Consider the following 92,820-nt stretch of genomic DNA (forward strand, 5'->3'; position numbering starts at 1 on the left):
GAAACGCTGCGGGGGCTGGCCGGAGGACATTCTTCACATATGTCCCGCCGGCCAGCCCCCGCAGCGCTTCCACAGGGAGACTACAACCCAAGTTCTCAGTTCCGTGCCCCTTATTCGGCTGTTGGCAACGCCCCCGGCATCTTCCCTTCCACCAGATAGGGGTTGAAGTACCCGTACTTGAGCCAGGGGCAGCGCTTGCGCAGCCGCTTCATGAAGTTCGCCAGGCCCATGCTCGCGCCGTAGCCCGCGCCGCTGGCCGTCACCACGCCCTTGTACACGTCCGGGTCCAGGTTCAGGTTGCGCAGCTGCACGTAGTCCACGCGGCTGCCCTCGATGAGCGAACCCAGGGCCTCCAGCTCTTCCTCGGTGTCGCTGACACCGGGATGGTACAGAAAGTTCAGGCTCACCCACAGCCCGGACTGCTTGGCGCGGGCCACGGTCTCGGCCACCTGCTCGAAGCCGTAGCCCTGGGGGCGGGTGTAGGCCTCGTACAGGGGTTTGCGCGCGCTGACCATGCTCACGCGCATGGAGTCGAACCCGGCGGCCTTGAGCTCCTCCACCACTTCGGGGCGGCTGCCGTTGGTGTTCACGTTCACCGTGCCCTTGCCGCCCCCGGCCCGGTACAGGCGCGCGGCCTCGGCCAGCAGGGGGGCCTCGGTCAGGGGTTCGCCCTCGCAGCCCTGGCCGAAGCTCAGGATGGGGCGCGGCTCCCGCTCGGAGTGCACGGCCATCACTTCGGCCACCTCCTGCGGGGTGGGGCGGAAGGTGATGCGGTTCTGGGTGGAGGGGAAGCCGCTGCTCTCGTCCTGCAGGCTCAGACAACCCACGCAGCGGGCGTTGCATGCCTGGGAGGTGGGCAGCGGGGCCTCGAAGCGGCCCAGGGCGAGATTGCGCGCCGCCGGGCAGCAGTAGTTCAGGGCGCAGTTGGAGAGGTGGCCCAGCAGCCGGTTCTTGGGGAAGCGGGACATGAGCATCCGCGCGCCCTTGGTGATCCTGTCCTTCTTTACGCTGGTGAACACCTGGCGCTGATCCTGGTCCACGCGCTTGGCGCAGACGTAGAAGCGTCCGGCCGCAAAACCCACGGCGGCGTAAGCGAAGAGCGGCAGCACCGGCGCGCCGGGGCGGGCCTTGTAGGCCGTGACGCCCGAGACCGTGTGCCCGGGGGAGACGAAGGCGGCCACGGCCAGCTCCTCCAGTTCCTCCACTTCGCCGGATTCCGGGTCGAAACCCAGGGCCGAGCGCCCGGGCAGCAGGAACAGCTCGCTCTCCGAAGGCAGGGGGGTCAGTTCGTCGGGGCGGGGCAGACCGAACTGGTCGCCGCGCCTGACGAGCATGTCCAGCTCGGGGTGGTCGTAGATGTTGCCCGCCTTGTCCGCGAAAACGAGCTTGGGGGTGGGTTTGTCGGATGCCATGGGCCCTCCTGGCCGGAAGGTTGTAGCGTGATGCGGGGAGGAAGAGAAGCGCGGGCGCTGTGGAAACAGCAGCACAAAAAGGGCTGCTCCGGGAGGAGCAGCCCTTGATGATCCGATGGACCCCGGCGATTAACGCTTGGAGTACTGGAACCTGGCGCGGGCGCCGCGCTGGCCGTACTTCTTACGTTCCTTGGCGCGGGCGTCGCGGGTGAGCAGGCCGGCCTTTTTCAGCACGGGGCGCAGCTCGGCGTCGACCTGCAGCAGGGCGCGGGAGATGCCGTGACGCAGGGCCTCGGCCTGGCCCGACATGCCGCCGCCGTCCAGGGTGGCGTTCACGTCGAACTTGCCCAGGGTCTTGGTCAGGGCGAAGGGCTGACGGATGATGCCCTGCAGCACGCTGCGGGGGAAGTACTCATCGATGGCGCGGCCGTTGACGGTGATCTGGCCGTTGCCGGGGACGAGGCGGGTGCGGGCGACGGCGGTTTTCCGGCGGCCGGTTCCGTAGAAGAAGTCGGTGCTCATGTTCTGCTCCGTGAATTAGGCCAGGGGCTTGGGCTGCTGGGCGGTGTGGGGATGCTCGCTGCCGGAGTAGACCTTCAGCTTCTTGAGCATGGCGCGGCCCAGGCGGTTCTTGGGAAGCATGCCCTTGACGGCCTTGATCAGCACCTGGTCGGGCTTGGTGGCCAGCATGTCCTTCAGGACGGTCTCTTTCAGGCCCCCGATCCAGCCGCTGTGGCGGTAGTACATCTTCTGGTCGAGCTTGCGGCCGGTCACCTGCACCTTCTCGCAGTTGACCACGACAACGAAGTCGCCCGCGTCCATGTGGGGGGCGAATTCGGGCTTGTGCTTGCCGCGCAGACGACCCGCGATCATGCTGGCCAGACGGCCAAGCACCTGTTCGGATGCGTCCACGATCACCCAATCACGGGTGATTTCTTTGCTGCTCGGGCTATATGTCTTCATGACCAAATGTCCTCCATGCGACTGGGAAGACGAGTCCTTTACGGAGTTGCGCCTTCCGTGTCAACACCCAATTCGGCTTTTCTGCGATTTTCCCGCCTTGAGCTTTCCGCGGGGGAAGGATACCTACATCCTATGTCAAACGTGCGCAAGTCCCTCCTGCAGCTTATCTTCACCGGCTCCTCCATGCAGCGCTGGAACGACAAGCTCCGGCCGACCGAGCTCATGGAGGTGGACAAACAGGCCCACAAGATGATGGTGGCCTGGGTGCTCTTCCTGCTCAACACGCGCGACATGCCCGCCGAGGAGCGGGTGGAGCTGGGCGCGCGCATTGTGGAGGGCGGCATCTTCGACTACCTCTACCGCCTCATCATCACCGACATCAAGCCGCCCATCTTCTACCGCATCAAGGCCAACCCCGCCCATTACCGCCAGCTCACGGACTGGGTCTTCGCCGAGCTGGAGCCGCGCGTGCGCAGCCTTGGCGAACCCTTCTGGGACAGGCTCCAGACCTACCTGCGCTCCACCGAGGAGGACACGCTGGACAGGCGCATCCTGAGCGCCGCCCACCTCTACGCCAGCGGCTGGGAGTACAACCTCATCAAGTCCATGAACCGGCAGGACGTCGAACTCATGGACATCGAGGAATCCTTCCGCAACGGCCTGAAGAAGAACGTGGACCTCATCGGCGTCCCCGACCTGCTGGAGGGCCTCTTCGGCCAGGGCCGCACCCCGGTGGGGCACTTCGCCCAGGTCTGCGGGCAGCTGCGCTTCCAGAAGCGCTGGTCGCAGACGCCGCGCATCCCCGAGACCTCGGTGCTGGGGCACATGTTCATCGTGGCCTGCTACGCCTATTTCTTCTCGCTCTCCATCGGGGCCTGTTCGGCCAGGGCTCAGAACAACTTCTTCGGCGGCCTCTTCCACGACCTGCCCGAGCTGCTCACGCGCGACATCATCTCCCCTGTGAAGCAGTCCGTGGAGACCATCGGCGACCTCATCAAGGAATACGAGGAGCTGGAGCTGGAGCGCGTGATCCTTGAGCCGCTGCGTCGGGGCGGCTTCCCCGACCTGGTGGACAGGCTCTCCTTCTTTCTGGGGCTCTCGGTCGGCTCGGAGTTCCAGGCCTGCGCCACCCTGGACGGCGAGGTGCGGCGGGTGAGCCCGACCGAGCTGCAGGCCTTCTACAACGCCGACGAGTACGACCCCAAGGACGGCGAGCTGCTCAAGGTCTGCGACTCCCTGGCCGCCTTCCTGGAGGCCTATACCGCCCTGCGCAACGGCATCGCCTCGGACCAGCTGCAGCAGGGCCTGTGGCGCATCCGCAGCAAGTACTCCTCCTGGGTGCTGTTCGGGCAGGTGCACGTGGGCGCGCTGCTGGCCGACTTCGACTAGCTTCCGGTCTCTCCGGGGGGATCATTCAGAGAATAGCCTCCGGCGGCCAAAGGGCTGCGCCCTTTGGAATCCCTTCCCGGCCGCCGCGGGCGTCAAACGTGCGGGTCAAGGGGGCCACGCCCCCTTGCGGGGTGCGGGGCGGCGCCCCGCCGTCATGATGTTCTTGAGCCATGCCCAACGAAAAACGGCCAGCCCGAAGGCTGGCCGCTCCCTGCCGCGAGCCTCGCGGCGAACGTCATTCCTTGACTTCGATCACCCCGGACATCTCGTCGTGCCCATCCCCGCAGAACACGTCGCAGACGAAGGGGAAGCTCCCCGCCTTGTCCGGCGTCAGGGGCACGCGCGTCACCTTGTTCGGGGCCACGTCCACCCGGATGCCCAGGCCCGGGCACCTGAACCCGTGCACCCGGTCCAGGCTGATGAGCTCCAGCACCACGGGTTTGCCCTTGGTCAGCACGATCTTTTCCGGTTTGAATTCGAACTTCTCGGCCGTCACCCGGATCACCTGAACCCCGGCCTCCTCCCCGCCCGCCTGGGCCTGGGCCGGCACGGGCAGGGCGGAAACCGAGAGCAGCCAGACAGCCAGCGCGGCAAGAAGCGTCAGCCGAGGCAGCGCAGCCGCGCATCCCGATACGGTTGGCCGCCGCACGGCTACATCCCCGCCAGGGGTTTCTCGGTGAACTCCGGGGTGGGCTTGGCCACGTCGTCCTGCACGATCCTCAGTCCCATGCCCTTGTAGGGCGCGGCGGCGTCCCAGGGCACGGGGGCCTTCTTGGGCACGGAGCCGGGGGCGGGCAGCAGGTAGGCCGTGCTCATGCCCGCGTGCTGGCCGATGTGCCCGCTCTGGTGGTGGTGCTCCTGGTGGATGTGCCCGTAGAGCACGGTCACGTTGGTGTGGGGCTCCAGCAGGGCCAGCACCTTGTCGGCGTCCTTGGTGGCCCAGTCCCATTCGGGGTAGAGGTCGAAGAGCGGCCTGTGGGTCAGCACCACCAGCGGGTCGGCCTTGGGGATGCGGGCGAGCTCCGCCGCGATCCAGGCCAATTGCGCTTCGCCCACGCTGGCCGCCGGGTCGGAGACGTTGTCGATGACCAGGAAGTGCACGCCCTTGTGCTGGAACATGTAGTGGGTCTTGCCCAGGATCTCCTTGTAGGCCTCGCCCCAGTCCAGCCCGGCGTCGTGCTCGCCCGGCAGGAAGTACACCGCTTTGGGCTTGAGCCCGCCGGCGATGCGTTTGAACTCGGTCAGGCGGCGCCTGCGCTCCTGCGGGTCGTCCGTGGTGTGGGTCAGGTCTCCGGTGAAGACCACGAAATCCGGCTGGGGGGTCATGGCGTTCACCCAGTCCACGCCTTTCTGCAGGCTCGCCGAGGCGTCGGGGTTGACCGGCGGGTTGGCGTAGCCCACGTGGGTGTCGGCGAACTGCACGAAGCTGAAGCCCTTGCCCGCGCCCGCCGCGGCAGCCAGGGCCCCGCTCCCCGGGTAGGTGAGCAGCAGCGCGCCGCCCACGCCCGCGACCTTGAGGAATCCGCGCCTGTCCATGGTGTTCATCCGCTCCTCCGTGTTTCCCTGGAATCCGGTCCGGTGAGTAACCGCTTTGCCGGGGCGGTCCTGCCCGTAAGGCCAGGTCTGATTTGATCCATCATCTAGAGAAACCGGGCAGAATTGGCAACATCCTCCTGCGGGGTTCCGGTCAGGGGCCGCACCAGTCCGGGGGGGCCTGCCGCAAACCCGGGATAAGTTGACAAGCCGGTTCAGCTCAGGAATATGTTTGAATAGGATCATAGTTCAAGAAGCCGCAATGATGCCCTTCAACGTACAACGTCATGGAGGTGCCCCGTGAAGACAGTGATGTCGATCCTTGCCGTCATCTTTCTGCTGGCGCTGGCGACTGCCGCGTTCGCGTCCCCGGACAACCCAAAGATCCCCTTGAAGGTGGGCGACATGGTGTATGTCTGCGGTTGCGGCGAGTCGTGCCCGTGCAAGTCGATGTCGATGAAACCGGCGAAATGCACGTGCAACAAAAAGATGGTGAAGACGAAGGTGCTGAGGATCGAAGGAGACAACGCCGTGGTCAAGGTCAAGGGGGCCGAGGAGACATTCCCCATGACCGGCAAGTACGTCTGCGGCTGCGGTGCTGGCTGCGATTGCAACTTCGTCAGCCAGAGCCCGGGCAAGTGCGCCTGCGGCAAGGATCTGGTCCCCGCGAAATAGACGCGATTCCCGCGCGGCGGGGGGCCGGCCCTCCGCCGCATTGACGGCGCGGCATCCACCGCGCCGTGTTTTGCTTACGGCCAGGAGGCGGATCATGGCTTTTTCCGACACCAACCCAGGCGAGCTGCTCCAGGTTTCGGGCGGCTATTGGCAAGCCTGCGCCCTGCACGCCGGGGCCATGCTCGACGTGTTCAGCCCCCTGGCGGACGGCCCCATGGAGGCCGGGCCGCTTGCCGCGCGCCTGGGCTGCGAGGCGAGGGCCCTGGGCATGCTCCTGGACGCGCTGTGCGCCATGGGCCTGCTGGGCAAAAGCGGCGGGGCCTACGCCCTGCAAGGCGCGGCGGCGCGGTATCTGGTGAAGTCGTCGCCGGGCTACATCGGTTTCATCATCCGCCACCACCACAGGCTGATGGCCTCCTGGGCCAGGCTGCCCGAGGCGGTGCGCACGGGCGAACCGGTGCGCCGTTCCGACGCCGCCAAGGATGAGGGGCGGGAAGATTTCCTGATGGGCATGTACAACCTGGCCTCGGCCATCGCCCCGGGCCTGGTCAAAAGCCTGGACCTGGGCGGCGCGGCCGCGCTGCTGGACCTGGGCGGCGGCCCCGGCACCTACGCGGTGCACTTCTGCCTGGCCAACCCCGGGCTCAGGGCCACGGTGTTCGACCTGCCCACCTCCGAGGCCTTCGCGCGGGATGTGGCCGCGCGCCACGGCGTGGGCGACAGGGTGGATTTCGTCGCGGGGAATTACTTGGAGGATGAGCTCCCAGGCGGCTTCGACGTGGCCTGGCTCTCGCAGATTCTGCACGCCCAGAGCCCCGAGGAGTGCGGGACGATCATCGCCAAGGCGGCGAGGGCGCTCAAGCCTGGCGGGCTGCTGTTCATCCACGAGTTCCTGCTGGACGACGCCATGGACGGCCCGCTCTTCCCGGCGCTGTTCTCGCTGAACATGCTGCTGGGCACGCAGAGCGGGCAGTCCTACAGCGGGGGCCAGTTGCGCGCCATGCTGGCGGCGGCCGGATTCAAGGACGTGACCCGGCTCGACTTCAAGGGGCCCAACGACTCGGGCATCCTGCGGGCCGTGGCCGGTTAGGGACGATCAGGCTCAGGCGCCCGTTCTGGAGAGGATGACCTCGATCTCGGCAAGGGTGGTGACCATCTGCGCCATGGAGTCGATCAAGGCGTCCTGGGTGAGTTTCAGGCGGTCGAAGCAGTCCTGGCAGACGGTGGAGCGCATGCCCTCCAGCCCCTGGCCGATCCCGGACATGGTGGCCATGACGTGCCCCACGTGGATCAGGTCCAGGGCTTCGTCGCGCTCCTCGTCCTGGGCCGCGTCCGGGTCCATGTACCAGCGCACGCAGTTGACTATGGGGGAGGGCAGTTCCCAGCGTTTGAGCAGCAAGGCCCCCAGCTCGGCGTGGTCTATGCCCAGGATCCTGCGCTCGGCCACCTCGAAGGGGATATCCTCTTTGGAGGACAGGGTCAGCAGCTGGTCGGCGTCCACTTCGAGGAACTGGCCCAGCACGATCTTGCCGATGGTGCAGAGCAGCCCGGCGGTGAAGGTGTGGTCGGGCGCGCGCAGGCCCAGCTCCCGCGCGAGCACCTCGGCGCCGGTGCCCAGGGCGACGCTGTGGCGCAGCAGCTCGCCTTCGGCCAGCCTGTAGCCCGCCACCGGGGGCTGGGTGCGGGGGGCCACGCCCGAGGCGATCACCAGCTGGACCACCCTGCGGGTGCCCAGGCGGAAGAGGGCGTCGCGCACGGTGGTGATGCCGCCCGCGCCGCCGAAGAAACTGGAGTTGGCCATGCGCAGCACGTTCACGGTGAGCCCGGGGTCGTATTCGATGGCCGAGGCCAGCTCGGCCAGGTCCGCGTCGGGCTTGGAGAGGTAGGCCATGATCCGCATCACCGGTGCCGGCATTTGGGGCAACTGCTCTGCGCGGGCGATGATCTGGTCACGTAACGTCATATTTCCCACTCCTGTCCCTGCGAGGTGATGGTCACTTTGCCTGTTTCCACATCGAGCGTGAGCGTGCGGGGGATCGTGCCTCCCACATCCTGTGCGGCCAGGACGACGCCGTTCTTGGTGAAGAGCGATTCGAGCATGGCCATGTTCTGGGCGCCTGTGTCGAACTGGTTCTGGATGAGGTTCATCCGGCCGCAGCCCGCGGCCTTGAAGATCAGGCTCTCCTTGGCGCAGCCCATGGCGGCCAGCTTGCGGATCATCAGCGGCACCCCGACGTTGACGTACATGTAGGGGTTCTGCACGTTGGGGCCGACAGCCCGGGGGAGCAGGCAATGGATGAGCCCCCCCACCTTCGAGGCCGGGTCGTACGCGGCAAGCCCCAGGCAGGAGCCCAGGGAATGCGTGACGAGCAGATCCCGCGGCCTACGCGAGATCTTCATGTCGGAGATGGTGACGACCAAACGGTTTTTCACGAGGGGATGGTCCTGGGGCTTTTCAATGCCTCGCCAACCAATTAAGATTACAAAAAGCAACGCCGTTGGTAAAGCGCGGCAAACCCACGAGGACCATCCATGCTGTTACGCGAACGCGCCTGGGACGTGATGCGCACCGACTTCATCACCATCCGCGAGAGCGACAGCCTGCGCGAAGGCGCGCTCAGGCTGCGCAAGGCCATGAAGGATCACCCCGAAAGGGCCTGCGCCGTGGTGCTCTCGGCCGACGGGGAGTTCAAGGGGGCGGTGACGGCCTGGTGGCTGCTGCTCTACACCGAGCAGTGCGCCCTGGACGACTCCCTGAAGCTGACCCAGGGGCAGGATTTCGAGACCAAGTTCCGCACGGTGTGCCGCAAGTGCTTCTCCCGCAGGGCCGGGGAGGTGGTGGAGCGCGACCTGCCCGTGGTCAAGCCGCAGGACCCGCTGGCCGTGGTGCTGGAGTCCATGCTGTCCACCCGCAGGCGCTGGGCCGTGGTGCTGGAAGGCGGCAAGGTCTTGGGCGTGATCGCCGCCGAGGACGTGTTCATGCAGCTCGACTGGGAAGAACCCCAGGAGGGCTGAGCCGCAAAGTGGTTTCAAGGCCGCCCCCAAGGCCGTGGGGGCGGCGGAAAAAGCCCGGGCCGGGGATGTTTCCACATCCCCGGCCCGGGCTTTTGATTCACAGGCAGGCTCGACAGCTGGCTACATCTGCTTCGTGTTGATCAGGTAGGTGGCCAGCTGCTTGGTGAAGCGAGGGTCGTATTTCGGGTCACCGCCCAGGGCGGCGGCGGCAGCCTTGGGGGTCATGGCCTTGGCGTAGGGCCTCTCGGTTATCATGGCGCAATAGGAATCCGCCACGGCGGTCAGCAGGCCCGGCACGGAGAGGTCCGCGCCGGAGAGCTTCTGCGGGTAGCCCGAGCCGCCCAGGCGTTCGTGGTGCTGCAGCACGCACTGCTCCACCTCGGGGAAGCGCAGGTCCAGCTTGGCCAGCATCTCCATGCCCAGCAACGGGTGCTTGAGGATCTTCTGACGCTCCTCCGAGGTGATGGTCTGGGTCTTTTCGCGCAGGAAGGCGGGGATCTTGCTCATGCCCGCGTCGTGCAGGAACAGGCCCAGGGCCAGCCGGTCCAGGGCCTGGCGGCCCTTGGGGTCATGCTTGATGTCGGGCGCGGACTGCAGGAAGAGCTGCAGGCCCACGAACCCGCAGTTCACCGAGTGGTTAGCCAGGGTGTGCTTGGGGTGCACCCGGCGCGAGATGGCCTTGCCCCGGTTGACGTCCTGCCAGAGATATTCGGTGAGCACCATGACGTCGGCCACGAGCTTGTCGGCCACGGCTTTCACGGGCTGCTCGATGAACTCCTCCATGCGCCGGGTGAGGGCGGCCTGGAAGATGTCGGCGGTTTCGCTCTCGGTGAGGTGCCGGTCCATGAGCACCAGGTCCAGCTGGTAGGAGATGTGCTTGACGTAGACGGCGTGGTCCGCCCGGGAGACGAAGATGAGCCCGAGCTGGACCAGGTTCTCCAGCTCCTCCCCCATCTCCTTGCTCAGGCGCTCCCCTACCTTATAGAAAGGTACGAGCCGGATGACGTCCTCCTTGAGCCTGAAGATGTTCAGGGGAGGGCGGAACTTGTTGAAGCTGAGCAGAATGTCCGGGCTGATCTGGTAGTATTCCTCTTCCAGATCCTCCATTTCTTTGTTCAGGGGCTTCTCGCTCATGTGGATAGGGTGGGTTGAGGGTCGCCGCGCAAAATCCATCGGCTTGGCGGTACACGTACCCTGCCCGGAGCGCTATTACAAGCATTACAACCGGTTTTGCGAAGGCAGGCGCCCCTCGAGCCTGGGCGGCTGCGGCCTGCGCCGCCCAGGCTCGAGTGGCGCCGCGGAGCCGCCATGGAATCCTGGCCGAGTCGTCAGGGCTGGGCACCGCGTTTCCCGCCGGGAGGCCCGGAAGGGTTCCGGAAGCGCCGGCCGCCCGGCGCAGGCCTGTCCGAAGGGGTCAGGTGGTAAAATCAGGCCAAAGTGGGAGACGGCCCCTCCGGGTGGGAACCGCCGAAGGCCCCGTGTGACGCCCTCCGGGGCGTTTTTTTTGGCCCGCTTACGGCCTCCTTTGGCGGCGAATCATTAAATATCGCGCGATGTTGAGGTGTTGCGATTGCTAGCAACACGAAGCAATGGTTTGAGAATTTTCCTTTTAACTTGACATAAAGGTGGGATTGTTTGAGAGGCAAGTGGAAGAGAGTGGTAAAAAGTGGTGAGTTGTGTGAGGGCCTGAATGTTCAGAGGACACTCCGAACGAAATCTCGACCCCAAGGGGCGACTGATGCTGCCTCCCGATTACCGGGAGGAGGTCTTCAGGCATTCCCCCGAGGGCAGGCTCATGCTCACCAACTTCGACGGCTGCGTGGTCGGCTACACCCTCCCGCAGTGGGCCTCCATCGAGGAGGGCTTCAAGCGCGTCAACGTGCTCAACACCACTCTGCGCAAAATCCAGCGTTTCATCATCGCCGGCGCGGTGGAGGTCGAGCTGGACAAGCAGGGCCGCATCCTCGTGCCGCCCTACTTACGCAGCTATGCCAAGCTCGACAAGGACTGCATCCTGGCGGGCATGGTCGATAAATTCGAAATCTGGGACAAAGCCACCTTCGAGTCCATGCGCAAGGAGACCGAAGACAACCTCGACGCCGACCTGACGACCCTCGCGGAAGCCGGGTTCGAGCTGCATCTCTGATACCGGGGGGCCATCGTGGAACACGACCCCCGGCACGCCCCCGTCCTCGTGCGGGAGGTGTGCGATCTCCTGAACCTCCGTCCCGGGATGCGCGTCCTGGACGCCACCCTGGGGCTGGGCGGCCATTCCCTGGCCATGCTGGCCAGGACCGGAGGCGACGTGGAGATTCTGGGGCTGGACCGCGACGAATCCGCCATCAGGCGCGCCAGCGAGAACCTGTCGGGCTACCCCGGCAAGGTCACGGCGCGGCAGATGCGCTTTTCGCAGTTCCCCCAGGCCCTGGATGAGCTCGGCTGGGACGGCGTGGACGCCGCCCTGGCCGACGTCGGCGTTTCGTCCCCCCAGTTGGACGAGGCCGAGCGCGGCTTCAGCTTCGTGGCGGACGGCCCGCTGGACATGCGCATGAGCGTGGCCGACGGCTCCGAGCCCGCCGCGAACATCGTGAACAAGTGGAATTTCGAGCGCCTGCGCGACCTCATCCGCGAATACGGCGAGGAGCCCCAGGCCGGGCGCATCGCCAGGGCCATCGAGGCCGAGCGCGCCAAGAAGCCCATCGAGACCACCCTGGAGCTGGCCAAGCTGGTGGAGCGGGCCTACCCCCCCAAGTGGCGGGCCAACGCGCGCAACCACCCGGCAACGCGCACCTTCCAGGCCCTGCGCATGGCCGTGAACCATGAACTCGACGAATTGAAGGATTTTCTGGACAGGATCGTGGACTCCCTGCATCCCGGCGGCCGTGTGGCCGTCATCTCCTTCCACTCCCTGGAAGACCGCCTGGTGAAACAGGCCTTCCGGCGCGAAGCCTCGAGCTGTTTGTGCCCGCCCCGCCAGCCGCTGTGCACCTGCGGCCACGCCCCACGTCTGCGCATCCTGACCAAGAAGCCCCTCATGGCCTCCCCCGAGGAGGCCGCCGCCAACCCCAGGGCCCGTAGCGCCAAGCTGCGAGTGGCGGAAAAGCTGCCCGCCCCGGAGGCCAGGTGAAGACCGGCGTCACCAAGGAATGGGCCATCACCATGGCCTTTTCGGTGCTCGTCTTCCTGGGGCTGGGGCTTGGCTTGACCTGGGTGAACATCGAGCGCGTGGACATGGCCTACGAGCTCAAGCGCCTCCAGACCGAGATCGTGGCCCAGGAGTCGCTCATCTCCAAGCTGGAGGTGGAGCGCAACACCATGCTCACCCCGGAGCGGCTGCGCGTGCTGGCCACACAGTACGGCCTGACCCAGGCCCGCCCCGGACAGATCAGGCGCCTGGGCGCCGCCGGCGAGGAGATCGCCTCCCCGGTCATCAAGGCCGCGCCCCCGGCCCCGGAGAAGCCCGCCAAGAAGAAGCCCGAGGACTGCCCGCCCAACAAGGTGATGAAGAAGTCCCCCCGCAGCAAGGTGGCCGGACCCGCCGACGCCGGGCAGGACGCCAAGAGGAAGAAGAGCACGTGAGCCGCGCACAGAAACAGATACGCGACTTCAGCCGCATGCGACTCATGGTCGTGGGCGGTGTGTTCTTTTTGTTCTGGGCCAGCCTCTGGGTCCGGGCGGGCTTCCTGCAGATCGTGCAGGGGCCCCAACTGGCCGAGCAGGCCCTGCGCCAGCACATGGCCTCCGAGTACGACCGGGGCAAGCGCGGCGTCATCCTGGACCGCAACGGCCAGCTGCTGGCCAAGTCCGTGGAGTTCATGGCCGTCTCCGCCGTGCCCAAGGAGGTCAAGAACCCCGAGGAGGCGTCCAGCGCCCTGTCCAAGGTGTTCGGCGTCCCCCAGAAGGACATCCAGCGCAAGCTCACCAGCCACTCCAACTTCGTGTACCTGGCCCGCCGCGTGAACGACCGCGCCGCCGCCCAGGTCAAGGCCTTGAACATCCCCGGCGTGACCCTGGCCACGGAGTACGGGCGCTCCTACCCCAACAAGCAGATGGCCGGGCAGTTGCTGGGCTTCGTGGGCTACGACGACCAGGGCCTTGAAGGCCTGGAGAAATATTTCGAACCCATGCTGGCCGGGAAGAAGGCCAAGTACGTGGTGCAGCGCGACGCCTCGGGCCGCAGGCTCTACCTGGACGCCCAGGGCCGCGAGATGGCCAACGCCGACGGCTCGGACGTGCGCCTGACCATCGACGCCCAGATCCAGTTCTTCGCCGAGGAAGCCCTGGCCAAGGCCGTGGTGGACAACAAGGCCAAGGCGGGCACCTGCATCGTGGTGCACGTCAAGAGCGCCGAGATCCTGGCCTGGGCCAACTACCCCTTCTTCAACCCCAACGGCGGGTCCGACTCCGACCCCAAGGCCGCGCGCAACCGCCTGGCCCTGGACGTGCTGGAGCCCGGCTCCACCATGAAGCCCATCCTGATCGCGGCCGCATTGCAGGAGAAGGTGGTTCGCCCCGACACCACCTACAACTGCGAAAAAGGGCAGTGGAACTTCCAGAACATCGCCACCATCCGCGACACCCACCCCTACGACGTGCTGCCGGTGAACAAGATCCTGCGCTGGTCCTCCAACATCGGCGCGGCCAAGATCGGCATGGACTTGGGCGCTCCCAAGCTGCACGCCTACTTCGAGAAGGTGGGCTTCGGCCAGCCCACGGGCCTGCCCCTGCCCGGCGAGGCCAAGGGCCTGCTGCGCCCCCTCTCGGCCTGGAGCAAGCTGGACCTGGCCACCAACTCCTTCGGCCAGGGCATCGGCGTCACCCCGGTGCAGCTGGCCCAGGCCTTCCACATCATCGCCAACAACGGGGTGCGCAAGCCCCTGCGCCTGGTGCTCGACCCCGTGCAGGACAGCGCCTACTGGCCCGAAACCCGCGTGTTCGACCCCCAGGTCGCCAGGACCGTGCAGCAGATGATGCGCGAGGTCGTGGAGGAGGAGAAGGGCACCGGCGTCAAGGCCCACATCGACGGCCTGGAGCTCGGCGGCAAGACCGGCACCGCCCAGAAGGCCAAGGCCACCGGCGGTTACGGCGACAAGTACCTGGCGGACTTCGTGGGCTTCATCCCCGCCGTGGACCCCGAGTACATGATCCTCGTCATGGTGGACGAACCCGAGCCCAACCATTATGGCGGCGTGGTCGCCGCGCCCGCCGTGCGGGAGGTGGCCATCAAGAGCCTCTCCTACCTGGGGCGCATGCCCGAATCCGTGAAGCTGGCCCAGGAGCAGCGCCCCGCAGCCCCGGCTCACGCCCAGGGACCCACCGGCACGGCCCCCGACGTGGCCGAGGTGCTGGGAGTGGCCTTCCCGCCCATGAACCTTTCGGTCAACGGCGCGGAGGTGCCCAACCTGGTGGGCCTGCCGCTGCGCAAGGCCTCCGAGATCCTGGCATCCAAGGGCGTTGTGCCCTCGCTCAAGGGCAGCGGCCTGGTGGTGGGCAAGCAGAACCCCGCGGCCGGGACACCCTGGAACGCGGTCGAAAAAGAACCTTTCACCCTCTGGCTGGCCAAGGCATCCTGACAATGAGCTTCACAGACAAGCCCGAAACCGCCGCCTGGGCGGACCTCCTGAACCGCGTGGCCGCGGGGCTGCCCATCCGCACGGACTCGCGCCTTGTCGAGCCCGGCGACGTGTTCGTGGCCGTGCCCGGCGCGGCGCAGGACGGCGCCCAGTTCGTGCCCATGGCCGTGGAGAAGGGCGCGGGCTACGTGGTGGCCGCTTCAAGCGATAGTTTCCCTGCTGACGCGCGGGCCGAGCTGGTGCTCACCGACGACCCCCGCCGGGCCCTGGGCCAGCTCGCGGCCGCCTCCAACGGCACCGCCACGCTGCCCTTCCCCCTGGTGGGCGTCACCGGCACCAACGGCAAGACCACCATCGCCTACCTGGTGGAGCACGTGATGGCCTCGGCGGGCGGCAAGCCCGGCGTGCTCTCCACCGTGGAATACCGCTGGCCGGGCGAGTCCGTGCCCGCCAACCTGACCACCCCCGGCTGCCTGGCCATCCACTCCATGCTTGGCCGCATGGTCCGCGCGGGCGTCACCGGCGCGGTGATGGAGGCCTCCAGCCACGCCCTGGACCAGGGCCGCCTGGAAGGCCTGACCTTCGACGCCGCCGCCCTGACCAACGTGACCCAGGACCACCTGGACTACCACCGGAACATGGAGACCTATTACAGGGCCAAGCGCAGGCTCTTCGAGGCCTACCTCAAGAATTCCACCGGGGCGGTGCTCAACGGCGACGACCCCTACGGCCGCAGGATGCTGGAGAGCATGCCCGACGCCCTGGGCTACGGCCTGGGCGAGCAGGGCGCCGCGAAGCGCTGGCTGCAGGGCGTCATCCTCTCCAACACGGCCCAGGGCATGGAGCTGGAGATGCGCTACGACGGCGGCTCCTGGCGCTTCGCCACCCCCCTGGCCGGGGCGCACAACGCCGCCAACCTGCTGGCCGCCCAGGGCGCGTGCCTGGCCATCGGCTTCACCCCGGAGCAGCTCCTGAGCCTGGCTACCTGCCAGGGCGCGCCGGGCAGGCTGGAGCGGGTGCCCAACTGCCGGGGCCTCAACGTCTACGTGGACTACGCCCACACCCCCGACGCCCTGGTCAACGTGCTTAAGGCCCTGCGCAAGCTCGACTTCGGCAAGATCGTCACCGTGTTCGGCTGCGGCGGCGACCGCGACCGCACCAAGCGCCCGCTCATGGCCAAGGCCGTGGCGGACTGGTCGGACGTGGCCGTGCTCACCTCGGACAACCCGCGCCACGAAGACCCCCAGGCCATCATGGACGACGCCATGCCCGGCCTGGCCGGGGCCAGGCAGGTCATCGCCCACCCGGACCGCCGCCAGGCCATCGCCATGGCCCTGGAGCTGCTCACCCCGGCGGACGCCCTGCTCATCGCGGGCAAGGGCCACGAGACCTACCAGCAGATCGGCGACGTGAAGCACCCCTTCAACGACGTGGAAGTGGTCAAGGAGCTTCTGGCATGAAGCTCGCCCTGGGCGAAATCATGGCCGCCGTGCAGGCCGAGGCCGACATCCGCCCCTTCGCGGGCGCCGTGTGCGACCTCGTGACCAGCGACAGCCGCCAGGCGCGCCCCGGCGCGCTGTTCTGCTGCCTCAAGGGCGAACGCGCTGACGGCCACGACTTCGCGGCCCAGGCCGTGGAGCGGGGCGCTGGCGCGCTGCTGGCCTCCCGCCCGCTGCCCGAGGTCGAGGGCAGGGCGACCGTGCTCCAGGTGCCCGACGTGCTGGTGGCCATGGGCCTGCTGGCCCGGCACTGGCGCAGGCGCACCCGCGCCGTGGTGGCCGCGCTCTCGGGCTCGGCGGGCAAGACCACCGCCAAGGAGATGCTGGCCTCCATCGCCGCGCGCATGGCCGCCTCCATCAAGAATCCAGGCAATTTCAACAACCAGCTGGGCCTGCCGCTCTCCATGCTGGCCGCCGAAGAGGAGCACCGCCTCTGGGTGCTGGAGCTGGGCATCAGCCGCCCCGGCGACATGGAGGAGCTCGGGGCCATCTGCGAGCCCGACGTGGCCGTGGTGCACAACATCGGCCCCGCCCACCTGGAAGGCCTGGGCAGCATCGAGGGCGTGGGCCGGGCCAAGGCCGCGCTGTTCCACTTCCTGCGCCCCGGCGGGGTGGCCCTGGCCAACCGCGACTACCCCGAGCTGTGGGCCGCCGCCAGGGAGATCCGCCCGGACGTGCAGGCCATGTCCACCAGGGACCGCGAGGCCCCCTACTATTGTTCCTTCACCGGCTGCGGCCCGGACGGGCGCGGCCTGTACCGCCTGAACCTGCAGGGCCTCAAGCTTGAAGTGGCGCTCTCCTGCCACGGCGGCCACCTGGCCGAGAACGTGCTGGCCGCCGCGGCAGCCGCCAGCGTGCTGGGCGCGGACGCCCGGCAGATCGCCGAGGGGCTGGCCGCGGCAGAGCTGCCCGGCCGCCGCTTCGACGTGAGCCGCATGGGCGGGCTTGCCGTCATCGACGACACCTACAACGCCAACCCCCTGTCCATGGCGGCGGCCATCGAGTCCGCCAGGGCCCTGGCCGGGGGCGGCCCGCTGGTGCTGGTGCTCGGCGAGATGGGCGAGCTGGGCCCCGAGGCCGACCAGGCCCACCAGGCCCTGGGCGAGTGCATCGCCAGGGGCGGCTGCGACCTGCTGGTGTTCAAGGGCGGCGCAGCCGGGCACGTGGAGCGCGGCCTGCGCTCGGCCGGCTACACCGGGCGCTTCGTGCCGGTGGAGACTGCGGAAGAATTCGAGGGCGTAGCCCGCGACATGGATATCGACGAGGGAGCCGTGCTCTTCAAGGGCTCGCGCTCCCAGCGCATGGAGGAGTTCTTGGAGCGTTTTCTTGCAACACGCGCGGGAGAGAGCAAGTGATTTTCTGGCTGCTGGTCCCCTTCGCCGCTCAGATGACCGTGCTGAACGTGTTCCGCTACATCACGTTCCGCGCCATCTACGCTTTCGCCACTGCGCTCATCATCTCCATCGTGTTCGGCCCGCGGATGATCCGCTGGCTGACCAAGATCAAGTGCGGCCAGTACATCCACGAGGACGTCAAGGCCCACCAGTGCAAGGCCGGAACCCCCACCATGGGCGGGCTGCTCATGGGGGCCTCCATCCTGGGTTCGGTGCTGCTCTGGGCGGACCTGGCCAACGCCAACGTCTGGATGGCCATCATGGTCTTCGTGGGCTTCGGGCTCATCGGCCTGGGCGACGACTACCTGAAGGTGGTCAAGAAGAACAACAAGGGCCTCTCCGCCAGGGGCAAGCTCATCGGGCAGCTCATCATCGCGGGCGTGGCCGTGGGCGCGCTGCTCCTGGACCCGGACTTCTCCACCAAGCTCCAGGTGCCCTTCTTCAAGAACTTCTCGCCGGACCTGGGCTGGTGGTACCTGCCCTTCGCCGTGCTGGTGATCGTGGGGGCCTCCAACGGCGTGAACCTCACCGACGGGCTCGACGGCCTGGCCATCGGCCCCACGGTGGTGGCGGCGGGCATGTTCGCCCTGTTCGTCTACGTGGCGGGCCACGCTCAGATCGCGCGCTACCTGCAGGTGCTGCCGGTATCCGGCGTGGGCGAGGTGGCGGTGTTCTGCGCGGCAATGGCCGGGGCGGGGCTCGGGTTCCTCTGGTTCAACGCCTACCCGGCCCAGGTGTTCATGGGCGACGTGGGCTCCCTGGCTCTGGGCGGGGCGCTGGGCTTCGTGGCCGTGGTCTGCAAGCAGGAGTTCATCCTGATGATCGTGGGCGGCGTCTTCGTGCTGGAGACCCTCTCCGTGATCCTGCAGGTGGGCTACTACAAGTTCTCCGGGGGCAAGCGCATCTTCCGCATGGCCCCCTTGCACCACCATTTCGAGCTCAAGGGCATACCGGAATCCAAGATCATCATCCGGTTCTGGATCCTCTCCATCCTCCTGGCCTTCGTGGCCTTGAGCACGCTGAAGCTGAGGTAGCGGGATGCAGGCGCTGATCCACAAATCGCAGTTGGCGGGGCACAAGGCCGTGGTGGTGGGAGCCGCCGTGTCCGGCGTGGCCGCCGCCCGCCTGCTGGCTGCCCTGGGCGCCTCCGTCCGCCTGCTGGACCGCAACCCCGAGGCCCTGGACGCCGAAGCCCGCTCCATGCTGGAGGGCCTGGGCGTGGAGCTCAGGCTCGGCCCCCACAAGCCCGAGGACTTCGCGGGCGCGCAGATGGTGGTGCTCTCCCCCGGCGTGCCCGTGGCCAAGCTGGCCGCGCTCCTGGCGGCCTGCCCGGATGCCCAGGTGCTCGGCGAGCTGGAGCTTGCCTCCTGGTTCAACCAGGCCCCCATCGTGGCCGTCACCGGAACCAACGGCAAGACCACCACGACCACGCTCATCGGCGAGATCCTTCGCCACGCCGGGCGCAAGGTGTTCGTGGGCGGCAACATCGGCACGCCCCTCTCCGACCATCTGCTCTCGGGCGAGCCCTGCGACGTGGCCGTGCTGGAGGTCTCCAGCTTCCAGCTGCAGAACGTGAAGAGCTTCCGCCCCAAGGTGGGCGTGCTGCTCAACTTCTCGGCCAACCACCTGGATTTCCACGCCGACATCGAGGAATACCTTACGGCCAAGCTCAACCTCTTCGCGCGCATGACCGAGAACGACCTGGCCGTGCTGCCGCTTGAGATGAAGGACGAGTTGGAGGCCCGCACGTTCACCAAGGCCCGCCGCGTGTACTTCACCGGCACCTCCCGCTTCCCGGAGAACCACCTGCCCGGCGCGCACAACAGGGCCAACATGGAGGCCGCCTGGCTGGCCTGCCGGGCCATGGGCGTGACCGAGGAGCAGGCCCGCGAGGCCGTGGCCGCGTTCAAGCCCCTGGCCCACCGCCTGGAGAGCCTGGGCGAGAAGGCCGGGGTGCTCTTCGTGGACGACTCCAAGGCCACCACCGTGGACGCCATGCGCGCCGCCGTGCAGAGCTTCGACCGCCCGGTGCGGCTGCTGGCGGGCGGCGTGTTCAAAGGCGGCGACCTGGAGGCGGTGCTGCCGCTGTTCAAGGGCCGCGTGGTGGAGGTGGGGCTGTTCGGGGCCAACCGCGAGGTGTTCGAGGCCGCCTGGAGCGGGCAGCTCCCCCTGTTCTGGGAGCCCACGCTGGAGGCCGCCGTGACCAGGCTGTACCGCAACAGCGAGCCCGGCGACGTGATCCTGCTCTCCCCGGCCACGGCCAGCTTCGACCTGTACTCCGGCTACAAGGCCCGCGGCGAGGACTTCGCCCGGATCATGGCCGGTCTGCCCGATGAGACGGAGGCCAGGCAATGAGCGTGCACGCCCACTCCCAGGCGCACGTCGCCTCCCCCCCCATCGCGGCGCCCCGCTCCGGTTTCGACTGGTGGCTGGTGGCCTTCGCCGTGGCCCTGGCCGGGCTCGGCGTGGTCATGGTGCTCTCGGCATCGGGCATCATGGCGGAGCGCATGGTCCACGACAAATACTTCTTCTTCAAGAAGCAGGCGATCTTCCTGGGCATCGGGGTGTGCCTGATGTTCTTCGTGGCCTGGCTGCCCCGCAAGATCCTCTACGGGCCGGTGTACCTCTGGCTCTTCGTGGTGTTGGCGCTCCTGGCCATGACCATGATCCCGCCGTTCTCGGTCAAGGCGGGCGGCGCGCGGCGCTGGATGCACCTGGGGCCGCTGCTGCTGCAGCCCATGGAGCTGGCCAAGGTGGTGCTGGTGTTCTACCTGGCCTATTTCTATTCCAGCAAACAGGCCCTGGTGAAATCGTTCTCCGTGGGCTTCATCCCCCCTGTCATCGTCACGGGCATCCTGGGCGTGGTGCTGCTCATCCAGCCGGACTTCGGCGGCGCGGTGTTCCTGGGCATGCTCTTCTTCCTGATGAGCCTGGTGGGCGGCACGCGCATCATCTACCTGTTCGTCTCGGGCCTGTTCGGCGCGGCGGCCGCCGTGCTGCTGGTGGTGCACTCCCCCTACCGCTTCAAGCGCTGGTTCGCCTTCCTGGACCCCTTCCAGGACCCCCAGGGCACGGGCTACCAGCTGGTGCAGTCCTTCTTCGCCTTCGGCTCCGGCCAGGTCACGGGCGTGGGTTTCGGCGCGGGCAAGCAGAAGCTCTTCTACCTGCCCGAGGCCCACACGGACTTCATCATGGCCGTCACCGGGGAGGAGCTGGGCTTCATCGGCGTCTCCGTGATCTTGGCCATGATCGGGGTGCTCATGTGGCGCTCCTTCCGCATCGCCCTGGCCCAGGACGACCTGCGCGACCGCTTCACCGCCTACGGCATGGCCATGGTGCTGGGCATCGGCTTCCTGCTGAACCTGGCCGTGGTCATGGGCTGCGTGCCGCCCAAGGGCGTGGCCATGCCCTTCCTCTCCTACGGCGGCTCCAACCTTATTTCGGGCTTCCTGTGCGTGGGCATCCTCCTGAACCTCTCGAGGAGGAAACCCACATGAGGCGCGCCATCGTGACCACGGGCGGCACCGGAGGCCACATCTTCCCGGCCCTGGCGGTGGCGGCCGAACTCAAGGCCATGCACCCCGGCGTGGAGATCCTCTTCGTGGGCGGCGAAGGCCCCGAGGGCGAGCTGGCCCGCAAGGCCGGAGTGAGCTTCAGGGGCCTGGCCGTGCGCGGCGTGCTCGGCCGGGGCCTCAAGGCGATCCCCGCCATGTTGCGCATGGCCGGGAGCCTGGTCACGGCGCTGGCCATCGTCAGGGATTTCAAGCCGGAGGTGGTGGCCGGTTTCGGCGGCTACGCCGGGTTCTGCCCGGTGCTGGCCGCCTGGATGCTGCGAGTGCCCACCGCCGTGCACGAACAGAACAGCGTTCCCGGGGTGACCAACCGTTTCCTTGGCCGGGTGGTGGACAAGGTGATGGTGACTTACCCCGACGAAACCCGCGCTTTTCCGGCCGCCAAGGTGCTCGTCACGGGCAACCCGGTGCGCCCCGAGATCGCGGGATACGTCGAGGCGGAACCCTCGCGGGTGGTGCCAAAAAGGGTTCTTGTCTTGGGAGGCAGCCAGGGGGCCCGGGCCGTCAACCGGCTGATGGTGACGGCCTGGCCCCGTTTGGCTGCTGAAGGCGTGGAGCTCTGGCACCAGACCGGCTCCGCCGACTACGAATCATTGTCGCAGCACTATCGCGGGCAGGCTGGCGTCCGGGTGGAGCCCTTCATCACGGACATGGCCGCGGCCTACGCCTGGGCCGGGCTGGTGATCGGCCGCGCCGGGGCCTCCACCCTGGCCGAGCTGGCCTGCATGGGCAAACCCTCGCTGCTGGTGCCCTTCCCGCACGCCACGCACGACCACCAGCGCGTGAACGCCTCCTGGCTGGAGCGCGAGGGCGCGGCCGTGGTCATCGCCGAGAAGGACCTCACCGCCGACGTGCTGGCCGGCACGATCCTCGGGCTGCTTAACGATCAGGACAGACTTCTGGCCATGGGCCGCGCCGCGCGCGCCCAGGCCAAACCGGACGCCGCCGGGGTGATTGCGCGCGAGCTCACCCGGCTGGCGGCATGATGAAAGGAACCAACGTGGCTGACATCGATACGAGTCGCAACCCCGCGCGCGGCATGCGCACCCAGGTGAACCGCATCCACATGGTGGGCATCGGCGGGTCGGGCATGTCCGGCATCGCCGAGGTGCTCCTGAACCTGGGCTACCAGGTCACCGGCTCGGACATGGCCCTCTCGGACACGGTCAAGCGCCTGCAGCGCCTGGGCGCGGAGATCTCCATCGGCCACGGCCGCGAGAACCTGGGCCAGGCCGACGTTCTGGTCAAGTCCACGGCCATCACCGAGGCCAACCCCGAGGTGGAGGAGGCCCGCCGCAGGGGCATCCCCGTGATCCCCAGGGCCGAGATGCTCTCCGAGCTGATGCGCCTTCGCTCCGGCATCGCCGTGGCCGGAACCCACGGCAAGACCACGACCACCTCGCTTCTGGCCACCATCTTCTCCGAAGCCGGGCTCGACCCCACGGTCATCATCGGCGGCAGGCTCAACGCCATGGGCGCCAACGCCCGCCTGGGCGAGGGCCAGTACCTCATCGCCGAGGCCGACGAGTCCGACGGCTCCTTCCTGTGCCTCTCCCCGGTGATGACGGTGGTCACCAACGTGGACGCCGACCACCTGGACTTCTACTCCGGCCAGGACGAGATCGATTCGAGCTTCATCCGCTTCTGCAACGCCATCCCGTTCTACGGCATGAACGTGATCTGCCTGGACGATCCGGGCGTGCGCCGCATCCTGCCGCGCATCAACCGCCCGGTGCTGACCTACGGCGTGCAGGATGCCAAGGCCCGCCTGCGCGGCCGCATCCTGGATTCCGGGCCGCGCCCCCGTTTCGAGGTGCTTCTGGACGGCGAGCTCTGGGGCGAGGTGACCCTGAACCACCCGGGCCGCCACAACATCCAGAACGCCCTGGGCGCCATCGGTGTTGCCATCGAGGCCGGTCTGGAGAAGAAGGCCATCCTGGCCGCGCTGGCCAACTTCGCTGGCGTGGGCCGCCGCTTCGAGAAGAAGGGCGAGCGCGACGGCGTGCTGGTCATCGACGACTACGGGCACCATCCTGCCGAGATCTCGGCCACTCTGGCCACGGCCAAGGGCTGCTACCCGGACCGCAGGCTCGTGGTGCTCTTCCAGCCGCACCGCTTCACCCGCACCCAGGCCCTGTTCGGCGACTTCTGCAAGAGCTTCGAGGAAGTGGACGAACTGGTGCTCACCGAAATCTACCCGGCTTCGGAGAAGCCCATCCCCGGCGTCTCCGGACAGAGCCTGGCCCAGGGCATCCGCCAGGTCTCCAAGACCAAGGTGACCTACGTGCCGGACTTCGACGCGGCCCTGCACACCCTGCAGGCCATGCTGCGCCCCGGCGACGTGCTCATCACCCTGGGCGCGGGCAGCGTCTGGAAGGTGGGCGTGCAGTATCTGGAGGGGGCGCATGGCGCTTAAGATCCAGCCCGGTCCCCGCTTCGCGGAACGCACCACCCTGCGGGTGGGCGGCCGCGCGCAGGCCGAGATCCTCCTGGAATCCCCGGAGGACGCGGCCCTGCTGGGGGACGAGCTGGCCCGGCACGCGGGCAGGCCCTTCGTGCTGGGTTGGGGAAGCAATCTTCTGGCCCTGGACGGCGACCTGGACATCGCGGTCGTCAGCTTGGGCCAGGGTGGGGGCCCGGTGCGCGCCGGGCTTGCCTCCGGCCAGGGAGCGGGCGGTCGCGAGCTGGTGGTGGTCCCTGGCGGGTACATGCTGCCCAAGCTTCTCAACTGGGCCGCGCGGGAGGGCCTCTCCGGCATGGAGGGGTTGTCGGGAATCCCCGGCACCGTGGGCGGCGCGGTGGCCATGAACGCGGGCAGCTACGGCCGCGAGACCGCCGAGCTGCTGGACGCCGTGCGCGTGTGGGACATGTCCGGCGGGCTGCGCTGGATCGGGCCGGAGCAGTGGCTGGCGGCCTACCGCCGCTTCACCCCCCTGGGCCTGGACGAACCCTGGCTGGTGCTGGAGGCGCGTTACGCCCTGACCCCGGCGGCGCCAGTGGCGGTGCGCGCGGCCATGGACGACGTGCTGGCCCGCAAAAAGGCCACCCAGCCCGTTAGCGCGGCCACCTGCGGCTGCGTGTTCAAGAATCCTCCGGGCGTAAGCGCGGGCAAGATGCTCGACGAGCTGGGCTTCAAGGGCAAGGCCCTGGGCGGCATGCGCTTCTCGAACATGCACGCGAATTTTCTGGTGAACGACGGCAGGGGCACGGCCATGGCGGCGCTGGAGCTGATCGACCAGGCCAGCCAGGCGGTGCTGGAACGCTTCGGCGTGGAGCTGGAGCTTGAAGTGAAGGTGGTGCAGTGAGCGTGGCCGCAAGACCCACATCGCGCCTGGGCCTGGGCGCGGGCAGAAGCCGCAACGCCCACTCCTACGGGGGCGGCAAGGACTCGCGCGCCAAGATCACGGCCTCCCGCACAGCCAACCGCGAAGGCCGCCTGACCCTGGCCAAGGCCAAGGGCAACAAGGCGCGCGGCAGATCCGGTGCGGGGTTCAAGGCCATGCTCCTGGGCGGCATGTTCGCCAAGCTGTGCACCCTGGTGCTGGGCTGCGTGCTGATGGTGGCCGTCTCGGTGGGCCTGCTGGCCGGTTACCGCTGGCTGACCACCATCGACTACTTCACCATCCGCGACCTGCAGGTCACGGGCATCAACCGCATGTCCCGCGACGACGTGATCACCCAGGCCGAGCTGAGCCAGGGCCAGAACCTGCTAGCCGTGAACATGGAGAACGTGGAGTCCCAGCTGATGCGCAACCCCTGGATCGAATCGGCCCAGGTCACGCGCGTGCTGCCGGACACCCTGCGCATCGCGGTCACGGAGCGCGAGCCCAGCTACCTGGTGCAGTACGAGGAGAGCCTCTGCTACGCCGACGGCGAGGGCCGCATCATCGACAAGGTGCAGGCGGACAAGTTCGTCTCCCTGCCACAGGTCGAGGTGGAGTCCGGCATGGAGCGCCACCTGGCCCTTCTGGAGCAGCTGCGCCAGGCCCTGGCCGACAAGAAAGGCCCCTTCGGCCTGGACCAGGTGGCCTGGATACGGCTTTCATGGAGATACGGCCTGGAGATCAGGCTGATGGATAGGAACGTCCTGCTCTGCGTGGGCGTGGACGACTGGAAGAACAACCTCACCCACCTTGGGCTGGTCTGGAGCAACCTGCAGAAGCGCGGCGAGCTTGACCAGGCCGCGATCATCTCGGCCCAGAACCACAAGGTGTGGGTGGAAAAGCACGGTTAAGACCACGCGAGCAAGGAGCGAGGGGGACCCGCAATGGCCAAGTCTTCGGAACTCATAGTCGGATTGGATATCGGCACCACCAAGATCTGCGCGGTGGTGGGCGAGCTGTCCGCGGAAGGCGTGGATGTCGTCGGCATCGGAACCGCGCCCTCCACGGGCCTGCGCAAAGGCGTGGTGGTCAACATCGAGCAGACCGTGGCCTCCATCAAGAAGGCCCTGGAAGAGGCGGAGCTCATGGCCGGGTGCGAGATCCGCACGGTCTACGCGGGCATCGCCGGGAGCCACATCAAGGGCTTCAACTCCCACGGGGTCATCGCCGTCAAGGGCGGCGAAGTCACCCAGAAGGACGTGGAGCGCGTGCTGGACGCGGCCAAGGCCGTGGCCATCCCGCTGGACCGCGAGGTCATCCACATCCTGCCGCAGGAGTTCATCGTGGACGACCAGCGCGGCATCGCCGACCCGCTGGGCATGGCCGGCGTGCGCCTGGAAGTGAAGGTGCACATCGTCACCGGCGCGGTGACCTCGGCGCAGAACATCGTGCGCAGCTGCCATCGCGCCGGGCTGGATGTGGCGGACATCGTGCTGGAGGCCCTGGCCTCCTCCAAGGCGGTTCTCACCGAGGAGGAGCGCGAGATCGGGGTGGCCCTGGTGGACCTGGGCGGTGGAACCACGGATCTGGCCGTGTTCTCCAACGACTCCATCAAGCACACCTCGGTGCTGGCCCTGGGTGGCAACAACCTGACCAACGACATCGCCTTCGGCCTGCGCACGCCGATGGCAAGCGCGGAGAAGATCAAGATCAAGTACGGCTGCGCCCTTTCCGACCTGGTGAGAAAGGACGAGGTGATCGAGGTCATCAGCGTGGGCGGCCGCGAGCCCCGCAGGCTCTCCCGCCAGGTGCTGGCCGAGATCTGCGAGCCGCGCATCGAGGAGATGCTGGCCCTGGTGGACCAGGAGCTGGTCAAGTCCGGACTGAAGAACGCCATCGCCGCGGGCGTCGTGCTCACGGGTGGAACCGCGCTCATCGAGGGCATCCAGGAGCTCGGCGAGCAGATCTTCAACCTGCCGACGAGAGTGGGCTTCCCCCTGCGCGTGGGAGGCCTCAAGGACGTGGTGAACAGCCCCATGTACGCCACGGCGGTCGGCCTGCTGATGTACGGCGCGGAGAAGGAAGGCGTGGAGAAGCGCTTCCGCATCCGCTCGGACGAAAAAGTGTTCAATCGCATCCTCGGCCGCATGCGGAAATGGTTCGTGGATGTGAAGTAGAAACGAGGGACAGGGTTATGAACATTCAGGGGGATCTTTTGCAATCGCAAGGAGAGGGGAACATGGACATTTACGACATCGATTTCGAATCCAACGCACGCATCAAAGTGGTCGGGGTAGGCGGTGGCGGCGGCAACGCCGTGAACAACATGATCTGTTCGGCCCTGCGCGGCGTGACGTTCATCACCGCCAACACGGACATCCAGGCGCTGAACAAGTCCAAGGCCGAGTTCAAGATCCAGCTTGGCGACAAGCTGACCAAGGGCCTGGGCGCGGGCGCCAACCCGGACTGCGGCCGCGACGCGGCGCTTGAATCCATCGACCAGATCCGCAAGACCATCTGCGACGCGGACATGGTCTTCGTCACCGCGGGCATGGGCGGCGGCACCGGCACCGGCGCGGCCCCGGTCATCGCGCAGGCCGCCAAGGAAGCGGGCGCCCTCACCGTGGGCGTGGTCACCAAGCCCTTCTTCTTCGAGGGCAAGAAGCGCATGGCAGCCGCCGAGCGCGGCATCGCGCTCTTGCGCGAGCAGGTGGACTCCATCATCACCATCCCCAACGACCGCCTGCTGACCATGGCCTCCAAGAAGGCCGCCTTCATCGAGATGCTCAAGAAGGCCGACGAGATCCTCTACTACGCGGTGAAGGGCATCTCGGACCTCATCATGGTCCCCGGCCTCATCAACCTGGACTTCGCCGACGTGAAGGCCGTGATGAGCGAGATGGGCCTGGCCATGATGGGCTTCGGCGTGGCCCGCGGCGAGAACCGCGCCAAGGAGGCCGCCCTGAAGGCCATCACCAGCCCCCTGCTGGAGGATGTGACCATCGACGGCGCCAAGGGCGTGCTCATGAACATCACCTGCTCGCCCGACCTGACCATCGAGGAAGTGGACGAGGCCGCCTCCGCCATCACCGAGGCCGTGCACGAGGACGCCAAGGTCTTCTTCGGCACCGTGTTCGACGAGAACGCCGGTGACGAGATCCGCATCACCGTGATCGCCACGGGCATCGAGAGCGCCGCCGAGATGAGCCGCAACCAGGCCTCCAAGGTGAGCGTGCACCCGGCCGTGGCCGGGGCCGTCAACCAGCATGTGGAGCCCGCGCCCCAGCCCAGGGCCGTTCAGCAGCCCGTGCAGCAGCACCAGCCGGTGCAGCAGCCTGTCCACCAGGCGGCGCACAATTCCGGCCACCAGCCCTACGCCGGGCACGACGAGCTGCGCCCCCGCCGCGACCTGCCGCCGCAGCAGCAGCCCGCCAACCGCGCCGAGCGCGCCTTGGCCGCCCACAGCGACCTGACCATCCCGGCGTATCTGCGCAAGGGCCGCAAGGGCCCCGATTCGGCGGGCATCGCCCAGTACAGGAACCACTCGCCCGGTTCGGAGGACTTCGTGTTCGACGAGGACGAGTTCGAGGTGCCGGCCTTCATCCGCATGCAGGCGGACTAGGCCGCAAGCCGGACAGGGCCGCCCTCCGGAATGGGGGGCGGGATGCGGTGCGAACCGCAGCCAGCGATGCAGGGCGCATCCGGCGGCAGCCGGTGCGGCCCGCGCTGCCCGGCATGGAACGGATCATGAGAACGATGAGGCATTCAGGCAGCCCCGCTGTCCGCTTGGCCCGGGGGACGATCCCCCCCGCCGGGCACGGATAGAGGCGTGTCGAAGGAGGGCGCGGCGAACCGCACCGTCTATTTCAGAGGCCAGGAGCCCTCGCTGCCGGACCCCGGCGGCAGGCTGCCGGTGGCCCTCGCCTACCCTGGCGCCGTGCGCGCGGCGTTGTCCGCACTGGGTTGGCAGGCCGTATACCGCCTGGCCGAACAGAGCCCGTGGCTGGTCACGGAGCGTTTCTTCCTCTCCGCAGGGAAGGGCGTTCCAAGGTCGCAGGATACGTCCTCCCCTCTGGACGCCTTCCCGCTGGCCGCCTTCTCGCTGGCTTTCGAACTGGACGGTGCGGTTCTCGCCCTGGCCCTGGAAGCCTCCGGCATCCCCCCGCTTGCGAGCCAGCGGTCCGGCTACCCCCTTCTCCTGGGTGGCGGGCCGCTGGCCTTTTTGAATCCCGCGCCGCTTTCCCCAATCCTGGACGCCTGGTTCGTGGGCGAGGCCGAGGCCGGGCTGATCCCGGTTCTGGAGCGCGCCGCCACGATGATCCTCGGCGGCGCTGGCAAGGCCGAAGTCCTGCGCGAGATCGCGGGGATGCCCGGCATGTACGTGCCAGGGCTCTCGCCCACGCCGGTGCGCCGGGTGGTGCCGCCGGGCGGGCGCGTGCTGGCCGACCCGGCCTGCTCCAGCTTCGTGAGCAACGAAGCCGAATTCAAGGACACCCTGCTCCTGGAGGTCAACCGGGGCTGCCCCCACGCCTGCCGCTTCTGCGCGGCCGGGTACGTGTACCGCCCGCCCCGGCAGGCCCGAGTGGAGGACCTGCGGGAGATCGTGGCCCAGGTGCGCCCCAAGAAGGTGGGCCTGGTGGGCACCGCCCTCACGGACTGGCCCGAGCTGCCCGGCTTCCTGCGCTGGCTGGCGGCTGAGAAGGTCAAGTACACGCTGTCCTCCGTGCGCGCCGACGGCGTGAACGAGGAATTGTTGGATATTTTGCGCAACGCGGGCCTGCGCACCCTCACGCTGGCGCTGGAGGGGCCGAGCGAGCGCATCCGGCGCATGGCCAACAAGAACCTGGAGCCGGACGTTTTCCTGCGTGCCGTGGAACTGGCGGCCAAACGCGGGGTGAACCACCTCAAGGTCTACCTCATCATGGGCTGGCCCCTGGAGTCAGACGAGGATTACGCCGAGCTGGAGCGCTTCCTGGCCGAGGTCTGCCGTGCGGGCAAGGTGGGGTCGGGCAAGAAGGGCATCGGGCACATGACCCTCGGGGTCAACCCGCTGGTGCCCAAGCCCTGGACCCCCATGCAGTGGGCGCCCATGGCCTCGGAGGAGGCATTGGAGGCCCGCCAGGCCTGGATGGCGTCCGTGGTCAAGCCTCTGCGCGGGGTGCGGCTGGAGGGCGAGAAGCCGTTCTGGGCGCGCGTGCAGGGCCTGCTGGCCAGGGGAGGGGAGGAGCTGGCCCCCATGACCCTGCTGGCGGCCCGGGAAGGCTGGCGCGCGGCCATGAAGGAATACGCGGCCCACGCCGCAAACGTGCTGGACCGCGAGCGCGGCCGTGACGAGGCGTTCCCCTGGGAATGCGTGGACGTGGGCGTGAGCCGCGAGGCGCTTTGGGACGAGTGGGAGCGCTACAAGCAGGGCCGCCGCAGCCCCAAATGTCCGGACGAACCCTGCGGGCGCTGCGAGGCTTGCTCCTGGGGCGTGTGAGGCCGTGGCGGTTGTTAAAAAATTGCTTGCTCTGTTCGCGATTCGCGAATAGCGAATGACTCATGTATCTCAAGCCCCAAGACATAGTGATTCTGCTCAAGTTGAGCCTGACCTCCCTATCCGGCAGGTCGCGGGAGTCGAGCCTGCCCTCCTTGCATGACTGGTCGTACAACCAGCTAGCGTATGAGTTGCACATGAGTCCTTCCGAAATCCACAAGGGGATCAAACGTGCCGTTCAAGCCCGGCTGTTTGATTTGGAAATCAGACGCCCCAACCGGAAATCCTTGGTCGAATTCCTGATTCACGGGGTCAAATACGCATACGCCCCCGAGATCGGAGGCATGACGAGGGGTGTGCCGACCGCATTTGCTGCGCCCGGACTGCGTGAACACTTTCAAATGGGCGACGAGTCGTTTGTTTGGCCGGACCCGCAAGGGGAACACCGGGGATTGTCATTTTCTCCCATGTACAAAACTGTTCCCCTGGCAGTTCGGGAGGATGAAGGACTGTACAGGGCTCTCAGTGCTCTCGATGCGATCAGGGCGGGACGAATCCGGGAGCGCAAAATGGGCGAGAATATCTTAACGGATATGCTGGAGCATCATGACTAGGCACGGCGTGCGGAATCTCGAATTGGTGGTCAGCGCCATCTCGGCCCTGGGGGATTTGGCGCATGAAGTTGTTCTTGTCGGTGGAGCCGCAACGGCCCTGCTCATTACCGACCCTGCTGCCCCGGATGTTCGCCCGACACTGGACGTCGACGTTATCGTCGAGGTTTTATCTAGGCGTGAGCATTATGAATTTTGCGAGCGCCTGCGCGACAAGGGATTCGTGGAGTCCGGCGAGGAAGGAGTCATTTGCAGGTGGAAGAAAGGCGGGGTGATTCTGGACGTCATGCCGACAAATGAAGACATCCTCGGGTTCGCGAACCGATGGTATCCTGACACCGTTCGCAACGCTCAAAGGGTGGAAGTGGACGGTAAGCCGTTCTGGGCGGTTACGGGGCCGTATTTTCTGGGGACGAAGTGGGAGGCGTTTCAAGTTCGAGGCGCAGGAGAGTATGATTCCAGCCATGACATGGAGGATATCATCGCCGTGCTCGACGGTCGCGCAGGGATTGTCGACGAAATCAAAGCGTCGGAAGCGGCGCTCCAGGAATACTTAGCCGAATGCGCGCGACTGCTTCTGGAGAAGGATGCGACAGAGCCTGTGATAACTTGCCATCTGCCGGGAGACCAGGCGAGCCAGCAACGTGCCCGCTTCGTGCGCGAGAGGCTCAGGTCGATTGCGGCTGTCGGCGTTACCCCACGCTGACCCTGTCCCCACCCGACCCCTTGGCGGCGTACAGGGCCGCATCGGCCCTAGCCACCACCGTTTCAAAAGCGGCCCCGCCTGGCTCACTGGCGGACCGAACCGAGGTCAGCCCCAGCGAAAGCGTCGAGCCCCGTCCGTTCACGTCCCTGAAGCGCATGCGGATGCGCTCGGCCACGTCCCGGGCCTGGAGCTCCCGGCAGCACAGCAGCGCGGCGAATTCGTCCCCTCCCAGGCGGAAGGCCTGGTCCACCCCTTCACGGACGCTGTCCTGCAGTATCCCGGCCAGAACCAGCAGCACCTCGTCCCCGGCTTGATGCCCGTGGGCGTCGTTGACCTGCTTGAACTTGTCGCAGTCGATGAGCAGCAGGTGCCTTTCGGGGAAGGCCTCGGAGCCGGTGCGGGCCAGGGCGTCCTCGAAGGCGCGGCGGTTGCCCAGGCCGGTCAGGGGGTCGCGGCGGCTCAGGTCCTCCATGTCGCGGCGCATCTTGTCGGTCTCCTCCAGCCTCCAGAGCAGGCGCTTCTCGCGGTCCTCCAGCAGGTGCAGCATCCAGTTGAGGTTGCGCTTGAGGCGGATGAGCATGTGCTCGTCCTCGGCCTCGACGGGCAGCGCAAAGGGCTCGGGCAGGCCGCCGCGCCGCAGCCTTGCGGAGAAGACGCTCAGCTCCTCCAGTTCGCGGTAGACGACGAAGCGCAGGATGGCCTTGGCGAGGAAGGGCAGCAGCGCCAGGCCCAACGCGGCGTGCAGGGCCAGCAGGGCAAGGGCGGAGGAGGCCTTGCCCGCCTCCAGCAGGGACATGGCCGCCAGCGACGGGGTGACCATGATCGCAGCCAGGATGCAGGCCAGTTTCAGATGGGGGCTCACCAATACCTCCGGGCAGGGAATGCGGATATGATTTTGAAAATCATTTTCAAGTGACCCCTACAGAGCAAGCGTTGGGCTGTCAACGCCTGCGGGTGCGTCGGTTTCACGCCGCTCAGGTGCGCAGATTTCGTCATTGATGGGCAAAATTCGTAACCGCCTCAAAGTGTGTTGAAGAAATAAACAATGATATTGAAGTGGTAATCTCTGGCACGGGATATGATAGGGCAGGGGCGGAGGTACTTGTCATGAAAAGCCTGCTGCTCGCCGCCGTACTCGTCTGCCTCGTTTCTTCCCAGGCGTTCGCGTATGGTTCGTTGTCCGTTAGCCCTTGGGGCGTTTCCGTGTCGGTGGGCAATCCCGCGCCGCCGGCTCCCGTCTACGTGGCGCCAGCCCCGGTCTATGTCGCGCCCCCGCCCCCGCCGCCCCCGGTGTACGTGGCTCCCGGCTACTACTACGCTCCTCCTCCGGGCTACGTGTACCGCCACAAGCCCCATCCGCACCGCTATTACGGCTGGTAGATATCACAAAAAAACCGGGGGGCTCTCGCCCCCCGGCCGTTTATTGCCCTCCCGGCTTGCGGTCTATTCCGGTCACCACGAACACCCTCCCCGGCCCGTCCTTGGGCGCGGGCGCGTCCTCGGCGGTCTGCCGGGCGATGTCCTTGATCTCCTTGGCCGCAGCCAGTTGCACCTTGTCGTCTTCGGCTTCAAGCAGGCGCTCCAGCACGTCCAGCACCTTCTCCGAGAGAAGTGCGGCTGCACGCTGGCACACCGGCTTGCGCCTGGCCGATGTTCTGCGCGCTCCGGGCATGCGTCACTTCACCGCCTGCCGCACCAGCCGTTCCCACGCGGCCAGCCCGAGCCAGGCCAGCCCGCCGCCCACCAGCGAGGTGACGACGGCGTTGAACAGCTGGGTGCGCAGGGAGAAGGCCCCGCGCAGCATCTGGTGATGCCGGGCGTGTTCGCCCGGCGCCAGATCGCACCCGGCGCAGCAGTCCTGGCGCAGGGCGCCGTCTTCCAATGCCTCCTTGATGGCCTCCCTGACGAGGGGTTTGAGGTTGTCGTTCACGGGGGCCCTACGCGACCGGCTCCGCGGTGAAGAGCCGCAGGGCCGTGTTGGTCACGGCCAGCAGGGCGGCCTGCAGGGCGGGGTCCATCACGCTGGTTCCCACGGCGGCCTGCACGCCGACGGCGGTCAGGGCTGCGAGGTTGGTCCATATCGTCTTGGAAGCGTACCACTTCTTGGCGTTCACTTGTTTCTCCTGTGGTGTTTGCGCCACTGCCAGGGCGGCACGGGCGCGGGGTCGGCCCAGAGGCCCAGCCCGCGAAGCCTGGCCGCCGTTTCGGCCAGGCGCAGCCCATAGCAGGGGCGGCAGTAGTTGCGGTACACCCAGGCGTGCCCGGCCCGCACCATCTCGGAGTTGAGTTCCGATCCGTCCGGTAGCAGGACAACGGCCACGGTGCGCCCGTAGGCGTCAATGTCCTTTTCCCGGACGTCCACGCGTTTGCCCAGGGCCAGGTGGCTCAGGTAATCCCTGGCTTCACGGCCGTCGAGCTGGGCGAGTTCGGGGGCGTCGATGCCGAAGAGGCGCACGTGCACGCCCTCCACGGTGATGGTGTCGCCGTCGGCCACACGCTGGACCGTTCCTTCGAAGGCCCACGCGGCGCTAGCGGCGAGGATCAGGCCCAGGGCCATGAGGCCGGGCAGGGCTCGTCTGGCTATGTTCTTCATTGGGGCCACTTCCCGCCGAGGGCGCGGGCGATTTTGTCCACATAGGACTGGTTCACGAACGAGCCGTCGGCGGCGAAGCGCGCCGAACCGGCGTTGTAGGCGGCGGCCACTCCGGGCCAGCCGTGTTTGCCGCACAGGCGGTCGCGCAGCCGTGCCAGCAGCCTGCAACCGTATTCAAGCCCGGTGGCCGGGTCCGTCAGGGCTGAGAGGAACGGCCCCTGGTAACCCAGGCCCCTGGCCGTCGCGCCCATGACCTGCATCAGCCCCCAGGAGGTGGCCAGGGCCTGGCGCTCGGAGTCCAGGCTGCAGGGGGCCTTGGGGCGCACGGAGGCGTCGTTGGCCACGTGGCGCGCGTAGTACGCGGGTTCAAACCGGAAGGCCCACGCGTTGCCTCCCGACTCCACTCCAACCACCGCCGCCACGAGTTCCGGGGGCAGGCCCCAGGCCTTGGCGGCGTTCTCGATGAGCATCTCCTGCTCGGTCATCGTGTTTTCTCCTTGCGATGTTCCCAAGCGCGAACGGCGCGCCCTGGCCGGGCATCCTGTGAGCGGTCCCGCCCGGCGCGCCGTGTCGTGGGGTGCATCATAGGCAAGGCGCGTTTGGTGTAAACGGTACATGGGGGCATGCGGCCATTTACATTCTGGCCCATGTGCAGCGGGGGGGAAACCCTGGCAAAGCAGGGGCGCGCATGGTAGAAAAAGACAAACCGGAAGAAGGAGCTGCCATGGGCAAGCTGCGTGAAATACGGAAGATCGTGCTGGAGGTGCTGGCCGGGGACGACTGGCCCCAGGGCCTGGCGGCGCTGGAATCCATCCCTGCAAAGCAACTGCTGGGGCCGCTGTTCGCCTGCCTGCTGGAGCCCGACCAACTGGTGCGTTGGCGTGCGGTGACCGCATTCGGGGCCGTGGTGGCGCGCCTGTACCAGGCCAAGCCCGAGGACGCCCGCCAACTGGTGCGCCAGTTGATGTGGCGCCTCAACGAGGAGTCCGGCAACATCGCCTGGGGCATCCCGGAGGCATTCGGGGAAATCCTGGCCAAGCAGCCCGACCTGGCCAAGGAGTTCCACAAGGTGCTGGCCTCCTACATCAACGAGCGCGACTGCAAGACCGGGGACAACTACCTCGAGCTCTGCCCGCTGCGTTGCGGGGCCTACTGGGGGCTCGCGCGCCTGGCCCAGGACAGGCCCGAGCTGACCATGACCGCTTTCGACGACCTGGCCCTGGCCCTGGCCAGCGAGGATCCGGAGAGCCGGGCCCTGGCCGCCTGGGGGGTGGGCCCCATGCTCAAGTACGCCCACGCGCGCGTGAAGGCCGTGAGCGGCGTGCTGGAGGCGCTTTCGGGCGACGAATCACCGGTGGAGCTTTACCGTGACGGAAGCCTCGCCCGCACCAGCGTGGCGGCGCTGGCCAGGGAGGCCCTGAAGAAAATTCCTTGACGCTGTGGCAGGAATGATTATTAAGAAATTTATCATCCTGTTTATTCAAACGGCAAGGAGACAGCCATGGATGAACTCAGAAGCTTCGAGGAACATGACGTTGACTGGGAAATGACCCCGGAAGCCGCCGTGACCCTCTATCTCGAATGGGGCAACAACTGCTGGCTGGGCGAGTTCAAGCCGGTACGACACCGTAGCGACTCGACCACCTATTTCGTGGTCAGCACGTGGGAGCCTGAGCCCAAGCTGATGCTCATCCATCGCACCTGCGACGAGGCCAAGGAACTGGCTGTGCTTCCTCTGCCCGCGCACCTGCGGGAGCACTTCATGCAGGATGTGGGCTTCAACAAGGGCATCTATCCGCCGACCCCCGAGATCAAGGATTGGCTGCGCACGCAAATGCATAATTGATTACCTAACAAGTATTTCATGGAAAAAGGCCGGGTCCCCGGCCTTTTTTTATTGCGGGATGAGGGCTCACGACGATAATGAAAGCTCGGCCGTACCCGAAATAACGATGGAGGCGGTAATGAAACCCGCGTCGATCATGGTTGTGGAAGACGAGCGCATCATCGCCCTTGATCTGTGCTTCAAGCTCAAGCGGCTCGGCCACACGGTCTGCGGAGTGGCCCACAACGGCGAGGAGGCCGTCCGCCTCGCAAGTGAGCTGCATCCCGACGTGATCCTTCTCGACATTATCCTGGAAGGCGGCATGGACGGCATCGACGCGCTGGAAGTCATCCGGCGCAGCCACCCCGTGCCCGCATTGTTCGTCTCGGCCTGCGCCGACGAGGCCACCCGCTCGCGTGCGCGGGCAGCGGGCTGCTCCGGCTTCGTGCACAAACCGGTGGACCTGGACCAACTGGCCGACCGCGTCCGTTGCGTGCTGGAGCTGGCCGCGCGCCAATGATCGTCCTTTCGGACATCCACGCCAATCTCGAAGCCCTGGAGGCCGTCCTGGCCGACATCCGCGTCACGGGCGCGCAGGGCCCCCTGATATTCCTGGGAGACATGGTGGGCTACGGGGCCGACCCCGAGGCCGTGGTAACGCGCGTGCGGTCCCTTGGCGCGCTGGCCGTACAGGGCAACCACGAGGCAGGAGTGTGCGACGAGGGCAGGGCGAAGCGCTTCAACCCCGTGGCCTGGGACGTGGTGCGCTGGACGCGCGAACACCTCGGCGCCGAGAGCCTGGAGTGGCTGGCCGGATTGCCGCGGTTCCTGAGCCTCGACGGCTGCCGTCTGGTCCACGGGATGCCGCCGCAGAGCGTCGACAAATATCTGTTCCAGACTGACGAGCCGGAAGTTCGCGCCATCATGGAGAATCTGAAGGAGCCCGTGAGCTTCGTGGGGCACACCCACCTGCTGCGGCTGGTGAGCCTCGGGCCGGACGGGGGGTATTCGAGCAAGCGTCTGGTTTGCGGCGAGCGCGTGCTGGATTCGGGAGCGCGCCACCTGGTGAACTGCGGCGCGGTGGGCCAGCCCCGCGACGGGGACTGCCACGCCAAGTATGTTGTCTACAACCCGGCAACCAGGGAGCTGGACGTCCGCTTTGTGGCCTACGACGCCCAATGCGCCGCTCGAAAGATCGTCGCCGCGGGCCTGCCCGCCACCTACGCCGAGCGGCTCACGGACGAACCGCTGTGAGGCGCATCGGCCGCTACGAGGTGCTCGGGCTGCTGGGTCGCGGCGGCATGGGCGCGGTGTACAAGGTGCGCGTGCCCGCGCTGGGCAAAATCCTGGCGCTGAAGCTGCTGGCTCCCACGCCCTTCCTGCGCACCCTGGTGGGAATGGACGAACTGCGCCGCCAGTTCGAGGCCGAGGCCGTGACCCTGGCCGGGCTCAACCACCCCCACATCGCCGCCGTGTGGGACTACGGCCACGTCGGGCGCAGGCCCTTCTTCCTCATGGAGTACTTCTGCCGCGACCTGGGGCAGGTGCTGGGCGAGCGCCCCGAGGTGGAGCTCCCAAGCCGCCGCCTGCCCCTGCCGCGCGCCGCCAGCTACGCACTGCAGACCCTGGACGGCCTGGCCCGCCTGCACCACGCGGGCATCGTGCACCGCGACATCAAGCCCTTCAACCTGCTCATCACCGATGAGGATCAGATCAAGATCACCGATTTCGGCCTCTCGCGGGTGCGCGGAGAATCCCTCTCCCGCGCGCCCGGCCTGAAGGTCGGTTCCCCCTATTACGCCGCGCCCGAGCAGGAGCGCGACCCGGCCTCGGTGAAGCCCTGCGCGGACCTCTATTCCGTGGCCGTGACCTTCTACCGGATGCTCACGGGCGTCCTCCCGGAGTGGCCGCTCAAGGGCGAGGGCCTGCCCAGCCGCGCCTCGCAGGACATGGACCCCGAGTGGGACGCCTTCTTCAAGCGCGCCCTGCACCCCGACCCGGAGCGCAGGCCCGGCAGCGCAAGGGGCATGGCCGAGGAGGTCGAGGCCCTGCTGGGTGAGTGGCGCTCCCGCCTGAAACAGGCCTGCCGCCTGGAGGAAGCCGGAAGCGTGACGCCGCTGTGCCCGAGGCCCGCCCCAGGGGAGAGGCTGCGCGCCGAGCCCTTGAAGGCTTTCGGGAAGGACACGGGCGGCCTGCTGGAGCTGGACGAGCTCTGGCGGCCGAAATGCTACGCGCCGGAAGGGCTCGCCCCCCTGGGCAACACTGTGCGGGACGCGGCGCATGGGCTCGTGTGGCAGCGCGGGGGCAGCCCCTATCCGCTGGATTGGGCGGGCGCGCACGAGTACGTGGCCGAGCTCAATTCCCGCCGCTTCGACGGGTCCGGCACCTGGCGGCTGCCCACCGTGGCGGAGCTGGCCTCCACCATGCGGCCCCCTGCCGAATTCACCTCCCACTGCGCCGACCCGGCGTTCGAGACGGCCATGCGGCTGCTCTGGAGCGCGGATAGGCGCGCCTATACGCAAGCCTGGTTCGCGGACATGGAACTTGGAGCGTTCGCCTGGGCCGAGCACACCTGCCGCAGATGGGTGCGGGCCGTGCGAACGGCCTGTTGAGCCGCCAGCGGGCTCTGTCACTCCTCTCGGCATCAGCGGCAGTCGAGTCCGTCCTTACCCCCCGGTGGCCAGGGTTATGTTGGCCGTATCGTCGCAGGCCCTGAACTCGGGCCGCTCCCGCAGCAGCCACTCCAGCTGGTCCTGGTCCATGTTCATGGCGTGGACGTTCTCCTTGAAGTCGCCGCGCGGCATGTAGAAGGGGATCACCGCCTCGATGCGGCAATCCTTGAAGAAGGCGCGCTGGTCCTCCGGGAGGCGGCGCAGAAATTTGGTCAGCATGAGGATGGGCAGGTTGTTCTGGGTGGCGCTGGCGTGCAGCTCCTCCTCGCCGACAGTGATGCGGTGCTCTATCATCGGGTATCCTTTAAGGGGGCGGGCCCCGTGGCCCGCCCTGGTTTGTCAGTCGGTTAGTCGGTCGCGCACTTCTTGCACTTGGAGGCGGACTTCTCGCCCAGCATCACGAAGGTGGCCTCCATGATGGACTGGCACTTCACGGAGTCGCCCGTGGCGGCCAGGTCAACGCACTTGAAGGGCCGCAGGAAGGCCATGGAGCAGCGGGGGGGGGTAGTAGACTGAGAGGCGGCGAATCGAGGTGGGTGGCTTTGGGCACGCCGCCCTGAGGGGGAAAATTGAGGATGTTTTGCTTGTCTCTTAAGGCATCCTATCTCTTGTAGCTGTTCAGGACGTCGTTGAACCAACTTGTGAACGATCGTAATGTGGGAAGTATGGCGTTGTGGAAGATAAAGATAAGCAATTTATTGTAATAATGTATGAGAATGCCAAGTAGTGCGCCGGTGACGGCGGCAGGTACTAATGCAGTGAGGCATCCCGTCAAATCTTCCTGAAACGATTCAAGCACTAACTTTGAAGCACGGTTTTCAAATATTCCGAAATGTTTGAGTACGAAGGGTGACCAAGACTCCAGAAGGACGAGTGGTGGTGCCAGGAGGCCTAATAACGCGCCAGAGGTGACGTTTTTTAACGCTACGTTATTTTTAGACAATATTTTTGCAGTGTCAAAAAATGTAATTGCAGGTGTAAGTATAAAGCATGTAACAAATTCATGCTTGTATAAAAACTGTGAGCTGATTTTCCACGTAGATGGTATGAAAACCAGCGCAAGGCACATTGATACGACATTGGCTATGACTAGCGTTGCTGTGTGTATATATTTATAAGGGAAATGATTTTGGCAAGACTCGCTTTGGGCTTGGTTCATAAGTTGCCATCCTTGGTTATTTATTCATAAATAGATTATGCACCTGGAAGGCGTCAAGGAGATGTTCGCCTTCCATGCGAACAAAGTTAGTTGGCTATTTGTATCTCCTTATGATTGGAGTTGCGCCTGGAAAAGATTCGCTGGCAGATCGGATGGTGTTCTCCTTTAAACCTTCGTGACCTGCATAAATAACCTTTCCGTCTCCAGTCGCGATGGCACTATGGTGGTTGCCATTGCCGTACCAGACAACAATATCTCCTGGCTTGGCCAGGTTGACGTCATCATGGTATTCAAGGGTGCTTGGTGCAAATTCAGGGTCGGCAAGGTTGTCCACCGTGGGCTTGAAATAATCCCGGCGGAAAGGATTGCCAGGGTTTCTGTCGCGTAGCACGGTCGGAAAACCAGCCCCGAGAGGGTCGCCCGCTAGATGCGCTTCGTAGGCGAATTCATTGCATTTCGGATAGGATTTGAAACTCCATCGGGGTCCTTCAGCCCATTTCTCCGGATTGCTTGCCAGTTCACTACGGGCGAAGTCGGCCCTTTGTTGCCCTCTATTCATCCGCTCAGCCTCGGATGCTTCTTCCGTGGGCATCGGGCGAGCATCGCCAGGGTTCTCCGAGCCCTCGACGTTGTCTTGAAAGGTGGGCGGTGTAGCTGAGGCGTCATGGAGACGCTTCTCGTCATCCAGCCAGCAATAGTCCGAGAAATTCGGGTCATCGATTCTTTCGCTCATCATGCTCCTCCTTTAGAACTTCTCGTTACAGGTTGAATCGTCTCCGGCCTGCGCACCGTCGTTGCCGCCGCTCAAGGCCGTACCGAACGACATAACCTTCCCCCCCCGGTTGCCAGGGTGTTGTTGGCCGTATCGTTGCAGGCCCTGAACTCGGGCCGCTCGCGAAACAGTACATCGGTCAAGGCGCGTCGATAGGATAATTACTTGACGGCGACAAAATTTTCCGAATATTAGCGTGTTGTCAGATAACACTTATTAAGTATCGGCGGTGGGGGGGTATGCTTAGGGAGTTTGCACTTGGACTCGCGAATATCGCAGTTAGTTGTGCACTCGGGTATGGATTGGTGTTGTTATATAAAAGATTGCTGGTGAGTTGAGATGGGTTCAAAAGAAAAAGCAGAGATGATTCGGAAGGAAGTCCGCGGTATATTTTTAGCGGAGTTTGGGTTTGTAGTCCTGTTCTTCTTGTACGAAAAATATTACAATGGCGGCTGCTCATGGTAGGTAGATCTTTCCTTTCCATGAAGGATGTTTACGATGTGCTGCTGTTTACAGCTCAGTTTGTGTTGTTTTACTTTGTGATTGAAAACATGTGCAGGAGATGACGTTTTCAGAACTGTGAATCGTGATTTAACTACAGTTTGTTGGGCAATTTTCCGATAAGCAAATCCCGAAAATCGCCAGGACAAGTTGCTGATTGGCCACCACTATAAAATGGTAATAGCTTTACGGGTGGGCTGAAGTGAAGATTCTTAAGCGCATATTGGAAAAAATCATTGAGCTTGAACTGTGGAGCACCGTGTTTTATGCTATTTTGCATTTGTTTAAGAAGTAATTTTTGTTGAGCCGTTCGACTGGATGGTGGCCAGAAATTTGCCATGCAGTATGTCTCGGGCGCAGCATTTTCTGCAATGCTGCGCCCAAGTAAAGTGATTACTTGTTCCCTGAAAATGAGTTATTGAAAATTCCTTTCAAGGAGGTGGAGCCGAAGGTCATCGCGCCTTTTGCAATGCTCGTCGCATATGGAGCTCCCCTGAGAACAGAGAGTCCGCTTGTTGCAATTGCTGCTGCTGTGGCATCAATCGGACTGTCTGCGCTTTGAAGCGGTGCGTCCATCTTGCGCCTGGCCATTTCATCTTCAACTTGCCTTGCTTCCGTAGAGTCCAACCTCCTGCCCACGTTTGGGATCACATTCTGTGATTTGTACAAAGCACCTCCGTACCGGAAATATTCATCTCCATCGAGTGCAAACCTTTTCTCACCAGCCACCTTTTCCTGAGCTGATGGAAAATCAGGGTGGGACCTGAAGTCGAGGAGCTGTTGTTCTTGTTGGCCAGAGTTCACTGTATGAGCCGGTACCATCTTGAACTCAGGGGGGCCGACATCGTCTTGCTGTTGCCCCTGCCCATCCATCTTCCGCAAATGCGCCACGGCCAGATCCCGGTAGGTGAGGGTCTTGGGCATCTGCTCCAATGCCTGCTCCACGCTGGTCGAGGGTTGCGGCGCGGGCGTTTCTGAGGCGTCATGTAGACGCTTCTCGTCATCCAGCCAGGAATAGTCCGAGAAATTCGGGTCATCGATTCTTTCGCTCATCATGCTCCTCCTTCAGAGCTTCTCGTTACAGGTTGAACCGTCTCCGGCCAGCGCGCCGTCGTTGCCTTCCGTCATGGCCGTCCCGCACGACACTACCTTCCCCCCGGTGGCCAGGGTTATGTTGGCCGTATCGTCGCAGGCCCTGAACTCGGGGCGCTCCCGCAGCAGCCAGTCCAATTGGTCCTGGTCCATGTTCATGGCGTGGACGTTCTCCTTGAAGTCGCCGCGCGGCATGTAGAAGGGGATCACCGCCTCGATGCGGCAATCCTTGAAGAAGGCGCGCTGGTCCTCCGGGAGGCTGCGCAGAAATTTGGTCAGCATGAGGATGGGCAGGTTGTTCTGGGTGGCGCTGGCTTGCAGCTCCTCCTCGCCGAGGGTGATGCGGTGTTCGATCATAGGCTGTCCTATGGGGCGGGCCTTGCGGCCCGCCCCTGGTTTGTCAGTCGGTTAGTCGGTCGCGCACTTCTTGCACTTGGAGGCGGACTTCTCGTTGTGCATCACGAAGGTGGCCTCCACGATGGACTGGCACTTCACGGAGTCGCCCGTGGCGGCCAGGTCAACGCACTTGAAGGGCCGCAGGAAGGCCATGGAGCAGCGGGACGGGTCGTAGACGTACACGCGGTCGTACTTGGTGCCGGTGTCGTCGTCCTTGGCCAGGTAGCGGTCGATGGTCACCTTCATGCGCCCGAAGGGGGTCTCCAGGACCATCACGGCCATGACCAGGGTCTGCTCCGAGGCGTTGGTGTTCACCGTGATGCGCCCGGCCTGGTTCCAGTTGGCGATCTTGCGCGCCTGCACAGGCCCCACCAGGATCACGGAAGGCTCGCCCCCGGCCTCGTAGCAGGCCTGCGACATCTCCATCAGCTTGGCCTCGGAGAAGTCGTTGGTGGCGTTGTAGCTGGCGTAGCTCTTGTCGTTGGTGGAGACGAAGCCCTCCAGGCCCTTCATCTGGCGCGCGGTGCCCGCGTCGCCCGCGCTGGCGGCGGCGTTGTTCAAGGCCGCGTATTCCAGCTCCGTGTTCAGGTAGCGGAAGCTCTTGTCCATCTCGTACTGCTTCACGCGCTGGCGGCCGAGCGGGGTCACGGCGTCCAGGGTGCCGGAGATCTTGAAGGTGTCCTCAAGGATCTGACAGTAGTTGGAGAGCCGCACCGGCGCGGTGCGGGCCGTGGCCACGGCGTCCGCGCCCTCGATGGCCTTGTTGGAGCCGGTGGGGGTCTTGAGTTCGTCCTCCAGCCATTCGTGGAGCACGTTCTTGGCCTTTCCGGTGCCGATGGAGGCGATGAAGGGGGTCTTGTGGGGCGTGACGGTCTGGATCACGTTCTCCACGTCCGAGAAGAGGGTGTCCTTCATTTCGCGCACACCGGCGCCGGAATTGGAGTAGTAGGAAGTCAGGGAATCAGCCATTGCGTATCTTTCTCCTTGTAGAGGTTACAGGTTAGCGGCCGGAGCCGGAATTCATGGAGAGTTCGAGGTAGCGCAGCAGGTCGCCCTCGCGGGCGCGGCCGGATTTGGCGCGGGCCTTGAGCTCGGCCAATTCGGTGGAGCGGGCGGCCCCGCCCAGGCGTTCTTCAAGGACGCCAGCGCTCTCCAGGGCGGGAGCGGCCATGCGACCGGCCACGGCGCGGCGGATGCGCGCGCGGGGATCGGTTTCGTCAGGCTGCCGATCCTGCGGCATCGCATTGTTCACCGGTTTGCTCAGGTCGTATTCGATGGCGGTACGCAGGTGGATGTAGAGATCCAGGAACGCACCCGGAGTGCGGTCCACCGCCTCCAAATAGACGCGCTGAATCTTTTCGGGTATCCTCTGAATGTAACTCGCAAGCCTGTTGTAGGTAGTCGCGAACAGCGGGTCGTTGGCCTTGAGCACCGCCAGCATGACCTGGTTGTTCAGGACCTTGCGCTGGGCGCGGCGGACCTGACGCTCCTGCCCACGGCGCTGGCGGTTGGCCATGGCGGCCTGCCACTGGGCGCGGGCCATGGGGTTCATGGGGGGCGGCCCCAGGGGGATGTCGGGCAGGCCGTCGCCGTCAATGTCGATGCCTTCCAGGTGTTCGATCATGCCGGGGCGCGCGGCCAGTTGGGCCAAGGCGGACCGCAGGGCGTCGGGCGCGGCGGCCACGGGCTGGGGAGGCAGGTTGCGGGGAGCGGCCTGGGCGGGCTGGACGGCATCCTGAGCCAGCGCGCGCCTGCGCTGGATCTCCTCGTCGGGAAGCTCTGATTCGCCGGGGGCGAAGCCTGCGAGCTGCTCCAGGTAGCGGCGGTAGGCCAGTTCGTTGCGGGCCTGACCGTCGGCGGACGATTGCTGCCCGGCGGGGCCGGACATGGTGGGATAGGGCATTCGGGGTTCCTCCTGTGAGGGTGGTTTGTTTCCTGGCATCCCGCGCCAAGATTCCCCGAATTGTATGCAGGCGGTTTTTTATTTCACCCCACATAGGGCTATGTGGGTAAAAAGTTGAAAAAACTTTGAGGCGGCCATCGAGCGCCCGGGCGTAGGCGGAGCCGAAAGGAGCAAATATGGTGTGGCGTGTCGTGCTTGGTTTGTTGTGTCTGGGATTGGTGGCGGTGTCACCGGTGAGCGCATCGGAACAGACTGACCTGCTCGGGGTAAGGCAACAGTGGATAGACTTCTTCAAACGCACAACTGCGGATATCGAGGCGATTCACACGACGATGGAAGGCGCGAAAGCCCTTGAATTGCCGGAAGGCGATAACAATAAAGACGCTTTTGCATTGAATGAAGTCACTTCAGAGATCTGGGGGCTGGTTGGATTCACTGAGTTGGCGCAGGATGTGCTCTTCGCGGCCAGGGTTGAGGCGGGTATCGCCTTGGATATGAAAACCAAACCCGTTGTGTACGCTGACGCTCTCAATAGGTTTCCGGGGCCTGTGCCTCAGATGGCTGAAAAGGCCATGGCGGGCATTGGAGCGGTATCAAACCAAAAGCTGAGACAGGTGGCAGAAAAGATGGTGCCGGCAATACAGGATTTGGTTTCGGCATACGGCGGATGGCCAGGTGATTTTCTCAGAATGCATCTGAAGGATGAGCCATATGGCAAAGGTGATCTGCCAAAGGATGTGGTTGATTTGGCTGGTGCCGTCGATCAGGTCAATGAAGCAGCAGCACGATACTTTGTTGAAGTGGCCGAAGCAGAAAAGGGCTTACCGCCTGCCTCATTGGACTATCTGAGCCTGTTCAGGCAATCACAGCGCAGCGTCACAAGCCTGACGATCTCAGTTGCCGATATTTATATGCTGGTTGTCGCCAAGGCTCGCTTGGATGCCGTTCAGCGCAAAACTGAATATGCAGAGGAAGACAATGAGATCGTCCGCGTGTTGCTGGAAGAAAGGTTCAGGAGTTATAGGTCGATGCTGACAAATTTTGAGAAGCAATGCTCTGTGGTCAATGCAAGGGATAAAGAGCTGTGCAGGCGGATGGAGATGCTCTTTAAAGCAGTGCAAGAGCGCATGGCGAAGTTTGTCATTTAGATATGATTTTTCAATTTGGTTGTAATGGTGCGTTTAGCATTTGTTGTGGCCTTGAATAGGCGATGTGCTGCGGCCGCTGACAATCAGTCCGGCCGCAGCAGTTGTTTGGCAGGGCTCCTTTTGCGGAGCACCTGCTCTTGGCGTGGGGGTAGGCTACGGCCTCATTACGGAGTCTAGCCCCTCGACGGCGTTCTTTGATTTATTGAGTACGTTGTACAAAGAACTGGCTGGCCCTGGAACGTACCTGGCACCCATGCTTAAGAGACCTTCGGCTTTGGCTTGCCGCTGTTCATCCGTGAGAGGGGTGCCGGATGCCTGAAGGACCGCCATCGTTAGCGCCTTCGGCGCATCCAGCCCCGGATGCAACGCCTTGGTCAGGCCGCTAACCCTCTCCTCAATGGGTGTGTCATAGCCCAGGCTCGGGTGGACCTCCAAGCCGACGCCACGAACGATCCCCTTTGCGAAACCTGAGAAGGCCTGGACAAAAGGGTTCTCCATATACTTGTTGTAGGGCATGCGGCTGTTCCATCCGCCTTCGCCTTCCTTGGGGGCGCGGATGATGGCGGCATCGGGGTCAAAGGGCTGAGTTGGGTCACCATTTCCCTGCGGGTTGTAGCCCGGAGCCGCCTGCGACGGGCCGGGATTGACCTCCAGGGGGCCGAGGGTGTGGTTCACGTCGTCTGTCCAGGAGTAATCCTGGAATCCGGGATCATCAGTTCTCTCGCTCATCTGTCTTTCCATCCTGTGGTTGAGGTTGACCAGGGTTCTCCAGCGATGGCGGCCCGTCACTTCCAGGCGGAACTGTGGCGCAAGATCCGGGGCGTCCAGGCCGCGCGGGACCGCCAGCGGCGGCGTTCGTCGTCGGCGCGAGCCTCGCGCTCGATGTGGACGGAGCTTCCCGAACCGGCGGCGGGCGTGCCTGGGCCTGCATCCGGGGCTTGCTCCGGGCGGTTGTCGGCCAAGGGGGTGGGAGGGATAGGCTGGCGCATCGGGGTGTCTCCTGTTGGATTCCGCATCTGCGAAGGCGGAGGATCCCCGGAGCCTAGTCAGGATGGATTATTTTGCACCCCACATAGGGATATGTGGGGAGAAAGTTGAAACAAGTTGGGGGCACTGGGCCGGGTGGGCAACGAGCGCGTGAAGCCTGGCGATGGGGTGAGTTTGAAAAGGGTTGCTTGCGAGAAGGTAAGTTCGTAAGTGATATCGCATATAGATCGTATTGTTGGTATGGATACGTCAACCGAAAGGCCGGAACGAGATAAGGGGCAGGGAAATGACGTGCTGGACACTCGAGTGTTTGCTGGAAACAGTGAGGAAAGATATCGTATTCTACTTTTTTGCGTTTTTCATTTTCTGGGTGGTGCTGTACATCCGAAAATCCAAGCGCGAGGATCAACTGTATGGTGTGTCAGTCCGGTTCGTTGTCTTTTGGTGTGTGGCGTTTTTTGTGAGAAGAACACTGATAAGCCATGTCGTTAGATAGTGTGGATTGTGCATGTGCAATTTTATAATTCATTGTTTAAGAATTGTTTGCATGCAATTCACTGATCTGCAAATTTGATTTGTTGTGAGGTGGTTGATGGAACATGCAGTAAAAGTAATAATGTAGACGCTGATTTGCTTTGTGCTCTTGTTTGCTTTTGATTACGTGGATAGGGTGAGAAGGCCGGACAGGAAATATTACCTCGGGTTTTTCAGTGGCGCGTTGTTATTGTCGTGCGCTATCGTTATTTTGGTTTGCGGATGATTTGAGGAATATGAAATTTTATATTTAAATGAGCATTATGTAGCGTTTAAGAGCTTTGTCTGTTAGTTTGGAGTGTGGAGGTGTACAATGTGTTGGAGTGTTGAGTGTCTGCTCGAAACAATCAGGAGCAGCGTGTTCTCTTACTTTGCCGTGCTGCTTTGGTTGGCTGTTTGGGGCTACGTGATAACAGCACGGGGGAACTACAGTGGCCAAAAAGTAACATGGTGGCGCGTTGTGATCGCCGCCGGTGTTTTATTTGCCTTAATGACGGTCACCAGCCACGTTGCAAGATGGTACTGGCATGAAAATTATGGATGGTGAAGCAGAGGCGGTACGTGGCTTTGCCATCTCTGTGAGTTAAAAATCCTCCTCTGTACCCGCACGCGCAGGACTACAAAAAAAAAGGCCGGTTTCCCGGCCTTGCGTCATCTTTCCATCCGCTCCAGCTACTTCTTGTATTTCCCCGTCAGCTTGGCCCGGGCCAGTATGTGCCCCTCCAGCGCCAGCAGGAACTCCTGGCGCGTGGCCGATTCCGGCAGGTCCAGGCTGACGTCCAGGGCGAAGAGCTCGATCATCACCTGGCGCGTGGCACCGGCAGGGGGGCAGGGGCCGGAGTAACCCGGTTTCCCCCCCGGGAGGCTGACCTGCACGCCCTCGGGCTTCATCTGCCGGGCGTGGGGCTGGTTCTCGGTTATGGCCTGCGTCGCGGGGGGGATGTTGCAGGCCATCCAGAGCGTGGCCCTGGCCTTGCCGCCGTCCATCTCGGAGGCCAGCAAGGCCAGCGTCTGCGTGCCTTCGGGCGCTCCCGCGACCTGCAGCGCGGGCGAGCGTTCGCCCCCGTCGCAACCGGCGCTGCGCGGCATCTTGTCCCCGTCCTTGAAGGCGGGGCTTAAAAGCGTGAGTGTCCGGGCCCCGGCGGCCCCGCCCCAGAGGAGCAGGGCCAGCGCGGCCAGAAGGATTTTCGCGGTCGTTCCCGCCATATGCTCCCGCCCTTTGTACTGCCCGGGCCGGCGCGTGGGGGCCGGGGCTTGGTTACGCGCCCTTGCGCATGGTGAACGCCTTCACCGTGTTGGAAATGAGCATGGCGATGGTCATGGGGCCGATGCCGCCGGGGGCCGGGGTGATGGCCGATGCGACTTCCTTCACGGCCTCGAAGTCCACGTCGCCGCAGAGGCCGGTGTCCGTGCGGTTCATGCCCACGTCGATGACCACGGCCCCGGGCTTGACCATCTCCCTGGTGACGAAGCGCGCCCTGCCGATGGCCGCCACCAGGATGTCCGCCTCGCGGCAGACTCCGGGCAGGTCCGGCGTGCGGGAGTGGCAGATGGTCACCGTGGCGTTGGCCAGGGGCGTGGAGCGGGCGAGCATCAGCGCCATGGGCTTGCCCACGATGTTGGAGCGCCCGATGACCACGGCCCGCTTGCCCGCGCAGGAGATGCCGTAGCGCTCCAGCAGCACCATGACGCCGGCCGGGGTGCAGGGCTCCAGGCAGGGCAGGCCGATGCAGAGCTTGCCCACGTTCATGGGGTGGAAGCCGTCCACGTCCTTTTCGGGGGCCACCAGGGCCTGCACGGCCAGGATGTCCAGGTGCTTGGGCAGGGGGGCCTGCACCAGGATGCCGTCCACGCCGTCGTCGGCGTTGAGGCCGGAGACGAGCGTCTCCAGCTCGGCCTGGGTGGTCTGCGCGGAGATGCGGTGGGTGCTGGAGCGGATGCCCGCGTCGGCGCAGGCCTTCTCCTTGTTGCGGACGTATACCTGGGAGGCGGGGTCCTCGCCTACGAGCACCACGGCCAGGTGCGGGGGGCGGCCGTGTTTGGCGGCCAGGCCCGCGACCTCCTGCGCCAGTTGCTGGCGGATGCTCAGTGCTGTGGCTTTCCCGTCGAGAAGCTGCATGCCGGTACCTTCCTGATATGGATTGCGGACGCCGGACGGGAGGAATCCAGGCGGACCCGGAAAACCCGGATAAGACAATTCGCGCGCCAATGCAAATCCGGCCAAGGGCACGAAAAAGGCCGGAGCGTTTGCCCCGGCCTTTACGATGATGCGTTGCCCGTTCAACCCATCTGGATGTCGATCTTGCGCGGCTGGGCCTTTTCGGCTTTGGGCAGGTGCAGCTCCAGCACGCCGTTCTTGAGCGTGGCCCTGATGCGGGACTTGTCCACGATGTGCGAGAGCGTGAACCCCCGGTAGTATTCGCCGTTGCCGAACTCCACGTGGATGAGCTTCTCGCCGTCGGGCGCGGGGTAGGCGCTGCGGCCGGAGACCTTGATCTCGTCCTCGTTGAGGTCGATCACCAGGGCCTCCTTGGAGACGCCGGGCATGTCCATGTAGATGTAGAAGCCGTCCTCGGCCTCCACGATGTCCGTGGCGGGCTTGACCCTGGGAAAGCCCTTCTCTTCGGTCTTGCGGATGTCGCTCATGGGTGTTCCTCCGGATCAGGCGATGTCGATGGAGATTTTCTTGGGCTTGGCGCCGTCGGACTTGGGGATCACGATCTCCAGGAGTCCGTCCTTCATCTTGGCGCTGACCTTGTCGCGGTCGATGGGGGACTGGATGTTCACCACGCGCTGGAACGCGCCGGTGGGCCGCTCCTGCCTGTAGTACTTGCCCTTGGCGGGCTGGCGCTCGCCCTTGATGACCAGCGAGGAGTCGGTGAGGCTCAGGTCGATCTCGGAGATGTCCATTCCCGGGATCTCGCAGTGCACCAGGATGCGGTCCTGGTCTTCCGAGATGTTCAGGGGCGGGTAGGCGTAGGGCCGCTGGGAAATGGGCAGCGTTGGGGACCAGATAGCCTCGAACACGCGCTCAAGGGGCGATTGTGCGCCGAAGAAGGGGCTGAAGTCGATGACCATGCGGATTCCTCCTCAAAACGGTGTTTCGATTGTGACGATAATCACCGATCAGGGGCCGTCAAGCATTCATTTTAGCGTAAAAAAGCGGGGCTTTGCGCCTTGACAGAGCCTTTGCGCTGTTTATTCTATTCTGTCGACGGAATCGGCCAGGAGAATCCCATGCCCATATACGAATACCAGTGCCGCGCCTGCTACTGCAGGTTCGAGGAAATCAGGCATGCGTCCGCCGCGGACAAGCCCGCCTGCCCCTCCTGCGCCTCGCAGGACGTGGTCAGGCTCATGAGCGCGCCAAGCCCGCACGGCCTCGACGGCCCCGGCCTCTCCGGCCCCTCTTCAGGCGGCCCGGGGGGCGGCCCGGGGGGCGGCCTGGGCGGCGGCTGCGGCTCGGGCGGCTTTTCCTGAGCGCCCTAGGCGCCCGGCCGGTCCGGCCGGAACGACACGAATCATCACAGAACATCCCCAAGGAGTCAGAGACAGCCATGTCCGACAATGCGATCAAGCGCGAGTTCAAGGCTGATATCGTCAAGCTGCTCGATATCATCACCCACTCGGTCTACACCAACAAGGAGATCTTCCTGCGCGAGCTGGTCTCCAACGCCTCGGACGCCCTGGAGAAGCTGCGCTTCCAGATGAGCCGGGGCGACCAGGTGGCCGCGCCCGACCTGCCCCTGGAGATCCGCATCGCCACCGACAAGGACAACGCCGTGCTGACCATCACGGACACCGGCGTGGGCATGAGCGAGCTGGAGCTGGTGGAGAACATCGGCTCCATCGCGCATTCCGGCTCGGAAGACTTCATCAACGCCCTGGGCGAGGACAAGTCCAAGGCCAGCTCCATCATCGGGCGCTTCGGCGTGGGCTTCTATTCGGTGTTCATGGTGGCCCGCAAGGTGGTGCTGACCACCAGCCCGGCCGCGCCCGGCGAGCAGGCCTGGGTCTGGATCTCCGACGGCCTGGGCGGCTACGAGCTGATCCCCGCCGAGGGCGAGGTGGAGCGCGGCACCTCCATCGAGATCCACCTCAAGGACGACGCCAAGGAGTTCGCCGAACCGGACGTACTCAAGGACGTCATCAACCGCCATTCGCACTTCATCTCCTTCCCGATCCTGGTGGACGGCGAGCGCGTGAACACCGTGCCCGCCATCTGGCGCGAGCCCAAGAGCAGCGTCACCGCCGAGCAGTACAAGGAGTTCTACACCTTCCTGACCCACGACGACGAGGCTCCGCTGGAGACCATCCACATGAACGTGGACGCCCCGGTGCAGTTCTCCTCCCTGGTGTTCGTGCCCGCCAAGGCCGAGGACTACATGGGCTTCCAGAAGCTGGAGCGCGGGCTGGACCTCTACGTGCGCCGGGTGCTCATCGCCAAGGACGCCACCGAGCTGCTGCCGGAATACCTGCGCTTCTGCCGCGGCGTGGTGGACACCGAGGACCTGCCCCTCAACATCTCCCGCGAGACCTTGCAGCAGAACGCCGTGCTGCGGCGCATCGCCCAGGCCGTCACCAAGGAGATCCTCTCCCGCCTGAAGAAGAAGGCCGCCTCCGACCCCGACGGCTACGCCGCGATCTGGAAGGAGCACTGCAAGATCTTCAAGCTGGGCTACTCCGACTACCTGAACCGCGATTCCGTGGCCGAGCTGCTGCGCTTCGACTCCTCCGCGCTGGACGGCCCGGGCAGGCTGACCTCCCTGGCGGACTACGTGAGCCGCGCCAAGGAGGGCCAGAAGACCGTGTACTACGTCTCCGGCCCCAGCCGCGAGGCCGTGGAGCTCAACCCCTACCTGGAGATGTTCACGCGCAAGGGCGTGGAGGTGCTCTACCTGTACGAGCCCATCGACGAGTTCATGCTGGAGTCGCTGCACACCTTCAAGGAGTTCAGCTTCAAGTCCGCCGAGCAGGCCCAGGCCTCCGACCTGGACCCCTTCGAGGACGTGGCCCCGGCCGCCAACGCCCCGGAACCGCTCACCACGGAGCAGTCCGGCGGGTTGGACGCCCTGCTTGCGGACATGAAGAAAATCCTGGGCGACAAGATCAAGGACGTGCGCCGTTCCACCAGGCTCAAGTCCAGCCCGTCGTGCCTGGTCTCGGCCGAGGGCGGCAGCTCCCAGATGCAGAAGATCATGCGCCTGATGAGCAAGGACGAGTCCATCCCGCCCAAGATCATGGAGGTCAACCCGGACCACCCGCTGACCCGCAACCTGCTGGAGATCCACACGGCGGACCCGGCCGACCCGTTCATCGAGCAGGCCACCACGCAGTTGTACGAATCCGCGCTGCTGCTGGAGGGGTATCTCTCCGACCCGCACAAGATGGTGGGGCGCATCAACTCCATCCTGGAACAGGCCAGCGGCTGGTACGCGGGGCTCAAGAAGAAAGGCTAGCACTGTCTCCCCCTGAAACAAAAAACCGGAGCGCCCGTGAGGGCGCTCCGGTTTTTTTGTTTGTTCGAGATAACGGCTGATGAGGGAGTTGTCGGGTTGGAGTCTTCCCCCCTGGCCCCGCGCCGGGCGGCCCCCCGGACATATTTGAAGAAGGGTCATGACTAGAACAGCTGGCCAAAAACCTGCTAGGTTCAAGTCATGGAGCGGGCTAACAAGTACGCAAATCGTTCGAAAATTTCAGAGGCGAAATTTCGCCAGCTCGTGAAGCTCTTTGCCATTGATTTGGATGCCTCACAGATCGCCCAAGTTGCTGGGTTGAACCGGAATACCGTGAATCGCTACCTCACGGCCATCCGGCAGCGGGTGGCCGAATTTTGTGAGCAGGAATCTCCGGTTTTCGGCGAAGTGGAGATTGACGAGAGCTACTTCGGACCTCGCAGAGTAAAGGGTCAACATGGGCGAGGAGCAGGCTGTAAAACCATAGTTTTCGGCATCTTCAAACGTCAAGGAAAGGTATATACTGAGATCGTACCGGATTGCAGCCGCAAGACCCTTCAGGCCATAATTCGTGGCCGAGTGGGCCTCGACAGCGTGATCCACACAAATGGCTGGCGAGGATACTGGGGGCTCGTTGACCTGGGATATCAAAAGCACTTTCGGGTGAATCACGCCGAAAACGAATTTGCAAACGGACGAAATCATATCAATGGGATAGAAAGCTTCTGGGGATATGCCAAAACGAGGTTGGCTCGATTCAGAGGCATGAAAAAGCACATGTTTCTATGGCACTTGAAGGAATGCGAATTTCGTTTCAACCACAGGGGGCAAGACCTCTACAAAGCCCTCCTGAAAATCGTCAGGGCTAGGCCGCTGTTCTAGTCATGACCCTTGAAGAATATCCGGGGGGCCGCCCGGCGCGGGGCCAGGGGGGAAGACGACACGGTTCACGGCGGAAGGAGCGGGGATGGGAAAGACGAACCCTGCGAACAGGACGCCACGGGGCGCAGGACTTGGGGAAAGCCTCGCCGTCCGCCCTGCGAAGCGGAAAGGGATTCCAAAGGGAGGAACTCCCTTTGGAAACCCATATGGGCTTTAAGTCTAGAATGTAAACGCGAACTACAGCAGCGTCGCCCCGGCCAGGAAGGCGGCGCCCAGCACGATGCCGGGGTGGTTGCGCATGAGCAGGGTGACGAACGCGCCCGCCGCCAGGGCGATGCGCAGGGTGTCCCAGCCGGGGGCCATCTGCAGCACGGAAATCAGCTGCGCACCCAGCCCCAGGCACAGGCCCGCCAGCACGGCCGAGACGCCGCCCAGGGCCTTGGGGGCCCACTTGCAGGCGGCCACGGCCCCGCGCACGGGCTGCACGGCCACGGCCATGACGAGCGTGGGCAGGAAGGCTCCGGCCGCGGCGGCCAGCAGGCCGCCGAGGCCCAGGGCGCGCGCGCCCAGCAGCAGCGCCCCCCCTCCGTAAGGGCCGGGAATCGCGTCCACCAGGGTCATGGCCTGTGCGAAATGCACAGGGTCGAGCCACTGGCGCAGGCGCACCAGGTCGGCGAAGAGCAGGGGGTAGAGCCCGAAACCGCCCAGCGAGAACAGACCCGCCTTGCCCGTCCAGAGCATGAGCCTGCCCAGGGAGGCGTCCAGGAGCGCGCACAGCCCGGCGGCTACGGCCAGGGGCAGGGCGGCGGCCAGGGCCGTGCCCCAGGGGTACGGCTTGGCCTCGCAGCAGCAGTCCGTTCCGGGGGCCGGGCCGGCCGGGTCGGGCGTCAGCAGCACGCCCAGCACCGCGCCGCCCATGAGCATGGAGAAGGGCTTGAGCCCGATGAAGAAGAGCAGGCCAGCCGCCGCGGCCAGCGCCCAGGCCAGGGGCTTGCGCCCGGTGGCGGTGAAGAGCATGTGCAACCCCGCGTAAAGGCAAATGGCGGGGGAGACGACGAGCACGCCGCGCAGCCCGGCCGCGAACCAGGGGGCGCCCCCCTGGATGTGCCAGAGCCCGGCCAGCAGGGCGGCGCAGACGAGGCCGGGGCCGATGTAGCCCGCGCTGGCCGCCAAGGCTCCGCCCAGGCCGCGCAGGTGAATGCCGGAGGCGCAGACCAGGGTGAGGCCGCGCAGGCCGGGGAGGTTGGCGCTCATGGCCGCGTGCTGGGCGAAGTCCGCGTCGGACATCCAGCCGAGCTGCTCCACCAGACAGTTGCGCAGCAGGGTTTCAAGGCGGCGGTGGCGGGAGCGCAGGCCCAGGAGCAGGGTGATTCTGAAGAGCAGGGGGAGCGTGCAAGGGGTCGTCATGTACACCTCAAATCAGAAAAGGAGCAGGCTCAAACCGGCGGCGGCGAGCACGATCCAACAGACATTGACCTTCTTGGTCAGGGCGGCCAGCGTGAGGACGAGCAGCAGGCCTGAGGCCCAGCCCCAGTCCACGGCCTTGGCCAGTGCGTAGCTGACCGCCACGATCATTCCGCCCAGGGTGGCCAGAACCCCGGCCAGGGCGCTCCTGGCTCGGGCCGAGCCCACGATGGCGTCGCGGTAGTGGGACGCGGCGAGCACCACCACGAACGAGGCCGCGAAGATGCCCACCGATGCCACAATGGCCCCGGGAATCCCGCGAACGATGTAGCCCATGAAGGCCGAGGCCAGCAGGCTCGGGCCGGGCGTCACCTGGGCCAGGGCCATGCCCTCGATGAAGGTGGCGCTGTCCACCCAGGCGCGGTGCTCCACCACCTCGGCGTACATCACGGGGAAAACGCCGAAGCCTCCGAACGAGAGCATATCCACCTTTATCATGGAAACCGCAAGATCGAAGAGCAGCGGGTCCACCGCAAGAAGAAAGCCCATGCCCAGGACCATGGCCAGGGCCATGTAGCCCGCCAGGCGCAAGGCACCGTTGGCGGATTGGCCCTCGCCCAGGTCGGGGGCGGGCCCGGGGGCCAGGGCGAACAGGCCCAGCAGGGCGGCCCCGAAGACGATGGGCACAACGCCCACCCCGGCCAGGAACAGGGCGGCGGCCGCCGCGGTGAAGGCCTGGTGGCGCTTTGTGGGCGCGAAGCGTTTGATGAAATCCAGGCAGGACATGAGGCAGATGGCCAGCACCACCACCTTGAGCCCGGCGCACACGGCCTGGGAGAAGTGCGAGCCCCGGGTCTGCGTATAGAACATGGAAAGCCCGAGCATCAGCAGGAACGCCGGGCAGGAGAAGCCGAGGTAACCGGCGATGGCCCCGGGCAGGCCGTCGAGCTTGAGCCCGATGTAGGCCGCGAGTTGCATGAGGGTGCCGCCGGGGATGGTCTGGCAGAGGCCCAGGCCCAGGCGGAAGTCCTCCCGGGTGACGAAGCCGCGCTTCTCCACCACTTCGTGGCGCATGGCCGGCATCATGGCCGGCCCCCCGTAGGCGGTTGCGCCGACCACGAAGAAGCCCTTGAATATGTCCCAAGCTTTCACGCGTGCGGCCATGATCGCTCCTTGTCTCTGAAAAGCCGTGATACGGGCATGTGGCGAAAAAGTGAACAGGCCGGACAGTATTTTATGCGCGACGGCCCGCCGGGGCGGAAGCGATAAGGCATTGACGAAGCGTGCCCAAGCGGCAACAACCTGCCCATGCGCACAATACTCTTCGACGCCGCCCCACCGGAGGACGACGCCTGCCGCCAGGGGCTGGACGCCCTGCGCCGCGCCCTCACGGACGAGGGCTGCTCCGTGCGCACCTTCGCGCTGGCCCGCACGGCCATATCCCCGTGCCGGGGCTGCTTCGCCTGCTGGGTGGGCACGCCTGGGCGCTGCCCCTTCGAGGACGCCTCCTGCGAGGCGGCGCGGGCCGTGGCCGGGGCGGAGCTGCTGGTGGTCTATTCCCCGGTGGCCTTCGGCTGCTGGAGCTCGGAAGCCAAGAAGGCGCTGGACCGCATGGTCTGCCTGGTGTCGCCGCATTTCGCCTTTTCCGGCCTGACGCGCCACAGGCCCAGGTACGAGTCGCTGCCCGCGCTGCTGGGCGTGGGCTGGCTGGCGGAGCCCGACCCCGAGGCCGAAAGCGTGTTCGCCCGGCTGGTGGAGCACAACGCCTACAACCTGCACGCTCCGGCCCAGCGGGCCGTGCTGCTGGAGCAGGACGAGTGGGCTCGCCAGCGCCAGGTGTGCCGCGGCGCCCTGCGGGAGATGTTCCAGTGAGGCGGGTGCTGCTGCTGGCTGGCAGCCCCAGGGCGGGGGGCGTCTCCCTGATGCTCGGGCGGGAGCTGCTGGAGCGCATGGCGGCGCTCGACTTCGCCACGGAGGTGCGGACCCTGCGCGTCAGCGGCCTGCTGGACGCCCAGGAGGGCAGGGCCAGGCTGCACGCGGCCTTCGCCTGGGCCGACACGGTGGTGTTGAGCGCGCCGGTGTACGTGGATTCGCCCCCGGCGCAGGTGCTCAAGGCCCTGGAGTTCCTGGCCGCCGAACCCTGGCGGGGGGATGAGCCCAAGCGCTTCTGCGCCCTGTTCTGCTGCGGCTTCCCCGAGGCCTCGCACACCGCCATCTGCCTGGACGTGAGCCGCATCTTCGCCCGCAAGGCCGGGCTGGAGTGGGCGGGCGGGCTCGGCTTCGGCGGCTCCGGGGCGCTTGGGGGGCAGTCCCTGGCCGCTCGCGGCAGGATGGCCGCCCCCGTGGCCCGCGCCCTGGACATGGCCGCCCAGGCCCTGACCGACGGGCGGCCCGTGCCGCCGGAGGCCAGGGAGCTTGCGGCCAAACCACTGATCCCCAAACCGCTCTATCTGTTCCTGGCCGAGTCGGGCTTCCTGTCCCTGGCCTGGAAGAGCCGGACAATCACGCGCCTGGGCGCGAAACCCTACGAGAAGCAATGAGCCAGCGCCCGGGATTCACTTTTCTGGTCTGCCCGGACCCGGAGATGGTCAAACGCAGGCTGGAGCAGCTCATGGCCGCCTCCGGCGGCGGCTTCGCCCGCCAGGTCTTCTGGGGCGACGCCGACGAGTTCGATTCAGCCTGGTGGCAGGCCCTCTCCACCGTGAGCCTTTTCGCACAGCCCAAGGCGGTCGTCCTGCGCCGGGCCGAGGGCCTCGGGGCCGACTTCTGGGAGAAGCTGGCCCGCCCGCTCTCCGGCTTCAACGAGCACGCCTGGCCCGTGATCTGCCTGGAAGGCCCGCACGACCCCAAGAAGGGGCCGACCCTGCCCAAGGGGCTGGCCGAGAGGCCCTACTGGAAGGTGGGGCAGCAGAAGGGCTGGGTCTGGATATCCCCCGGCCTCACGGAGGAGACCCTCGGCCCCCTGCTGCGCCAATGGGCCCAGAGCCGCAACCTGCGCTTCGGCAAGGGGGCGCTCTCCGAGCTGACGAGGCTTCTGCCGCGCAACATGGCCGCCGCCTCCGCGGAACTGGAGAAGCTGGAGCTGGCCGCCGTGGACGGCGAGATCGGGGCCGACCTGGCGGGCATGAACCCCGTGGAGGCCGAGCTGGACGTCTTCGGCTTCCTCAAGGCCCTTGAAGAGGGGCGCGACCCGGCCGGGGTCTGGCGCACGGTCTTCGGGCACCAGCTCTCCAGCGACGACGGCTTCCTGTTCCAGTTCCTGGCCATCCTGGCCCGCGAATACCGCCTGATGTGGCAGCTCCTGCACGAGGACCCGGAGTGCAAGGCCCACCCCTACGTGCGCAAGCTCAAGACGCCCATGGCCGGGCGGCTCGGCCCGGCAGGGCTGGCCAAGATGTGGGACCTGGCCATGGAGGCGGAGTGCTCGGTGAAGTCGGGGCGCAAATCCCCGGATCAGGCGCTCGAGCTGCTGGTGGCGGAGCTGCATATGCTGTTCGCCCGGGTCAGGGGCCGCAACTGAGCGCTCTTTTCAGGAAATAACCCGGACATTGGCGGCCCAAACGGGACAATCGCATCATCTTCGGCCGAAAAACGCGCGAGGGGCTTGCGCATGGGCACTTCTATGCTTAAACAAAAGAATCAACCCCACTACCTGGGCCACCGCGGCCGCCTGAAGCAGCGCCTTCAGGACAGCCCGCGCGCACTGGCCGACTACGAGATCCTTGAACTGCTGCTGGGCTACGCCAACCCCAGGCGCGACGCCAAGCCCCTGGCCAAGGCCCTGCTGGAGCGCTTCGGCTCCCTGCGGGGGGTGTACCAGGCCCGGCAGGCCGACCTGATGGAGGTCGAGGGCTTCGGGGAGGGGTTGAACGTGTTCTGGGGGCTCTGGAGGGAGTTCCTGGCCCGCCTGGGCGAGCAGGACGTGCGCGAGCGCGTGCTGGTGGACGACCCCAAGGTCGTGGCGGACCTGGCCAGGGAGCGCCTGGGCCACCTGACCGGCGAGGAGTTCTGGGTGCTGCTGGTGGACGCCTCCAACCGGGTTCTCGGCTGGGAGCGCGTGAGCCGGGGCACCGTGGACCAGACCCCGGTCTACCCCCGGGAGGTGCTGGCCCTGGCCCTGAACCGGCAGGCCGCCGGGCTGGTGATGGTGCACAACCACCCCAGCGGCGACCCCAAGCCCTCCAACGCCGACGTGGAGATAACCCGCCAGGTCAAGCTGGCGGCCCACGGGCTGGGGGTGAAGCTCCTCGACCACGTGATCGTTGCGGACAAGAAGTTTTACAGTTTCAGAAAGGCCTCATTGATGTAGCGCGATTTCGGCCCTCGACGGATCGGGAATCCATCCCGGACATTCGAAGCCACCAAGGAGTGATCCATGACCACCGAACATAACGACTTCCCGCAAGACGCCGCGCCGGAGGAGCCCTCGGAGCATCCCGTCTCCGAAGAGACCGTCGTGCCCGGCCCCGAACAGGCCAAGCTGGACATTCCCGCCCTGCTGCCGGTCCTGCCGGTGCGCGACATCGTCGTTTTCAACTATATGATCCTGCCCCTCTTCGTCGGCCGGGAGAAATCCGTGGCCGCCGTGGATGCCGCGCTCAATTCCAACCGCTATATCCTCATCCTCACCCAGAAGGACGAGAAGGTCGACGAGCCCAAGCCCGAGGACCTCTACGAAACCGGCACCGTGGGCATGATCATGCGCATGCTCAAGATGCCCGACGGCAGGCTCAAGGTGCTGGTGCAGGGCCTCACCCGGGCCAAGGTGCACCGCTTCGTGAAGACCGAGCCCCACCTCGAGGCCCTGGTCACCGTGCTGGAGGAGCCCGAACACCCCGAGGTGGGCGTGGGCGAGGAGGCGCTGATGCGCGCAGCCCGCGAGCAGAGCGAGAAGATACTCTCCCTGCGCGGCATCTCCGCCACGGACATCATGAGCGTGCTCAACTCGGTGAACGAGCCGGGCCGCCTGGCCGACCTCATCGCCTCCAACCTGCGCATGCGCGTGGAGGAGGCCCAGAAGATCCTGGAGACCCTGGAGCCCGTCCCCCGCCTGGAGCTGGTCAACTCCCAGCTCAACAAGGAGGTGGAGGTGGCCTCCGTGCAGGCCAAGATCCAGTCCATGGCCAAGGAAGGCATGGACAAGGCCCAGAAGGACTTCTTCCTGCGCGAGCAGATGAAGGCCATCCGCCGCGAGCTGGGCGAAGGCCAGGAGGAGGGCGAGGAGCTCGACGAGCTGCGCAAGGCCATCGCCAAGGCCGGGCTGCCCAAGGACGTCAAGGCCGAGGCCGAGAAACAGCTCAAGCGGCTCTCCACCATGCACCAGGACTCCTCCGAGGCCTCGGTGATCCGCACCTACCTGGACTGGATCACCGACCTGCCCTGGAAGCGCATGTCCAAGGACCGGCTGGACATCAAGGAGGCCAACCAGATCCTCCAGGACGACCACTACGGCCTGGAGAAGGTCAAGGAGCGCATCCTGGAGTACCTCTCCGTGCGCAAGCTGAACCCCAAGATGAAGGGGCCCATCCTCTGCTTCGTGGGGCCTCCGGGCGTGGGCAAGACCAGCCTGGGCCGCTCCATCGCGCGGGCCCTGGGCCGCAAGTTCGTGCGCATGTCCCTTGGCGGCATGCGCGACGAGGCCGAGATCCGGGGCCACAGGCGCACCTACATCGGGGCCATGCCGGGCCGCCTGATCCAGTCCATCAAGTCGGCGGGCACGCGCAACCCCGTGATCATGCTCGACGAGATCGACAAGGTGGGCTCCGACTACCGGGGCGACCCGACCTCGGCCCTGCTCGAGGTGCTGGACCCGGAACAGAACTTCTCCTTCCAGGACCATTATCTCGGCGTGCCTTACGACCTCTCCAAGGTGATGTTCATCTGCACGGCCAACATGCTCGACACCATCCCCGGCCCCCTGCTGGACCGCATGGAGGTGATCCGCATTCCGGGCTACACCGAGCAGGAGAAGGTCAAGATCGCCCGCAAGTACATCCTGGGCCGCCAGATCAAGGAGAACGGCCTCAAGCCCGATGACGTGGAGATGAACGACACTGTACTGGCCAAGGCCATCCGCGAGTACACGCGGGAGGCGGGCCTGCGCAACCTTGAGCGCGAGGTGGGCACCATCTGCCGCAAGCTGGCCCGGCGCAAGGCCGAGGGCGAGAAGCCGCCCTTCAAGGTCACGGCCAGGCTGCTGCCCAAGCTCCTTGGCATTCCGCGCTTCCTCGACGAGCAGACCGAGCGCGAGCTGCCCCCCGGCGTGGCCGTGGGCCTGGCCTGGACCCCGGTGGGCGGCGAGATCCTGCACATCGAGGTGACCACCATGCCCGGCAAGGGCGGGCTCATCATGACCGGCAAGCTGGGCGAGGTGATGAAGGAGTCGGCGCAGGCGGCCATGTCCTACGCGCGCTCCCGCTCGGACAAGCTGGGCATCGACCCGGCCTTCCTGGAGAAGCACGACGTCCACATCCACGTGCCCGCGGGCGCCACCCCCAAGGACGGCCCCTCGGCCGGCGTGACACTGGTCACGGCGCTCATCTCCGCGCTGACCAACACGCCCGTGTGCAACGACGTGGCCATGACCGGCGAGATAAGCCTGCGCGGGCGCGTGCTGCCCGTGGGCGGCATCAAGGAGAAGATCCTGGCGGCGGTGAGCGCGGGCATGAAGCGGGTGCTCATCCCGGCCCGCAACGAAAAGGACCTGCAGGACATCCCGGCCGAACTGCGCGGACGCATCAAGGTGCAGCTCATCGAGATGATCGACGAGGTCTGGCCCCTGGCCTGCGCCAAGAAGGATGAGGCCAAGGCCGAGAAGCCCGCGAAGAAGGATGAGGCGAAGGCTGAAAAGAAGGCCTAGCCCCCGAAGAATGAGAAACGGCGAACGGCCCGGAAGGAGCGCTCCTTCCGGGCCGTTTTTCTTTCCAGCGGTAACGCCACGGTGCCTGCTCGACATCGCCGCCCGAAGGCTGCAAATAAGGACCATGCCGGTCCCGCCCGGCCACAACCGCTCCCGCAGGAGGAAATCCATGCCCGCCCAGCCCCGCAAGCATTCGTGGAGAAACATCACGGCCCTGAGCCTGCTCTGCGCGGCCCTTGGGCTCGCCCAGTCGGCCATCGCCGGGCCGCCCGCGCAGGTCAAGACCCAGGCTCCCGGGTATTTCCGGATGATGCTCGGGGATTTCGAGGTCACCGCGCTGCTGGACGGCATGACCAAGATCCCCGTCGAATACCTCAAGGGCGTCAAGACCGAGGAGGCCCAGCGCACGCTGGAGCGGGTCTTCGCGCCCGCCGACGGCGGAATGCAGACCGCCATCAACGCCTACCTGGTGCACACGGGGGCCAACCTGGTGCTCATCGACGCGGGCGGCGGCTCCTTCATGGGCCCCAAGGCCGGGCATCTGCCGGAGGCCATGCGCGCCGCCGACTACGCCCCTGAGCAGGTGGACGCCGTGCTGCTGACCCACGGCCACCGCGACCACCTGGGCGGCCTGGTGGACGCCCAGGGCGCGGCCGCGTTCCCCAACGCCACGCTCTTCATCGCGGCCCCCGAAGCGGCCTACTGGGTCGAAACCGACCCCGCCACCCAGCCGCAGGACAAGCGCCCCCGCTTCGAGCTGGCCCGCAAGGTCACGGCCCCGTACAAGGCGGCCGGAAAATACAGAACCTTCGCCCCGGGCGACGAGATCCTCCCCGGCCTCACCGCGGTGGATCTGATCGGGCACACCCCGGGGCACTGCGGGGTCATGCTGCGCTCCAAGGGGCAGGCCATGCTGGTGTGGGGCGACGTTATCCACAGCCACGCCACCCAGTTCGCCAAACCGCGCATCGCCATCGAGTTCGACACGGACCAGGCCAAGGCCGTGGCCGCGCGCAAGCGCGTGCTGGCTGAGGCGGCCTCGGAAGGCTGCTGGGTGGCGGGATTGCACCTGCCTTTCCCGGGCATCGGGCACGTGCTCAAAACGGGCGGCGGCTACGCCTGGGTGCCGGTGGAATACGCGCCCATGCCCTGAGCGGGGGGCAGGATGTAAAAAAGCCCGGAGGGGGACCCTCCGGGCAGTGGGCGGACGAACCGACATGTCAGAAACTGTAAGACCCGGGTCAACTGGATGAACGCTCCCGGCGAGATGTGCGCGCAACCGCTGGAGCAAAGCCGTCCATTTGACCCGGGCCCGATGCCTGGGGGCGCGGAGAGTCTCCGCGGCCCGGTGAATATGCTGAGTGGGCAGGCGGCCCTCGAGGGGTCAAAGCCTATGGAATGACCGGATACGACCGCCGAAAAATGATATCGGTGAATGATGGATCTGTAAATACTCCGCATGGATTGATATCCAGGCTGTAATCTTCTCCTGCCCGCCGATTGCGCCTTGCGGCGTCCCCCCGCTCTGGGGTAGCGTGCCCGCCCATGAGCGGAAACACCTTCGGACGCCTTTTCAGGCTCACCACGTTCGGCGAATCCCACGGCCCTGCGCTCGGCGGCGTCATCGACGGCTGCCCCGCCGGCCTGCCCCTGACGGAAGAAATGATCCAGCAGGGCCTGGACAAACGCAGGCCCGGCCAAGGCACGCCAGGCTCCACGGCCCGCAAGGAGCCGGACGCCGTGCGCCTGCTCTCCGGCGTGTTCGAAGGCGTGACCACGGGAACTCCCATCGGTTTCGTCATCGAGAACAAGGACCAGCGCTCCAGGGACTACTCCGACATCAAGGACATCTTCCGCCCCGGCCACGCCGACTTCACCTACCAGGCGAAGTACGGCGTCCGCGACTATCGCGGCGGAGGACGGGCTTCCGCCAGGGAGACCGCCGCGCGCGTGGTGGGCGGCGAGGTGGCCCGCCAGCTTCTGGCCCGCCACGGAGTGCTGGTTTCCTCCTACACGAAGGAGCTGGGCGACATCCCGGCCCAGTGCATGGACATCCCCGGCGCGCCTTCGCGGCCGTTCTACGCCCCGGACGACTACGTGGTGGACATCTGGGAAGACCGCGTGCGCCTGGTGCACGCCGAAGGGGACTCGGTGGGCGGCATCGTCTGCGTGAACGCTTTCGGCGTCCCCGCGGGGCTGGGGGAGCCCGTGTTCGACAAGCTGGACGCCCGCCTGGCCTACGCGCTCATGGGCGTGGGCGCGGTGAAGGCCGTGGAGATCGGCGAGGGCATCCAGGCCGCGCGCAACTACGGCTCCAAGAACAACGACGCCATGACCCCGGAGGGCTTCGCCTCCAACCGGGCCGGGGGCATCCTGGGCGGCATCAGCTCCGGGCAGATGATCGTGGCCCGCTGCGCCGTGAAGCCCATCCCCTCGGTGGGCAAGGAACAGCAGACCGTGAACACCTCCGGCGAGGCCGTCACCGTGCGCATACCGGGACGCCACGACGTCTGCGCCATCCCGCGCATCAACCCCGTGCTGGAGGCCATGACGCTCCTGACCCTGGCCGACTTCTGGCTGCTCTCGGGGCGCGGCGTCTAGCGGCCTGTAGAAAATTCCCTCGAAAAAAGCCGAACCCGCTGCGCAGGATGCCTACGCAGCGGGTTCGTTCTTTTGTCCTGGCTTGCGGTTTTTTCGGGCAGGCCGGAAGGATGGCCTCCCTTGGCGGTTTGCCGAGGGGTTAGTCCCCCCCGGGGGCGTGCTTCTTGGCCAGGAAATAGACCACCATGGAGGCCAGGGCGGTGCTCAGCAGCTCCGGCCACAAGGTGATTTCGTCGCGCGCGCTGAACTCGGCCGCGCACTGCAGGAAGTAGGTCACTCCGCCGAAGGCCCAGGCCATGCGTTCGGGGGCCACTCCTATGGTCATGCGCAGCAGGGCCGCGCCGTAGAGCACGGGGAACAACAGCCACCCCGACAGGATCAGCCAGGCCCCCTGGCTGGTGGGCGGGGAGGGCAGGCGGGTGAAGGCCCCCTCCGGGAAGGGGAACAGGGTCCAGCCCAGCCAGGCTGCCGCGTAGGCGACAGCCATGGAGCCGAAAAGGATCACCGCCCCGATGCCGGGCTCCACAGGGCGCTTGGGCATCTCGTTGCGCTCGTTCGCTTCGCTCACGTCCTCTCCCTTTTTCTCTCGTTCCGATTTGTCCGGGCATCCGTCCGGATGCCCGCATACCAGTGCGTAATCATATGGGATTCCAAAGGGAGGAACTCCCTTTGGCCGCCGGAGGCATCCTGCTTGTCTCGGCTTCGGCCCTGGAGAGACCACTGCCGAAGCCGCTATAGCTCACCGCGACCAAAATATGGCGACCGTGCAGGCGTTCATCCTGAATGGGAGGGCCGGAACGGAGGAGGGAGCCTCCGGCGGCCAAAGGGCCTTCGACCCTCCGGACTCCCTTTCCGCTTCGCGTGCCGTGAGCAGGGGCGGCCTGCTACAGGTTCAGCTGGGCCAGCAGGTCGTCCACCTCGGACTGCGACACCTTGGCCTTGGCGTCCTTCTTGAGCTGCTCCAGGGGCTGGTCCGGCTCCTTCTCCTTGGCCTTCACCAGGATGCCCGCCGAAAGATAGAGGTCCGCCACCATGTCGCGCACCTTGCCCAGCATGTCGATGACGCGCTTGATGCGCTGGCCCGTCAGGTCCTGGAAGGAGAGGCAGGTCATGATCGCCACCATGTCGTTGGAGAGCTTGGCGCACAGGGCCTCGGCCTTGTCCTTGCTGGCCGGGTCGCACTGGCTCTGGCGCAGGATGGAGATCAGCTCGTCCGGGACGTGCATGTTGCGCTCAACCAGTTCGATGATCTCGAAGGTGGCCTTCTCCGTGGCCTGGATGACCTGGTCGAGACGGTGGGAAGCTTCGGCCATGAGCTCGCCAGCCTGGGCCACGTGCTCGTGGTTGCCGTTGGCCGGAGAGGGCGGGCTCTGGAAGCTGGAGATTTCACGGTAGATGTCGCCCAGGCGGCCCATGATCTCCTGGTTGAGGCGCTGGAAGAAGTCCTCCCCGGTCATCTCGGGCTGCTGGCGCTTGGCCAGCTCATCGCGCACGGCATCGCGGGCGGCGTCCCGGATGGCCGGTTTCAGCGCCAGGGCCAGGCGTGCGGCGAGAGCGTCCAGTTCAGGGCCATCCAACATGTAAGCCTCACTCGAAGTAGCTGGACTCGTTGGCGAAACAATACCCGTTCTTTCCGGATTTCTTGGCCACGTACATGGCCTCGTCGGCCTGGTTCAACAACTCCTCCGGGACGATGCTGTCCGTGGGGGCCACGGCGATGCCCAGGCTCGCGCTCACGAACACGCTGCCGCCGCGCCAGGGGATGGCCTGGGTGACGGACTTGATGATCCGGTTGGCGGTGAGCCCGGCGTGCAGGCCGTTGCGCAGCTCGCCCAGCACCATGACGAACTCGTCCCCGCCGATGCGCGCCGCCGTGTCCGCGCCGCGCACGACCTCCTGCAGGCGGGCGGCCACGGTGCGCAGCACGTGGTCGCCGCAGTCGTGGCCGTAGGTGTCGTTCACGGGCTTGAACCCGTCGAGGTCGATGAAGATCACGGCCGCGAAATCGTTGTGGCGGGCCACCCTGGCCATGGTCTGGCGCATGCGGTCCAGCAGGAGGACCCTGTTGGGCAGGCCGGTGAGGGCGTCATGCAGGGCCATGTGCTCGGCGTCGCCCGTCTCGGCGAAGCCGATCCTGGGGCGCAGGAAGATGGCGGCCTCACCGCTCCGCAGGCGCATGCCCCGGGCTTCGAGGACCACCGGCTCGCCGCCCGCGGCGTTGACCACCAGCCGTTTGAGCACCCGGGGGCCGGAGCCCGCGCCGCCCAGCAGTTGGTCGGCCCCGGCCTGCCCCAGAACGTCCGCGAGGGACCGGCCCTCCGCCTGGGAGGCGCCGCAACCGAACAGATCGCCGAAGGCGTCGTTCACGTGCAGCAGGCGGCCGGCCGAATCGGTCAGGCAGGCGGGGTCGAAGCTCAGGTCGAGAACGTCCCTGGTGGACATGACAGCTCCAGCCGGAGACATCCGGCGAAACGATGATGGCTTATTTTCCCCGTGGTCGCAATCAGGGATTGGTTATTTGCTGCAACGTGGCGAAATCGTCATGAATTTTGCTCAGGCATCGCTTTCGGCCTCCCTGGCTTCCAGGATGCGCCGGACGCGCCTCGCCTTGAGGTCGAGGTCGGCCAGGAGGGCCGCCGCCGTTGCCGCCACCACGCTGCCCAGGCGCTCGGGCGGATGCTTGGCCGCCAGCTTGAGCATGTTGCCCTCTCCGTTGGCCGTGGCCACTGCGTCGCGGTGGGCCAGGGAGCCCGAGAGCCGGGCGTGGCGCACGCGCAGGTGGGCCTGGCAGGCCGCCAGGGAGCCGGACCGGGCCCGGCGCAGGTCGTGGTCCAGGTCGTCGTATTGGGTGGGGGAGAAGCGGATGTCGAAGTCTCCCGCTTCGAGCAGGCGTTCGGTGCGGAACAGGTGGAAGCAGCCCGTCACCGAGAGGCAGGGGCGCAGGGCGTCGAACTGGCCGAAATCCAGCTCCTGGGCGCACAGGGCCGCGAACTCGGGCCGCGTGCCCTGGCCGGGGGGGAGCAGGTTCACGTCCGCGTGCTGCACCCGGCAGGGCGCGGCCAGGTCCACCACCTTGCAGCCCCAGACCCCGGCCTGGGGGTAGGCGCGCACCGCGTCCGCGAAGCTGGCCTGCCAGTCGGGCGGCACCAGGGCGTCGTCGTCGAGGTAGGCCGTGAAGGCGAGGCCCGACTCCCCGGCGAGGCGCTTGAGCCAGTTGCGCGCGGCCGGAGCCCCGATGTTCACGGGCAGCTCCACCAACTCCAGGCGGCCGGAGGAGCGGTCACGCCAGCTTCTGAGCACCCCGGCGGTGTCGGCGGGGCTGGCGTTGTCCAGGGCCAGCACCCGCGCCCCCTCCAGGGAGGACTCGAAGAGCGCGGCCAGGGTGGCGTCCACCTCGGCGGCGCGGCCGCAGGTGTAGAGGCACACGCAGACCCCGCCGGGGAGGGCGTCCCGGCCGGGGCGGTCCAGCCCCGTGAGGCAGTCGTGGAGCCTGAGAAGAATGCTCGCGTTCCAGGGGGCGCGCTCCAGGGCCTTGCGCCACTGATCCTGAGCCTGGCGGTCCTCCCCTAGGAGGAAGTGGCAGGTTCCCAGCCGGAACCGGGCCGGCCGGAGCTGCGTGACGCCCTGGTAGAGCTTCGCCGCCACGCCGGGTTCGCCTGTCTGGAAGTGCATGTCCGCCCGGACGAGGGTGCGGGCGGGCTCCAGGGGCTCGGGCCAGCGGGCGTGGAGCATGCGGGCCACCCAGTCCCAGTCGGCCAGCAAATAGGCCAGGTCCAGGGCGTGCTGCCGCCAGAACAGGTTGGCGGGTTCGGCGGCCATGCGCCGCTCCAGCAGGGCGCGCAGGGCGTCGTGGTCGCGGCGCTGGGCCAGGGCCGCCAGGGCGGAGACGTCCGCCGGGGGATGCCAGCCCGAGGCCGCCGCGCGCACGGCCTGGCGCACCCCGCGCTCCAGGAAGGGCATGCGGGCGTCCATGTCCTGGAGGAGGCGGGCCATGGCCCCGTCCAGGGGCGCGGCCTCCCAGGCGGCCAGGGCGAGGTCCAGGCCCAGGCGCGCGGTCTCCGGCCGGGCCAGGGCGGCCCGGGCCATGTCCGTGAGGTGCCTGCGGCCTGCGCCGCCCAGGGCCAGCCCGTAGCGCAGCGGCTCGGGCAGGGTGTCGAGGTCGAGGATGTCGTGCATGCGCTCCCCGCGCGGGTGCGGTGTGGCGGGCCGGGCCAGGTCAGGTCAGGCCAGGCGGGCCGCCCGGGCCACGATAACCGGCTTGCGCCCGCCGCGCCAGCCTCCTGCGCCCTCCGCTGGCAAGAAGCCGCGCGAGGTGCTATGACCGCCCCTAAACAAGGAGCAGCCCATGGAACCCTTCCGCTTCACGCTGAGCACCGTGGAAAAGAACGCCCTGAAGCACCTCGTGCGGGACGCCATCGCCGCCCGGCTGGAGGGGCAGACGGGCTGGTGCCCCCCGCCGCCGCCCACGGAGCGCCTGAAGGAGCCCTACGGAGCCTTCGTGACCCTGAACATCGCCGGGGGGTTGCGGGGCTGCATCGGGCACATCATGGCGGACAAGCCCCTGTGGGAGACCATCGGCAACATGGCGGTCTCCGCCGCCTTCGAGGATCCGCGCTTCCCGCCCCTGACCAGGCGAGAGTTCGAGGAGGTGGAGGTGGAGATCTCCATCCTGGGGCCGGTGACCCCCTGCCCCGACCCCGAACTGGTGGAGGTGGGCCGCCACGGGCTCATCATGGTGCAAGGGCACAGGCAGGGGCTCTTGCTGCCCCAGGTGCCCGTGGACTGGAACTGGGACAAGTACACCTTCCTGGCCCAGACCTGCCGCAAGGCCGGGCTGGACCCCGAAGCCTGGCGTTCGCCCAGGACGCACATCTACTGGTTCGAGGCTGAAGTGTTCTAGGCGGCCGCGGCCGGGCATGCAGCCCAGGCGGGCAGCCCAGGCGGGCGGTCCAAGCCATCGGGCCAGGCCAAGATGGCCGGGAACACTCCGGACGGAGCGTGTGGGTGAGGCATGCGGCGCGGGATCGTCCGGGCGGGAATGGCCGGGAAATAAGCGAATGGCCTGCAAGGGGCGTAAAACAATACTGGCCGCTCTCGGGCGGCCTGTGCCGTGCATGACGGGCGTTTGGCTGGCTGAAGGGACGGCGAGGCCTCAGGCGGCCCAGGTGGCGGCCTTGCCGCGCAGGGGCGAACACCAGGAGAGGGCCATCTCGTAGGCCTGGTTCACGGCCTTCATCATTTCTTCGTCGCCGCCCAGATCCGGGTGGTGGCGGCGGGCCTGTTTGCGGTAGGCGGCCTTCACCTCGTCGGCGGAACAGGGGTAGGTCAGGCAGAGCAGGGCGCAGGCCTGGGTCAGGGTCATCCTGCCGTTACCCAGGGGCGACTTGTGGCTGCGCTGCCGGTAGTCCTGGTAGCTGGAGCCCCCGCCCGGCCCCGTGGTGCGGTGGCGGCTCTCCTGCTCGGTGCGGGCCTGCTGGGCGCGCTGCTGGCCGCTCTGGGCTGAACCGCGGGCCTGCGACGAGGCCCCCTGGCGGCCCGCGCCGAAACTCGCTCCGCCGGAAGAGTGCCCGCCGGCGGCCTGCCCGGCCGATGCGGCACGCTCCTTGCCGCGCGTGCTCCAGGAGAACCCTGAACCGGCCTGCCTGTCCTGCCCGGTGGAGTAGTAGCGTGCTCCGGCCGCGTTCGCCCCGGGGTCGCCCGCGAAGCTGGCCCCGGCCTTGCCGGTGAAGGCCGAGCCTGCCTGGCCCGTCCGGGCGGACTGGCCCGAGGCGCCCGTATGGCCCGTCTGGTCGGATTGGCTGTTCTGGCCTGCCTGGCCGTTCTGGAAGATCCTGGAAGATTGGAACGGGCCGGAAGCGTCCGCCTTGGCGGAGAAGCGCGCCCCCGCGCCGCTGGTGGCTGCGCCGGGCTTGCCCCCCGTCGCGCTCTTGGCGGAGGAGTAGGCGGTCTGGCCGGTGGCCTGCTGGCTGGTCTGCTGGCTGGTTTGGGCGGAGCGGAAAGTCGTCTGGCGGGTGGTGGAGCCCTGGGCGGATTGCGCGCGGGAGCCGGCGGCTCCTGTGGTTTTGCGGGCACCGGCGGCGGAGCCGCTGGACCGATGCCCGGGCCGTCCACCGGACTGGGCGGACCGCCAGGCGCGTCCGGCGCTCTGGTAGTGTTCCCCGGCGGAGCGGAGGCTGTCCAGCACCTTGCGCAGGTGGTGCAGGATGTCGCGCAGCATGTCCCGGGTGTCGGTGAGGCGTTTCTCCAGCACACCCCAATCTGCGTCGGAATACCCGGTGGCCCGGTTCCTGGCGGATGAGGTATGTTGGCTGGTCTGCTGCATGCTGTTCGCGGTGAGCGCCGGTATGCACCGGCCTGCTTGGGGTGTTGGGGCGGCGGTATCGCACGCCGCACCGCCGCTTTAAGTTTCGCTACACCACCCGGGGCCGAATGGCAAGGATGGCGGCCAACACCAAGGCCGCGCCGGGCCTGGGAGGGTGCTCAAAAATGGCTTGAACCGGCCACGTTCAGAGGATAACATTCAAAAGCTGCGGGGGGGCGTTCCGGCCAGTCTTTTCAGCCGGGGGCTCGCATTACCCCGCCCCGATGCACCCCAGAGCCAAGGACCGCGCATGAGCACCCCCGACGCAGAAATCGCCAAGCCGTTCGTGCAGGCAACAAAGCACGTCCTCTCCACCATGGCCATGCTCGACCCGGCCCCGGGCAAGCCCTACGTGAAGAAAAACAACACCGCCGCTGGCGACGTCTCCGCGGTGGTCGGCCTCACCGGGGACAAGCACGGCAGCATTTCCATCTCCTTCAGCAAGAAGTGCGCGGTGGCAATCGTCAAGAACATGCTCGGCGACGACGTGCAGGACATCATCCAGGACGCCAAGGACGCCGTGGGCGAGATCACCAACATGATCTCGGGCCAGGCGCGCGCCGGGCTCTCCCAGATGGGGCTGACCATGCAGGCCTCCACACCCACGGTGATCTTCGGGGACAACCACACCATCACCCACGTGACCACCGGCCCCGTGATCGCCATACCCTTCAGCACACCGTACGGCGAATTCACCGTGGAGTTCTGCTTCGAGTAACGACAGCACCATGCAGCTTTCCATCCTGGCTACAACGCTCGGCACTGCGGCTTTCGCCTGCGCGGTCTCGCACACCTTCCTGGCCGGGCGGTGCATGGAGAAGGCCAAGTGCGGCGGCCCTCACCACGGGCTGTGGCATCTCCTGGGCGAAGTGGAGGCCGTCTTCGGGTTCTGGGCGGCAGTGTTCCTTGTGCTGCTGGCGGTGTTTTCCGGGCCGTCCGGCGCCGTGAGCTACATTGAATCCATTTCCTTCACCGAACCGGGCTTCGTGTTCGCCATCATGCTGGCGGCCTCGGCCAAACCGGTGGTGACCATCTCCTCCAGGGCCATCTTCGCCCTGGCGGGGCGCCTTCCCCTCCCCAGGGGGCAGGCGGTGTGCCTCACCGCGTTGACCGTGGGGCCGCTCATGGGCTCGTTCATCACCGAACCCGCCGCCATGACGGTCACGGCCCTGATCCTCTACCTGGCCTATTTCCGCCACCCTCTGCCGGACCCGCTCAAATACGCCATGCTGGGCACGCTCTTCGTGAACGTCTCCATCGGCGGCGTGCTCACTCACTTCGCGGCCCCCCCCGTCATCATGTGCGCCCCCACCTGGGGCTGGGGCACCGGGCACATGCTCGCCAACTTCGGCTGGAAGGCCGCCCTGGCCGTGGCGGCCAACGCCGCGCTGGTGACCCTGCTCTTCGCCAAGCGTCTGCGCAAGGTGGAGATCCAGTTCTCCACAGCCAAAGGCGAGGAGATCCCGGGGTGGGTCACCGCCGTGCATGTGCTGGTGCTGGTGCTGCTGGTGGCCCTGCTGCACCACCCCACGGCCTTCATGGCCGTGCTGGTGCTGTTCCTGGGGTTCATGGCCGCCTACGCCGAGCACCAGAACGAGCTGATGCTGCGCCCCGCATTCCTGGTGGGTGTCTTTCTGGCGGGGCTGGTGATCCTGGGCCCGCCGCAGCAGTGGTGGGTGCAGTCCCTGATCGAACGCATGGACGCCTCCGCTCTCTACGTCGGTTCGGCCCTGCTCACTGCCGTCACGGACAACGCCGCGCTTACCTACCTCGGCACCCTGGTGCCGGACATCTCCGACGCCAACAAACACGCCCTGCTGGCAGGCGCGGTCACCGGCGGCGGGCTGACCGTCATCGCCAACGCCCCCAACCCGGCGGGCTACTCCATCCTCAAGGCCGGCTTCAAGGGCGGGGTCATCAGCCCGCTGTGGCTGTTCGCCGGGGCCCTCGTGCCCACGTGCGTGGCGGCAGCCGCCTTCATGATCCTTCCTTAAGGCCCGGCCGTCACGTTCCAGCCTTTCTTGCCCTCCGGCGGACAGGCCTTTGCCTTGCGGGCGAGGCTGGCGTATGTGTTCGGTCAACTGGAGCCCATCATGTTCAAGATACTCGCGATACTGCTCCTGGCGCTGATTCCAGCCCAGCTTTCGGCCCTGGCGCTTGGCGCCCAGACGCCAGCCCCGGCTTCGGCGCCGGCTTCAGCCCCGACCTCTGGGCTGGCCCAGCCCGACAGCCAGCCTTCCCCCATGACCTTGAGCTGGGAGCTGGCCGCCGTGCCCGGGCGCGGCAAAGTGGCCGTGCTCTGGCTGACCCCCGCGTCCGGCTACAAGACCTACGGCAACGACCCCGGCGAGACCGGCCTGCCCACCCGGGTGCAGGCCATGCTCACCCCCCAGGGCGTGCCGCTGCCCGTGCTCTATCCGCCCGGCAAGCCAGCGCGCGACATCTTCGAGGCCGACAAGACAGTCAACGTCTACGCCGGGCCGACCCCGGTGTTCATCCTGCTGCCCGACCCGCTGCCCGAGGGCTTCGGAGTGGACGTCCGCGTGACCCTGCTGGCCTGCTCCGACGCCAGCTGCTGGCCCCTCTCCCTGGAGAACAGCTTCTCCTCCCGCGAGGTCCCCGACCCGCCCCGCGCGGACTCCCGCCCCTGGTGGCCCCTGCTGGAGAGCCTGGTGAACAGCGGCGGCGGCGTGGTGCAGGCCACCACCGGCGAACCCGAACCCGCGCCCGGGGAGGCACCAACCCAGTGGAGCTTCACCCCGCGCTCGCCGCATCCGGCCCTTGAGGTGGACAGCGTCCTCAAGGCAATCCCCCTGGCCCTGCTTGCCGGGTTCCTGCTGAACCTGATGCCCTGCGTGCTGCCCGTGGCCTGCCTCAAACTCTCCGGCCTTCTGGCCACCTGCCGCGAAGGGGAAAACTGCGACCGTTACGCCGTCATCCGCGAGCACAACATCTATTTCGCCCTGGGCGTGGTGCTCTATTTCACGGCGCTGGCGCTCATCCTGGGGCTGGCGGGCCTGGCCTGGGGCCAGCTGTTCCAGCAGCCCGGGCTGATACTGGGAGCGGCGGTGGTGCTGTTTTCCATGGGGCTCTCCCTGTTCGGGGTGTTCCACCTGCCCGTGGTGGATCTCAAGTTCGCCTCCCATCACGGGCGCAGCCCCAAGGCCCAGGCCCTGGTGACGGGCCTGCTTGCCACGCTTCTTGCCACGCCGTGCTCCGGCCCGTTCCTGGGCGGGGTGCTGGCCTGGACGCTCATGCAGCCGGTTCCCGTCGTGATGGCGGTGTTCGTGGGCATCGGCGTGGGCATGGCCTCGCCCTACCTGGCCCTGGCCCTGCGGCCCGAGCTGGTGCGCTTCGTGCCCCGGCCGGGCGATTGGATGACCCGGCTGGAGAAGATCGCCGGGTTCGTCATCATGGCCACGGTGCTCTATTTCCTCTCCATCCTGCCCACCGGGCTGCTGCTGCCCGCCCTGGCGGCCCTGCTGGCCACCGCGGTGGCTTGCCACGTCTGGGGAGCCTGGACCAGCCTGAACCAGACCACGCTCACCCGCTGGAGCATCCGCGCGGCTGCCCTGGCCCTCACGGTGGCCGCCTGCCTCTGGGCCCTGTCGCCCGCCGCCCCCAAGGACGCGGGCTGGGCCGCCTTCAGCCCCGCCGCCTTCGACAAGGCCCTGGGCAAGGAGTACCTGCTGCTCGACTTCACGGCGGACTGGTGCCCCACCTGCAAGGCCCTGGAGAAGACCGTGCTGACCCCGGACAAGCTCGCCTCCCTGCGGGAGCGCTACGGCTTCACGGCCATGCGCGTGGACCTGACCCGCGAGGACCCGGCCGCCATGGCCCTGCTGCGCGCGCTGGGCTCGGCCTCCATTCCCGTTGCCGCGCTGTTCCCCAAAGGGGATGACGCGCAGAGCCCCGTGGTGCTGCGCGACATCTTCACCGCTTCGCAGCTGGAGCGAGCCATGGGCGAGGCGTTCGGAGAGAACAAGAAGAAGTGATGCGGCGTGGCGGGAATCGACCCCGCCCCGATCAGTACAGCTTGCGGAAAATGTTGACGATGGAGGCGGGCAGGGTGATGACGCCCTTGAACATCTTCATGATGGTCTCCCCAAGTATGCGGGACTTGTCCACGTTCACCTTGGGGTCGTAAAGCGGCCCGCTGATGCGCACGGGCAGCTCGCCCACGTCGCGCACCACGGCGATCAGGTTCAGGTCGATGCGTTCGTCCGGCAGGCTTACCCAGCCGTCGCCCTTGGCCGTGATGTCCGGGCCGAGCATGGCCAGGTCGCGGCTGATGGCCAGGCCCTCGCGGGCCGTGAAGTGCGCGCCCAGGCTGTCGAAGGGCAGGCTCTCGGCGTCGGTTGGCGGCGGGAGCTGCCTGCTGGCGGCTCCGGGTTCGCGCAGCACCAGCCTGCCTCCTTTCACCTCGAAGCGGGCGGTCCCGGCGGCGTGGCTTCGCAGGGCCTTTTCCGTGGCGCCCCAGGTCTCCACGTTCACGTGGAATTCGCCGTTGCCCCTGGTCACCGTTTCTGCTCCAGCCACGGCGCGCAGCAGGGGCGAGGCCTCGAAGCCCACCAAAGCCAGGTCGAACTGGGCCTTGAGATCCTGCCCGCGCGCGTCGCCGCGCACGTCCATCATGTACGAGCCCCCGTAGAACTGCTGGGAGGAGTGCATGATGCGGAAGCGCCCCCCCTGGGCCGTGAGCGTGAGCAGGGAGCTGTCCCACACCAGCTTGTCCCGCACCAGCCTGCCCAGGCGCACCTTGGCGTCCATGTTCAGGGCGCGCAGCTCCTGCATGGGCAGGGGCGAATCCGGGCGCTTGGCGGGGTCATCGTCCTTGACGATGGGGAAGAGGCGGTCCAGGTCCAGGTTGCCGACGGCGAGGTCGGCGTGGGTGGTCTGGCCCGTGAGCGTGGCCGCGCCCGTGATGGTGGTGTCGTCCAGCGCGCCCTGGATGCGGGTCAGGCGGACGTCCTTGAGGTTCCCGCCGATGTCCGTTGAGAACCGGGCCTTGCGCCACAGTTCGGGCGCGGCCTTGGCGGGCAGGGCTATGCCCGTGCGCTGGGCCGCATCGCGCGGGGAGAATTCGGGGATATCCACCGAGCCGGAGAGCTGCATGCCGCCGGGGCCGGGCTGCCCGGTGAGGGATGCCTTGCCCGTGACGCCCTCCATGTTCAGGTCCACGCCGGTGATGCCGTAGGAACCCTTCTCGAAGTCCGCATCAAGCTTGCCGGCCCAGGTGGCCCGCAGGGGCTTGCCCGGGCGCAGGGGCACGTCCACGGCCAGGCTGCCCTCCAGCCTGGGCTGGCGGAACCAGAGGGGCTTGCCGTTTGCACCCAGCCCGGCCTGGCCCTTGAGGTCGGTCTGCAGGGAGCGCAACTGGCCGGGGGATTCCATGCGCAGGGAGCCGGTCACCTCGGCGAGGGCCGCTTCGCGGGGCTTCTCCGCTCCGTTGGCGGGCCTGGAGGCGAACTTGAGGTTGAGCGCCGTGCGGGTCAGCGGCCAGGCCTGGTTGGGGCCCTGGTCCTGGCTGAAGGCCACGGTGCCGATGCCCATTTGCAGGTCGGCCTGGCCGTGCATGGCGCGCCAGAGGGGCTCCCCGGAGCGGGCCGAGGCCTCCAGGCTGATGCGGCCTTCCAGCGGCCCGGTCAGGCGGGGGGCCTGCGGAGCCAGGGCCGAGAGCTGCGCCCCATGCACGCCGCTGGCGGCCAGGGTCAGGCTGCCGCCGTGCCTGCCGCCGGAATGCTGGTAGTCCAACGAGCCGGTAATCCTGCCGCCAAGGCCCGAGGCCGTGAGGGTGCCCAGGTGCAGGGCCTCCGGGCCGGACTGCCCCGCGAGCTGCACGTCGTCGAACTCGCCCAGGGGCGTGGACAGGCGTTTCACGGCGACGCGGCCGTCCAGGGCCAGGGGGGGCAGGGGGTTGTCGCCGCCGGGCCCGAACAGGGCGGCGGCCTGCTGCAACCGTTCGGTGTCCAGCCGGTCGGCGGCGAGGTCGAGGCTTACGCGCCCGGGGGCGTATCCGGCCCGGCCCGTGATGCGGGAGCCGCCCGCGCGCAGGTCCAGGTCGGCCAGCTCGGCCAGGCGGTCTTCCCCGCCGGGCAGGCGCAGGCTGGCGGAGACGCTCCCCCCGCCCAGCGCGCGCCAGGCCGCCGCGAGATTTTCAGTCAGCCAGGGGGGGGACCAGCCGGGAGGCAAGTCGCCCAGGGTGAAGCGCACGCTGCCGCCCAGGCCGGAATCCTTTGCCGCGCCCTCCAGGGAAAGTTCGGCGGCCTTGGCCGGAGCGTTGTGCCCGGGGGCCAGGGCCTGGAGCGCCGCCTGGCAGGAGAACCCGGGCGAGCCGGGGTCCAGGGCGGCGCGCAGGTCCGCCGTGAGCAGGGTCTGGGGGGTGCGCGCCGTGAAGGGATAGAGGCGCAGCGCGCCGTTTTCGGCCTTGGCGCTCAGCTCCACCTCGGAGACGTCCACCTCGCCCAGGCGAAGATGCCTGCCCTTGAAGCGGCCGTGCAGGGCCTCCAGGCCCCGGCTCCCGGCGCCGCTGGCGAGGGCTCCGCGCAGGGAATCGGCCAGGGCGGGCAGTCGCGCCGGGGCCCAGCGGTTCAGGTCCACCCCGTCGGCGCGCACGTCGAAATCGAGCTGGCCCCCGATGTTGCCTGCCCAGCCGGTGACGCGGCCCTGCTCGTGGCGCAGGCTGAAGGACTCGGCCTTCCAGCCCGCAGGGCCGTAGTTGAGCACCAGGGCGGCCTCCACGTCGGCTTCGTCCGGGGCGCGGCGCAGGGTGGGGGTCTCGCGGCCATTGGGGGCGCGCAGGGCCGGGGCGTCGGCCGGGTCCACGCCCAGCAGGGCCGCCCAGGCCCCGTGGCGGCTGGCCGTGGCGGCCAGATTCAGGGCCATGTAGGGGGTGTTCTCGTAGATGCCGGCGGCGTTGATCTGGCCGGTCACGCGCGCGCCCAGGCCCTCCAGCACCAGTTGGGAAATCTCGAAGGCCCCGGCCTCGCCGTGGAAGCCCAGCCGGCCGGAGAACTGCATCCGCCCGCCGGGCCTGCCGTCGGCCTCGGGCAGGTCCAGCCAGCCCGCCGCCTGGGAGCTGCGCACGAACACGTGCCCGCCCGTGGGGCCGTAGCTGCCCTGGCCCTGGGCGTGCACTTCGCCCTTGATGCCGAGCGGCAGCACGGTCAACTCGCAGGAGACGGAGAAATCGAAGGGGCTGGCCGGGGTGGTGTTCAGGTTCAGGCGGCGCACGTCGATGTTGGAGCCGGTGAGCTGGTCCGTGAAGTGCACGCTGGCGTTCCACAGGCGCAGGCCCGTGGGGAGGCGCTGGGCCTCCCAGCCGCTGGGGGCCGGGGGCAGCGGGAGCGAGGAGACGTCCACCGGCTGGGGCGTGCGCCAGTTCTCCTGGCCTTGGGCGTCGCGCTCAAGGTTGAGCGTGGCGCTGGAGAGCGAGACCGAATCCACCACGATGCGCTTGCGCACCAGGGCCAGCAGGTTGAGCTCGATGGTGGAGGATTCCACGCTGACCAGGGGCTGCGGGCCGAAGCCGGGGCTGTTGGCCACGGTGACCGGGCCGGTGCGCAGCCCGAACCAGGGGATGAGCGTCAGGCGCACCTCGCCCTTGATGTCCACCGGGCGGTAGAGCGCGCCCTGGAGGGCGGCCTGGGCCTGGGCGCGGAGCATGTCCTGCCCGACGAGGCGGGTCAGGGCCAGGGGCGTCAGGTAGGCGATCAACCCCGCCAGAAAGGTCACGGCCAGCGTCAGGCGCAGGGAGGAGAGTATCCGCCGGGATTTTTGCGGCGCCGCCGCCGGGGTGTCCGGCCCATTGGCCTGGCCGTTGGTTGGAGTGGTGTCGTTTCTCATGGCGCGGGGGTCGAGCGGGGCTCGAACAGTAAGTGAGCATAGACCCTTACCGCGTCCGGTTCAAGTGGCGCGGCATGAACGGAAGGTTACAGTCCCAGCAGGGCGTAGACGGCCTCCATGTCCAGGTTCTTGCGCACCACGGCGGCCAGGCGGTCCAGGGCCGCGTCCACGGCCGCGTCCTCCCCTTGGCCGGACACGGCGCGCTCCATCGGCGCGAGGCCCTTGCGGGCGCGCAGGGCGTCCAGCCACCAGCCCCTGAAGCCGTCCGCGTCGAAGAGCCCGTGCAGATAGGTGCCCCATACGCCGCCCATGCGGCCCCAACCCAGGGGGCGGCCGTCCTGCCTGGCGAACAGCCCGGGGGCGTCGTCCCGGGTGGCCACGGTCTCGCCGTGGTGGATCTCGTAGCCGCGCAGCGTGTGGCCCGAGGCGGCGTGCAGGGCCTCGGCGCGCGTAAGCGTCTTCTCCGGCATGAGCTCCGTCACCAGGGGCAAGAGGCCCAGGCCCGCCTCCTCGCCCCGGTCCGACTCCAGGCCCAGCGGGTCCAGGATGCGCGCGCCAAGCATCTGCAATCCGGCGCACACGCCCACGACCTCAACGCCGTCCAGCCGCGCCACGGCCTCGGCCAGGCCCGCCGCGCGCAGGTGCGCCAGGTCCGCCAGGGTGTTCTTGCTTCCGGGCAGGAGCACCGCGTCCGGGCGGCCCAGCTCTTCGGGGGAGCGCACCACCCTCAGGCTCACGTCCGGCTCGCGGGCCAGGGCGTCGAAATCGGTGAAATTGGAGATGTGGGGCAGGTCCAGCACGGCGATGTCCAGAACTCCGGCGCCCGGCTCGCGCGGGCCGGTGGAGCCGAAGCCGCCCTGCTTGAAGCTGACCGAGTCCTCTTCGGGCAGGCCCAGGGGCTCGATGTTGGGCACCACGCCAAGCACGCGCTTGCCCGTGGTTGCGCGCATGAACTCAAGGGCCGGGTCCAAAAGGCTCGGGTCGCCCCGGAAGCGGTTGAGCACGTAGCCGCCCACCATGGCCCGTTCGGACTCGGAGAGCAGCTCCATGGTGCCGCACAGGGCCGCGAACACGCCGCCCCGGTCGATGTCGCCCGCCAGGAGCACCCTGGCCCCGGCGTGGGCGGCCATGGCCATGTTCACCATGTCGTGATGCTTGAGGTTCACTTCCGCCGGGCTGCCCGCGCCCTCCAGGATGACGGCCTCGAACTCCCCGGCCAGGGAGTCGTAGGCCTGTTTCGCGGCCGCGAAGGCCGTGGGCTTGTAGGCCACGTACTCGCGCACGCGCATGTTGCCCACGGGCTTGCCCATGACGATCACCTGGGAGCCGGTGTCGGAGCAGGGCTTGAGCAGCACCGGGTTCATGCGCGCCTGGGGGGCCAGGCCGCAGGCCTGGGCCTGGAGCACCTGGGCGCGGCCCATTTCCTCGCCCCAGGGGGTCACGCAGGAGTTGAGCGACATGTTCTGCGACTTGAACGGGGCCACGCGCACGCCGTCCTGCCTGAGAATGCGGCACAGCGCCGCCGCCAGCACGGACTTGCCCGCGTTGGATGTGGTGCCCTGGATCATGAGCGCGGGCGTGCGCCGCTTCCTTATGACGCGCTGCCGCGCCGGGGCCAGCTCGGCCTCCAGGGCCTCCAGCAGGCGCTCGTTGTCGTCCCGGGCGCGCACGGCCACCCGGAAGAAGCGGGCGTCCAGGCCCTCGAAGTTGGAGCAGTCCCGGATGGCGATGCGCCGGGTGAGCAACCGGGCGCGCAGGGCGGGGACGTCCGGTTTCTCCAGGCGGCAGAGCAGGTAGTTGGCCGCCCCTGGAAACACCTCGATGCCAGGCAGCGCGGCCAGCCCGGCCGCCAGTTCCCGGCGCAGGGCTGCGGCGTTCTCCCGCGAGCGGGCCTCGAACTCCCGGTCGGCCATGGCGCGCAGCCCCACGGCCTGGGCCAGGGTGTTGACCGACCAGGGGGAGAGCTGCGCCCGCACAAGCCCAGCTAAGTCGTCACCGGCACAGAGCAGGCCCAGCCTGAGGCCCGGAATGGCGAACATTTTGGTGAGCGAGAGGAGCACCGCCACATTGGCCGGGCGGTCCCGCACGAGGCTCTCGAAGCCCTCCACGAAGCTGCCGAAGGCCTCGTCGGCCACGAACAGGCAGTCCGGCCGGGCCGCGGCCAGGCGGCGCACCGTGTCCGCAGGGACGTCGCGGCCGGTGGGGTTGCCCGGCCTGCCCAGGAACGCGGCGCTCCCCGGGCGCAGCGTGTCGAGCAGCGCGGCCTCGTCCAGCCTGAAGCCGTCCGCGTGGTTCAGGATCAGGCTCTCGGCCGCCAGGCCCGCGCGCTCGCAGGCGGTGCGGTAGTCCACGTAGGCGGGCGCGGGGATCACGGCGTGCGTCGCGCCCTTGCCTTTCATGGCCCGGGCCAGGGCGAAGAGCAGGTCGCTGGTGCCGTTGCCCGCCACGAGCTGCGCCTCCGGAACCCCGTAGCGGGCCGACGCGGCGGCCAGCAGCTCGCGGCAGTGCGGGTCCGGGTAGTGCACCAGGGAGGACACCGCCGAGGAGATCGCGGGGCGCAGCCACTCAGGCGGTCCAAGCGGGTTGATGCTGGCGGAGAAGTCCAGGATGTCCTCTGGCGCGCATCCGGCGGCTCTGGCCAACTGCGCCACGTCGCCGCCGTGGTGGGACTGGGTCATGCGCGCCAGGCCTCGCCGTCCAGGCCCCAGGCGCTGGCGGCCGCGCCCATGGCGGCCTGCACGGCCGGTTCGGCCATGCGCCGGGTCAGGGCCACCAGGCTGAGGGGGATGCCCAGCGCCCCGCCGGGCCACACCGCCAGCTCCTGCCCCAGCATGGGGGAGCGGATCATGTCGTCGCGCAGCAGGGAGAGCCCCTTGCCCGAGGCCACCATGGCCCGGATGGTGTGCTCGTCGTTTATCACGGCGGCGGTCCTGGGCTCGCAGTCGGCCTCCTTGAGCAGGCCCTTGGCCATGGCCACGAAGGGGCAGCGCTCATGGAACCAGACCCAGGGCAGGGCGGCCAGGTCGGCCACGGTGGCCTCGCGCAGACGTTCCTCCCAAGAGGGCGGGCCGACCACGCGCACGCAGGCCATGCCCAGGGCCAGGGCGGTGAGCTGCGGGTCGCCGGAGAAGTCGCCGTAGGCGAAACCGGCGTGCATGTGCCCGGCCTTGAGTCCCTGGGCCACATCGTAGGAGTCGCAGCAGTTCACGTGCAGCAGCGCCTCCGGGTGGTTGGCCGCGATGTGGGCCAGCACGCCGGGCAGGCGCAGGAAATCGGGGTCGGTGTTGCGGGTGATGACCACGTCGCCCACAACCTCGCCGCGCAGGGCCCTGGCCTGCTCCACCAGGTCCTGGGTGCGGGCCAGGGCCTCGTGGGCCGTGGCGCACAGCCGCCTGCCGGAGTCGGTCACGTCCATGCCGCGCGCGGAGCGCGAGAACAGGTGCACGCCCAGCTCCTCCTCCAGGGCCTTCACATGGGCGCTGACCGCGGGTTGGGAGAGGTGCAGCCGCTCGGCCGCGCGGGAGAGGTTGCCCTCCTCGGCCACGGCCACGAAGGTGCGCAGGTGGTAGAGTTCCATATCCTTCACCGATCCTAAAGGGTGCCTTCAGGCATTGCGATTGGCAATGCGCCGCGAGGCCGGTCTATACGTTCGGCCATGAACTCAGGCGATCATCTCGCGGGCCAGGGAGCCCAGCAGGGCCACGGCCGCCTCCAGGCGGGGGGCGTCGGGGATGCAGTAGCTGATGCGCAGGCAGTCCCCGAAGCGGTCCTGGGAGGAGAAGATGGCCCCCGGCGCCACGGTGATTCCGTGCTCCAGGGCCCTGTTCATGAAGGCCACGGTGTCCACCTGGCCGGGCAGCTCCAGCCACATCACCGAGCCGCCCTGCGGCCGGGTGGCGCGGGTGCCCTGGGGGAAGTGGCGGCCCACCAGGGCGTACATGGCCTCCATATGGGCCTTCACCGCCGGACGCAAGCGCTTGAGATGGCGGTGGTAGTGCCCGGAGCGCAGATATTCGGCCACGGCCATCTGGGTGGGCGTGGCGGTGGAGACGTTGATGGTGGCCTTGATCTCCAGGGCCTTGTCCATGAAGCGCCCGGGCAGGAGCCAGCCCACGCGGTAGCCCGGCGAGATGGTCTTGGAGAAGGAGGAGCAGTGCAGCACCAACCCTTCGCGGTCGAAGGCCTTGCAGCACTTGGGGCGCTCGGGGCCGAAGTGCATGTCTCCGTAGACGTCGTCCTCGATGAGCGGCACGCCCCGCGCCGCCAGCAGGGAGACAACCTCGGCCTTGGCCTCCTCGGGCATGAGCGCGCCGTCGGGGTTGTTGAAATTGGGCGTGAGCACGCAGGCGGCCACCCGGAAGCGGTCCACGGCCTGGGCGATGTCGGCGGGCCGCACGCCCCCGTCCGGGCGGGAGGGCACCTCCACAACGCGCAGGCCCATGTTCTCCAGCATGTGCAGGAAGCAGTAGTAGCTGGGGGTGGCGATGACCACCGTGTCCCCGGCGCGGGCCACGCAGCGCAGCGCGATGTGCAGGGCCTCCATGGCCCCGGCCGTGACCAGGGTGTCGGCCACGCCGCATTCGGCCCCGGCCTCCATCATGCGCAGGGCGATCTGGCGGCGCAGGGGCTCGTGCCCCTCCACCGGGCCGTAGAAGCCCACGCGCTCGCCCTCGTCGCGCAGCACCTGGCCCAGGATGCGGTTGAGCTGGTGCAGGGGCAGCAGGTTCTCGGCGGTGCGGGCCACGCCCAGGGGCAACGTGTCCCGGCGGGACATGTTGGCTAGCACTTTTCGGATGAGCTCCGCGCGGTTGAGCGGCGCGGGCGGCGCGGAGGGGTCGGGGCCGGGGCTCGCGCCCGTATCCGGGATGGGCAGGCAGGCCTTGGCGCCCCGGATGAAGAAGCCGGACTTGGGCCTGGCCTCGAGCACCCCTTCGCTCTCCAGCCGGGCGTAGGCCTGGGAGGCGGTGGAGAGGCTCACGCGCATGGCCGTGGCCAGGCGGCGCAGGGACGGGGCCTTGTCACCGGGGCCGAGCGCCCCGGAGGCGATCATCTCCAGCAGGCTTAAGCGCACGGTCTCATAGAGGTAGGCGTCGGAGTTCATGGCCTCGTCCCTGGCGAACTGTATTGGTTGAAATCGATGTGTTCTGTGTCTGTACTGGTAACAGATTGTATGGCGTAAGCAAAGCGTCAAAAGCGAAGGAGGACACCATGGCCAAGGACACCACACCCATGCAATGGCCTATGGAGCAGTCGGGCCTGCTCGACGACCTCTGGGCGGCCCTGGCCGGGACCGCGCCCGTGAGGAAGATTCTCGGGCACATGAGGGGCGGCGGGGGGGCCGCCCGCCCCGCCGGGGGCATGCGCGTGGCCCTGGCGGGAGGGCAGAGCGCCGTGCTCACCGGAGGGGCGAGGCTCCGGGTTGACTGCCTGCAGGGCCGGGCCCTGGTGGCCTGCCCCGCCCGGAGCTCCGGCGAGGTGCTCGGGCCGGGGGAATCGCTGTGCATGGAGGCGGGCGTGAGCGTGAGCGTCACGGCCCTGGATTCGCCCTCGGAATTGAGCTTCGGCTGGCGCTGACGGCGGGGGAAGAATCGGCAAACCCCTTGGCAACCGGGGGAAAACTCGGCTAGTAGTATTCCATGCAGTCCAAGAGTTTCAATGGGGCCAAAACCCGCAAGCCCTGCTTCGAGGGCACCTGCGAGGCCATGGACAAGCTCGGCATCCCGCGCGACTCCAAATGGCGGGCCCTGATCCTGTTCATGCGCTCAATCCGCGATTACGACATCTATTCCGACGACCAGAAGCGCAAGATGCAGGAGCTGGTGGTGGACATCCTCAAGAAGGGCGACCTCACCGAAGAACGCTTCATGACCGCCTCCCAGCGCTGCGAGGAGATCCTCGCGGCCAAATGGCGGGAGAAGCTGGAGCGCTCCCTGGCGGACATGGCCTCCGCCATCGCCCACTCCAAGGAGATGATCCTCAAGCGCAAGGGCGACCTGCAACTGCTGGAGGTATCCACCCTCACCCAGGTGAGCAGCGGCAACAACCTCGACGAGATGCTCGAATCCATCCGGGGCGGCTTCCAGGACGTCATCCGCTACATGGAGCAGGACGCCAAGGACCTGGAGCGCCTGAGCCGCACCGACGCGCTCACCGGCCTCGCCAACCGCCGCGCCTTCGAGGAGGAGCTGTCCCAGGCCGTGGAGCGGGCCAAAAAAGGCGGCGCCACCCTGTGCGTGCTCATGGCCGACGTGGACCACTTCAAGAAGTTCAACGACGAGTACGGCCACATCATCGGCGACCAGGCCCTCTCCGCCGTGGCCTCGGTGATCCGGGAATGCCAGCGCCAACTGGAGGAGGAGGGCACCACGGTATTCGCCTCCCGCTTCGGGGGCGAGGAGTTCACCGTGATCTGCGAAACCAAGGATTCCAACGGGGATGAGTCGGTGCTCCTGGCGGAGATGATCCGCAAGCGCGTGGAGGCCTACAACTTCGTCATCCGCAACCTCGACGGCGGCATCATGCACACCGGCGTGAAGCTGACCATCAGCCTGGGCGTGGCCTGCCTCGACCCCGCCTGGAAGGATTCCCTGCCCCTGCGCCTGCTCAACGCGGCCGACGAGGCCCTCTACCAGGCCAAGCAGACCGGCCGGAACAAGGTGGTGGCCCGGTAGGGGCATTGCCTGAAAGACCGCCAGCGGGTACACCCACGCAAACACCGTGGGGGGATTTCATGCCCGCATCCAGAGTTCTCTGTGCTTCCGGCGACACACCACTGCTGAGTTGGCGGGAGGCCCGCGAGGGCCAGACCTGGCAGGATTCGCTCCTGCCCTCCGCCTGGACCCTGGACCCCGACGACGCCCTGCTGCGGCTGCGCGCCTCCGGCCTGCGCGACTCCAGACAGCCCTGCCTCCCGGTCTACCTGGCCTGGGCCGCCCAGACCGCAGGCTCCGGCCTGCTGATGGTGGACGCCTCCGAAGCCTTCGCGGGCGACCAGCTCCCCCTGCACCTGCTCCAGAATTTCTCTTTCGCCCTGGTCGAGGGTCTGGTCACCGCAAGCGCCCTGCTCGGGCGGACCAAGGCGGTGCTGCTGGTGTCCCCCGGCCGTGAGGCTATGGGCCTGGCCCTCGAGGAGTGGCTGGCCAACGCCAGAGGCATGGACGCGGCCGTGCCCGCCATCTCGGTGGAGGTGCGCCCCCACACCCGCGAGCCCGAGCGGCCCCCCCTGGCCGTGAACCCCGGCGAGCTACGCCTGTCCCTGGAGACATGGTGCCGCCTGCCCCTGGCCTTCGAGGCCGCGGAGGATTTCAGGCAGGCCCGCTGCCTGTTCGCCGGTGGAGCCTTCAAGGAGCTGCCCCTGGGAGCCGACCTGCGCGAACTGCTGGGCGGCAAGCCCGGCTCCGAGGGGGCGCTGATTCTTGACGGCGGCCTGGGCGGATTTGCCGCCGCGGGCCAGCCCCTGCGCATGGACCCCGAGCTGCTGCGCGCCCAGGGGCTCGATCCGGGCCTGGGCAGCGTCGACGTGTTCGCACCCGGGCAGTGCCCGGTGGACATCACCCGCCAGGCCCTCTACGCCCACTGGCGCCTGGCCGCCGTGCGCGACGGCCACCCCCGGCGGGGCCTGCTGGCCCGCGCCGCCCGCTTGGCCACGGAGCTGGCCCTGGGCCGCGGCGACAGGGAGCAGCTCACCGACCTGAACCTCTCGGCCAGCCTCCTGGAAGAGGCCGGGCTGGCCGCCGCAGGCACGCTTGCCACCTCGCTCAAGGCCTTCGCCAATGAGTGGCTGGAGCATACCGGGGGTGAGTGCCCCACCGGGGCCTGCCGCCGCCGCAGGGTGGCCCCCTGCCAGGAGCGCTGCCCCGCGGGCATCGACATCCCCAATTTCCTCTCCCTCACCGGGCGCGGGGAGCACGGCGCGGCCGTCTCCATCATGGTGCAGGACAACCCCCTCCCCTACGCCTGCGGCCTGGTCTGCCCGGCCCCCTGCGAGAAGGTCTGCCTGCGCGGCAAGGTGGACAAGCCCATCCACATCAGGGCCATGAAAGCCGTGTCCGCCAAGGCGGCCATGGCCCAGTCCGGCGGCTATCCCCCTGTGTGCAGCCCGCGCCCGGCCTCGGGCAGGAAGGTCGCCGTGATCGGCGGCGGCCCGGCGGGCCTGGCCTGCGCCTCCTTCCTGGCGCGCCTTGGCCACGGGGCGGCCATCTTCGAGGCCATGCCCGCCCTGGGCGGCATGATGCGCTACGGCATCCCCGAATACCGGCTGCCCAAGGCCATTCTGGACAGCGAGATCGCCACCGTGACCGGCCTCGGGGTGGAGGTGACCACCGGCAAGGCCCTCGGGCGGGACTTCACCCTGGACGACCTGGCCGCCCAGGGCTTCGATGCGGCCTTCCTGGGCCTGGGGGCCTGGTCCAGCCGGGCGCTGGGGCTGGAGGGCGAGGCCCTGCTGACGGGCGTGGTCTCGGGCACGCAGTTCCTGGTGGAGTTGGGTCTTGGCCGTAAGCCTTCCGTGGGCGAGCGGGTGATCGTGGTGGGCGGCGGCAACACCGCCATGGACTGCGCGCGCACGGCCGTGCGCCTGGGCGCGAAGGAAGTCCGCGTGGTGTACCGGCGCTCCCGCACGGAGATGCCCGCCGCCGCCGAGGAGGTGGAGGAGGCCGAACACGAGGGCGTGCACTTCACCTTCCTGGCCGCGCCCACCCGCCTGGTGGGCGAGGGCGGCAAGCTCACCGGCATGGAGGTGGTGACCATGGCCCTGGGCGAACCCGACGCCTCCGGTCGGCGCAGGCCCGAGCCCAAGCCCGGCTCGGAGCGGGTCATCGCCTGCGACATGATCATTTCCGCCATCGGCCAGTTCTGCGACGAGTCATTCACCAAGGGCGCGGACGGCACCCTGGGCGAGGTCTGCCTGACCAAGTGGCGCACCATCCAGATCAACACGGCCACCATGGCCACGGACCGCTCCGGCGTGTTCGCGGGCGGCGACGCGGCCCAGGGCCCGGCCACCGTGGTGGAGGCCATCCGCGACGGCAAGCGCGCGGCCTACGCCATCGACGCCCACCTGCGCGGCGCGGCCTTCGATCCCGCCCAGGTGGAGCCGCGCCCCCGCTGGGAGCGCGAGCTGCTCTGCTCGCCCCACGGCTGCGGCTGGAGCGAGCACGCCCGCCCCGAGATCCCCATGGTTCCCGTGGCCGGGCGCAGCCTGAACTTCGATCAGGTGGAGCTCGGCCTGGACCAGGCCATGGCCGAGAACGAGGCCCGGCGTTGCCTGCGCTGCGACGTGTGCATCGGCTGCGGCCTGTGCCAGCTGGTCTGCTCCGAGGCGGGGGGCGACGCCCTGCGCTTCAAGGAGGTCGAAGGCCGCCTGGTGTTCGAGGATTTCGACCGCCCCACCGACAAGTGCGTGGGCTGCGGCGCGTGCACGCGCATCTGTCCCACCGGGGCCATGCGCCTGGTGCTGGAGAAGGGCGAGACGTCCATCAGCTTCACGGGGCACGCCATCAGCGAGCTGCCCACGCCCACCTGCCCCGAGTGCGGCAAGCCGCTGCCCGCCGAGCAGTACCTGGAGCAGTTGCGCCAGCGCATGGGCGACAAGCTGGCCTCCTCCGCTGGCCTGGAGCAGCAGCTCTGCCCCGAGTGCTCCCACAAGCGCAGGGGCATGAGCTTCGTGCAGAACATGCTGCGGTGAGGCCGGAAAGGAGGCACATGGCGCTCCAGACCACGGAAGGCACGCCGCGCCCGGGCGCGGCCAGGCTCCTCTGGGCGCTGGCCTGCGCCATGCTGGCGGCCGCGCTGCCCGGTTGTTCCAGGCGGCAGGCTGCCCGGCCCGAGGTCATGCCCTCAGGTGGGCCCCCGGCCGTGCTCCTGCCTGCCGCCCTGGCCGGAATCACGGACGGCCGCGCCCGCTTCCGCGAGATCTTCACGGCCGTGCTGGCCGCGCGGGGCGGTGCGGCTCCGGGCTCCGAACCCTTGTGGCGCCTGGCCGGGGAGGGCGGCCCCACTGGCCAGCCCGTGAACCTGGAGCCCTCGCGCGCCGGGCTCACGGTGGTCATGGTGCCGGGCCTGTTGGCCGAGTGCGTGGCCGACGTGGCCCCTCTGTTCGGCGACGCCCTGGCCAACCTGGAAGCCCAGGGCTACCGTACAGCCACCATCCGCACCGAGGGCCGCTCCGGCTGCGAGCGCAACGCCGCGATCGTCCGGGAGGCGCTCCTGGCCCTGCCCGAGGGCACGCGGGCCATCCTGCTGGCCCACTCCAAGGGGGTCCCCGACAGCCTGACCGCCCTGGCTGCGAACCCCGAACTGGCAGGGCGCGTGGCGGCGCTGGTCGCCGTCTCGGGCGCGGTGAACGGCTCTCCCCTGGCCGACACCATGCCGGGTCTGCTGGTTCGCCTGGCGGAGAGGCTGCACTTTTCGGGCTGCGCGCCCGGCCCGCACGGCGAGGCCCTGAACAGCCTGAGCCCGGGCGTGCGGCTGTCCTGGCTGGCGGAGCACCCCCTGCCCGCCGGGGTGCGCTATTACAGCCTGCCCGCGTTCGCCTCTCGGGAGAACACCTCCGCCGGGCTGCGGCCCTTCTTCGACGAGCTCGCGGCCACCGCCCCCTTGAACGACGGCCTCATGGCCTGCCGGGACGCCGTCATCCCCGGCTCCACCCTGCTGGGCTACCCCGACGCCGACCACCTGGCCGTGGCCATGTCCTTCGACACGGCCCGCAATCCGTTGTGGCGCCTGTCCTTCAACCGCAACGCCTACCCCCGGGCGGCCCTGGCCGAAGCCGTGGCCCGCTTCGTGGAGGAGGACCTCGCCCGCAACGCGCCTTGACCACGCCGCCCGCCACGCGTATCTGATCGACTAGCCTGGAAATTTTACGAGCGGGCGGTCAGCCATGGAAAAAAAGCACCACTTCACGATCTGGTACGTCATCGCGGCCTTCTGGGCCCTCGTCATCGTGCAGGACTACTACGTCCGGGCCTATGGCCCCAAGACCATGGACTATTCCGAGTTCCTCAAGGAGCTCAAGAACGGCAACATCATCGAGGTGGCCATCGGCCAGGGCTCCCTCCAGGGCAAGATGAAGGTCGTGACCGACGGCCAGCCCGGCGAGCAGCGCTTCGTGGCCCTGCGCGTGGACCCCGAGCTCTCCGACGAGCTCTCCAAGTACAACGTGACCTTCCGGGGCCAGGTCGAGTCCACCTTCCTGCGCGACATCTTGAGCTGGGTGCTGCCCGCCGCGATCTTCTTCGGCATCTGGATGTTCGTGATGCGCCGCTTCAACCCCAACGAGCAGCTGCTGGGCATGGGGCGCAGCAAGGCCAAGATCGTGGCCGAGTCCGACCTGACCACCACCTTCGCCGACGTGGCCGGGTGCGACGAGGCCAAGGAGGAGCTCAAGGAGATCGTTGACTTCCTCACCGAGCCGGGCCGCTTCCAGAACCTGGGCGGGCGCATGCCCAAGGGCGTGCTCCTGGTGGGGCCGCCGGGCACGGGCAAGACCCTGCTGGCCCGGGCCGTGGCGGGCGAGGCCCACGTGCCGTTCTTCTCCATTTCCGGCTCCGAGTTCGTGGAGCTGTTCGTGGGCATGGGCGCGTCGCGCGTGCGCGAGCTGTTCACCCAGGCCAGGGAGAAGGCCCCCTGCATCATCTTCATCGACGAGCTGGACGCCATCGGCAAGGCGCGCGGCGTGGGCGGCTTCGGCGGGCACGACGAGCGCGAGCAGACCCTCAACCAGCTCCTGGTGGAGATGGACGGCTTCGACCCCCGCGTGGGCGTGGTCATCATGTCCGCCACCAACCGCCCCGAAACCCTGGACCCGGCCCTGCTGCGCGCCGGGCGCTTCGACCGCCAGGTGCTGGTGGACAAGCCCGACCTCAAGGGCCGCCTGGAGATCCTGGAGGTCCACGCCCGCAACGTGAAGCTGGCCCCCTCGGTGGACCTCAAGGTGCTGGCCCAGAAGACTCCCGGCTTCTCCGGGGCGGATCTGGCCAACATCATCAACGAGGGCGCGCTGCTTGCCGCCCGGCGCCGCAAGGACGCCGTGGACATGGAGGACCTCTCCGAGGCCGTGGACCGCGTGATCGCCGGGCTGGAGAAGAAGAACCGGGTCATCAACCCCAAGGAAAAGAAGATCGTGGCCTACCACGAGACCGGGCACGCCCTGGTGGCCGCCTTCACCCCCGGCACGGACCCGGTGAGCAAGATATCCATCATCCCGCGCGGCCTGGGAGCCCTGGGCTACACCCAGCAGCTCCCCACCGAGGACCGCTACCTCATGACCCGGCAGGAGCTGCTGGGCCGCATCGACGTGCTGCTGGGCGGGCGCGTGGCCGAGGAGAAGACCTTCGACGAGATCTCCACCGGCGCCCACAACGATCTGCAACGCGCCACCGACATCGCCCGGGCCATGGTGGCCGAGTACGGCATGGGCAAGACCCTGGGCCTCTCCACCTACCCCCGGGGGGCGCGGCCCATGTTCCTGAGCCCTGAACAGGCCCCGCTCCTGGGCAAGGAGTACAGCGAGGCCACGGCCGCCAGCCTGGACGAGGAGGTCAAGGCCCTGCTCGACGAGGCCAAGGGTCGCGTGCGCTCCCTGCTGGACGCCCACGGCAAGGACCTGGAGACCGTGGCCCAGGAGCTTCTGAAGGTGGAGGTCATCGACGCGGAGCGCTTCGGCGAGCTCATCGGCGTGCCTTTGCCCGCGCCGAAGCCCGCTGCCGGGGATGAGGCGACCGACTCCGAACCCCGGCGGGAGGACTCCGGCGAGTGAGCCCGGCCGACGCCTGGGAAACGCTCATGCACCTGGACGGGCACCTGCTGGCCCTCTCCCGCGAATACGGGGCCTGGGCCTACGGGCTCATGTTCCTGGTGCTCTTCGCGGAGACGGGGCTGGTGGTGGCCACGGCCCTGCCCTCCGATACGGTGCTCTTCGCCGTGGGGGCGCTGGCGGCCCGGGGCGCGGCCTTCAACGTGTGGTGGACCCTCGCGCTCATGGGGCTGGCCGCCTTCCTGGGGGACAGCCTCAACTTCGCCATCGGGCGCTTCCTGGGCAGGCGCTACCTCGACGGCCACCGCATCCCCTTCGTCTCGGACGAGGCCCTGGCCCAGGCCCACGACTACTACGAGCGCCACGGCGGCGTGACCGTCGTGGCCGCGCGCTTCGTGCCGGTGCTGCGTTCGCTGGCGCCCCTGGCCGGGGGCATGGTGGGAATGGGCTGGCGGGAGTTCCTGTACTACAACGCCGTGGGCAAGCTCATCTGGACCCCGCTCTACTTGTTCGGGGGCTACTTCTTCGGCCAGATCCCCTGGGTGCGGGAGAACTTCTCCGTGGCCATCTTCTTCGCCTTGGGCGCGCCGCTCATGGGCGTGGTGGCCCGGATGCTCTACGTGAGCGTCAAGAAAGGTCTTTGACCGGCCCCGCCTTGCAGGCGGCGCGCCCCACCGCCCGGCCCGGCCCAAGCGCCCCGGCCAGGCAGCAGACTCCCAGGATCCCCACCGTCACGGGCGCGCCCAGCCACTGGGCCATCCCGCCCGCCAGCAGCGCCCCGAAGGGGGCCGTGCCCATGTAGAGCATGGTGTAGAGCGACATCACCCGGCCGCGCATGTCGTCCGGGGCGCAGAGCTGGAGCATGGTGTTGCAGCTGGCCATGAGCGCCATGAACCCGAAGCCCGTGGGCACGATGCACACGGCGGCCAGCCAGATCGAGGGCGCGTTGGCGAAGAGCACCAGGGCCGCGCCCATCAGCAGCCCGCCCCGGAAGGCCAGCCGCTCGAACCCGGCGGCCTTGCCCCGCCCGGCCATGAACAGCGCGCCCAGCAGGCTGCCCACGCCGGAGCCCGCCGTGAGCAGGCCCAGGCCCTCGGGGCCGCGCCCGAATACATCCCCCGCGAAGACAGGCAGCAGGATCAGGTTCGAGGACCCCACCAGGCTCACGATGCTGATGAGCGCCAGGATGGCGCGGATCAGGGGCGTTTTCCAGGCGAAGGCCAGCCCCTGGGCCAGGTGCTCGCGCACGCCTGCCGGGGCCGGTTTCGGGGGCGAATGCTCCAGGCGCATGGCCGCCAGCCCGGCGATCACCGCCAGGAAGCTGGCCGCGTTGATGGCGAAGCAGGCTCCTTCGCCCACCCAGCCCAGCACCACGCCCGCGGCCAGCGGCCCCAGCACGCGAGCCAGGTGGAAAATGGAGGAATTGAGCGCGATGGCGTTGTGCAGGTCCTCCTTGCCGACCATCTCCACCACGAAGGAGTGGCGCGTGGGCAGCTCCACGGCGTTGACCACGCCCAGGCAGGCCGCGAAGGCCACCACCTGCCAGACCTGCACCTGCTCGGAGTAGGTGAGCCAACTGAGCGCCGCGGCCTGGAGCATTGCCAGGGCCTGGGCAGCGATGAGCAGGTTGCGCTTGGGGAGCCTGTCGGCCAGCACCCCGCCGAACAGCCCGAGAACCAGCACCGGGATCAGGGAGGCGAAGCCCACCATGCCCAGCGCCATGCTGGAGCCCGTCAGGCGGTAGACCAGCCAGCCCTGGGCGGTGCTCTGCATCCAGGTGCCCGTGAGGGAGACCAGCTGACCGCTGAAATAGAGGCGGTAGTTGCGGTGGCGGAAGGATCGGAACAGGTCTGAACGGCTCACGGGGGAAAGGTAGGCCCGGCGGGCGGGGGCGTCAAGGCGGGTGGAGGGGGAGGGGGAGGAGAAGAATGAAGA

General features: G+C 67.1%; 88 protein-coding genes. 49 read left to right on the forward strand and 39 right to left on the reverse strand.

The features are described 5' to 3' along the window. Positions 1-110: 110 nt before the first annotated feature. The 3 genes from MLE27_RS09785 to rplM all read right to left on the reverse strand — a co-directional run bounded on the left by MLE27_RS09785 (position 111) and on the right by rplM (position 2,375). On the reverse strand, positions 111-1,412 hold the full coding sequence (locus MLE27_RS09785; protein WP_243311884.1) for a radical SAM family protein: 1,302 nt from the start codon (positions 1,410-1,412) through the stop codon (positions 111-113). A gap of 129 nt (positions 1,413-1,541) precedes the next feature. Then, on the reverse strand, positions 1,542-1,934 hold the full coding sequence (gene rpsI, locus MLE27_RS09790; protein ID WP_243311885.1) for a 30S ribosomal protein S9: 393 nt from the start codon (positions 1,932-1,934) through the stop codon (positions 1,542-1,544). A gap of 15 nt (positions 1,935-1,949) precedes the next feature. Then, positions 1,950-2,375: a 50S ribosomal protein L13 gene (rplM, locus tag MLE27_RS09795; protein ID WP_243311886.1), complete on the reverse strand. Its 426-nt coding sequence runs from the start codon at positions 2,373-2,375 to the stop codon at positions 1,950-1,952. A 132-nt stretch (positions 2,376-2,507) separates the two neighbouring features. On the opposite strand from rplM, the gene MLE27_RS09800 reads away from it, so the two are divergent. Continuing rightward, positions 2,508-3,764, forward strand: coding sequence for an HD domain-containing protein (locus MLE27_RS09800; RefSeq protein ID WP_243311887.1), 1,257 nt, complete (start codon positions 2,508-2,510; stop codon positions 3,762-3,764). 235 nt (positions 3,765-3,999) lie between these two features. Here MLE27_RS09800 and MLE27_RS09805 read toward each other — a convergent pair whose 3' ends face one another. Both MLE27_RS09805 and MLE27_RS09810 read right to left on the reverse strand, forming a co-directional pair. Beyond that, positions 4,000-4,413 (reverse strand): cupredoxin domain-containing protein, encoded by a 414-nt coding sequence (locus MLE27_RS09805; RefSeq protein WP_243311888.1) that lies wholly within the window; start codon positions 4,411-4,413, stop codon positions 4,000-4,002. Positions 4,414-4,415: 2 nt separating this feature from the next. Beyond that, positions 4,416-5,309: a metallophosphoesterase family protein gene (locus MLE27_RS09810; protein WP_243311889.1), complete on the reverse strand. Its 894-nt coding sequence runs from the start codon at positions 5,307-5,309 to the stop codon at positions 4,416-4,418. 288 nt (positions 5,310-5,597) lie between these two features. Here MLE27_RS09810 and MLE27_RS09815 point away from each other — a divergent pair, with 288 nt between their 5' ends. Together MLE27_RS09815 and MLE27_RS09820 are read left to right on the forward strand one after the other, a co-directional pair. Continuing rightward, positions 5,598-5,972, forward strand: coding sequence for a hypothetical protein (locus MLE27_RS09815; protein ID WP_243311890.1), 375 nt, complete (start codon positions 5,598-5,600; stop codon positions 5,970-5,972). Between the two features lie 94 nt (positions 5,973-6,066). Then, positions 6,067-7,062: an acetylserotonin O-methyltransferase gene (locus MLE27_RS09820; protein WP_243311891.1), complete on the forward strand. Its 996-nt coding sequence runs from the start codon at positions 6,067-6,069 to the stop codon at positions 7,060-7,062. A gap of 12 nt (positions 7,063-7,074) precedes the next feature. On the opposite strand, the gene MLE27_RS09825 is transcribed toward MLE27_RS09820, so the two are convergent. Then, the gene (locus MLE27_RS09825) at positions 7,075-7,935 is read right to left on the reverse strand and encodes an HDOD domain-containing protein (RefSeq protein WP_243311892.1); all 861 of its coding nucleotides are present in this window, start codon (positions 7,933-7,935) and stop codon (positions 7,075-7,077) included. Then, positions 7,932-8,405: a chemotaxis protein CheD gene (locus MLE27_RS09830; RefSeq protein ID WP_243311893.1), complete on the reverse strand. Its 474-nt coding sequence runs from the start codon at positions 8,403-8,405 to the stop codon at positions 7,932-7,934. The genes MLE27_RS09825 and MLE27_RS09830 overlap by 4 nt, the downstream gene beginning before the upstream one ends. A gap of 99 nt (positions 8,406-8,504) precedes the next feature. On the opposite strand from MLE27_RS09830, the gene MLE27_RS09835 reads away from it, so the two are divergent. After that, positions 8,505-8,987: a CBS domain-containing protein gene (locus MLE27_RS09835; RefSeq protein WP_243311894.1), complete on the forward strand. Its 483-nt coding sequence runs from the start codon at positions 8,505-8,507 to the stop codon at positions 8,985-8,987. 120 nt (positions 8,988-9,107) lie between these two features. On the opposite strand, the gene MLE27_RS09840 is transcribed toward MLE27_RS09835, so the two are convergent. Further along, complete coding sequence (locus MLE27_RS09840; protein ID WP_243311895.1) at positions 9,108-10,121, reverse strand: HD-GYP domain-containing protein; 1,014 nt, start codon at positions 10,119-10,121, stop codon at positions 9,108-9,110. Between the two features lie 556 nt (positions 10,122-10,677). Between MLE27_RS09840 and mraZ the strand changes: the two genes are divergently transcribed. The 18 genes from mraZ (at position 10,678) to MLE27_RS09930 (ending at position 31,141) form a co-directional block, all read left to right on the forward strand. After that, complete coding sequence (mraZ, locus tag MLE27_RS09845; RefSeq protein ID WP_243311896.1) at positions 10,678-11,133, forward strand: division/cell wall cluster transcriptional repressor MraZ; 456 nt, start codon at positions 10,678-10,680, stop codon at positions 11,131-11,133. A 15-nt stretch (positions 11,134-11,148) separates the two neighbouring features. Further along, positions 11,149-12,114 (forward strand): 16S rRNA (cytosine(1402)-N(4))-methyltransferase RsmH, encoded by a 966-nt coding sequence (gene rsmH, locus MLE27_RS09850; protein WP_243311897.1) that lies wholly within the window; start codon positions 11,149-11,151, stop codon positions 12,112-12,114. After that, a complete protein-coding gene (locus MLE27_RS09855) occupies positions 12,111-12,566 on the forward strand; it encodes a hypothetical protein (RefSeq protein ID WP_243311898.1) in 456 nt (151 codons plus the stop codon). Before rsmH ends, MLE27_RS09855 begins: the two co-directional genes overlap by 4 nt. Next, the gene (locus MLE27_RS09860) at positions 12,563-14,560 is read left to right on the forward strand and encodes a penicillin-binding transpeptidase domain-containing protein (protein ID WP_341482527.1); all 1,998 of its coding nucleotides are present in this window, start codon (positions 12,563-12,565) and stop codon (positions 14,558-14,560) included. The genes MLE27_RS09855 and MLE27_RS09860 overlap by 4 nt, the downstream gene beginning before the upstream one ends. A 2-nt stretch (positions 14,561-14,562) precedes the next feature. Then, positions 14,563-16,020 carry a UDP-N-acetylmuramoyl-L-alanyl-D-glutamate--2,6-diaminopimelate ligase gene (locus MLE27_RS09865; protein ID WP_243311899.1) on the forward strand — a complete coding sequence of 486 codons (1,458 nt, stop codon included), beginning with the start codon at positions 14,563-14,565 and terminating at the stop codon, positions 16,018-16,020. Next, positions 16,017-17,414: a UDP-N-acetylmuramoyl-tripeptide--D-alanyl-D-alanine ligase gene (locus MLE27_RS09870; protein WP_243311900.1), complete on the forward strand. Its 1,398-nt coding sequence runs from the start codon at positions 16,017-16,019 to the stop codon at positions 17,412-17,414. The genes MLE27_RS09865 and MLE27_RS09870 overlap by 4 nt, the downstream gene beginning before the upstream one ends. After that, positions 17,411-18,487: a phospho-N-acetylmuramoyl-pentapeptide-transferase gene (gene mraY / locus MLE27_RS09875; protein WP_243311901.1), complete on the forward strand. Its 1,077-nt coding sequence runs from the start codon at positions 17,411-17,413 to the stop codon at positions 18,485-18,487. Before MLE27_RS09870 ends, mraY begins: the two co-directional genes overlap by 4 nt. Positions 18,488-18,491: 4 nt before the next feature. Then, positions 18,492-19,808 carry a UDP-N-acetylmuramoyl-L-alanine--D-glutamate ligase gene (gene murD, locus MLE27_RS09880; RefSeq protein ID WP_243311902.1) on the forward strand — a complete coding sequence of 439 codons (1,317 nt, stop codon included), beginning with the start codon at positions 18,492-18,494 and terminating at the stop codon, positions 19,806-19,808. After that, positions 19,805-20,950 carry a putative lipid II flippase FtsW gene (ftsW, locus tag MLE27_RS09885; protein WP_243311903.1) on the forward strand — a complete coding sequence of 382 codons (1,146 nt, stop codon included), beginning with the start codon at positions 19,805-19,807 and terminating at the stop codon, positions 20,948-20,950. Before murD ends, ftsW begins: the two co-directional genes overlap by 4 nt. Continuing rightward, the gene (gene murG / locus MLE27_RS09890) at positions 20,947-22,011 is read left to right on the forward strand and encodes an undecaprenyldiphospho-muramoylpentapeptide beta-N-acetylglucosaminyltransferase (RefSeq protein WP_243311904.1); all 1,065 of its coding nucleotides are present in this window, start codon (positions 20,947-20,949) and stop codon (positions 22,009-22,011) included. Before ftsW ends, murG begins: the two co-directional genes overlap by 4 nt. 53 nt (positions 22,012-22,064) lie before the next feature. Next, entirely contained in the window at positions 22,065-23,441 is a 1,377-nt protein-coding gene (gene murC / locus MLE27_RS09895; protein ID WP_243311971.1) for a UDP-N-acetylmuramate--L-alanine ligase, read from the forward strand. After that, positions 23,431-24,330 (forward strand): UDP-N-acetylmuramate dehydrogenase, encoded by a 900-nt coding sequence (gene murB / locus MLE27_RS09900; protein ID WP_243311905.1) that lies wholly within the window; start codon positions 23,431-23,433, stop codon positions 24,328-24,330. The genes murC and murB overlap by 11 nt, the downstream gene beginning before the upstream one ends. Next, positions 24,327-25,259: a cell division protein FtsQ/DivIB gene (locus tag MLE27_RS09905; protein WP_243311906.1), complete on the forward strand. Its 933-nt coding sequence runs from the start codon at positions 24,327-24,329 to the stop codon at positions 25,257-25,259. Before murB ends, MLE27_RS09905 begins: the two co-directional genes overlap by 4 nt. Before the next feature lie 33 nt (positions 25,260-25,292). Beyond that, positions 25,293-26,525 carry a cell division protein FtsA gene (ftsA, locus tag MLE27_RS09910; RefSeq protein WP_243311907.1) on the forward strand — a complete coding sequence of 411 codons (1,233 nt, stop codon included), beginning with the start codon at positions 25,293-25,295 and terminating at the stop codon, positions 26,523-26,525. Positions 26,526-26,587: 62 nt separating this feature from the next. After that, entirely contained in the window at positions 26,588-27,970 is a 1,383-nt protein-coding gene (gene ftsZ / locus MLE27_RS09915) for a cell division protein FtsZ (RefSeq protein WP_243311908.1), read from the forward strand. A 207-nt stretch (positions 27,971-28,177) separates the two neighbouring features. Beyond that, on the forward strand, positions 28,178-29,827 hold the full coding sequence (locus MLE27_RS09920; protein WP_243311909.1) for a radical SAM protein: 1,650 nt from the start codon (positions 28,178-28,180) through the stop codon (positions 29,825-29,827). 194 nt (positions 29,828-30,021) lie between these two features. Continuing rightward, entirely contained in the window at positions 30,022-30,438 is a 417-nt protein-coding gene (locus MLE27_RS09925) for a hypothetical protein (protein WP_243311910.1), read from the forward strand. Then, positions 30,431-31,141, forward strand: coding sequence for a hypothetical protein (locus MLE27_RS09930; RefSeq protein WP_243311911.1), 711 nt, complete (start codon positions 30,431-30,433; stop codon positions 31,139-31,141). The genes MLE27_RS09925 and MLE27_RS09930 overlap by 8 nt, the downstream gene beginning before the upstream one ends. Here the strand turns inward: MLE27_RS09930 and MLE27_RS18165 are convergent. Then, positions 31,128-32,003, reverse strand: a complete 876-nt coding sequence (locus tag MLE27_RS18165; protein WP_243311912.1) for a GGDEF domain-containing protein — start codon at positions 32,001-32,003, stop codon at positions 31,128-31,130. The two genes, MLE27_RS09930 and MLE27_RS18165, sit on opposite strands and share 14 nt — an antisense overlap. Before the next feature lie 380 nt (positions 32,004-32,383). Here MLE27_RS18165 and MLE27_RS09940 point away from each other — a divergent pair, with 380 nt between their 5' ends. Further along, on the forward strand, positions 32,384-32,521 hold the full coding sequence (locus tag MLE27_RS09940; protein WP_243311913.1) for a hypothetical protein: 138 nt from the start codon (positions 32,384-32,386) through the stop codon (positions 32,519-32,521). A gap of 40 nt (positions 32,522-32,561) precedes the next feature. On the opposite strand, the gene MLE27_RS09945 is transcribed toward MLE27_RS09940, so the two are convergent. From MLE27_RS09945 to MLE27_RS09965, 5 genes are read right to left on the reverse strand one after another with little or no spacing between them, the layout of a single operon-like run. Further along, positions 32,562-32,774 (reverse strand): hypothetical protein, encoded by a 213-nt coding sequence (locus MLE27_RS09945; RefSeq protein WP_243311914.1) that lies wholly within the window; start codon positions 32,772-32,774, stop codon positions 32,562-32,564. Positions 32,775-32,816: 42 nt separating this feature from the next. Next, complete coding sequence (locus MLE27_RS09950) at positions 32,817-33,071, reverse strand: hypothetical protein (protein ID WP_243311915.1); 255 nt, start codon at positions 33,069-33,071, stop codon at positions 32,817-32,819. A 7-nt stretch (positions 33,072-33,078) separates the two neighbouring features. After that, positions 33,079-33,255, reverse strand: a complete 177-nt coding sequence (locus MLE27_RS09955) for a hypothetical protein (protein ID WP_243311916.1) — start codon at positions 33,253-33,255, stop codon at positions 33,079-33,081. Further along, on the reverse strand, positions 33,252-33,734 hold the full coding sequence (locus tag MLE27_RS09960; RefSeq protein ID WP_243311917.1) for a thermonuclease family protein: 483 nt from the start codon (positions 33,732-33,734) through the stop codon (positions 33,252-33,254). Before MLE27_RS09960 ends, MLE27_RS09955 begins: the two co-directional genes overlap by 4 nt. After that, positions 33,731-34,219 (reverse strand): transglycosylase SLT domain-containing protein, encoded by a 489-nt coding sequence (locus tag MLE27_RS09965; protein ID WP_243311918.1) that lies wholly within the window; start codon positions 34,217-34,219, stop codon positions 33,731-33,733. The genes MLE27_RS09960 and MLE27_RS09965 overlap by 4 nt, the downstream gene beginning before the upstream one ends. Positions 34,220-34,458: 239 nt before the next feature. Here MLE27_RS09965 and MLE27_RS09970 point away from each other — a divergent pair, with 239 nt between their 5' ends. The 5 genes from MLE27_RS09970 (at position 34,459) to MLE27_RS09990 (ending at position 38,171) form a co-directional block, all read left to right on the forward strand. Beyond that, positions 34,459-35,169: a DVU0298 family protein gene (locus MLE27_RS09970; RefSeq protein WP_243311919.1), complete on the forward strand. Its 711-nt coding sequence runs from the start codon at positions 34,459-34,461 to the stop codon at positions 35,167-35,169. Positions 35,170-35,235: 66 nt separating this feature from the next. After that, positions 35,236-35,580: a DVU0772 family protein gene (locus tag MLE27_RS09975; protein ID WP_243311920.1), complete on the forward strand. Its 345-nt coding sequence runs from the start codon at positions 35,236-35,238 to the stop codon at positions 35,578-35,580. A gap of 118 nt (positions 35,581-35,698) precedes the next feature. Then, positions 35,699-36,079: a response regulator gene (locus tag MLE27_RS09980; RefSeq protein ID WP_243311921.1), complete on the forward strand. Its 381-nt coding sequence runs from the start codon at positions 35,699-35,701 to the stop codon at positions 36,077-36,079. After that, positions 36,076-36,813, forward strand: coding sequence for a metallophosphoesterase family protein (locus MLE27_RS09985; RefSeq protein WP_243311922.1), 738 nt, complete (start codon positions 36,076-36,078; stop codon positions 36,811-36,813). The genes MLE27_RS09980 and MLE27_RS09985 overlap by 4 nt, the downstream gene beginning before the upstream one ends. Next, positions 36,810-38,171 (forward strand): protein kinase domain-containing protein, encoded by a 1,362-nt coding sequence (locus MLE27_RS09990; RefSeq protein ID WP_243311923.1) that lies wholly within the window; start codon positions 36,810-36,812, stop codon positions 38,169-38,171. The genes MLE27_RS09985 and MLE27_RS09990 overlap by 4 nt, the downstream gene beginning before the upstream one ends. Before the next feature lie 54 nt (positions 38,172-38,225). On the opposite strand, the gene MLE27_RS09995 is transcribed toward MLE27_RS09990, so the two are convergent. From MLE27_RS09995 to MLE27_RS10030, 8 genes are all read right to left on the reverse strand, one after another. Further along, positions 38,226-38,525 (reverse strand): hypothetical protein, encoded by a 300-nt coding sequence (locus tag MLE27_RS09995; RefSeq protein ID WP_243311924.1) that lies wholly within the window; start codon positions 38,523-38,525, stop codon positions 38,226-38,228. A 53-nt stretch (positions 38,526-38,578) separates the two neighbouring features. After that, the gene (locus tag MLE27_RS10000; RefSeq protein ID WP_243311925.1) at positions 38,579-38,719 is read right to left on the reverse strand and encodes a DUF5309 domain-containing protein; all 141 of its coding nucleotides are present in this window, start codon (positions 38,717-38,719) and stop codon (positions 38,579-38,581) included. Between the two features lie 113 nt (positions 38,720-38,832). After that, complete coding sequence (locus MLE27_RS10005; protein ID WP_243311926.1) at positions 38,833-39,390, reverse strand: hypothetical protein; 558 nt, start codon at positions 39,388-39,390, stop codon at positions 38,833-38,835. 94 nt (positions 39,391-39,484) lie between these two features. Next, positions 39,485-40,123, reverse strand: coding sequence for a hypothetical protein (locus MLE27_RS10010; RefSeq protein WP_243311927.1), 639 nt, complete (start codon positions 40,121-40,123; stop codon positions 39,485-39,487). A 933-nt stretch (positions 40,124-41,056) separates the two neighbouring features. After that, entirely contained in the window at positions 41,057-41,716 is a 660-nt protein-coding gene (locus tag MLE27_RS10015) for a hypothetical protein (protein WP_243311928.1), read from the reverse strand. A 12-nt stretch (positions 41,717-41,728) separates the two neighbouring features. Then, entirely contained in the window at positions 41,729-42,112 is a 384-nt protein-coding gene (locus MLE27_RS10020; RefSeq protein ID WP_243311929.1) for a hypothetical protein, read from the reverse strand. A 51-nt stretch (positions 42,113-42,163) separates the two neighbouring features. After that, positions 42,164-43,120, reverse strand: coding sequence for an SU10 major capsid protein (locus tag MLE27_RS10025; RefSeq protein WP_243311930.1), 957 nt, complete (start codon positions 43,118-43,120; stop codon positions 42,164-42,166). A 31-nt stretch (positions 43,121-43,151) separates the two neighbouring features. Continuing rightward, on the reverse strand, positions 43,152-44,054 hold the full coding sequence (locus MLE27_RS10030; protein WP_243311931.1) for a hypothetical protein: 903 nt from the start codon (positions 44,052-44,054) through the stop codon (positions 43,152-43,154). 176 nt (positions 44,055-44,230) lie between these two features. On the opposite strand from MLE27_RS10030, the gene MLE27_RS10035 reads away from it, so the two are divergent. Continuing rightward, on the forward strand, positions 44,231-45,202 hold the full coding sequence (locus tag MLE27_RS10035) for a hypothetical protein (RefSeq protein ID WP_243311932.1): 972 nt from the start codon (positions 44,231-44,233) through the stop codon (positions 45,200-45,202). A 153-nt stretch (positions 45,203-45,355) separates the two neighbouring features. Here MLE27_RS10035 and MLE27_RS10040 read toward each other — a convergent pair whose 3' ends face one another. The 5 genes from MLE27_RS10040 to MLE27_RS10060 all read right to left on the reverse strand — a co-directional run bounded on the left by MLE27_RS10040 (position 45,356) and on the right by MLE27_RS10060 (position 49,801). Beyond that, positions 45,356-45,931 carry a hypothetical protein gene (locus MLE27_RS10040; protein ID WP_243311933.1) on the reverse strand — a complete coding sequence of 192 codons (576 nt, stop codon included), beginning with the start codon at positions 45,929-45,931 and terminating at the stop codon, positions 45,356-45,358. Positions 45,932-47,395: 1,464 nt separating this feature from the next. After that, entirely contained in the window at positions 47,396-47,929 is a 534-nt protein-coding gene (locus MLE27_RS10045) for a YbhB/YbcL family Raf kinase inhibitor-like protein (protein ID WP_243311934.1), read from the reverse strand. A gap of 52 nt (positions 47,930-47,981) precedes the next feature. Beyond that, entirely contained in the window at positions 47,982-48,842 is an 861-nt protein-coding gene (gene folD, locus MLE27_RS10050) for a bifunctional methylenetetrahydrofolate dehydrogenase/methenyltetrahydrofolate cyclohydrolase FolD (RefSeq protein WP_243311935.1), read from the reverse strand. A gap of 161 nt (positions 48,843-49,003) precedes the next feature. Then, a complete protein-coding gene (locus MLE27_RS10055) occupies positions 49,004-49,369 on the reverse strand; it encodes an Hsp20/alpha crystallin family protein (RefSeq protein WP_243311936.1) in 366 nt (121 codons plus the stop codon). A gap of 15 nt (positions 49,370-49,384) precedes the next feature. Then, entirely contained in the window at positions 49,385-49,801 is a 417-nt protein-coding gene (locus tag MLE27_RS10060; protein WP_243311937.1) for an Hsp20/alpha crystallin family protein, read from the reverse strand. 159 nt (positions 49,802-49,960) lie between these two features. Here MLE27_RS10060 and MLE27_RS10065 point away from each other — a divergent pair, with 159 nt between their 5' ends. The 3 genes from MLE27_RS10065 to MLE27_RS10075 all read left to right on the forward strand — a co-directional run bounded on the left by MLE27_RS10065 (position 49,961) and on the right by MLE27_RS10075 (position 53,061). After that, complete coding sequence (locus MLE27_RS10065; RefSeq protein WP_243311938.1) at positions 49,961-50,203, forward strand: FmdB family zinc ribbon protein; 243 nt, start codon at positions 49,961-49,963, stop codon at positions 50,201-50,203. Positions 50,204-50,280: 77 nt separating this feature from the next. Beyond that, on the forward strand, positions 50,281-52,182 hold the full coding sequence (htpG, locus tag MLE27_RS10070) for a molecular chaperone HtpG (protein ID WP_243311939.1): 1,902 nt from the start codon (positions 50,281-50,283) through the stop codon (positions 52,180-52,182). Positions 52,183-52,380: 198 nt separating this feature from the next. Further along, the gene (locus tag MLE27_RS10075) at positions 52,381-53,061 is read left to right on the forward strand and encodes an IS1595 family transposase (RefSeq protein WP_243311940.1); all 681 of its coding nucleotides are present in this window, start codon (positions 52,381-52,383) and stop codon (positions 53,059-53,061) included. Between the two features lie 237 nt (positions 53,062-53,298). On the opposite strand, the gene MLE27_RS10080 is transcribed toward MLE27_RS10075, so the two are convergent. Together MLE27_RS10080 and chrA are read right to left on the reverse strand one after the other, a co-directional pair. After that, complete coding sequence (locus tag MLE27_RS10080) at positions 53,299-54,468, reverse strand: chromate transporter (RefSeq protein ID WP_243311941.1); 1,170 nt, start codon at positions 54,466-54,468, stop codon at positions 53,299-53,301. Between the two features lie 12 nt (positions 54,469-54,480). Then, positions 54,481-55,629, reverse strand: coding sequence for a chromate efflux transporter (gene chrA / locus MLE27_RS10085; RefSeq protein ID WP_243311942.1), 1,149 nt, complete (start codon positions 55,627-55,629; stop codon positions 54,481-54,483). Positions 55,630-55,773: 144 nt separating this feature from the next. Here chrA and MLE27_RS10090 point away from each other — a divergent pair, with 144 nt between their 5' ends. From MLE27_RS10090 to aroC, 7 genes are all read left to right on the forward strand, one after another. After that, entirely contained in the window at positions 55,774-56,337 is a 564-nt protein-coding gene (locus tag MLE27_RS10090) for a flavodoxin family protein (protein ID WP_243311943.1), read from the forward strand. Continuing rightward, positions 56,334-57,005, forward strand: coding sequence for an NADPH-dependent FMN reductase (locus tag MLE27_RS10095; protein WP_243311944.1), 672 nt, complete (start codon positions 56,334-56,336; stop codon positions 57,003-57,005). The genes MLE27_RS10090 and MLE27_RS10095 overlap by 4 nt, the downstream gene beginning before the upstream one ends. After that, complete coding sequence (locus tag MLE27_RS10100; protein ID WP_243311945.1) at positions 57,002-57,985, forward strand: DNA polymerase III subunit delta; 984 nt, start codon at positions 57,002-57,004, stop codon at positions 57,983-57,985. Before MLE27_RS10095 ends, MLE27_RS10100 begins: the two co-directional genes overlap by 4 nt. A gap of 102 nt (positions 57,986-58,087) precedes the next feature. Then, positions 58,088-58,774 carry a RadC family protein gene (gene radC / locus MLE27_RS10105; protein ID WP_243311946.1) on the forward strand — a complete coding sequence of 229 codons (687 nt, stop codon included), beginning with the start codon at positions 58,088-58,090 and terminating at the stop codon, positions 58,772-58,774. A 66-nt stretch (positions 58,775-58,840) separates the two neighbouring features. Next, positions 58,841-61,324, forward strand: coding sequence for an endopeptidase La (gene lon / locus MLE27_RS10110; RefSeq protein ID WP_243311947.1), 2,484 nt, complete (start codon positions 58,841-58,843; stop codon positions 61,322-61,324). 169 nt (positions 61,325-61,493) lie between these two features. Next, positions 61,494-62,477: an MBL fold metallo-hydrolase gene (locus tag MLE27_RS10115; RefSeq protein ID WP_243311948.1), complete on the forward strand. Its 984-nt coding sequence runs from the start codon at positions 61,494-61,496 to the stop codon at positions 62,475-62,477. Positions 62,478-62,869: 392 nt separating this feature from the next. Further along, positions 62,870-63,925 carry a chorismate synthase gene (gene aroC / locus MLE27_RS10120; RefSeq protein WP_243311949.1) on the forward strand — a complete coding sequence of 352 codons (1,056 nt, stop codon included), beginning with the start codon at positions 62,870-62,872 and terminating at the stop codon, positions 63,923-63,925. Between the two features lie 139 nt (positions 63,926-64,064). Here aroC and MLE27_RS10125 read toward each other — a convergent pair whose 3' ends face one another. From MLE27_RS10125 to MLE27_RS10140, 4 genes are all read right to left on the reverse strand, one after another. Beyond that, positions 64,065-64,493, reverse strand: a complete 429-nt coding sequence (locus tag MLE27_RS10125) for a hypothetical protein (protein ID WP_243311950.1) — start codon at positions 64,491-64,493, stop codon at positions 64,065-64,067. Between the two features lie 316 nt (positions 64,494-64,809). Next, positions 64,810-65,505, reverse strand: a complete 696-nt coding sequence (locus MLE27_RS10130) for a protein phosphatase CheZ (RefSeq protein ID WP_243311951.1) — start codon at positions 65,503-65,505, stop codon at positions 64,810-64,812. Between the two features lie 7 nt (positions 65,506-65,512). Continuing rightward, positions 65,513-66,367, reverse strand: a complete 855-nt coding sequence (locus tag MLE27_RS10135; RefSeq protein WP_243311952.1) for a diguanylate cyclase domain-containing protein — start codon at positions 66,365-66,367, stop codon at positions 65,513-65,515. Between the two features lie 111 nt (positions 66,368-66,478). Next, the gene (locus tag MLE27_RS10140) at positions 66,479-68,101 is read right to left on the reverse strand and encodes a glycosyltransferase (protein ID WP_243311953.1); all 1,623 of its coding nucleotides are present in this window, start codon (positions 68,099-68,101) and stop codon (positions 66,479-66,481) included. 169 nt (positions 68,102-68,270) lie between these two features. Here MLE27_RS10140 and amrA point away from each other — a divergent pair, with 169 nt between their 5' ends. Further along, a complete protein-coding gene (gene amrA / locus MLE27_RS10145; protein WP_243311954.1) occupies positions 68,271-68,825 on the forward strand; it encodes an AmmeMemoRadiSam system protein A in 555 nt (184 codons plus the stop codon). Positions 68,826-69,077: 252 nt separating this feature from the next. Here amrA and MLE27_RS10150 read toward each other — a convergent pair whose 3' ends face one another. Then, positions 69,078-70,175, reverse strand: a complete 1,098-nt coding sequence (locus MLE27_RS10150) for a J domain-containing protein (protein WP_243311955.1) — start codon at positions 70,173-70,175, stop codon at positions 69,078-69,080. Positions 70,176-70,536: 361 nt separating this feature from the next. Here MLE27_RS10150 and MLE27_RS10155 point away from each other — a divergent pair, with 361 nt between their 5' ends. The 3 genes from MLE27_RS10155 (at position 70,537) to MLE27_RS10165 (ending at position 74,281) form a co-directional block, all read left to right on the forward strand. Beyond that, on the forward strand, positions 70,537-71,004 hold the full coding sequence (locus tag MLE27_RS10155; protein ID WP_243311956.1) for a chemotaxis protein CheX: 468 nt from the start codon (positions 70,537-70,539) through the stop codon (positions 71,002-71,004). 10 nt (positions 71,005-71,014) lie between these two features. Continuing rightward, positions 71,015-72,280 carry a putative Na+/H+ antiporter gene (locus MLE27_RS10160; RefSeq protein ID WP_243311957.1) on the forward strand — a complete coding sequence of 422 codons (1,266 nt, stop codon included), beginning with the start codon at positions 71,015-71,017 and terminating at the stop codon, positions 72,278-72,280. Positions 72,281-72,379: 99 nt separating this feature from the next. Next, entirely contained in the window at positions 72,380-74,281 is a 1,902-nt protein-coding gene (locus MLE27_RS10165) for a protein-disulfide reductase DsbD family protein (RefSeq protein ID WP_243311958.1), read from the forward strand. Between the two features lie 31 nt (positions 74,282-74,312). Here the strand turns inward: MLE27_RS10165 and MLE27_RS10170 are convergent, their stop codons facing one another. The 4 genes from MLE27_RS10170 to MLE27_RS10185 form a co-directional block, all read right to left on the reverse strand. Further along, entirely contained in the window at positions 74,313-78,131 is a 3,819-nt protein-coding gene (locus tag MLE27_RS10170; protein WP_243311959.1) for an AsmA family protein, read from the reverse strand. Positions 78,132-78,217: 86 nt separating this feature from the next. Next, on the reverse strand, positions 78,218-80,809 hold the full coding sequence (locus MLE27_RS10175) for a cobyric acid synthase (RefSeq protein ID WP_243311960.1): 2,592 nt from the start codon (positions 80,807-80,809) through the stop codon (positions 78,218-78,220). After that, the gene (locus tag MLE27_RS10180; protein WP_243311961.1) at positions 80,806-81,708 is read right to left on the reverse strand and encodes a LysR family transcriptional regulator; all 903 of its coding nucleotides are present in this window, start codon (positions 81,706-81,708) and stop codon (positions 80,806-80,808) included. Before MLE27_RS10180 ends, MLE27_RS10175 begins: the two co-directional genes overlap by 4 nt. 84 nt (positions 81,709-81,792) lie before the next feature. Further along, positions 81,793-83,232 (reverse strand): aminotransferase-like domain-containing protein, encoded by a 1,440-nt coding sequence (locus MLE27_RS10185; RefSeq protein WP_243311962.1) that lies wholly within the window; start codon positions 83,230-83,232, stop codon positions 81,793-81,795. A gap of 107 nt (positions 83,233-83,339) precedes the next feature. Between MLE27_RS10185 and MLE27_RS10190 the strand changes: the two genes are divergently transcribed. The 6 genes from MLE27_RS10190 (at position 83,340) to MLE27_RS10215 (ending at position 91,529) form a co-directional block, all read left to right on the forward strand. Continuing rightward, positions 83,340-83,705 carry a hypothetical protein gene (locus MLE27_RS10190; RefSeq protein WP_243311963.1) on the forward strand — a complete coding sequence of 122 codons (366 nt, stop codon included), beginning with the start codon at positions 83,340-83,342 and terminating at the stop codon, positions 83,703-83,705. Positions 83,706-83,767: 62 nt separating this feature from the next. Further along, a complete protein-coding gene (locus MLE27_RS10195; protein ID WP_243311964.1) occupies positions 83,768-84,802 on the forward strand; it encodes a GGDEF domain-containing protein in 1,035 nt (344 codons plus the stop codon). Positions 84,803-84,861: 59 nt separating this feature from the next. Continuing rightward, positions 84,862-87,816 carry an FAD-dependent oxidoreductase gene (locus tag MLE27_RS10200; RefSeq protein ID WP_243311965.1) on the forward strand — a complete coding sequence of 985 codons (2,955 nt, stop codon included), beginning with the start codon at positions 84,862-84,864 and terminating at the stop codon, positions 87,814-87,816. A gap of 17 nt (positions 87,817-87,833) precedes the next feature. After that, positions 87,834-88,946, forward strand: a complete 1,113-nt coding sequence (locus tag MLE27_RS10205) for a lipase family protein (protein WP_243311966.1) — start codon at positions 87,834-87,836, stop codon at positions 88,944-88,946. A gap of 64 nt (positions 88,947-89,010) precedes the next feature. Further along, on the forward strand, positions 89,011-90,888 hold the full coding sequence (gene ftsH / locus MLE27_RS10210) for an ATP-dependent zinc metalloprotease FtsH (RefSeq protein WP_243311967.1): 1,878 nt from the start codon (positions 89,011-89,013) through the stop codon (positions 90,886-90,888). Continuing rightward, positions 90,885-91,529 (forward strand): VTT domain-containing protein, encoded by a 645-nt coding sequence (locus MLE27_RS10215; RefSeq protein ID WP_243311968.1) that lies wholly within the window; start codon positions 90,885-90,887, stop codon positions 91,527-91,529. The genes ftsH and MLE27_RS10215 overlap by 4 nt, the downstream gene beginning before the upstream one ends. Here MLE27_RS10215 and MLE27_RS10220 read toward each other — a convergent pair. Continuing rightward, a partial coding sequence (locus tag MLE27_RS10220) for an MFS transporter (RefSeq protein ID WP_341482528.1) occupies positions 91,513-92,820 on the reverse strand: 1,308 nt, incomplete at its 5' end. The two genes, MLE27_RS10215 and MLE27_RS10220, sit on opposite strands and share 17 nt — an antisense overlap.

The organism is Fundidesulfovibrio agrisoli (assembly GCF_022808715.1).
Classification (GTDB): Bacteria; Desulfobacterota; Desulfovibrionia; order Desulfovibrionales; family Desulfovibrionaceae; genus Fundidesulfovibrio; species Fundidesulfovibrio agrisoli.

What these genes read in the sequence shown, in the direction of transcription:
- MLE27_RS10115 (WP_243311948.1), top strand. Translation starts at nt 61,494, where the DNA reads ATGCCCGCCCAGCCCCGCAAGCATTCGTGGAGAAACATCACGGCCCTG.
- lon (WP_243311947.1), top strand. Translation starts at nt 58,841, where the DNA reads ATGACCACCGAACATAACGACTTCCCGCAAGACGCCGCGCCGGAGGAG.
- murB (WP_243311905.1), top strand. Translation starts at nt 23,431, where the DNA reads ATGGCGCTTAAGATCCAGCCCGGTCCCCGCTTCGCGGAACGCACCACC.
- ftsA (WP_243311907.1), top strand. Translation starts at nt 25,293, where the DNA reads ATGGCCAAGTCTTCGGAACTCATAGTCGGATTGGATATCGGCACCACC.
- MLE27_RS09870 (WP_243311900.1), top strand. Translation starts at nt 16,017, where the DNA reads ATGAAGCTCGCCCTGGGCGAAATCATGGCCGCCGTGCAGGCCGAGGCC.
- MLE27_RS10190 (WP_243311963.1), top strand. Translation starts at nt 83,340, where the DNA reads ATGGCCAAGGACACCACACCCATGCAATGGCCTATGGAGCAGTCGGGC.
- folD (WP_243311935.1), bottom strand. Translation starts at nt 48,842, where the DNA reads ATGCAGCTTCTCGACGGGAAAGCCACAGCACTGAGCATCCGCCAGCAA.
- MLE27_RS10040 (WP_243311933.1), bottom strand. Translation starts at nt 45,931, where the DNA reads ATGAGCGAGAGAACTGATGATCCCGGATTCCAGGATTACTCCTGGACA.
- MLE27_RS10170 (WP_243311959.1), bottom strand. Translation starts at nt 78,131, where the DNA reads ATGAGAAACGACACCACTCCAACCAACGGCCAGGCCAATGGGCCGGAC.
- MLE27_RS10020 (WP_243311929.1), bottom strand. Translation starts at nt 42,112, where the DNA reads ATGATCGAACACCGCATCACCCTCGGCGAGGAGGAGCTGCAAGCCAGC.
- MLE27_RS10075 (WP_243311940.1), top strand. Translation starts at nt 52,381, where the DNA reads ATGGAGCGGGCTAACAAGTACGCAAATCGTTCGAAAATTTCAGAGGCG.
- htpG (WP_243311939.1), top strand. Translation starts at nt 50,281, where the DNA reads ATGTCCGACAATGCGATCAAGCGCGAGTTCAAGGCTGATATCGTCAAG.
- MLE27_RS09985 (WP_243311922.1), top strand. Translation starts at nt 36,076, where the DNA reads ATGATCGTCCTTTCGGACATCCACGCCAATCTCGAAGCCCTGGAGGCC.
- MLE27_RS10185 (WP_243311962.1), bottom strand. Translation starts at nt 83,232, where the DNA reads ATGAACTCCGACGCCTACCTCTATGAGACCGTGCGCTTAAGCCTGCTG.
- MLE27_RS10080 (WP_243311941.1), bottom strand. Translation starts at nt 54,468, where the DNA reads ATGACGACCCCTTGCACGCTCCCCCTGCTCTTCAGAATCACCCTGCTC.
- ftsZ (WP_243311908.1), top strand. Translation starts at nt 26,588, where the DNA reads ATGGACATTTACGACATCGATTTCGAATCCAACGCACGCATCAAAGTG.
- MLE27_RS10165 (WP_243311958.1), top strand. Translation starts at nt 72,380, where the DNA reads ATGTTCAAGATACTCGCGATACTGCTCCTGGCGCTGATTCCAGCCCAG.
- MLE27_RS09825 (WP_243311892.1), bottom strand. Translation starts at nt 7,935, where the DNA reads ATGACGTTACGTGACCAGATCATCGCCCGCGCAGAGCAGTTGCCCCAA.
- radC (WP_243311946.1), top strand. Translation starts at nt 58,088, where the DNA reads ATGCTTAAACAAAAGAATCAACCCCACTACCTGGGCCACCGCGGCCGC.
- MLE27_RS09975 (WP_243311920.1), top strand. Translation starts at nt 35,236, where the DNA reads ATGGATGAACTCAGAAGCTTCGAGGAACATGACGTTGACTGGGAAATG.
- MLE27_RS10000 (WP_243311925.1), bottom strand. Translation starts at nt 38,719, where the DNA reads ATGGCCTTCCTGCGGCCCTTCAAGTGCGTTGACCTGGCCGCCACGGGC.
- MLE27_RS10005 (WP_243311926.1), bottom strand. Translation starts at nt 39,390, where the DNA reads ATGAACCAAGCCCAAAGCGAGTCTTGCCAAAATCATTTCCCTTATAAA.
- chrA (WP_243311942.1), bottom strand. Translation starts at nt 55,629, where the DNA reads ATGGCCGCACGCGTGAAAGCTTGGGACATATTCAAGGGCTTCTTCGTG.
- MLE27_RS10015 (WP_243311928.1), bottom strand. Translation starts at nt 41,716, where the DNA reads ATGAGCGAAAGAATCGATGACCCGAATTTCTCGGACTATTCCTGGCTG.
- aroC (WP_243311949.1), top strand. Translation starts at nt 62,870, where the DNA reads ATGAGCGGAAACACCTTCGGACGCCTTTTCAGGCTCACCACGTTCGGC.
- mraZ (WP_243311896.1), top strand. Translation starts at nt 10,678, where the DNA reads ATGTTCAGAGGACACTCCGAACGAAATCTCGACCCCAAGGGGCGACTG.
- MLE27_RS10060 (WP_243311937.1), bottom strand. Translation starts at nt 49,801, where the DNA reads ATGGTCATCGACTTCAGCCCCTTCTTCGGCGCACAATCGCCCCTTGAG.
- murD (WP_243311902.1), top strand. Translation starts at nt 18,492, where the DNA reads ATGCAGGCGCTGATCCACAAATCGCAGTTGGCGGGGCACAAGGCCGTG.
- MLE27_RS10180 (WP_243311961.1), bottom strand. Translation starts at nt 81,708, where the DNA reads ATGGAACTCTACCACCTGCGCACCTTCGTGGCCGTGGCCGAGGAGGGC.
- MLE27_RS10135 (WP_243311952.1), bottom strand. Translation starts at nt 66,367, where the DNA reads ATGTCCACCAGGGACGTTCTCGACCTGAGCTTCGACCCCGCCTGCCTG.
- murG (WP_243311904.1), top strand. Translation starts at nt 20,947, where the DNA reads ATGAGGCGCGCCATCGTGACCACGGGCGGCACCGGAGGCCACATCTTC.
- MLE27_RS10065 (WP_243311938.1), top strand. Translation starts at nt 49,961, where the DNA reads ATGCCCATATACGAATACCAGTGCCGCGCCTGCTACTGCAGGTTCGAG.
- MLE27_RS10010 (WP_243311927.1), bottom strand. Translation starts at nt 40,123, where the DNA reads ATGAGCGAAAGAATCGATGACCCGAATTTCTCGGACTATTGCTGGCTG.
- MLE27_RS10155 (WP_243311956.1), top strand. Translation starts at nt 70,537, where the DNA reads ATGAGCACCCCCGACGCAGAAATCGCCAAGCCGTTCGTGCAGGCAACA.
- MLE27_RS10205 (WP_243311966.1), top strand. Translation starts at nt 87,834, where the DNA reads ATGGCGCTCCAGACCACGGAAGGCACGCCGCGCCCGGGCGCGGCCAGG.
- MLE27_RS09840 (WP_243311895.1), bottom strand. Translation starts at nt 10,121, where the DNA reads ATGAGCGAGAAGCCCCTGAACAAAGAAATGGAGGATCTGGAAGAGGAA.
- MLE27_RS09865 (WP_243311899.1), top strand. Translation starts at nt 14,563, where the DNA reads ATGAGCTTCACAGACAAGCCCGAAACCGCCGCCTGGGCGGACCTCCTG.
- MLE27_RS09800 (WP_243311887.1), top strand. Translation starts at nt 2,508, where the DNA reads ATGTCAAACGTGCGCAAGTCCCTCCTGCAGCTTATCTTCACCGGCTCC.
- MLE27_RS10160 (WP_243311957.1), top strand. Translation starts at nt 71,015, where the DNA reads ATGCAGCTTTCCATCCTGGCTACAACGCTCGGCACTGCGGCTTTCGCC.
- ftsW (WP_243311903.1), top strand. Translation starts at nt 19,805, where the DNA reads ATGAGCGTGCACGCCCACTCCCAGGCGCACGTCGCCTCCCCCCCCATC.
- MLE27_RS09965 (WP_243311918.1), bottom strand. Translation starts at nt 34,219, where the DNA reads ATGACCGAGCAGGAGATGCTCATCGAGAACGCCGCCAAGGCCTGGGGC.
- MLE27_RS10100 (WP_243311945.1), top strand. Translation starts at nt 57,002, where the DNA reads ATGAGCCAGCGCCCGGGATTCACTTTTCTGGTCTGCCCGGACCCGGAG.
- MLE27_RS09925 (WP_243311910.1), top strand. Translation starts at nt 30,022, where the DNA reads ATGAGTCCTTCCGAAATCCACAAGGGGATCAAACGTGCCGTTCAAGCC.
- MLE27_RS10175 (WP_243311960.1), bottom strand. Translation starts at nt 80,809, where the DNA reads ATGACCCAGTCCCACCACGGCGGCGACGTGGCGCAGTTGGCCAGAGCC.
- MLE27_RS09960 (WP_243311917.1), bottom strand. Translation starts at nt 33,734, where the DNA reads ATGAAGAACATAGCCAGACGAGCCCTGCCCGGCCTCATGGCCCTGGGC.
- MLE27_RS10090 (WP_243311943.1), top strand. Translation starts at nt 55,774, where the DNA reads ATGCGCACAATACTCTTCGACGCCGCCCCACCGGAGGACGACGCCTGC.
- ftsH (WP_243311967.1), top strand. Translation starts at nt 89,011, where the DNA reads ATGGAAAAAAAGCACCACTTCACGATCTGGTACGTCATCGCGGCCTTC.
- MLE27_RS10130 (WP_243311951.1), bottom strand. Translation starts at nt 65,505, where the DNA reads ATGTTGGATGGCCCTGAACTGGACGCTCTCGCCGCACGCCTGGCCCTG.
- rplM (WP_243311886.1), bottom strand. Translation starts at nt 2,375, where the DNA reads ATGAAGACATATAGCCCGAGCAGCAAAGAAATCACCCGTGATTGGGTG.
- MLE27_RS10035 (WP_243311932.1), top strand. Translation starts at nt 44,231, where the DNA reads ATGGTGTGGCGTGTCGTGCTTGGTTTGTTGTGTCTGGGATTGGTGGCG.
- MLE27_RS09980 (WP_243311921.1), top strand. Translation starts at nt 35,699, where the DNA reads ATGAAACCCGCGTCGATCATGGTTGTGGAAGACGAGCGCATCATCGCC.
- MLE27_RS09785 (WP_243311884.1), bottom strand. Translation starts at nt 1,412, where the DNA reads ATGGCATCCGACAAACCCACCCCCAAGCTCGTTTTCGCGGACAAGGCG.
- MLE27_RS09930 (WP_243311911.1), top strand. Translation starts at nt 30,431, where the DNA reads ATGACTAGGCACGGCGTGCGGAATCTCGAATTGGTGGTCAGCGCCATC.
- rpsI (WP_243311885.1), bottom strand. Translation starts at nt 1,934, where the DNA reads ATGAGCACCGACTTCTTCTACGGAACCGGCCGCCGGAAAACCGCCGTC.
- MLE27_RS10045 (WP_243311934.1), bottom strand. Translation starts at nt 47,929, where the DNA reads ATGGCGGGAACGACCGCGAAAATCCTTCTGGCCGCGCTGGCCCTGCTC.
- MLE27_RS09970 (WP_243311919.1), top strand. Translation starts at nt 34,459, where the DNA reads ATGGGCAAGCTGCGTGAAATACGGAAGATCGTGCTGGAGGTGCTGGCC.
- MLE27_RS10025 (WP_243311930.1), bottom strand. Translation starts at nt 43,120, where the DNA reads ATGGCTGATTCCCTGACTTCCTACTACTCCAATTCCGGCGCCGGTGTG.
- MLE27_RS10030 (WP_243311931.1), bottom strand. Translation starts at nt 44,054, where the DNA reads ATGCCCTATCCCACCATGTCCGGCCCCGCCGGGCAGCAATCGTCCGCC.
- MLE27_RS10195 (WP_243311964.1), top strand. Translation starts at nt 83,768, where the DNA reads ATGCAGTCCAAGAGTTTCAATGGGGCCAAAACCCGCAAGCCCTGCTTC.
- MLE27_RS09835 (WP_243311894.1), top strand. Translation starts at nt 8,505, where the DNA reads ATGCTGTTACGCGAACGCGCCTGGGACGTGATGCGCACCGACTTCATC.
- MLE27_RS10140 (WP_243311953.1), bottom strand. Translation starts at nt 68,101, where the DNA reads ATGCACGACATCCTCGACCTCGACACCCTGCCCGAGCCGCTGCGCTAC.
- MLE27_RS09820 (WP_243311891.1), top strand. Translation starts at nt 6,067, where the DNA reads ATGGCTTTTTCCGACACCAACCCAGGCGAGCTGCTCCAGGTTTCGGGC.
- MLE27_RS10200 (WP_243311965.1), top strand. Translation starts at nt 84,862, where the DNA reads ATGCCCGCATCCAGAGTTCTCTGTGCTTCCGGCGACACACCACTGCTG.
- MLE27_RS09810 (WP_243311889.1), bottom strand. Translation starts at nt 5,309, where the DNA reads ATGAACACCATGGACAGGCGCGGATTCCTCAAGGTCGCGGGCGTGGGC.
- MLE27_RS10055 (WP_243311936.1), bottom strand. Translation starts at nt 49,369, where the DNA reads ATGAGCGACATCCGCAAGACCGAAGAGAAGGGCTTTCCCAGGGTCAAG.
- MLE27_RS09995 (WP_243311924.1), bottom strand. Translation starts at nt 38,525, where the DNA reads ATGATAGAGCACCGCATCACTGTCGGCGAGGAGGAGCTGCACGCCAGC.
- amrA (WP_243311954.1), top strand. Translation starts at nt 68,271, where the DNA reads ATGGAACCCTTCCGCTTCACGCTGAGCACCGTGGAAAAGAACGCCCTG.
- murC (WP_243311971.1), top strand. Translation starts at nt 22,065, where the DNA reads ATGCGCACCCAGGTGAACCGCATCCACATGGTGGGCATCGGCGGGTCG.